Consider the following 112,594-nt stretch of genomic DNA (forward strand, 5'->3'; position numbering starts at 1 on the left):
TGAGGATCATGCTCGTCGCCTCGACGCCGCCCGTGGGGGTGAAGTTGAGCACGCCGGCGAGGTGGCCGTACTGGAAACCCCAGACGATCGCGCCGAAGGACGCTCCGATCGACAGGACGTTCATGACGATGGCCTTCAGCGGCAGCACGATGGAGCCGAAGAACATGAACAGCAGGATGAACGTGGCGATCCCGACGACCATCGCCATCTTGGGCAGCGTTTCCATCAGGCTCGACATCAGGTCCATCTGCGCCGCCGTGCTGCCGCCGACGTCGATGTGCATCGGGTGGCCGTCCTTGGACAGCGTCATATCCCGGATCTTCGTGACGAGGTCCTGGGCCTCCTGGTCCATCGGCTCGTACTTGTGCGTGACGGAGATGCGCACGCCGCCGTACGTGCCGGAGTAGCCGGTGAACTGGGCGTCCGACACGCCCGGCAGCGCCCCCAGTTCCTTTCTGAACTCGTCCAGGTAGGGCGGGATGGGGTCGTTGTCGTCGGGCTTCCAGTTGCGCGGGATGAGGTCCCCGGAGACGACGACGTCGATGGGTTCGGCGGATCCGTTGGGGAAGTCCCGCTTGACGGTCTCCACCACGGCGCGGGTGGGGCTGTCCTCGGGCAGGACGCGGGCGTCCACGCTGCCGAACTGCACGTTCATGAACGGCACGAACATCACGCCCAGGATGACGAGCACGACCGTGAAGTACGGCAGCGGATGCTTCATCACGCTGTGGCCGAGGCGGTACCAGAAGCCGCTGTTGGGGTCCCGCTGCGCGCGCTTGGACGTGGGACGCCGCCATGGCATCCGGCCGAACTCGACGCGCGGGCCCAGGAGCGCGAGGAGCGTCGGCAGCAGGACGGTCGCACCGAAGACGGCGACCATGACGGTGGCGATGCCCGCGAGCCCGATCGTCCGGAGGAACATCTGCGGGAAGAGCAGAAGCCCCGCGAGGGCGGCCGACACGGTGATGCCGCTGACCACGATGGTGCGGCCGGCGGTGGCCATGGTCGCGGACAGCGCGCCCTGCCTGACCGGACGCATCGCCGTTCTGTGCGCCTTCCTCGCGGACCTGCGAGATCTCCTGTCGCGTTCTCGTTTCCACGGTTTGCCCGCCGCGATCCCCTGCGCGGCCATGTCGCGTGCCAGCTCTTCACGGAAACGGCTGATGATGAACAGCGAGTAGTCGATCGCCAGGCCGACGCCCATCATCGTGACGACTTCCAGGGCGAAGGACGTCACGTCGGTGGTGTAGGTGACCACGTGCAGGACGGCCAGTCCGCCGATCATCGAGAACATGGCGACGATGAGCGGCAGGAACGAGGCGGTGAGCGCACCGAACAGGACGATGAGCAACAGGAACAGGGGCAGCGCGGTCATGAGCTCGGCGCGCACGATGTCGGCGACGACCTGTTCGCCGAACTCCTCGCCCAGGGGGATGGCGCCGCCGTACTGGACCTCCAGCCCGGGCGCGACGAGCTGCTCCTTGATGGCGTGGTAGTTCTCCATCATCGTCGCGCCGTCGTCGCCCTGCAGTTTCACGGCGACGAACGTCGAGCGCCGGTCGTGGGACGCGAACGAGTTCGCGGCCTTACCGTCGAACGACCAGTACGAGATGATCTCTTCGACGTTGGCCTTGGGCAGCCGCGCGATCGTGGTGACCACGCTCGTCTGGTAGCGCGGGTCGTCCACCGTCATGGTGTCGCTGCTGTAGAGGACGAGGACGTCGGGGTTGGTGCTGCCGAAGTAGGTGGCGCCCAGCTTGGCGACCAGGGTCGAGGACGCGTCCGGGTCCTCGAAGCCGCCCTCCTTGAACTTGGAGAGCACACCGAGGCCCCAGCCCCCGGCGAGGATCGTCGTGACCAGGATCAGGACAAGGCTGGTCCAGCGTCGCCGGTGGATGAGACGCCCCAGCCCCGAAAGCATGATCCTCCTGTTTCGTCACGGCCGCCGGGGAACTGCGTCGCCCGGCGGCACGTCGCCCGTCCCGGAACGACCCGGGGTGGACGCCGGCTCCCATTCTCAACCACCGGCCGCCCGCCGGGAACAGCCCACCCGGAAGGGCACGCCCGCCCAGCCGGGACGGGGGTGACGTCACACGTCTACCTACGAGACGCCAGACGAGCCTCTGTCGTTGACAGCTCGCCGTCAAGGTAGCGCTGCCGGGTGGCCGCACGTGCGATCTTTCCGCTGGACGTACGGGACACGCCACCCGGTTCGATCAACACGAACTCGTGGACGCTCATCTCGTGCTCGACGTTGATGGCGCCCCTTACCGCCGACTCCACCTCCTCGACGTCCACCCGGCCGAGGGGGACGCGGCGGTTGCGCTCGGCGACGACCACCAGCCGCTCGGTCTCCTCCCCAGGCAACGCGAACGCGGCGACGTGATCGGGGCGGATCGCCGCGTGCGCCTCCTGTGTGGTGACCTCGATGTCCTGCGGGTAGTGGTTGCGGCCGTCCACGATGATGAGGTCCTTGATGCGGCCTGTCACATACAGCTCGCCCTCGTGGACGACGCCGTAGTCACCGGTCTTCATCCAGGGGCCGGACGGAAGCTCACCCGGTTCCGACAGTTCGCCGCCGAACGTGTCCTGGCTGCGTTCGGAGTTGCGCCAGTAGCCGGGTGCCGTGTTCGGGCCGTGCACCCAGATCTCGCCGACCTTGCCGTCAGGCTGCTCGACGCACGTGTCCGGGTCGACGATCGCGACGATCTGCCCGGAGGGCCGCCCGCACGACACGAGCGCGCTGGCCCGCTCGGACGCCTCGTCGCAGAGCAGCAGGTCGCCCTGGGTCAGGATGTCGCGGTCCGCGAAGACGACCTTCGGCGGGACATCCTCGGCGGCCGCGGTGACGAACACGGTCGCCTCGGCCAGCCCGTACCCCGGCGCCTGCGCGCCCGGCCGCAGACCGGCGGACGCGAACGCGTCCGCGAACATCGACAGCGTGGACGTCCGGATCGGTTCCGCGCCGTTCAGGCACGTCGTCAGCCCGGACAGGTCCAGGCCGGCGATCTTCTCCGGCGTCGCCTGGGACGCCACGTACTCGTAGGCGAAGTTCGGCCCCGCCGTGTAGACGTTCTTGCCCGGACGTTCCGAGATCAGCTTGAGCCACCGCATCGGGTTCATGATGAACGAGACGGGGTCGGTGAAGATGGCGTGGTCGCCGTTCACGAGTGGCAGGGCCATCGTCGCGATCAGCCCCATGTCGTGGAACAGCGGCAGCCAGCTCACCAGTTCGGGATCGGGCCTGTCGGGCGCCCACCCGGCCCAGAGCTGCGCGGCGTTCGCCGTCACGTTCCCGTGGGTGATCTCCACTCCGGCGGGGCGGCGGGTGGAACCCGACGTGTACTGCAGGTACGCGAGGTCGTCGAACGCGATCGGCTCGTCGTCCCACCGTCCGGCCAGGGAGAGGTCGATCTCCTCGGCGAACACGATCTCCTTCGGCTGCGGGACGTCGTGGTCGGCGAGGAACTTCTCGACGTGCGGCAGCGCGTTCCGCGTCGTGACGATGACCGCGGGCTCGGCGTCGGCGTAGGCGCCGATCAGCCGGTCGGCGTGCCCCGGCAGGTCGGGTGAGAACAGCGGCACGGCGATGACGTGGGCGTACATGGCGCCGAGCATGGTCATCATGTATTCGAGAGTCTGCGGCAACAGCAACGCGGCGCGTTCGCCGGGACCGGTGACCTGCCGGAGGGTCGCGGCCACCGCCCGCGCGCGACGGTCGGTCTCGGCCCAGGTCAGCGTGACATGGGCGCCGGACGGGTCGGTCGAGTAGTCGACGAAGGTGTACGCCGGGGCGTCCGGCTTCTCCTTCGCCCACCTCGCGACACGCTCGATCAGCGGGGTGCGGCCGGAGCCTCCGGGAAGGAGGTCGGGAAGCAGCGAGCCCAATGCCATTGATCATTCTCCCGAGGGGACGAGCCGGGCGGGGGCCATCTGAGGGTTGGGCGCCGTCGGTGGATGTGGCGCGCGCCGGCCGGACGACTGTGTCTGGCGCCCCCCGGCAACCGGCGATGATCGTGAAGCTACCGGATGGTAGTCAGTGAGCGATATTAGCTCTCGGTCACATTCGGCAAACCCGTGTTTGTCACCGCCGTGACAAGAGGAAATCCCCTTTCACAGGTGGGCGTCCGCGCGGTCACCGACCGTGCCCGGCCTGAGTCAGCCCACTGCCGGACCGGCCTCCGCCGCCCTCGACGCGGCGCGGTCCAGGGCGATCCGCCGCCGCCACAGACCGACACAGGCCGCACCCCACAGCAGCCCGATCTCGGCCACGAGCGCAATGCCGATGACGATCGCCCAGTCCGTCTCGTCCCGTTCGCTCATCGCGGTCGGGGACATCAGCGTCATCTGGCTCTCACCGGCTGCTGACCGCGCCTGGTCCGGGACGGTCAGCGGCGGCAGGACGACCGCGCCCGGCTCGGGTGCCGACGGCGCCGACGGCGCCGCGGTCGGCAGGTCCGGCACGGCGAACTCCTGAACGCCCTGCCCTCCGGGTCCGGACGCTCCCGCCCCCGTCCCGCCGGAACCGGCTGGACCGTCAGGAACACCGGGACCACTCGCCGTTCCGGGCTTCGCACCCGCGTCCGCCTGGTCGTGCGCGCCCGGCTCACTTGCCGCCCCGGGCTTCGCACCCGCTCCGGCGGACGGCGCGGCGTCGTGGCACGCCTTGCCGCTGCCCGCCTCGCATGACGGCTTGCCGGTGGGCTTACCGTCCGCACCGGACTGACCGGCCGGAGTCGGCTTGCCATCGGCCGGAGTCGGCTTGCCATCGGCCGGCTCCGGCTCCGGCTCCGGCTCCTCAGGCCGACCGCTCGGACCGGATTCGGCAGCACCACCGGTCTCCCCAGAGGGACCGGAAGGCCCGCCGTCCGCATCGGCCTGACCACTCGGACTGGGCTTGCCCTCCTGACAGGGTTCGCCGTCCGCATCGTCACCACACGAAGGAGTGCTCTCCTGACCACCCATGGTCGGCTCGCCGCCGCTGGGCGTTCCCGCGTCCGTGGGGTCTTCGGTCCCATCGGACTGACCACCGGCGCTCGGTTCCTCTCCGCCGGCCTCCCCCGCATGGTCGATGACCGCGCGGATCGACCGGCGTTCCACGTTCGCGGCGTCTGCCACGGCGAGGACGCTCAACGGCCTCGCGGACGGGCCCGAAGCCGTCGAACTCGGCACTCGGACGGTGGCCGTTCGCTCAACCGCCGTCTCACCAAGGTCACCCAGGGCGCATCGCAGTTCGTGCCCTGCGTCCATCTCCGTGCATGCCGGCGAGTGCTTCGTCCAGGACAACGGATGTTCCGCCACCAGACGCAACGTCGCGTCCTTCGCGATCCCGCCCTGTGCGTGCACTCGGACCGTGTACGCCAACGCAAGGTCGGGGCCGGATGTCGTTCTCGCCGTCGCCGTCATGTCCATGAGTAACCGGACGGCGGCCGGGCGTTCGTCCGGTACGGCGTCGGCGGCCGGGCCGACGAGTGTCAGTGCCGGTACGGCCAGTGCGACCGCACCCCAGTGGGTCCTACGGCGCCCCGTTTGCACCCGATCCCCTCTCGCGTTTGCTCTCTCTACGGCTGCCAGGGGGGCGGCGACGCGACGCCGGGCACAGACAGTTATTGCCATGTCTCCGCATGTGTAACGTGCATCACTCCACCAACAGGCCCTCTTTCGCATAGTGAAATCGGCTCTCCGTAGAATCCGGGTGAGTCCGAGGGAAGGAGACGGGGTGGCGGAGGCCGTTCGGTCATTGGAGCGTGCGTTCGACCTGCTGGAGCATCTGGCGGACGCGGGGGGCGAGATGGCTCTGTCGGAGTTGACGGAGGTGTCCGGCCTGCCGATGCCGACGATCTACCGCCTGATGCGGACACTGGTGAACCAGGGGTACGTGCGCCAGGAGCCGTCCAAGCGGTACGCCCTGGGGCCGCGGCTCGTCCGGCTCGGCGAGGGCGCCAGCCGCCTGCTGGGCACGTGGGCGCGCCCGGTGCTGTCCCGTCTCGTGGACGAGGTGGGCGAGACGGCCAACATGGCGGTGCTGGAAGGCGATGAGGCCGTGTACGTCGCGCAGGTGCCGTCCAAGCACTCGATGCGGATGTTCACCGAAGTGGGACGGCGCGTCCAGCCGCACTGCACCGGCGTGGGGAAGGCGCTTCTGTCGCAGCTTTCCGACCAGCGGGTCCGGGAGATCCTCGGCCGCACCGGCATGGACGCGCACACGCCCAACACGCTCACCGACCCGGAAGCCCTCCTGGTCGAACTGGAACGGATCCGCGAGCAGGGGTACGCGCTGGACGACGAGGAGCAGGAACTCGGTGTCCGCTGCCTCGCGGTGCCGCTGCGGGGCGCTCCGGCGTTGACCGCGATCTCGGTGTCCGGCCCCTCAGGGCGCATGACCCGCGAGGCCGTCCCGAACGTCGTCCCCATCATGCGGGAGGCCGCCGAGCGCTTCGCCAAGGAACTGGGCCCGAACACGTGAAAGGCGAGACCATCGCGCGGATGGCCTCGCCTTCAACGGAATCTCAGTCGACGGGTTCGCCCACGAGGACGGTCGGACGCCCGCCGCGCTCCCAGGCGACGAAGTCGCCCGCGGCCTTGACGAGGATCGTCGCCATCCAGAGAGCCAGTCCGGTGTCGTCGGCGATGCCCGCGATGGGAATCATGTCGGGGATCGCGTCGATCGGGGAGACGATGTAGACGAGGCCCAGGGCGAGCAGTCCGAGCGTCCCGAAGGACATGCCCTTGTACTGCCCGCGAAGGACCGACTTGAGCATCCGGGGGACCGCGCGTACGCGCTCCCAGAGCCCAGGGGCTTCGGGTTCCAGGGTCTCGCGATAGATCTGCCAGGCCTGCCCTGCGGCGGCCGCACTGCGCTTCCTGTCCACGAGCACTCCTCATACGGACGTTCATGAGGGCGCGCCCCCGCGGCGCCCACGCTTATCTATGACGCGGCAAGTGCCGGAAATGTTCCACTGAACCGATCATGAGGCGGGTGTCACAGCCGTGGCGTCCGGACCGGCGCCGGAACGATCGTGAAACGCCCCGGACGGACACTGACCTGAGGATGCGACCAGGCGTCACCACAGGTGAGTTCTTCATCACTCGTAGGCGACGCGCAGCGGATTCACGGCGTGTTGACCGGCATGCGCTGGCAGCATGGGCCGACGCGCGGGAGGAGCGCCGCCTCCCCCGGCACGACCGGCATCGCCCTTCGACATCGCAGGAGCCGAAGTACCCGATGAGCCGAGGCACCCGATGAGCGGCAGTACCCGATGAGCGGCCTATCCGATGAGGCGCGGTATCCGATGAGCGGCGACGACGCGCATCGCCCCGTCCATGGCATCGCGGGGGGCGACCCCTACGTCGCGCTGCCCCCGACCGCGGTCGACGGAACCGCCACGGGCCCGACCCGGCTGATCGTGGCCTGGCCCGGCTTCGATCCTCCGCGCACCGCGAGCGCGCTCGCGTCCTCGATCCCGATGACGGGCGTCCCGGTATGGCGCGTCTACCTCGATCTGCCCGCCCGCCCGGACGGCGGGCTCGAATCGGGCGCGATCCTGCAGAGCGAGACCATCGAGACGTACTGCACGGCGGTCGATGACGCCGCGCAGCGCCTCCCCGCCGCCCTGGCGGACATCCGCCGCGACCTCGCACTGCCGGACGGCCCCATCGGCCTGGTCGGCTTCAGCGCGGGCGGCGCCGCCGCGCTGCTGGCCGTGGCGCGCGACGCCGTACCGGTGAGCACCGTCGCGCTCGTGGCGCCCGTCGTGGCGCCCGCACGCGCCGCACGTGCGGTGGAGAAGCGCTCCGGCCTCGAACGGTCCTGGACCGACCGCGCCGCCGCGCTCGCCGACCGGCTCGACCTCGGCGCCCTCGCCGCCGACATCGCCGGACGGGACGTCGCGACGCTCCTCATCGGCGGCGCCAAGGACCGCGTCGTCCCCGCACGTGAGATCACCGCCCTGCGCGACGAGCTGCGCCGCCACGTCACCGGCCCCGTGGAGTCCGCCACGTTCCGCATGGGGCACGCCCTGGCCGCGGAACCGGGCACCGAGGCCCGCGCGCCCATCACCGAAGCCGTGCGCGTGGACGGCGTCCTCACCGACTGGTTCCGCGAGCGCCTCGCCGCCCCATCGCCGCACACACCGGTGAACACGCGCGCGAAGGACGAGCAGCGTGCGGACGCGCCCTCCGGGGAGGCGGAGCCGGTGGACGGTGGGCATGGAGCCTGGTCCCCGGGCGCGGCCGGCGGCGTCCCCGAGACTCAGGACACGGTCCAGGCGCATCACGCGGAGTTCAGCACCAGACGCTGAACACTGCGGCCCATCGAAGGATGTGGGGTGCCTGAACCGGTGTGGGACCGCCCGGCGGGCGCGGTCGAGCGCCCGCCGGGCGGGTTCGTTCGTTTCAGGGATCAGCCGCGCGACAGGACCTCGTACCGGACGGGGATGACGCCCGCGCCCGTGCCGCCGACCTTCTTCATCGCGGCCCTGGAGAGGTCCAGGCAGCGTCTACCGGCGTACGGTCCGCGGTCGTTGATGCGGACGGTCACCGAACGGCCGTTGTTCTTGTTGGTCACGCGGACCTTGGAGCCCATCGGCAGCGTCTTGTGCGCGGCCGTCAGCTCGCTCGGGTCGAACGGCTCTCCGCTGGCGGTCATCTGCCCCTGCCAGTAGTAGGAGGCCTCACAGGAGCCCGACTCCACGGCTTTGTTCTTCTTCTTCTTCTGCTTCTTCTTCTCGGGTTCGGGCACGTGGCCGGCCTGGGTGTCGGCCTCGCGCTCCGGAGTCTTCGTCTTCGTCGGTGACGGCTCCGGTGAGCGGGTCTTGCCGCGGCTCGCCCGCGGCTGTTCCGATCGCCGCTGGTCCGCCGGCGGTGCCGTGGCCGGTGGCGCGGTCTGCGCGGCCTGGGCCGACTTCGCGGTGGCGTCGCCGTTGACCAGGGCGAACGCGCCCAGGGCGAGAACGGCGGCGGTGGCGCCAGAGATGATCATGATGGTGCGTAGGCGTGCTCGAAGAAGACGCCTGACAGGGCTACCCACAGAGGTGTCCTTTGATCGGGGACAGGGCCCCGGACGCCCGGCGTGTCGTACCGCCGTTCTCGCGGCGCGTTCAGGCGACGTCGATCGTTCTCGTCCCCGAATCCCGCGCCGCCCGCGGGCTCACAGGCCCGCCTCCGCACCGATCTTCATGGCGCCTGCGCATCGTGGTCTGGGCGCTTGCGCGTCATCGCGGTCGCGGCGTCCGGCAGGTGCGGCTGGAAAGGCATCTTCACTTTTGATCTCTAAGACGCCGCACAAGTCCTTGACCGTACGTTGTGTCCCGTGTGAATCGAGCCTCAGGGCCCTGGTTTGTGGGGTTTGTCACCCGACCTTTTGCCCTCTGAAGTGGATCAACCGCATGGGGTAACCGGGTTTGAAGATCGCATTTACCCGCACAAGAAGGTCTGATCTCGGGCAAATAACAACCGCTTGGTCAAACGAAACGGGGCGTTCCGCGGATGCCGTCCGGCACCCGCGGAACGCCCCGTTTCCTCGCCTGTTCAGCCGAGGCCGGGTACCCCCGGCAGCCCGAGCCCGGACGTGTCCAGCAGGGACACCGGGCCGTCCAGCGGGCCATCGGCCGGGGCGGCGACGCGGTCCCGCGACTTCAGCACCTCCACCACCTGGCCGACACCGTTCTCGGCATCGAGGCCGGCCCCGGCCTCGTTGACCGCGTCGTTCGCCTGGCCGAGGACGTCGTCGGCCGGCCCCGGCCGCGCGTGGCGTCCGGCGGGCGGGAAGAGCGTCGTGCCGACCGCGAGCCCGGCGGGCTGCGCGGAGCCCAGCCTGGACAGGAGGTCGGGCAGAGCCGTGCTCAGCGGCGCCTCGGCGTAGCGGCCGTTGGGGAGGGCCGTCCCCCCGCCCGGAAGGCCGCCGAGCGGGCCGCCGCCACCCAGGGTCCCGCCGAGGTCGGTGAGGCTCCCCAGGAGCATTCCGGGCAGGTCGCCCGTCGCGGCGGGGAGCTCGCCCCCGCTGCCGGGCGGGACGGGCGCGTCCCCCGCCGTACGCTGGCCGGCCTGGGGCGTCGCTCCAAGGCAGTCGCCGTCGGGCAGCGCACCCAGCGGGGTCTGGCCGGGGACCAGGAGCGAGGTTTCCGGAAGCGTCGTACCGGCGTGGGAGTTGACCGCCTTGCCCGGGTTCAGCGTGCATCGTCGTGCCGCAGTGCGGTAGCCGGGCCCGGCCGGGGCGCTCTGGAGGACACCGTCGACCGCTCCCGTGGTCAGCTCCGCGGTCTGCCCGGCGGCCATGGTGACGGGTTCGGGGAGCGTCTGGGCGACCGGCGCGGCCGCGGCGTACGCCTCGTAGAGGAGCGTGGTGGACGGGCCCGGCGCGGCGTTCGCCGGTGCGGCCGCGACCGCGAACGCGGCGGCGACCGGAGCGAGGACGGAGACGCTCAGCAGATTTCTGACGGATCGGTTCATGCTTCCCCCCGGGGTTTTCGGATTGACCCTGCACGTGTGATGTGCGCCCGCGCGGCTTGCAGAATCCGGCGCACCGTCGACCGGCGACATTAGTACAGCCCGGAGGACTCCACGGCCAATTGGAGAAGCAATTGGTAAACACCATATAGATCTACGGAAATTGATCGGCGACATCCCCGCGCGAATCAAATGGTGACAAGATTCGATAAAGTCACCCCAGAGACGCGAGACCGCCACCTGAATCCGCCACGCGAACCCATGAGCGACCCAGGGCCGCGACCCCGGGAACGCGAACGGGGGCGCCCGGCGGGCGCCCCCGTACTGGCCTGCGGGCCGACTACTCCACGGCGCCGCCGAGGGTGATGGCGTCGTCGACCTCGTTCTTGCGGGCGGCGAGCTCGGCCGCGTAACGCTCCTCGTCGACCTTTTCGGCGATCTCCTCGTCCTGTTTCATCAGCGCCTCAAGGTCGGCCTTGGCGTTGTCGAGGACGCCCATGTCCGTGTAGGCGGCCTGCACCTTGTCGCCCCACAGCCCCACGTCCCGGACGCACGGGACGATGCGGCTGAACAGCAGCGACTGATAGAGCGTGTACATGTCGGAGTTGTCGACGAATTCCATGCACTTGTCGACGGGCATGTCCAGCTGCTCGAAGACCTCGCGTCCCTTGAAACGGTCCCGCATCAGGTAACAGCCCTCGACGACGAACTCCTCACGCTCGGCCCGCTCCTTGTCGGTGAGCTCCGCGTAGTAGTCCTTGAGCGCGAGCCGTCCGAACGCCACGTGCCGCGCCTCGTCCTGCATGACGTAGGCGAGGAGCTGCTTGACCAGCGGGTTGGTCGACATGTCGCGGTAGAGGCCGAACGCGGCGAGGGCGAGGCCCTCGATGAGGACCTGCATTCCGAGGTACGGCAGGTCCCATCGGCTGTCCTCCAGCGACTCGGCGAGCAGCTTCGCCAGGTCCTGGTTGACCGGGTAGTACATGCCGATCTTCTCGTGCACGAACTTCGTGTAGAGCTCGACGTGCCGCGCCTCGTCCATCGTCTGGGTGGCGGCGTAGAACTTGGAGTCCAGGTCGGGGACGGACTGGACGATGCGCGCCGACACGTTCAGCGCGCCCTGCTCGCCGTGCAGGAACTGGCTGAACAGCCACGAGCCCTGGTGCCGCCCGAACTCGTCGCGCTCCTTCTGCGACATCTTCTCCCAGATGTCGGAGCCGAAGAGCGGGTTGAAGTTCTCCGGCAGGCCGGCGACGTTGTTCGGGTCGACCTCAAGGTTCCAGTCGATGCGCTTCTGCGCGTCCCACTGCTTGTCCTTGCCCTTCTGGTACAGGTTCAGCAGCCGGTCGCGGCCCTCGTCGTACTCCCAGGTGAAGCGGGTATCGCCCGCCATCGGGACGTTCCACGTCTCCGTCGGGACAGGCGTGGAGTAGAGGTCGTAGGAACTCACGGGGGGATCCTCCTCGGGGGATGACGCCGCGATCGCGACGCGGGTGTGCTCCGCCCACGGCTTTACATACCTTCGTAACATGTAAAGCGCCACGAGGCCAGCCTCATGCAAGAACCCACTGACGAAATCCACCGCCGGACCGCCCCGGCAAGGCGGCGGTCAGCGGGACTGGAGCGCGTCCAGGCCCACGGCCTGGGCGATGACCAGGCGGCGGTCGAGGCGCGGTTCCCTGATCTCGACGACGTAGCGGTCGCGGATGCCGAACTTCTTGTCGACCGAGAAGACGACCTCGTCACCGGCGTAGAAGTCGAAGTGGTACGGCCAGGCGAACGGCAGGGCGTCGACGTAGGGGATGATCTGCCAGACGCGGCGCAGCAGCGCGATGGCCTTGTTGCGCTCACTGCCCGTCGTGACGCCGAGGCCCGGCTGCTCCAGGTGCCAGGTGGAGGCGAGCAGCGACTTCTTGAAGTCCTTGCGGAAGACGCCGATCGGCCGGCCGTCCGCGTCCGTGACGTCGTACGCGGACGCGAGGTCGATGCGCTTGCGGGCCTTGAAACCGAGGATCGGACGGGTCTTGGCGTCGTCCGCGTACAGGGTCACCTGCTCCTTGAACGCCAGGCGCTTCTGCTGCGCGAACGCGAGGAGCTCGCCCTCCCCGCCGCCCGGCGCCTCGGCGTGCACCTCGTACTGGTTCACCATCAGGCGGATCCGCTGCCGGATCAGCAGCCTGTTCTGCGCCTGAAGCCGTTCGTCGTCCAGCGGACTCACCCGTTCTGTAGCGTTTTGGGGAGTCTGGCACAGACGAAGTCTTCGGTCAGGACTCTTCGATGTGCGAGGCCAGATAGCCGTGGATCAGCCGCTCCGCCTCGGCGACGATCATCGGGTCGCCGTTCGGGTCGCTGCGGAACGCCATCTTCAGCACGGCGTCGCCGGCCTCGACCGAGATGGCGAGAGCGGTGGCGAGGCCCGGGGTGTCGCGCAGGTCGAACGTCTCGATGATCATCTGGCGGAGCCGGTCGGCGACGACCGCGTTGTTGTCGGCGTCGGAGTCGAGCAGGTTGACGTCCGCGACGTCGCCGAACCGCAGCACCCGGAAGCCGGGGACGGTGCGGTGCATCTCCACGAAGATCTCGATGATCGCGCCGACCGTGTCGGACCAGTCGGCGAAGTCGTCCTCGGCCAGCCGCGCCGAGATCCGCTCCCCGAACACCTCCAGGTTGCGCAGGGCGAGGGCCTGCGCGACAGCGCGCTTGTCGGGGAAGAACTGGTACACCGAGCCGATGGCCACGTCGGCGCGCTGCGCGATGCGCGTCGTGGTGAGGCCGTCGTAGCCGTCCTCGTCGAGGATGCCCGCGCATGCGTCGAGCATCCTCTGGACGCGTTCGGCACTGCGGCGCTGGGCGGGACGACGGCGGAGCGGGGTCCGGATCTCGGTCACCCCACCATTGTCACCCGAACGTGACGCCGCTCGGCATGCGCGACCTGCCGTTCCCCACCGGCAGGTCACGGGAGTCTTCCGTGCACACCACCCGAGCACCTAATATCCGAAAGCTATTCGCATTTTGGGCCAGGACAGGGGAGAGGGACGCGATGGGGCTTCCGGAAGGCTTCCGCTGGGGTGTCGCCACCGCCGCCTACCAGGTCGAGGGCGCGGTGGACGAGGACGGGCGGGGACCGTCCACCTGGGACACGTTCTCCCACACGCCGGGATGCGTCCGCGACGGCCACACCGGCGACGTCGCCTGTGACCACTATCACCGCTGGCCCGAGGACGTCGCGCTCATGGCCGGTCTCGGCGTCGACTCCTACCGGTTCTCGATCGCGTGGCCGCGCGTGCAGCCGTCCGGAAGCGGCGCCGTCAACACCCGGGGACTCGACTTCTACGACCGCCTGGTCGACGGCCTGCTCGCCGAAGGCATCGCCCCCGCCGCGACCCTCTACCACTGGGACCTCCCGCAGCCCCTCGAAGACGCAGGCGGCTGGATGGAACGTGACACCGCCTACCGGTTCGCCGAATTCTCCTACCTCGCCGCCGAGCGGCTCGCCGACCGCGTGGACATGTGGATAACCCTGAACGAGCCGGTGGTCGTCATGGCCTACGGCTACGCGTTCGGGGTCTACGCCCCCGGTAGGGCCCTCATGCTCGACGCGCTCCCCACCGCGCACCACCAGCTCCTCGGCCACGGACTCGCCGTCCACGCCCTGCGCAGCCGGAACGCCCGCAAGATCGGCCTGACGAACCACTACTCCCCGGCCTGGGCCGCGTCCCCCGCCGACCAGCCGGCCGCGGACGCCTTCGACACGTTCATGAACCGGCTGTTCACCGACCCCGTCCTCCTTGGGCGCTACCCCGGCATCATGGACGACGCGCCGTTCATCCGCCCCGAGGACCTCAACGTCATCGCCACGCCCATCGACTTCCTCGGAGTGAACTACTACCAGCCGACGCGGCTGACCACGCCGTCCGAGGGGCCGCTCCCCTTCGACATCACCGACATCACCGAGTACCCCACGACCGGCATGGGCTGGCCGATCGTCCCCGACGCGTTCCTTTCACTGCTGCGTACGCTCGACTCCAGGTACGACCTGCCGCCGCTCTACATCACCGAGAACGGCTGCTCGTTCCCCGACGAGATCGGCCCGGACGGCGTCGTGGACGACTCGTCCCGCATCGACTTCCTGGACGCCCACATCAAGTCCATGCGAACCGCCATCGACGAGGGCATCGACATCCGGGGCTACTACGCGTGGTCACTCTTGGACAACTTCGAATGGTCGGAGGGCTACCACCCGCGCTTCGGCCTCGTCCACGTCGACTACGAGACGCAGAAGCGCACACCGAAGAGGTCCTACACCTGGTACCGCGACCTCATCGCCTCCTCTCGGAAGCACGCCGGCTCACGGTGACACCACCGGTCGCGGCGACGCCACCGGACGAGCGGTGGCATGCTCGGCGCATGGACACCCCCGAATCACTCGCGGACGTGCGGGCCCGCATCGACGGCATCGACGGTGAACTCGTCCGGCTGCTGGCCGAACGGCAGGGCCTGGTGCGGGCGGCGGCCGCGTTCAAGGCCGACGAGCAGGCCGTCCGCGCACCCGACCGAGTGGAGAAGGTCGTCGCGCTGGCACGCGAGCGCGCCGCCCGCGCGGGCCTCGCACCGGAGGTCGCCGAGTCGGTGTGGCGGGCGATGATCAGCGCCTTCATCGACCTGGAACTCGCACACCACACAGCCGCACGCCGGTCCTGAACACACGGCCGCGCGCTTCCGGGCCGGTCTCGGACACGAGGTCAGAACGCCCGCGGACAGTCCCCCCGCTCTGCTCACGCCGTGGAGGTCCCGAATGCACGACCCCCGTCCGCTACGTCCGAACGACCCTCGCGAGGTCGGCGGGTTCCGGCTGACCGCCCGGATCGGAGAGGGGGCCCAGGGCAGCGTCTTCCTGGGCGAATCGGACACCGGGCGGCGGGTCGCGGTCAAGCTCCTGCACGCCGACTTCGGACGGGACGCCCGTGCACGCACCGGTTTCGAGCGGGAGCTGGCCGCGGCCCGTCGCGTCGCCGCGTTCTGCACCGCGCCCGTCCTCGCCGCGGAGGCGGACGGGGACACGCCGTACATCGTCAGCGAGTACATCGACGGGCCGACGCTGCGTGACCTGGTCTCGGAGCGCGGCGCGTTCACCGCCGGCGAACTGACCCGGCTCGCCATCGGCACCGCGACGGCGCTCGCGGCGATCCACGAGGCGGACGTCGTCCACCGCGACTTCAAACCGGCCAACGTGCTGCTCGCCGCGGACGGTCCGAAGGTCATCGACTTCGGCATCGCCCGGCCGCTGGACGCCACGTCCGCGACCATGACCGGCGCCGTCGGCACGCCCGCCTACATGGCGCCGGAACAGGTGGCCGGGACCACCGGCGGCGCGCCGCTGGACATGTTCGCGTGGGGCTGCACGATGGCGTTCGCCGCGAACGGGGTCCCGCCGTTCGGCAGCGACTCCGTGCCGGCGATCATGCACCGGATCCTGCACGGCGAGCCGAACCTGGGCGCGCTGACCGGGGACCTGCGCGAGCTGGCCGCGTCCTGCCTGGCCAAGGACCCGGCGGCCCGCCCGACCGCGCTGCAGGTGCTGCAACGGCTGCTCGGCACCGGGACGGACGCGAACCTCCTGGCGGAAGGCACCTCGGCCGCCGCCCTCCCCGCTGCCCCGCCGCCTCCCGCAGGGGCGCCTCCGTTCGCAGCGCCGGACGGCGCGTTTCCGCCCGCCGTACCGCTTCCGCCCCAGCCTCCGCCTCCACCGGGGTTCCCGCATCCCACGCGTCCGGCGGCATCTGGACGGAGCGGCCGCCCGCTGCTCATCGCCGCCGCAGCCGTGACCGTTGTGGTGTTGAGCATCGGCAGCGGCGTCGCCACGATCCTGCTCGGGGACCGCGAGGGGGCCGAAGCCGAGGGCGGCAGGCCGGTGGCCCGGTCGGCCCCCGCCACCGCCGCCGCCACCGCGAACGGCTGCGGCTATGAGCCCGTGAAGGACGGGCAGGTGAAGGACGTCGGGACGCCGCCCGCGTCATCGGCGCTGCCGGTCGGCGCGACCGTCAAGACCAACCTCGGCACGCTCGAACTGGAGCTGGACGCCGAAAAGGCCCCGTGCTCGGTGAACTCCCTCGCCCACCTCGCAAGGAAGAGGTTCTACGACAACACGGCATGCCACCGGCTCACGACGAGCCCGGCACTGAAGGTCCTGCAATGCGGCGATCCGTCGGGCACCGGAACCGGTGGCCCCGGCTACGAGTTCGCCAACGAGAACACGACCGGCGTCCGCTACACCCGGGGGACGGTCGCCATGGCCAACGCAGGTCCGGACACCAACGGCAGCCAGTTCTTCATCCTTTACGATGACGCACCGAATCTGCCCGCCGACTATCCCGTCATCGGCCGCGTCACCTCCGGCATGGAGATCGTGGACAAGGTCGCCGGCGCGGGAGCGGGTGACGGCGGCGCCGACGGCGCACCGAAACAGAAGATCACCATCACCGAGTTCCGGACACCCGCGAGTTGACCCCGATACTCGGCCGGGGCGGCACTGCGGTCCCGCATGGCATGCTGCTGTGGCTTACCGACTGCGGCTTGATGGGGTTGACGTGGATCTGTACGCGGCGTTCGCAGATGTTCCGCGGCCTGCGGAATTGCACGGATGCCCGTGCTGTGTCGCCGCCGACGAGGGAAGGCCGCTGCTCGCCGCGCCGCTCCGCGACCTCACCGCCGAAGACCTGGCCCGGTACGCGGCCAAGGCGTTGAACACGTGGGGCGGCCCCCAGGAGTTCCGCTACTTCACACCGCGGCTGCTGGAACTGGCCGCCGACGACGCCTTCGGCTGGCCGGACGCGGAGATCGTCTTCATCAAGCTCGGCGAGGCGGGCTGGCGGGACTGGCCCCAGCGCGACGCCATCGTCGATTTCCTCCACGCGTACTGGACGCGGACACTGGCATCTTTTCCCGGCTGTCCCTCCGCGGACACGGCCCTTTGCGCGCTCGGCGGCGCAGGTCCCGATATGGAGCCTTTCTTGGACGAGTGGGGCAGGCTGACGTCCGAACAGGCGATCAGGCATCTGCACGAGTTCGTCAGCCTCGACATGGTCTGGCGACACGGCCGTCCGCGGCTGGGCAACGCGTTCTGGGACACCTCGTCCCGTGCGTATCGGCAGGTCATCGCCTGGCTGACCGGCGGTCCGGCGGCCGAAGCCGTCGACGCCGCCTTCGCCCGGACGGAGGACGAGGCGGTCCTGCGCCTCCTCGCCGAAATCGACTCCCGGCTAATCCACGGCTAATCCCGGACACCCTGTGACACCAAGGCCGTGGCCGGGACGGGTCGCGTGGTGCGGCGGCTGAAGCAGTCGACGGTCAGGCTCGCCGGCAGCGGCGGATCAGCTGCTACGAGGCGGCTTCCAGTGGCAGGTCGCCGCCGCGCCAGGTGGCCGCCAGCTCCTGCACCGGCACGTCGAGCGCCTCGCCGAGGCGGACGATCGTGCCGAACCCGGGTGAGGGCAGGCGGCCGGTCTCGATCTTGCGCAGGGTTTCCGGTGAGATGCCGGCCGCGTCCGCGACGTCCGCGAGGTCGCGTTCTGCCCGCATGTGGCGCAGCAGGGCACCGAGACGCCTGCCGGCTTCGATCTGTTCGGGCGTGAGCGGCTGGCGGACCATGTCCCCCAAAGTAGACTGGTATTTCTATACCGTCAATCACTAGAGTGCCGGTATACAAATACCAGCACCCCCTTGTACGTGAGGTACTCGTGATCGAACTGAAGACGCCCGCGGAGATCGAGCGCATGCACGTGGCCGGGCGTTTCGTCGCCGAGGTGCTCTCCGAGGTCGGCCGGCTCGCCGCAGTGGGCGTCAACCTCCTGGACCTGGAACACCACGCGCGCGCGATGATCAAGCAACGCGGGGCGCAGTCGTGCTACTGGGACTACGCGCCGTCCTTCGGCCGCGGCCCGTTCCGCAACGTCATCTGCCTGTCGGTCAACGACGCCGTCCTGCACGGCCTGCCCCACGACTACACGCTGCGCGACGGGGACGTCCTCAGCGCGGACCTCGCGGTCGGCATCGACGGCTGGGTGGCCGACTCGGCGCGCACGGTCGTCGTCGGCACCGCCGACGAGGAGGACCTGCGGATCATCCGCGCCACCGAGGAGGCACTGGAGGCGGCGATCGAGAAGGCACGCCCGGGCAACCGCCTGGGCGACATCTCGGCGGCGATCTGGGCGGTGGCCCGCGACCACGGCTATCCGGTCAACAACGAGTTCGGCGGCCACGGCCTCGGCCGCACCATGCACGAGGACCCCCACGTGTCGAACAAGGGCAAGGCGGGGCGCGGCCTCACCCTCCGCCCCGGCCTGACCCTCGCGATCGAACCCTGGCTCGCCCGGACGACCGACCGGATCGTCTACGACCCCGACGGTTGGACCATCCGGTCGGCCGACGGCTCGCGCACGGCCCACTCCGAGCACACGGTCGCCATCACCGAGGACGGCCCCCTGGTTCTCACCCGGCGCGAACCGGACCGCACCGCGACGAACGCGGATCCGCCGGCTCGGCCATCCACGGAGGACGCCTAACGCCCCGGCGGCGGCGGGAGCGTGCCGGGCGGCGCGTCCCGGACGTTCTCGTCACTCCGGCAGGGCCGCCGGCACAGTGGGATCCTGGTCGGCGCGCGTCGTGCCCAGGGGGTCGGCGAGGAGGGCGGCGAAACCCAGTTCGGCGGCGCCCGCCAGGGTGGAGTCGTAGCCGAGTGCGGCCGTCCGGAGCGCGACGCGTTCGCGGGAGACGGGCAGGACGCCGGCGTTCACGCGGGCACTGACCTGCGCCGCCGACCCCCGATAGATCTCGCTCAGCATGCCGCCGAAGACGACGACGCCGGGATTGAACAGGTTGATCAGGTTGGTCACGCCGATGCCGAGCCAGTCGCCGACGCGGTCCAGGGCCGCGCGGGCGGCCGCGTCCCCGTTCTCCGCAGCCTCCACGACGGCGCGCACGCCCTCGCGCCCGATCGGCCCGCCGGTGCGTCCGGCCGCCTCCAGCAGCGCCGATTCGCCCACCTCCGCCTCCAGGCAGCCACGAGAACCGCAGTTGCAGGGACGGCCGCCATACGGATTGACGATCATGTGCCCGAGTTCGGCGGCGTAGCCGTCGTCGCCGTCCAGCAGCCTGCCGCCGACGATGATGCCGCCGCCCACCCCGACGTCCCCGTGGAGGTAGACGAGGTTCCGGCTGCCGACGCCCGCACCGCGTTCGTGTTCGGCGAGTGCGCCCAGATGGGCTTCGTTGCCGACGGCGACGGGCAGCCCCAGTCCCAGCCGCCGGCCGAGGGCCGGACCGAAGTCGACGTCCGTCCAGCCGATGGTGGGTTCCAGGCGCACCTTCCCGTCGGCGGCCCCGATCAGGCCGCAGTACGACGCGCCGACACCCACGCATTTCGCGCCGGGGGGAGCGGCCGCCACGAGCGCGCCGCCGAATTCGGCGAGGGCGGTGACCACCTCGTCCAGGTCGTCCTGGCCGCGGCGCCGTGCCGTCTCCCTGCGCTCCAGAACCGTGCCGCCGAGCCCGACCCTGGCGGCGACGAGCCGGTCCACCGCGACGTCGAAGGCCAGCACGTACACCTGACCGGTCGCGGGACGGACCACCAGCGACGGCCGGCCCGCCCGGCCCGTCGTCGCCGACGTCTCCTCGCGCACCAGGCCCGTCGCGGCGAGCTTGGCGATCAGTGTCAGGATCGTGCTCCGGTTCACGCCCATCCGGTCGGCCAGTTCAGTGCGCGACACCGCCCCGTCCCGGTGCACCTCACGCAGCAAGGCCCCGAGTCTGCGCTGCCCGGTCGCCGGTGGAACCTGCCGTCTCATGCCGGTGACACCCGGCAGGAGCGAGGACGACACGGCTCCTCCTCTCACAAATGGGACACCACCAAGTTACCCAAGCGACCGCGCCGCCTACGCGGCGATCAGTGGTGGTCTGCGGCGGCCAGCCGGTATGTGGTGCCGCTGCTTCCCTGCACCCAGGCGTCGGGCAGCGCCGCGGCCAATGCGTGCTGGGCACGCCAGCCGGTGCAGTGACCTGGGACGACGAAACTCGGGGCGAACTCCGTCAGGGCGTGGACGGTGGGCTCGATGACCGGTTCGAACGCCGGGCCGCCCAGGTGCAGCCCGCCGACGAGGGCGTGCAACCGGTCCACTCCCGTCAACCGCCGCGCATGCCGGACGATGTTGATCGCGCCCGCGTGGCCGCAGCCCGTCAGCACGACCAGGCCCCGGTCGCGGACGTTCACGACGAGAGCCTGATCATCGGTGACCAGCGGGTCGTGGACCCAGTCGGTACCCGTCCAGGCCTGGTGCGGGGGCGGCATACCGCGCTCGAACTCCGTCGTGCGGTCCACCTCGCCGGTGATCAGCACACTGCCGTCCAGCAGGAGCGAGGGCTCACGGCGTTCGACGACCTCGAAGCCCTCCCCGTCCAGCGCCCGCCTGCTCAGGGTCGGGAGGTCCTCCGTCTCCCGGCCGGGTACCGCGATCCTGCGTTTCGTCCACGCCCGCGGGTGCAGCACCATCGGCAGCGACCGGACGCCGCGCGCGCCCGCCAGCCCGGCCAGCCCACCCGCGTGATCGAAATGACCGTGGCTGAGCACGACGGCGTGGACGTCGCCGAGGTCGATGCCTAGCCGTCCGGCGTTGGTGACCATCGCGTGCGGTGACAGGCCCGTGTCGAACAGCAGCGTGTGCGAGCGACCGGCCCGGCGCACCGTCACCAGCGCCGAGAACCCATGCTCCGCGATCATCCCGGTGGGGGTGCGCCCGTCCTCGAACTGCGGCGCCTCCACCATGCCGGCCCCGAAACCGGCCCGCCGGGTGCGCTCGTCATCGGTCAGCAACGCGTCATAGACGTTGTCCACCAGGGTGACGATCTCGACCTCGTCCACCGGCTCCAGCGCAATGGGGTCGACCGCCGCCCCGGCCGCCGGACGCGGCATGGACGCCGCCGCTTCCCCTTGTGTGCCCGCTGTCTCGCACATACCAGCACCCTAACCTCAGCCTGCGGAGGCCTGGACGTCTCATCGTCCACGAACGCAGGACGGCAGATGTCCGAAACTGTTCGGAAGGCGTCAGCCGATCAGGAGGCCGAGGCCCAGCAGGAAGGCCATGCCGCCGACGCCCCGCAGGGGGATCCAGCGGAACGACACGTCCGCCCGGCGCGATGTGAATGACAGGATCGAGGCGTGCGTACCGATATGACGCTTCGGCGGCTTGATGATCGTCTGCTGCTGCGGTTGCTGGATGCCGCAGTGGCGGACGCGGACCCTCTTGAGGTGATGCCACCGGTGGCCGGGCCGCCGGGGTGGACTGCGGAGCGGCGGGACGCGTTCTTGCGGTTTCATCGTTCGAGGGCATTGGCGGCCGAACCGGTGGAGGCCACGTACGCCATCGTCACGGGGGAGGCGGTGGTCGGTGCTGCCCGGCTGTGCCCGATGGAGGATGCGAAGAGGGCGGCCGAGGCCGGGGCGTGGATCGGACGTTCGCATCGGGGCGCCGGTTTCGGCGGTGCCGTCCTGAAGCAACTCCTGGCCATCGCGCAGGCGGACGGATTCGAATCCGTCTTCGTCAGTACGACGCCGGACAATATCGCCGCGCAGAAACTGCTCACGGCGTCGAACGTGGAACTGGTCCGCAAGGGCGACCAGGTCACAGGGTGGGTGACCGTTACCGCTGCCGAGTGAACGCCGGGATGGCCCACCTCGGCACCGGGCATCCGGTCGTCGGGTCACGGGGTGGTGAGGCCCAGCAGGGGCAGGCATGGCGGCAGGCCCTCGATGGTGACGGGGACGGTGCGGTGACGATCCCAGTCGGCGCGGCTGAGGCGCAGACGGCCATCGGGGACCAACGCTCCCCGGACCACGCGCCGGTCGACGCCGTCGGGTCGATAGCCGAGTTTGCGTGAGACGGCATGGGAGGCGTGGTTGGTCACGAAGGCCACGGAGGTCGCCTCTTCGGCGTCCAGGCCGTCGAAGGCCAGGTGCAGCACCGCCGCGCGCATCTCAGTGCCGATCCCCTGGCCCTGGTGACGCTGACCGAGCCAGGAGCCGGTGGCCACCTCACGGGTGATCGCCAGTTCACTCGCGCCGATGCTCTGCATCCCGACCACGGCGCCGGCATGGAGGACGCAGAGGTCGAGTGTCCATTCGCCCGGCTTCCACGCCCCCAGGTTCTGCCAGTGGTGCTGGATGACATTCCGCGCGACCTCGGCCGGCGGCTGGTCGGTCCACGGGGTCAGAAACGGCATCTCTTCGGGGACATGGATGCCTTCGGCGGCCAGCTCGGCGAGGGCGGACAGTTCCTCGGGCGACGGCAGCCGTAGTTCAAGCCGCGGCGTGCTCAGTCGTAGGTTCAGCAACGGGAAATGATCAGCGAGCATCTCCTCATCCTGGCCGCCGCGTCGGCCGCGGTCGATCTGAATATTCGCGGCCGGCGGTGAAGCGTCAGGGCGGCGGACGGCGGACGGTGAGGGTCGCTTCTATGCCGTAGTGGTCGGACAAGGCCGTCGTGTGGCCGCCGGGTAGGCGGATCTTCTCTTTGAAGACCAGGCGCGGAGCTGCTTCCATGCCGGGTCGGACGAGGATCTGGTCTATTGGCTTGAGGTCCGCGTACTCAGGGCGATAGGTCGGTTGCGTGTCGCCGGCCAAAGCGTCCTGGAGGCCGGTGGCGGACGCGAAGTCCTTGAACAGGGGGTAGTCGCGGGGGACGTTGAAGTCGCCCATGACCACCATGGGTTCGGCCGGGTCGATCCTGCCGATGAGGGCGGCGAGTTCGCGCAGTTCGGATTCCTCGGCCTTCGTGTACGCGTTGGACGGGGCCCAGTGCATGTCCATGTTCGCGGAGAGGTGTGTGTTCACGACCGTCAGGAAGCCGCCGGGGAGTTGGACGCGTGTGAACAGGGCGCCCTTGCGCAGCAGCCATTCGGGGCGGGCCGGGCGGGTGGGGGTGAACGGCTGGAAGTGGAGGCGGGTGATCGGCCGTCGGGAGAGAGTGATCAGGCCGCCGCGCACCACCGGGAAGGTCGATGCGTGGGCGGTGTACGGGTACGATTTCGCGGCGCTCCGCAGGTGGACCAGATTCCGCGGCGATATGACCTCTTGCAGGCAGACGACGTCGTAGTCCGATCGCTCCATGATCTGGGCCAGCACGCCCAGGCGCGCTCGGGAACGGCCTCGGAACAGCGTGTTGAAGGTGAGGACGCGGGCCTTCATCGCAGGAGGTATTCGTCGGGCGGGCGTCGCACGTCGTCCCACGTGGCCATGCACGCCACTCTACGGGACGGTTCGCTGATGTCGCGCGCTCCAGTGCAGTGTCCTCATGTCTGCATTAATCAGTTGATAGCACACATTTGGGACTATCTCGTCGACGCGGTGGACTATCTCGTTCGCGTTGAAGAGCGCGGTGGCCTCGGGCATCATTGATGCCCCTTGCCCGTCTTCCCCTCAACGGCAAGCAGCCCTGTTCGATGCCACGCTGTGGTCGTTTGTCGTGCTTTCATGTGCGGCTGGAGACGGGCGCCGTCTCCGACGACCTGCCGCGGCCGGGGAGCCGGTGAGATCTTTCGACCGGCTCGCCCTCGCACGATCCCGGTATGACATTACGCAGCGTGGCTGCATCCGGGCATTGCCCGCCGCCCGGCGGCTTTCCATACTGGGCGGGCAATGCCGAACGCGGACGGACGACAAGGGGTCGGCATGGGATTCCAGCTTGGCTTGTTCTCACCCAACACCGAATCGGGACTCGCGATCACGACCGCTCCGGAAAGGTGGCACGCTACCTGGGACAACAATCTCCGTCTCGCACGTCTCGCGGATGAGGCGGGCATCGACTTCCTGCTCCCCGTCGCGCGGTGGACGGACTGGGGGCCCGACACCGACTTTCACCGGAGTGCCCTCGACCCGCTCGTGTGGGCGTCCGGTCTCCTCGCCGCCACCAGCCGGATCCGCGTGTTCAGCACCGTCCACACCGCGTTCCACCACCCGGTCGTCGCGGCCAAGCAGCTCGCGACCGCCGACCATCTCAGCAAGGGGCGGATCGGGCTGAACATCGTCGCGGGCTGGCACGCCCCCGAGTACGAGATGTTCGGGCTCACCCTGCCCAACGACCACGACACGCGTTACGCGCTCGCGCAGGAATGGTGGGACGTCGTCAAACGCATCTGGTCGGCGGACGAGCCGTTCGACCATGAGGGGCAGTTCTTCCAGCTCAAGCATGTGGTGGGGAGGCCGAAGCCGTACAACGGGCACAGCCTTCCGGTGATCAACGCCGGGTCGTCCACGCAGGGACGGTCGTTCGCCGCCCGCAACGCCGACCGTGCGTTCACCGTCGTCGGAGGCCCCGGGGACGGGGCGGAGATCGTAAAGGCCATCCGCGCGGAGGCCGCGTCCCACGACCGGACGGTCGGGGTCTTCACGCTCGGGCACGTCGTGTGCCGGCCGACGCGATCGGAGGCGGAGGACTTCCTGCGCTACTACGCCGACGAGCACGCCGACTGGCCCGCCGTCGACGAGGTGATGCGGTTGCAGGGGTTGCACGCGCAGTCGTTCACGCCCGAGATGCTGCAGGTCTACCGGGACCGCTTCGCGGCCGGCCACGGAAGCTGCCCCCTGGTCGGCGACCCCGACGACGTCGCGGACGGACTCGCGGAGTTCGCCGATGCGGGATTCGACGGTATCGCTCTGTCGTTCCTCAATTACGCTGATGAGCTGGGCTACTTCGCCGCCGAGGTCATGCCGCGGCTGCGAGCCCGCGGTGTCCTGTCCGCCGACCTCAACGAAACGGCTCCACCGACACGACCATGACTTCTCCCGAGACCTCGCCGCCCCTGTCGGGCTATCAGCGGGTCGTCAGCAAGGACATCGATGTCCTGCACGACACGGTCGAGCCGTTCGCCGTCGGGCACGACCTCCACGCCCGTGAGCCGGGCGTCGCGCTGGACGGTCTCGTCAACGCCGTCGGTGTGGGCTCGGTCAATCTCGTCTGGGTGCGCTACGGGGGCGGTGGAGTCATCGTGGACACGCCTCCGACCGGCGGACACTTCGCCATGTGCGCGCCGATCGCACCGATGGGCGTCGAGTACCGGGCGACCCGCAGCCGGGACACGGCGGGCGGCAGTCTCGTCCTGTCCCACGACGAGGCGATGCGGATGACGCCGCACCCGACGCTGGGCTGCCTCGTCATCGCCACGAGCACCGGCCGTCTCGCCGACCATCTCGACGGCCATCTGGGACGGGAGCACAGCCCGCCGCTGCGTTTCCACAGCGTGGACGGGCCGGCCGTCACACCGTCCTCGATCGTCGAACGCACCTGGCGGCACGTCTGCGACGTCCTCGACCACGCGACGGCGGAAGGGGGCCTGCATCCGCTGGCGGCGCGGAGCCTGGAGGAGTCCCTGCTCACCGCCATCCTCCTGGGCCTCCCGCACACCGCCACGGAGAGCCTCGCGGAGGCGCCCGCCCGCGTCCCGCACCATCTCGCGGGGTCGATCCGCGAGTGGGTCGAGGCCCATCACCATCGCCCGATCGGCGTCACCGACATCGCCGCGGCGGTGGGGATCGGTGTCCGGCAACTCCAGGCCATCTGCCAGGACCAGTGGGGTGCGACGCCCACGCAGTTCCTGCGCGGCGTGCGGCTCGACCATGCCCGCACCGCGCTCGTCGAGGCCCGGCCCGGTCCGCGCACGGTCACGGACGTCGCCGGGGCCGCCGGATACCTCCACATGAGCCGTTTCGCCGCCCACTACCGGCAGCGTTTCGGGGAGACGCCCACACAGACCCTCAAGCGAAGCGTGGACGTCCCCTGACGTCACGCGGTTGTGCGCCGGGCGTGCGGGTGTCAGTCGTGCAGGCGTTCCACGTTCGTGCGGATGCGGTCTCCCGCGCGGCGGCCGATCCGGGCGATCGCACGGTTCGCCGTGGGCGACACGCGGGAGAGCGCGCGGCCGAGGCGGGCTTCGGCGGCGACGAACGCGACCGGTGCGTCCTGCCGGACGGCACGCAGGACGGCCCGCGCGACCTTCTCCGGCGGGAACCCGCGCCGCTCTACCGCGCGGCCCATCCGCTCACGCAGTTCGCCGTCCACGTCCGGTGCGAGGCCGACGAAGCGGGTCCGGCCCGTGATGGGCGTATCGATCGCTCCGGGGCAGATGGCGGACACTCCGATGCCGTAGCGGTCCATGTCGAGGCGGAAGCACTCGGTCATCTGGAGCACCGCGGCCTTGGTGGCGGCGTACGCGGGGAGTTCGGCGCTGGGCAGGTACGCCACCATGGACGAGACGTTGACGATGTGGCCGCCCTCGCCGCGCTCGACCATCTGCCGCCCGAACAGGCGGCAGCCCCGGTACATGCCGTCCACGTTGATGGCGCGGATGCGCGCCCAGTCCTCTTCCTTGGTGTCGAGGAGTGATCCGGCCATGGCGATGCCCGCGTTGTTGACGACGACGTCCGGGACGCCGAAGGAGACACGGACACGGTCGGCGAACTGTTCCATCGCGTCGGCGTCGGCGACATCGACCCCGTGGGCGTGGGCTTCGCCTCCGGCCGCGGCGATCTCGTCCACGGTGCGCTTGGCTGCGCCTTCGTCGATGTCCGCGACGACCACGCGGGCCCCTGCGCCGGCGAAGGCGTGGGCTGTGGCGCGTCCGATGCCGCTGCCCGCCCCGGTGACGACGACGAGTGCGCCGCCGAAGTCCTTGCCGGGCTCTCCCGCCGCGCGCGCGTGGGCGAGGGCCGGTGTCTCCGGCCCGCCGTCCATGTGTTCGACGAACTCGGTGACCCAGCGGGCGATGAGGTCCGGGTGGCTGCGGGCGACCCAGTGCCCGGCCGGTGCGCGCCGCACGTACAGGCGTGACACCGGTCCGCGTGCGGACAGCAGCAGCGACGGGGACACGTACTTGTCCTTGATCGGGACGATGAGCTGGACGGGCACGTCCGTCCGCCCCTCGCCGGCCCCGCGCGCCGGCCCGCCGGAACGGGCGTCGCGGCGGCCCATGTTGGCGCGGTACAGGCCGAGCCCGTTGCGGGCGTCCGACGCCAGCGAGTCCGCCGGGTGGCCGGACCGCGGCTCGGCGCCCTCCCGCAACCCCATGACCCGCGGGAACCCGGCGGCCAGGACGCGGGCCGCGGTCTCCCCCACCTTCGGCGCCATCAGCACCGGCATGTAGACGCTCCGCCGCGCCTGCCCGAGGACCTCCGCCACCCCGCGCGGCCCGGACCGGACGGCCTGCCGCGCCCACCGCGCCATGTGCCGCCGGTCCGGCCCCGAGATCGAGGTGAACGAGGCGATGCGGCCCCGCAGCCGGTCCCCGATGACGGCCTCCCAGCCCTGCACCGAGCCCCAGTCGTGGCCCACCAGGTGGACGGGCTCATCAGCGCCGACGCCGTCCAGGACGGCTTCGAGGTCGCCCATGAGCACGTCCAGCCGGTAGTCGAGCGGGTCGGACGGGCTGCCGGACGCGCCGGCGCCGCGCACGTCGTAGACGACGACGCGGAACCGCCCGGCGAGCTGCCCGGCCACCTCGTCCCACATGGCACTCGTGTCGGGGTAGCCGTGGACGAGGACCACCGTCGGCCGGTGTTCCTCGCCGCGCACCCGCACGGCCAGCTCGATCTCGTCCGACCTCACCCGCTGGTCTCGCATGAGCCCCGCCTGCCCGTCCGTAGAAGAGTTTCCCGTGAAACTACGTCCTCCGGCGGGCCACCGGTAGCGCGGGCGCCCGCCTACCGGACGGGCTGGCGGAGGATCGTGCGCATCTTCTCCGGATCGGTCTCACCGGGGTCGGACAGGTAGATCTCGTGGTGCAGGCCGTTGCGCGCCAGGCCCTCGGCCTCCATCAGCGCGGCCATGCGGGCAAGGCTCGCCGGCTCGTCCGAATAGGCGCCGCGGTGGAGGACCTGGACGCATCGGCCGTCGGTGAACGTGACGTGCTGGACGCGGCACGCCGCAGGCACTCCCGGCCGCACCTCCTCACAGGCACGGTCGACCGACTCGGCGTCGTCCGGGAGGCGGAGGAACAGATGCCACCACCACTGGTCGCGCGGCACGTCGAACGGCGAGCGCTCGTCCTCGACCCACCAGCGTCCTTCCAGGGGCACCATCGGCGCACCGAGCGCGCCCATGACCGCGTACAGCGCCCCCACGCTCTCGCCGTAGGCGGCGCCGCCCGGCTCACCGCGGCCGGTAACGGCCAGCCCCGACACGGCCCCGTGCTCCACCAGCTCCGGCTCTTCCGCCGCCTCGTACCAGCTCATCGGTCATCCTCCACTCGGATCAGCACCCGGGTCTCCAGGTGCTCGGGCGGGGTGGTCGCGGGGTCGTTGAGGTACACCTCGCGGACGGGCCCGGCGGGCGTGTGCCCGTAGTCGCCGAACCACGCGAGCACGCCATGGACCGTGAGCGGGATCTCCTCGTACGGGCCGACATGGACGGCCGACGCGAACGAACCACCGGGCAGGAGGTCGTCGCCGTCCGCCGCCTGGACGACCACGCGGACGTCGAACTCCTCCTCCACGTCCAGCGGGAACAGCCCGACCAGGACGCCGTCCGGTGACATCCGGGGCAGCAGCCGGGCCACGCACGCCCCGGTCGCGTCGGGGATCGTCTCCGGGGTCGCGGGCTCACGCGCGGTGAAGACCCGCCGCGGCGGCTCCCGGACGACCGACACCGGGCTCTCCGGCAGTCCCTCGGCGAGGACGCGGTCCAAAAGGCGCAGGCCGCGCTGCCGGCGGGCCACATCGGCCTCGATCCGGTCCCGCGCCGCCTTCAGCCGGCCGCCCTCGTCCCCGGACAGGACGCGCGCCACGACCGGCAGCGGCACGTCCATCGCCCGCAGCAGGCCGATCATCAGCGCGTCCCGGGCCTGGGCGGGCCGGTAGTACCGGTAGCCCGACGCCGGGTCCGTCCATGCCGGGGCGAGAAGCCCCAGGTCGTCGTAGTGCCGGAGTTGCTTGACGCTCAGCCGGCACAGCCGGGCGAACCGCCCGATCGGCAGGAGATCTTTGCTCACAGACCCCACCCTGGCGTCTCCCATGGTGGGAGAGTCCAACTCAGGCGACAGACGACCTCAAGCAACGGGACGGCGTCAGGACGGGCGTGCCTGGAGCCCTGTGCACTCCCGCAGGCCGTTCCACCGCTGGACGGCGGCCTTCGCCTGGGCGCCCTTCAGCGGAATCGGGATCCCGCCGGAGATCCGGGCGGGATCCCACTTGTCCTTGGTGACCTTGCCGTTCTCCACACGCAGGTACAGCACACCGGACTCGGCCGTCTTGCCGTTGGCGGAGTAGAACACGAAGTTGCCCAGGCCGTAGTGGACGTACGCGCCGTCCGAGTAGCCGCCGCCAAGCGGAATGTGCGCGTGGCCGCCGACGAGGATGTCCGCACCTGCCGCGATGAGCTTCTCGGCGAGTTCCTTCTGGCGCGGGAGCGGGCAGGCCTGCAGTTCCGCCCCCCAGTGCAGGTGGACGATGACGACGTCGGACCCCTTGCTCGCCTCCTTCACCGCCTGGACCATCCGTGGGACGTTCTTCGCGGACGCGAGCCCGCCCTTGGTGTCGGTGGCCGTCCACGCCTGGATCAGGTTGTTGTCCAGTACCTGCGTGGCCCCCACGATGGCGAGCTTGTTGCCCTTCACCGTGACGCGGTAGGGACGGAAGGCGGCATCGGCGTTCTTGCCGATGCCGACGGTCGGGAATTTGGTGCGCTTGATGGCGGCCAGGGAGTCGGCCAGCCCGCCCTCCATGTAGTCCATGCCGTGGTTGTTGGCCATGGACGTGACGTCCACGCCGGCGGCCTTCAACGCCTTGAACGCGGTCGCCGGGGCGCGGAAGGTGTACGCCTTGCCGGGCGCGGGCGTCCCGCCCGTCGTGATGGCCGTCTCCAGGTTGACCATGGCGAGGTCCGCGCCGCGCAGCTTCTTCGCGATCGGGCCGAGCGCCGTCGAGGGATTGCTGAGACGGGGCCGCAGGACGCCCTCGAAATGCACGTCGCCGCCGAACGCGAGGATGATCGGTTCCTTGGGCGGCTCCGCGGGCCGCGTCGGCTGCGTCCCGTCCGAGGAGCCGCCGGGTGCGGGCGGCGTGGCGCCCTTCGCCTCGGAGTCTCCCGAACTGCCGCACGCCGCCGCCGTCAGCACCATCGTCCCCGCCACGGCCGCGGCCGCGACCCTGTTCAGCCGCATGCTCATCGCCTCACCTCCGCCCCGGTCCCCCACGGACCTCCTCGATCGGAGGCCAAGCATGCCATGCGCACCGAACCGCCTGGCAAAGGTGTCTGATTCAGTGTCTTGAGACATTCGTGTTTACGGCGATAGGTTGGGCCGCGCGCCGGACGGCCGAGCGCCGCACGCCGCGTCATCGCCGGCCTCGGCGTGACCGGTTTCCGACCATTCCGGAGGGACGGCCCGGGCCTCGGGGCCGCCTCTCACCCGGGCGTGTCTCTGCGGGACACGCCCCGAAGCGGCCGGGCGGCCTCCCCCGCCCGGCCGCTTCCTCGTCCGCTCACCATCCCGGAGGTGGGGCATGCCGAAAGTCCTCTTCGTCTTTGACTCCAGGGTCGGCGTTCCGGCCATGCTCGGCCGGACCCGGTTATGGCGCGCCTTGGGGGGACGGGTCATGATGGGACCCGGTCCCGTTCTCAAGGAGAGTCCCGATGGGCGACCGCACGGCGTTCCGCACCTGCCCCCTCTGCGAAGCCCTCTGCGGCCTCGAACTGACCCTGGACGACGCGGGGACGGTGACACGCGTCCGCGGCGACGAGAAAGACCCGTTCAGCATGGGGTTCATCTGCCCCAAGGGCGCGACGCTCGGCAGCCTCGACGGCGACCCTGACCGGCTGGCGGAACCCCTCGTCCGCCAGGGCGACGGGCACGCCGCGGCCGGGTGGGACGAGGCGTTCGAAGCGATCCGGGCGGGCCTGTCCGACGTCATCGCGCGGCACGGGCGTGACGCCGTCGCCGTCTACATCGGCAACCCGACCGCCCATTCGGTCGCCGGGCCGCTGTACGCGGGCGCGATCGTGAAGGCGCTCGGCACCCGCAACCTGTACACGGCCAGCACCGCCGACCAGATGCCGAAGCACGTCGCGTGCGGGCACATGTTCGGCGATCCCCTGGCGATTCCCGTGCCCGACCTCGACCGCACCGACCATCTGCTCATGCTCGGCGCCAATCCCCTGGAGTCGAACGGGAGCCTGTGCTCCGCACCGGACTTCCCCGGACGGCTCAAGGCGATCCGGGCACGCGGGGGGAAGGTCACCGTCGTCGACCCGCGCCGCACGCGGACGGCCGCCCTGGCCGACGAGCACCTCTTCATCCGTCCCGGGACGGACGCGTTCCTTCTCATGGCGCTCGTCCACACCCTGTTCGCCGAGGACCTGGTCACGTCCGCCGGGCACCTGGACGGGCGCGTCAACGGCCTCGACGACCTGCGCGCCCTCGCCGTGGACTTCGCCCCCGAGCGCGCCGCGGAGACCACGGGCATCGCGGCCGGCACGATCCGGCGGACGGCCCGCGAGCTGGCCGCCGCCGAACGCGCCGCCGTCTACGGACGCATCGGCACCTGCACCCAGGCGTACGGGACGCTCAACAGCTGGCTCGTGGACGCCCTCAACGTCCTCACGGGGAACCTCGACCGTCCCGGCGGCGCGATGTTCCCGCGGCCCGCGCACAGCCCCACGTACCGCCGCAAGAGGCCGTTCACGACCGGGCGGTGGCGCAGCCGCGTCCGCGACCTGCCGGAGGTGAACGGGGAGTTCCCGATCGCGACGCTTGTCGACGAGATCGAGACGCCCGGCGAAGGCCAGGTCAAGGCGCTGATCACGATCGGCGGGAACCCGGCGCTGTCGGCGCCGAACGCCGCCCGGCTCGACCGCGCGCTCGCCGGCCTGGAGTTCATGGTGAGCGTCGACCCGTACCTGAACGAGACGACCCGGCACGCGCACGTGGTCCTGCCGCCGCCGCGTCCCGCGCAGACGCCGCACTACGACATCGCGCTGACCGGGCTCGCCGTCCGCAACTACTCGCGTTACTCGCCGCCGGTCGTGCCGCTGCCGGACGGGCGGCCGAGCGAGTCCGACCTGCTCGCGCGGCTCGCCATGATCGCGTCCGGGACGGACGGCGACCCGGCCGCCCTCGACGAGATGGTCATCACCTCGACGCTGCAGAAGGCCACCGCCCTCGAAGGCTCGCCGGTGCACGGCCGCGACCCGGTGGAGCTGCGGAAGATGCTCGACGACGGGACGCCGACCGAGCAGCGGCTCGACATGATGCTGCGCCTCGGCCCGTACGGCGACGGGTTCGGCGCCGACGCGTCCGGCCTCACGCTGGACAAGCTCCGCACCGAGCACCCGCACGGCCTCGACCTCGGCCCCCTTGAGCCGCGCCTGGGCGAGGTCCTCTGCACCACGTCCGGCCGCGTCGAGCTCTGCCCGTCCACGTTCGCCGCGGACGTCGACCGCCTCCACTCGGCACTGCGCGCCCCTGTCCCGCCCGGCGGAATGGTGCTGATCGGACGCCGCCACCTGCGTTCCAACAACAGCTGGCTGCACAACGTCCCCGAACTGGTGCGCGGATCCAACACCTGCACGCTCCAGCTCAACCCCGCCGACGCGGACCGGCTCGGCATCGCCGCGGGCGACGGCGTCCGCGTCACCTCCCGGACGGGTGCCGTCGAGGCCGTCGCCGAACCCACCGACACCGTCATGCCGGGCGTCGTCAGCCTCCCGCACGGCTGGGGCCACGACCGTCCCGGCACCCGCACCGGAGTCGCCCACCGGCACGCGGGCGTCAACGTCAACGCGGTCACCGACGAACAGGAGATCGACCCGCTGTCCGGCAACGCCGTGTTCAACGGCGTCCCCGTGACCGTCGAGCCCGCGGCGCGCTGACCCCCTGGTTTAGGCCCTTCCCCCTCCAGGTAGGAATGACTGGCCGCAGGAGAACGCGGAAGACTAGTGTCGCAACAGGCGTCTCGGCAGCCGCGGAGGAGGGGCATGAACCGCAGGACGAACATCTTCCGGCGTTCCCGGCCCCAAGGCTCGACGCGGCTCGCCGACGCCACCGAGGGCCTGGAGCACGCCCGCGGTCTCGACCGCACGATCCGCGTCCTGTCCACGGCCGTACGCCGGACGCTGCATCCCGGGCCGGTCAAGGATGCCCTGCACGGCGTCCCGGTCGGGCATCCCGCGCATCCGCCGCTGACCGACCTGCCCATGGGCTGCTGGATCTCCGCCGCCGTCCTCGACCTGATGCCCGGCGGCCGCCGCGCCGCGCAGACCCTCGTCGCGACCGGGCTCGCCGGCGCCGTCCCGACCGTCCTGACCGGCATCGCCGACTGGTCGGCCATGCACCGCGAGCAGCAGCGCGTCGGCCTCGTCCACGCCGCGGGCATGGCGACGGCGAGCACGCTGTACTCGGCGTCGTTCGTGGCCCGCTACCAGGGCCGGGACGCCGCCGGACGCGCCTTCGGCTTCGCCGGCCTCACCGCCCTCCTGGCGGGCGGCTACCTGGGCGGCCACCTCGCCTTCCGCCAAGCAGGCGGCGCCAGCCACGCCGACCAGACCGCACACCTCGTCACCCTCGGCTGGCACGACCTGTGCAGCGCCGAAGAACTCCCGGACGGCTGGCCGGTGCACCGTCGCCTCGGCTACATCGGCCTGTTCGTGCTGCGCACCGGCGACGAGATCCACGTCCTCACCGACCGCTGCAGCCACCTCGCCGGACCGCTCCACCAGGGCCGCGTCGTCACCGACGACAACGCCGAGACCTGCGTCATCTGCCCGTGGCACGGCAGCACCTTCCGCGTCCGCGACGGCGCCGTCGTCCACGGCCCCGCCACCGCCCGCCAACCCTCCTTCGAAACCCGCGTGACCGAAGCGGGAGTCGTCCAGGTCCGCCCCCTCGGCTGATCCTCCGGACCAGAGACCGAACGGCGGCCGGCCAACCCCGAAGTCAGTCTCACTTCGAGATGAACTGTCGTACCCGGATGGCAGGTTCGCGCTCATGCCCCTTCACGTCGCGAGCCGCCGCCGCACCACACTCCACCGAGACTTCCCCGACGCGCTGATCCTCGATGTGACATCCCGGGCCCCCGAGCCCTGGGTGCGGCTCAGTCCGTTCTATCCGCACGGCGGCATCCCGGTACCCGGCCATCCGGACCGTACGGCGCAATCGGTCGAGGGCGTATGGCAGGCCCTGAAGGTGTTCGCCTCAGAGGACGAGGATTTCTCCAAACTCGACGTGACGACCATGAAGGGGATCAAACGAACGGTCCGCCGTCTCGGCCCGCCGCTCGGCCACCGGTTCGAAGGCCGTCTGCTCGGCTACGAGGAGGCCAGGCGGTCGATCTACCTACCGGCCTATCGCTGGATGCTCGACCACCGGGCCGCCGCTCTCGTCGCCGAACTCCGGGATCTCAGCACACGGTCGTGCTGCTCGACTACACCACCAACGGGGACGTGGCGAACCTGTCGACACCGCTGTCGCACGCCGCGCTCATCGCACGACACGTCCAAGACCTCTGATGGTTCGGGCCGCTCGCGGGAGGCCGCCGTCCCGTCAGGGGAGCCGGTGGTGGAGGGGGGCGGCCAGGTCGGTGGTGGTCAGGACCAGGGCCACGGTGTAGTCGATCAGGTGGTCGCGATCGATGTCCAGGTCGCCCGGTGTGACGGGAGCGTGATGGTCCGATGACCACGGAGAACCTGCCAGATCTGACGCTGGCGGACATCGATCTGAGTGATCGGATGGACAAGTACTTCAACTCGATGATCGACATGGACGATCCGCGGCACGCCAAGATCCGGCGCATCGTGTCCCGGGCGTTCAGCCCCAAGATGCTCGCCAAGGCGGAGGACGACGGCTGCGCTACAAGCGCATGCCGTGCACGTTCACCCCTCCGTCCGCTCCGTCCAGGGAACCGGGCGTCGCCCGCAAAGCGTGACGGGAGAGGCCCCCGGAGTCTCACCCGGATGTGCGGGGACGCGTGCGGTAGGCGGCGAAGCCCGCCAGGAGCGCCGTCACCGTGAACAGCGCCCACCAGGGCAGCGACTGTCCGAGATCTTGGAAAGGCTGGACGCCGCCCGCCGGATCATCCGCGTCGTAGGCGATGTCGACCTCGTCTCCCCGCCCGGCACCGCGAGGCCAGCCGCGCCGCCCGTCCTCCGCCTCGATCGTGCGCCCATCCGCGGTGGTGAACTCGACCGTGATGCGCCCGGACGAGTTGTTGCCCTCCGTCCACAGGACACGCGCCGTCGCCCTCACCTTGCCCGACTGCTCCAACCATGCCGCGATCGCCCCACCGCCCCACGTGACCGACAACAACCCCGCGATGCAGGCGATGACGACGCAGATGACGTAACCGGGGCGGTACCGCCGCTTGTTCTTCTTCACAGTTTTCTCACCGAGCGCCTTCGTGATCAGGGCGGACGGTCCGTCCGTCCGCCTGGGCCCAGCGCACCCGGGCGGCATGCGGGGCATCGAACACCGTATCCGGATCGTCGGCGTGATCCCGGACGTGCTGTGGACACCGGGCGATGGTCCGACGCACCGCACCGCACCGCTGCGATGGCGCTGAGCGCGGCGTGTACGCTCGCGCCCACGGCGACCGACCTTCTGCGAACGTCTCGGACAGAAGACCTGAGTCCGGGCGGAGACGAGCTTCGCCGGCCGCACATACGTACGTCCAAGGGGGTGCTGGTGCCATCGGGTATGCCTGATCAGGCGCCGTACATCGAAGAGGCGGTGCGCGGGCTCGTGCGGGTGGCACCGGAGCACTGGTCACAGCTGACGCTCACGGTCAGTTCGACCGTCGACTACAGCTCCCAGTTCCTGAAGGTGCTGCTGTCCGACGGGAGCACCACGGCGGCGTCCGCGCCGATCAGCGTCACGGACGCGGCGGGAGCTGCTCTTCAGTACTTCTTTGCGAGTGTTGATGTCGCCGATTAGTTGCGCGGGTTGAAGATAGGGCGCGGTGCCGCGGTCGGCGATCTGCGCCGAGGTGATGGTGAGGTCGTAGTGGGCCCACACCATGGCGGCGTCGGCCAGCCGGCGGGCCGTGGCGCGGATGAGATGGACGTCCGTCGCAGCGGTGACGATCAGCAGGACGGGCTCACCGCGGTCCAGGTCGGTCGCGGTGGGGGTGTCAGGCCATTTCGCCACGCGCAGACACCGGTCCTCGATCACGCGCAACTCACCCGAGTCCGGAACGCAGACCCGGGGCCGGCCGTCCGCGGCACAGGTGACCATGATGACGGGGCGCTGCCGCGCCTGGGAGTTCCTGATCGCGTCGATGGAGGTCGAGAGGTCGTCGGGCGAGGCTGTCATCGGCACGTCCGCCTTACGACGAAGGTTCGGTCGGCCCGGGGTGTGCTCCAGGCCGATCAGCGCATCGATCCGTTCGGGTGAGGACCACTCAAGTACCCACTGGAACATACGTTCGATACTAGCGGATGCAGCCGACATCCGCGTCTCAGGACACTAGTGTCCGACGGCGTCGTGCTCGCTGTGTGCCGGTGCCTCCATCGCCTGCAGCAGGTGATGGCTGTAGACCTGGAAGCCCAACATCGCCTCCACGAAAGCTCGGCCATCGGCGACGGACCGATCCTTGGTGGCGGCCAGCCGCAATACTTCCGCCAGCCTGCGTTCCACCTGCGTGTTCAGCACCTCGGTGAGGTACTCCGTCACGGGCTCTGGTGAGCCGGCCTCGATGGCGCGTTCGGCCAGTGGAATCGCCGGCCCCACGGGCAGCCCGGCGGGTTTGAGCCCGGTGTACGGGGCCCCCTCACCCATGCGGTGAAGCCGGACGACGGTCTCGAAGAACAGGCGGTCCGCCACTTCACGCGCCGACCCGTTCGAGGCGCGGGCCTCGCGCACGCTGTCGAACACCGACCGGATCTCATCCTCGTCGTGATGGGGTACGTACGGTAGGACCATCTGCACGTCGTCGGCCTCCAAGGCGAGACGGGCGATGGTGACGACAGGCCCATCCAGTGAATCGCAATGCGGGGGCATGACTCCTCCTCTCCCTGAGCGATGCGGCGCTCGGCCCTCGACCGGGGTCGGGCGGTCCTTACCCTTGGAGCACCACTTGGACACCTCGCCCGCAGGTCGGTCCGGTGATCCGCCCGACACGCAGCGGCGGCTGATGCGGCTGCTGTGGCTGTCGGTCGCCGCCGCCGTGGCCACCATTTCCCTCAAGACCGGCGCGTGGCTGCTGACCGGGTCGGTCGGACTGCTGTCGGACGCCCTGGAATCGGTGGTGAACCTGGTCGCCGCCCTTGTGGCGCTCGCTGCGCTGCGCTGGGCCGCCAAGCCCGCCGACGAAGAGCACGCCTACGGGCACACCAAGGCCGAGTACTTCTCCGCCGGCGCCGAAGGCATGATGATCTTCGTCGCGGCGATCGCCATCGGCGTCACCGCCGTCGACCGGCTGCTCACCCCTCAGCCGATCCAGGACGTCGGCCTCGGGCTGGCGGTGTCGACCGGCGCCTCAGTGATCAATCTGTCCGTGGGGCTGTTGCTGGTCCGGGCAGGCCGCCGCTACCGGTCGATCACCCTGGAGGCCGACGGCAAGCACCTGATGACCGACGTGTGGACCTCCGTCGGCGTCATCGTCGGCGTCGCCGCCGTCGCCGCCACCGGGTGGCAACGACTGGACCCCATCATCGCCATCGTCGTCGCCGCCAACATCATCTACACCGGCACCGGCCTGATCCGCCGCTCCGCCGGCGGTCTCATGGACCGCGCCCTCCCGGCCGCCGACCGAAAGCTGATCGGCGCCGCGCTGGCGACCTTCGAACGGGACGGGATCGTCTTCCACGCGCTGCGCACCCGTCAGTCCGGACGCCGCGCGTTCATCTCCTTCCACATCCTGGTCCCCGGCGACTGGACCGTCCAGCACGGCCATGACCTCGCCGAGGACGTCGAGGACGCCATCCGCGGCTCGCTGCCGCAGGCCACCGTCTTCACCCACGTCGAACCGCTCGACGACCCTCGCTCCTACCAAGATCTCGGGCTGGACCGCCAGCCCGGCGCCACCGCCTGGGACCCCTCCACCGGGTCGCCCGGCACCACGGCCCGGACCACCGAGCGCGAAACCGGAGACGAGTCCACAACCGAAGCCGACCCCGACTGAGAGTCCGCAGATCGCGGTCGTCAGGTCAGGTCGTGCTCGCCGCGCTTCACACGGCCGGCGAACAGGCGCCAGTCGGCGGCACCGAACACCAGGTGGGGAGCCTCGGGCGCCTTGGAATCACGCACACCGACGCTTCTGGAAAGCTGGGCGACCTCCACGCAGTTCTGCTTTGCGGGGTCGCTTCCGCTGTAGCTGGCCCTGCGCCAGACGGGGGTCATCAGAACTTCTCCATCGCTTGCTGGATGAACTCGGCGGACGCATCTACAGGAAGCGCCAGATCACCGATGCGGTCGAACATCGAGCGATATGAGCGTACATCTGTGGCATCCACGACAAGTCTTCCACAGATGCTCGCTTCGACATATGCAGCATCGTTACCGTCCACGGTCATGATCTTGAACGAGCCGTCTCGACCCACATGCGCCCCAGCACGCTGAGGAACGACTCGTATGGAGATGTTCGGCTGCTTCGCCAGTTCAAGCAGCCTGAGAAGCTGGCCACGCATGACCTCGGCCCCACCGACGTGTTGCGTGAGGACGCCCTCGTCAATGATGGTCCACAGGTTCGGGGGCGGGTTCCGGAGCAGACAGTCCTGGCGCTGCATACGGACCGCAACGCGATCGTCGATGTTCAGCAGGCCCGCCCCGAGTGCGACCGCTCGTGCGTACTCCTCGGTCTGGAACAGCCCCGGCACCCAGCCGAGTTCCCATTCCCGCTGCTCAGAGGCGCGTCCCTCCATCTCGAAGTGCGCTTTGAACCACTCCGGGTCGTGGCCCGCCTTGGCGAAGAGCAGCAGAACTTGGAAGAGATCCTGAGTACCCCATTCCCGGTCGAGGACGCGCGCGTGCTTCTCCAGGAGCTTCACCTGGCCTGATTCAAGCCGCGAAACACTCGATCGATCAAGATCGAGTATTACCCCCAGCGCACTGCCGGACATCCTGCGCTCTTCGCGATGTCTGCGCAGCTGAACCGCGATGAGATCCCAGAGCGAGCCCTCTGGATTCAATGACTCTCTGGCGCTCACTCACAACTCCCCGTTGTTGTATCTGGTGTACGAACCTTCCGAAGGTAACGCGGAGCCGCAATCCTTGTCCCAAGAACGCGGAAGAAGAAGGGCCACCGATGAACGCTCAGGACGCGATCGATGATCGTGAACTCGCCAGGCTGCGTCAGGACTTCATGGGGCATCGGATCTGGCGGGCGGTTCGCTGGGACGGGCGGCTGGGCGACTGGGTGGCGAGCCTCCATGACCCGGCCGCCGGGATCTATCCCACGGTGATCTGCTCGGACGCCGCCGCGCTGCGTGACGCCCTGCGCGCCGAGGCCGAGCGGGCCGCCGCGCGAAAGGGACTCCGGTGATGGGGCAGCCGCGTTACGGCGCTGCCCGGCCACCGGTGGGGACCGCGACCCCCAGCGCGGTCCCGTGGGGGGAGGTGAGAGCGGCGCGTCCGGTGAGCGTCCCCCCGGGCGCACCGGCCGCGCCGCTCCACCGTCCGAACCGGCGGCCTGCCGCCGCCGTGCGGACGTCTACGGTCGCGACCATCGGAGAGCACTTCCCCGGCGTCCACTGCTGGTGGGGACTCCACACCTGCCGCTGGTGGGCGTATGTCCCGACGCCGTTGGGCGGTTGCCTGCTGGAGGCCGAGACCACGGACGCCCTCCTCGCTCAGATCGCTGCTAATGCGAGACGGCATCTCGCTTGACGGAATCAGAGGGTCTGGCTTAGGTTTGCGGGAGTTCCTCCACAGTCGGGAGCACGCCATGATCCGAGCAGCCTCGCAAGGGCTCGGGTCTGCCGTGCGCGCCTACTCCGAGCCGCTGCGCGTGCGTCCGCCGCGTACCGGCATGCGTCCCGGCACGGCGGCCGGTCTTCCGCAGACGCCCTTCTAACGCACGACGTCCGCAGCCCCATCCCGGGCCGCGGCGTCCGTCCGCGGCCTGCTCACCCATTCTGAAGTGCGAGGCATCATGTCCACGACCGTTAACCTGTCCCCGATTTCCGGCCCGTCCGCATGGCGCGGGGACGAGCTGGCCGGTTCCACCGAGTGGATCTACCACCTGTCCGGCGCCGAGCGGGACGAGCTTGAGGCGGCCGGCCGCCGTTTCGTCGCCGACGCCCCGGACCTGCGCACCGTCACCGCCGCCGACTACCCGCTGGACGCCTGCGTCGGCCTCATCGAGGAGTGCGCCCGGCAGATGGACTCCGGGCGCGGCTTCATCCTGATCCGCGGGCTCCGCACCGAGGACTACGGCGACACCGTCGCGGGCGCGATCTTCTACCTGATGGGCCTGCACCTCGGCTCGCCGATGCCGCAGAACCAGTACGGCGACGTCCTCGACCATGTCATCGCCACCTCCGACAAGACGCTGGAAGACCCGTCCGCGCTGCCGTCCCGCGTCCGCGACCGGCTGCCGTTCCACTCCGACAGCTCCGACGTCGTCGCGCTGATGTGCCTGCGCGGCGCTCGCGAGGGCGGGGCGTCCAGCCTGGTCAGCGGCACCACGATCTACAACGAGATCCTGCGCCGCCGCCCCGACCTCGCGCCGCTGCTGTTCGAGGAGTGGCACTGGGACTGGCGCAAGCAGGACCCCGACGCCCCGGCCAACACCTACCGGTCGCCGATCTGCAGCTATGTCGACGGCGTGTTCAGCACCTATGCGGGCGCCTCGATGATCTTCTCGGCGCAGGACTACCCCGAGGTGCCGCGGCTGACCGAAGCGCAGATCGAGGTCCTGAACCTGTTCGACGAGATCGCGCAGGAGCCCGGCCTTCCCCTGGACATGGACTTCCAGCCAGGCGACGTCCAGTGGCTCCTGAACTACGCGGCCCTGCACTCGCGCACCGAGTACGACGACCACCCCGAGCCGGAGCGCCGCCGCCACCTGCTGCGGCTGTGGCTGCGCCGGGAGGTCGGCCGCCCGATGGTGCCCGGCTTCGGCAAGAACGTCATCAACACGCCCGATGGCAAGGCCAAGGAGCCCCTGCCCGGCGGCCGTTTCCAGATCGCCGACGCGGTCGTCCCCAACGAGACCTGGGGTCTCTGACCGGCCATTCCCCGAAGCGCGTGGCCCCCCGTCCCAGGAGCGGTGCGGACGGGGGGATATCGAAGACGGTGGTGACCCCGGGGTGGTCCACGGTCGCGGCGATCTCGGCCTCCCGCCGGAACCGGGCCACCTCCGCCCCGTCGGCGGCACCGCTCAGCGGCAGGATCTTCACCGCCACCGGGCGGCGCAGGCGCTTGTCGACACCGCGCCACACCTCGCCCATCCCACCCCGGCCGAGCATCTCTTCCAGCCGGTAACGTCCAGCCAGCTCAAGGCCGCTGCGCATCAACTCTCCTCAGCGCGGGGGGCACCGAAGCTCGTTCAGTGTCCTCACCTCAGGAAGACGCCGTACTCGGCGATCTGCGGGGTGAGCATGGGAGGCAGGTCCGCCAGCGTCGCGGCCTCCTCCGCGGAGATGAAGCCGCCCGTGTCGCTCCGGACCTGGACGACTCGTGCCGCCAGTTCCGGGGTCATCCCCGGGATCTCCGCCAGCACCGAAGCCGGGGCGTGGTTGACGTCGATGAGCCCGCCGTCGTCGTAGGAACGCTCCAGGTCGGGACGTCCGATGCGCATCTCCACGGCCAGCGCCGGGGAGCGCCGGGCCACCTCGGCCGCCTGGGCCCGCAACTCCCGGCGGCGGTGGACGTCCAGTTCGGCCTGCTTCAGCAGGTCGGCTTCCGCCGGGCTGAAGACCCTGCGGCGGAGGAAGAACGCGTGGCCCGTGCCGATCGTCACCAAGGTCAGGAAGACGGCGAGGAATACCGTGTCCCCGGTCGTGCCGTCCTCGCTTCCGGCCGTGGCGAACCCGAGGATGACGAGCGCGAGGTAGACGGGCTGCATCAGCCACAGCAGGACCGACCGCACCCGCACCGCCGCGATGATCATCGTGATCGACGTGCCCATGCCGAGTGTGTAGATCGGGCTCAGCGCCCAGATATAGCTGACGACGGTGCGTCCGGGACTCAGTTTTCGCAATGCCCCACCTCCCCCTGTACAGACGTGGGCCGACCGCGCCCGGTTCACTCTCGCGTCAGGAGGCGACCGTACAGGCGGGCGTAAGCCTTCAGCGACGCAAGGTCGAGGACGTCGCACCTCGGGTCGTCCGGAGACGGACGTGAGGCGGGGCCGAGGCGCACCGTGTCGATCCCGCGGGCCCTGAGGACGACGCCGTCCGTTGAGCCCGTCCAGCCCGTGATGGGGGGCGGGTCGCCGCCGAACTCGGCACGCCAGGCGGCCCTGGCCTCGCGGACGATGGGTGCGTCGGCCGGGGTCGCGGCGGCGGGGTCGATCTCGTCGATGTCCACCTCGACCTTGCAGTCGGCGAGCGGGCCGGTGCCGCAGGCCGCTTCGACGCCGGTTCGGAGCGCGGCGGCGATGTCCTGCGGGGCGGCTCCCGGGACGGTCACCGCGTAGATCCCGGCCTCCAGGAGGGCCGGGAAGAGGTCGGGTTTGTCCGGGCGGCCCGCCGTGAGGGAGCCGATGCCCGCGGCCGGGCCCACCTGCGTGCCGGGGGCCGTGCCGGCGGCGACGTAGGTTGCGCGCCAGCGTTCGACGGCGTCGATCACCGGGCCGGCGTGGGCGATGACGCCGCCGTGCGGGACCGCCGACTCGCGGGCCAGGACGGCGCCGTGCCGCCCCCGCACGCGCAGGCGCAGGTAGAGGGCGCCGGGCTCCTCCCAGAGGATCGTGGGCGGGCCGCCTTTCGCGACGACGGCGGCGGGCGGGCGGGGCTCGGTGGCGAGGTAGTGGTCCAGGCCCGTCGAGCGGGGTGTTCCGCCGGGGCCGTGCAGGGTGCTGCGGTGTGTCCCCGAGCCGGCCAGGAGAAGGCGCGCCGGGACACCGCGGGATGCGGCGGACACGAAACCGGACAGGGCCGCGGCGGCCGGGGCCCTCGCCACGCCCAGGCCGAAGCCTTCGACGTGGGTGGACGTGACCTTCAGCGGGGGCGGCGGGTCGGCACGGCCGGTGATGGGCCGGTCCTCGGACGGGTCGCCGCCGAGTGAGGTGTCGAGGTGCGAGTAGAGCAGCACGCCGGCCGGGCCGCCCGCTTGGAGGTTGGCACCGCCGGCGCCGTACCTCTGGACCGTCCAGTCGATCCACGGCCACCGCGCCGTGCACCAGGAGGCGAGGCGCACGGCGGCGGCGGACTCGTGGCCGTACGGCGACGGGACGCCGTCCAGCACTTCCAGGACGCGGACGATCTCCTCGCCCGCGTCCCGCTGCGGCGTCAGAAGCGTCCCCAGTCGTCGGCGGCCGGGCGCCACACGTCGATGTTGCGCGGGTCCGGCGGCATCCGGCGGGCGACGTGGGTCTCGTGCTCCTCCGGCGTGAACACGCGATGCGCGTCGCACAGTTCGAAACGGGGGCCGTGCAGCGGCTCGTGCATGTAGAACGCGATGGACGTCGACGCCGAGTGGTTCACCAGGTCCGACGCGATCGGCTCGCCCTTGTAGAGCGCGCGGGCGCGGAACCGCATGACGTGGTCGAAGCTCTTCGTCGCGAAGCACAGGTGCGCGACGAAGTGCTCCTTGTTGTTCTGCAGGGCGAGGCTGTGGTGATAGCGGTCCTCGCAGCGCATGAACGTCGTGGAGCCGACGATCTCGTCGGAGGACTGGAAGCCCAGCACCCCGGTGTAGAACTCCAGCGACTCCTCGTACTTGTCCGTCGCGATGAACGGGTGGACGAGGTCGACCGGGCGCAGGTCCGTCACCGGCGGCTCGGCGTACTCCAGGAAGCCGGTGAACAACTCCACGGTCAGCCCGTTGGGGTCGCGGACCGCGAACCCGTCCGCGCAGAGGGTCCTCTGGCGGTCCTGCAGTTCGAGGATCTCGTGTCCGGCGTCGGCGACGCGCTTGCGGAGGTCGGCGAGAACCTCGGCGTTCTCCACGCTGTAGCCGATGGCGACGGTGTGGCCGGCCTCCCGGTCCGGGGCGCTGATCAGCTCGATCGAGTGGTGCTCGATGTCGGCGCGCAGGTAGGCGTGGTCGCCGGTGTGCTGCTCCAGCTGGAGACCCACGTGGTATTGGAGGAACTCGATCGTGCGGTCCATGTCGGGGACCTCGATGCGGGCGTACTCCATGCCGTACGGGCCGCGCGGCCGGCCGGGCCTGCCGGGGGTCTCGTAGGTGACGATGATGTGGTCGTCCATGACCGGGCGCCAGCGTTCGCGGACGAACCGCTCGTGCGATTCGCTCTCCAGGTACGCCGTCAGGTCGGCCTCGGTGTCGAACTTCACCGAGAACGCGTGCGTGTACCTGCTGCTGCGGGTGCTGATGTTGGGGCCGAGCGTGAAGTCGCGCATGGCCGGGTAGCGCCGCGGGAACGTGCGCAGCTCCGCGAGGACGGACTCGACGGCCTCCGCCGGCGCGTCCTCCCGGAACCGGAACGCGAGGTTGTGTTGGATCATCAGGTTTCCTCAGAGGATGAAGCTCAGCCGGCTTCCGGCGGGCAGATGTTCGTGACCGAGAATCGCGCGGCGCAACCGGAAGCGAAGGCCCTCCGCGCCCGTGACCAGCAGGTGGTCGTAGCGGCCCACGTACGCGTCGAACTCGCCGTCGCGGGCGCGGTGGACGATGAAGGACGCCGTCACCCGGAGCAGGCCCGGGTCGTCGTGCTCGCGCAGCCGCACGTTGGAGATCATCCGGTGGGTGAGGGACGGCGGGTTCTCCGCGTGCGCCTTGCGGGACTTGAGCCGCTTGACGCGGGCGCGCAGCAGGTCCCAGTCGTCGGTGACGAACGACCCGGACGCGTGGGGCGACTCGCCCCTCCAATCGGTGGCGGGCACCTCGAACCGGGCGCCGGGCTCGAACAGCGCCAGCCAGTCGTCGTACTTCCAGGCGTCCAGGATGTCGGCCTCGGCGTAGAGGAAGTCCTCCACGTCGGCGCGGGTGATCTCGCGTCCGCCGACGGGCACGGCGCTGGTACCGGGTGCGGTCATCGCACGTTCCTCCCCTCAAGGAAGCGCTCGGGGCGGGGGCCCGCGACGTCCAGGCCGCCGTCGACGCCGAGGGCGTCCACCCAGTGCCGCCAGAAGCCGCGCATGGCGCCCTCGTCGATGGAGCGGCCCTGGACGCCCTTGACCTCGTCGACCATGCCGCGGGACATGTCGCTGTAGTCCATGCCGGCGCGGGCGTCGGCGGCGGTGGCCTCGATGCCGCGCTGCACGGCCTCGTACGCCTCGATGTCGTCGGGGGTGGCGAGGCCGCCGGGGCCGACGAAGCTGACCATGGTCTTCATCCGCAGCGCGCGGGTGCCGGCGTCCTCGCCGCGCGGCGCGAGCTGCCAGGCGCGCACGTCGGTGCGGTCGGCGGCGACCGGTTCGAGCTGGCGGATCGACAGCCCTTCGAGGTCGAACAGCAGGAGGTTCGGGAACACGAACAGGATGTGGCTCTCGTCGGCGACGTAGCGGGCCCGTTCGGGGCCGAGCCTGCGGTCCATCTCGGCGCGGTGCTCGGCGGTGCGGACCTTCTCGTCCTCGCCGAAGCGCGGCTCCCACAGCATGCTGATCCGGCCGCCGTGCCCGGTGAGGACGAGGAGGCCGTGGCCGTTGCCGAGGTTGTAGGCGTACTGGTCGTCGTCGGTGACGGCGAAGCCCGTCTCGCGCAGGTAGCCGACGAACGTGTTGTGCGTGGGCGAGAAGTGGTAGCCGTCCATGGCGTTCTCGACGCCGAGCTTCCAGTTGCCGCGCACGCCGTACAGCTGGGTTCCCGGCAGGACCTCCATGCCGGCCTCGTGCTGCTCGGAGATCATCGTCATGTAGTCGGCGGCGTCGCCGAGGTAGTCGAGCAGCGGCGGCGCGTCCGGGTCGAACGCGACGAACACGAAGCCCTCGTGGATCTCCAGCCGGGGGACGGTGCGGAGCCGCATCGAGTCGAGGAAGCCCTCACCGGCGGCCTCGTAGGCCTCCTTGCCGGGGATGGCCGCGACGTCGCCGTTGTTACGGAACGTCCACGCGTGGTAGAAGCACTGGAACAGCTTGCTGGACCCCTCCCGCTCCCGGCACAGGATCGTGCCGCGGTGCGGGCAGGAGTTGAGGAACGCGCGGACGGTGCCGTCGGTGTCGCGGCAGAAGATCAGCGGCCTGCCGCCCAGCGTCCGCGTCTTGAAGTCGTTGGGCGTGGCGATCTCGGTCTCGTGGCCCAGGTACAGCCATGTACGCGCCCATATCCGGTCCCGCTCCGCCTGGAAGATCTCTTCCGAGCGGTACGCGACCCGATTCACGCGGAAAGTCAGGGCGTCCCAGTCCTCGACGACCAGCCGCCCCGGAAGACCCGTGCCATCCGGTCCGGGCATCGGGCTTCACCCCCTTCCACGCCGCCTCGTCAGCAGCATCGTTCAGTAATTCGAGATACCATCTCGCATCGTGTACAGAGTTCCCCAGTCCGGTTCATCGTGTCAAGGGGTGGACGGATGGTTCCCGACCGGGTTGACTAGCTACGTCTCAGTTAGCATGATTGCGTCTCGTAGTAAGAGATGGCGTTCGGTCAATGCATCGACACGTACCGTATTGGGCGCCTTACCCGTAGGTAGCGAATGGCACCCCGCGGCGGTCACGCTCATGATGAGATGGCGTGTCGTGCCGCCACGGCGCCCGCCGCGCAAGGCGGAACGCGGCCGGTGACCGAAGCAGAAGCGAGGAACGGATGGCGACGAGCACCGCACGAGAGACCACGGCCGAGACCACCTCATCGATCCAGACGGTGCAGCGTGCCGCCCTGATCCTGGACTCGTTCACGGTCAGCCGGCCGCACCTGAGCCTGAACGAGATCACCGCCCGGCTCGGCGCCAGCAAGGCGACCGCCCACCGGTACACGAAGGCTCTGCGGGCGGCGAACCTGCTGCGGTACGACGACCGCACCGCCCTGTACTCGCTGGGCCCGCAGGTCCTGACGCTCGCCGCCGCCGCCCGCGCGGCGCTGCCCATCGTGACCGCCGCGGAACCGTACATGGACCGGCTCGTCCAGACCGCCGGGCAGACCGTCGTGCTGAGCATCTGGGACGGCGAGTCTCCGACCGTCGTCCGGTCCGCCGACAACACCGACCACCTGATCCGGATCAGCGTCCGGGTCGGGTCGCGGCTCGACCTGGCCACCTCCGCGCAGGGCCGCGTGTTCTGCGCGCACCTCCCGCCCGAGCAGGTCCCGGCGCTGGCCAAGCTGCTGCGCCGCGCACCGGAGCTGCGCGAGGAACTCGACTGGATCCGCGAGCACGGCCTGTCGGTCAACTCCCCGTCCGAGAACGGCCTGCACACCATCGCGGCGCCGGTCTTCGAAGGGGAGGCCATCATCGCCACGATGGCGATCGTGGGCACCTCCGTCGACGTCCCGCGGCAGGCCGGCTCCCCGATGGCGCAGGCGCTCCTGGAGATCACGAGGGACCTGTCCCAGCGCCTCGGCAACAACGGCGCCGCCCACGCCGAGGCCGGCTGAACGCCGTTCACTTGGCTGGGGGCGGGTCAGGGTAGGTCGTCCAGGTAGGTCAGGGAGCTTCTGAAGTCCTCCCGGGGCGGGACGAAGATGTCGACGTTCACACATGGGTCTTCCAGCGGCTCTATGTAGTGCTCGGCTCCCCGTGGCACCAGCAGGAACGTCCCGGCCGTCATCTCGTGCGGGACGCCTTCGACGTAGTAGTTGCAGCGGCCCTCGGCGATGTAGACGAGCTGGTCGAAGTCCTCGTGGCTGTGCGGGTTGAGGTCCATGCCGACGTCGAGGGTGTGGTGCGCGACCATCACCTCGTCGGTGGAGTAGACGCGGCGCCGCACCCCCCTGCGCAGCTCCGCCTCCGGCATGTCGGCCCAGCCGATCACCCTGTTGTAGAGCTTGGCGTTGCGGCCTCCCCCGGCGCCGCTCTTCTTGGTGCCGTTCTTCTCGGTGCCGTTCTTCTCCGCGCCGTTCTTCTCGGTCATCCGTTGCCTCCTTCGCCGGCCGCCGCTTCCAGTCCGGCGGCCAGAATCTGCAGGTCCGAGCCCGTCACCAGGTAGCGCGCGGCGGCGAGCCCCTGGCCTTGCGCGGCGGCCCGGGACGGGGCCCAGCCGCCGAAGGCGATCCCGTGCCGTTCGGCGGCCCTCTCGATCTCGGTGACGGCCGCGCGGTGGTCGTCGCCGCCCGGGTCGGTGCCCAGGCTGACCGCCAGGTCGGTGCCGCCGACGAAGACCACGTCCAGGGCGCCGATCACCGCGTCCCAGGAGTCGCCGTCCCTCCACCACGGGGTCTCGACCTGCCCGACGAGCAGCGGCGGGTCGTCGCGTTCGGCCGCCAGGAACGCCTCCAGGCCACCGGACGAGCCCTCCGGCGAACGCAGCCCGAACCCGGCGGCCCGGTTGGCCAGGCTGACCGACCGGGCGCCTTCGGGCGCGAACCGCGTGGCCCGGACGAGCGCGCGGGCCTGCGCGGCCGCGCCGAGCATGGACAGCTGCATCCCGGCCGCGCCGTTCTCCAGCAGGCGGCAGATGAGCGGCGCGTCCACCTCGGGGATCCGGACGAGCGCCGGCACCCCGCAGCGTTCGGCGTGCCGGACGAGGCCGATCGCGTCGGCCTCCGTCAGCGTGGAGTGCTCCAGGTCGACGACGACGAAGTCGAAGCCCGTGAGGCCGCACAGCTCGACCACGTCCGGCACGGGCAGCTTGACGAACGTCCCGGTCACCCGGGTGCCCTCCGCCAGCGCCGCCCGCAGCCGGGCCCGTGGCGAGGTCACAGGCCGCGCCACGGCACGGTCTCGACCTCCGCCCCGCCGTGCAGGACGAGCGCGGGCTCCAGCCGGGGGGCGGTGATCGAGTTGCCCGCCGCGTCGGGGAGGACGACCGGTTCGGTCTCCTCGACCACGGTCACGTGGGCGGGGCCGCCGGGCTCCAGGCGCCCGTAGCCCTCCGCGTCCAGCCCCAGCAGCCGCGCCGGGCGCACGGTGGCGCGGGCGACCGCCTCGGTCAGCGGCATTCCCAGCGCGACGAGCTTGGAGATGCTGGTGAGCAGGTCGAACACCGGGCCTCGCCAGTTGCGGGCGCTGGTGTCGGAGCTGAGGACGTCGGGGTAGAAACCGCGCGCGATGGCGCGGCGCGCGACCTCGAAGCTGAGGTTGCTCTTGCCGTGCGCGGAGTCGAACAGGACGCCGCGTTCCCGGGCCGCCGCCACCGCCGGCAGCACCTCGTCGCCGTCCAGGATGCCGTGCTCCTTGCCGGTGTAGCAGTGCGCCACGAGGTCGCCGGGACGCAGGTGGTCCAGGACGACCGGCAGCGGCTCGGACGTCTCGCCGATGTGCACCATCAGCGGCAGGCCGGCCTGCTCGGCGACGTCGAGCGACTTCTTCAGCAGCATCTGCCAGTTGTCGCCGACCACGTCCTCCGACAGCCGGATCTTGAAGCCGCGGACCACGCCGGGGTTGGCGGCGGCGGTCTCCAGCGCGTCGTCCGGGACGAGCGTGTCGGGGTTCATCAGCTCGCCGAAGCGGAAGTCGATGAGGCCGAGCACCGATACGTTCAGGAAGTTCACGATCCGCATCGGGGTCGGCTCGACGACCAGCTTGCGGAACGCGGCGAACGTGGAGGCGCCGGCGGTCCCGGCGTCGGCGGCGGCGACGACCCCGCGGCGCAGGTGCGCGTCGTCTGCGGGGGCGCCGACCATGGACACGTGCTGGAAGATGTGGGTGTGGCCCTCGACCAGGCCGGGCAGCACCCACTTTCCGGTGCAGTCGACGACCTCGGCCGCGTCGGCGGCCAGCCCGGTGCCGACGGCGGTGATCGTGGTCCCGTTGATCGCGACGTCGAGGACGGCGTCGGTGCCGGAGGCGGGATCGACGACCGTTCCGCCTCTGAGCACCCGATCGTAGACGGGCTGGTTGTCCTGGGTCATCGAGGTACTCCCGGTTCTGTGAAGGTGCTGCGAGGGGGAAAGGGGGCCGGGGCCCGCGGGTGAGGCGGTGCGGGGCGCGGGTTCACGCGCGGACCCGGATGGTCAGTGGCAGGACGCCGTCGATCTCGACCCGGACGGTGTCGCCGGGCCGCAGGAAGTCTCCGCGGTCCTGGCCGGTCCCGGCGGGCGTGCCGGTCAGCACCACGTCGCCGGGGTGGAGCACGGCGTACCGGGAGATCCGGGCCAGCAGCTCCGGAATCGGGAAGATCATGTCGGCGCTGCTGGAGTCCTGGCGCGACTCGCCGCGGACCCAGGAGCGGACGCCGATCGCGTCCGGGCGGGTGATCTCGTCGCGGCCGAGCAGGGAGGCTCCGAGCGGGGTGAAGCCGGGGAAGCTCTTGGCCAGGACGGGCCACCCGGTGCGCTTCATGATGTCGCGGCAGGTCATGTCGTTGGCCGCGGTGACGGCCGCGACGGCGGACCAGGCGTCGTCCTCGGCGGCGTGGTCGAGGGTGCGGCCGATCACGACGGCGATCTCGGCCTCGTAGTCCATCTCGGCGGTCTGCCCGGCCGGCAGCCGGACCGCGGCGCCGGGGCCGCACACCGACGACGGCGCGGCCAGGTAGAGGACCGGCTCGTCGGGGACGGGACGTCCCGTCAGCTCGGCCTTGGAGTGGTAGTTCATGCCGATGCCCCACACGGCCCGGGGCCTGGCGATGGGGGCGGGCAGGCCGGTCCCGGCGTCCCCGTCCAGGGGGATCCGCCGGACGACCTTCGCCTCGGCCAGGGCGTCCAGCGAGCCGGTGGCCTCGATCACGGCGCCCGCGTCGGGGTACGGGGTGTCCAGGACGGCGACGCCACCGGCCTCGATCCGGCCGAGACCGCCCGAAGTCATCACAACATGCACGACATCATCTTTCGATGCGAGATGGATCCTGTCAAGAAATGAGAGACGGTATCTCATAATGCGATATAGCAGTGGTCGGGCAGCATGCGTCCACCGCCCGGCGCGGTGAGAGGCACGGCCGGGCGGCACGACGGAGAACGTGGAATCAGCCGCCCTGCGACGGGACGGCGCCGGCGACCTGCCGGGTCACCTCGGAACCGTCCCAGTAGTCGACCCTGCGGGCCACCAGGCCGTTCGCGTCCACCCACAGCCGGAACACGCCGCGGACCCGTACCGGCGCGTTCCCGGCCGAGACGAGCCGGAACGACATCGTGTAGGCCAGCACGGCCCGCACGTCCCGGACGACCAGGTCCTCCATCTCGTACTTCAGGTCGGCGAAGTCGGCCAGGAAGCCGTCCAGCCGTTCCCGGTACGCGGCGCGGCCGGTGACGCCGCGCCCCATCGGGGAGGTGTGCTCGCTGACGAAGCCCTCGGCGACGCATCCGGCGACCGCGTCGGCGTCATGGCGGTTGAGGGCGCCGAGGTACCGCAGCACCGCCGCACGGGTCCGTTCCTCGACCCGCGCGGCGGCGCCCGGTTCCGCCGGCCTCGGGACGCCGGTCAGGACCGCCCCCACTTGGCCCGGACGGTGTCGAACACCTTCTGGTTGTGGGAGATCTCGATGACGTTGCCGTCGGGGTCCTTGAGCGCGCAGATGTAGCCGACCGGGTCCGGCATGTCGCGCGGCTCCCAGTGCAGGCTGCCCAGCTCGCGGGCCCGCTCGGCCAACGCGTCCACGTCGGCGCGTTCGGGCACCTCGATGCCGATGTGGGCGAACGGGTGCAGCAGTCCGAGCTGCCCGCCCTTGTCCTTGTTGAAGGACACCAGCACCAGCACGAAAGGCGTCTCCACCTGGCCGTCATTGGACAGCCAGGCGCTCTCGCCGTCGGCGTCCTTGAACCGCTCCACCACCACCAGCGGGGTGAGCGAGGTGTAGAAGTCGATCGACTTGTCCAGGTCGCCGCTGGGCAGCGCGACGTGCGTCCAGCGCGCTGCGGTCAGTCCGGTCACGTTGTCCTCCTCGGAATCGTCCGGGCTCAAGGCACCCGGGCCTGATTGCACTTACGAATCACGCCGTACCCCGCTCGAACGGTTTGCCCAGGGCCCGCGGCTCGCGGTCCTTCGCGGCGAACAGCAGCATCGCCAGCAGGGCCAGCAGGTACGGGGCGACGATCAGCAGCTGCGAGTTCAGCTGGAAACCCAGCGCGGGCAGCGCCAGGCGCATCGCGTCGGCCAGCCCGAACAGCGCGCAGCCGAGCAGGGTGCGGCCCAGCCGCCACGCCCCGAAGATCACCGCGGCGATCACGATGAACCCGCGGCCCGCGGTCATGTTCTGGCTGAACGAGCCGACCTCGCCCACCGCGAGGTAGGCGCCGCCGAGCCCGGCCAGCAGCCCGCACCACAGCAGCGCCTGCCGGCGGCGCCCGTTGACGTCGATGCCGGTCACGTCCGCGGCCTGCGGATCCTCGCCGACCGCCCGGAGCTCCAGACCCCACCGGCTGCGCTCGACCAGCCACCACGTCAGCGGGACCACGGCGAACAGCAGGTAGACGGGCCAGCGCTCGACGAACAGCACCTGCCCGACGATCGGGATGTCGCGCAGCACCGGCACGCTGACCTGCCACACCTGGTGGCCGGTGAACGTCCCGGTGACGATCAGGTAGCTGGTCAGCCCCAGCACCAGCGTGTTCAGGACGAGCCCGACCACGAACGTGTTGACGGCCGCCCGGTGCGACAGGTTGCCGTGCACGAACCCGATGAGCAGGCCGACCAGCATCCCCGCCGCCAGCCCCGTCGTGGCGCTGCCGGTCACGGACGCGCCGGCGATCGCGCCGAACGCCCCGCCCAGCATCATCGCCTCGACGGAGATGTTGACCGTCCCGGCCCGTTCCGCGAGGTACTCCCCGCAGGCGGCGAACGCGAGCGGCACCGTCAGCCGGGCCCCGCTGGCGAGAATCGTGGAGATGTTGTCCGCGGCGCTCATGACGCGACCGCCTCCTTGGCCTTGGGCGCCGCCGTGCCCGCGTCGGCGCCGCCGCCCCGGCGGCTCTCCCGCCGGCGGCGCAGCGCCTCGGTCAGGACCGGCGGGACGACGAACGCGAGCACCAGCAGCGACTTGACCACGTCCACCAGGAAATGCGGGACGCCGGTCGACGCGAGGAACCCGCCCCCCGAACGCAGCACACCGAACAGCAGCGCGACCGGGATCGCCACCAGCGGCCGGTTGCGGGCGACCAGCGCCACCAGCAGACCGTCCCAGCCGATGTTGTTGGAGATGCCGCCCTGCAGCCGGTTGGTGCCGACGGGGCTGGCCAGCAGCACCGCCCCGGCCACGCCCGCGAACGCTCCGGACACGGCCAGCGCCGTCCCGCTCAGCGCCGCGACCCGCACCCCGGCGTGCCGGGCGGCCCGCGGGTTCAGGCCGAGCATCGTCAGCCGGAAACCCCACCGGCTGCGTGCGATCAGCACCGCGATCACCACGGCCAGGACCAGCGCGATCAGCAGGCCGCCGTTGACCTGCAGCCCCGGGTACTCGCCGATCGAACTCAGCAGCCCGTTCTCCGGCAGCCGGTTGGACTGCGGGGAGACCGTCGCGTTCCCGCGCCGGGTCTCCTGGAGCAGCCACGGCGTGTTCACCGCGTACGAGACGAGCTGCTGCGCCAGGAACGTCATCAGCAGCGTGCTCACCACGATGTTGACGCCGCGGAACCGGTGCATCAGCGAGCTGATCCCGGCCCACGCCCCGCCCGCCAGCGCCGCCGCGACCAACGCGATCACCAGCAGCGCAGGGCCCGGCACGGCCAGCCGCAGACCGACCCCCGCCCCGGCCAGCGCGCCGATGAGCACCTGGCCCTCCTGGCCGAGGTTGAACACGCCCGCGCGGACGCACACGCACGTCCCGACCGCCACCAGCAGCAGCGGCGCCGTGTACAGCAGCGTCGAGCTCACGGCCGACGGACTCGACAGGCTCCCGTCGTACAGCGCCGTCACGGCCCCCGCCGGGGACCCGCCGGTCGCCGCCACCAGCGCCGACGACACCGCCAGCGCCAGCGCGACCGCGACCGCGGTCGCCAGGGCCACCTGCGCCCCGCCGGCCCCGGGATTCAACGCGACGGCCAGCCGCCGCCCGGAACGATCGGCGTCCGTCATGCCGCCACACCCCCGACGAGCATGCCGAGGCGTTCGGCCGTGGCCTCGGCGGTGGGCAGCAGGCCGGTGACGCGGCCCCGGGAGATGACGGCGATCCGGGACGCCAGCGCCATGACCTCCTCCAGCTCGGTGGTGATCAGCAGCACCGCCACCCCGCCGGACGCGGCCTTGCGCAGGCGCAGGTACATGTCCTCGATGGCGCCGACGTCCAGGCCGTGGGTGGGCTGGGCCGCGACCAGGACCGCCGGGTTCGCCGACATCTCCCGGGCGAGGACCACCCGCTGCTGGTTGCCGCCCGACAGGCTGCGGACGGGCGCGTCCAGCGACGAGGTGATGATGTTGAACTCCGCCGCCAGCCGCCGGGCGACCTCGTGGGTCCTGCGCCGGTCGATCAGCATCCGGCCGCTGACGGAGTCGAGCGACTTCATCACCAGGTTGTCGGCGACGCTCATGTCGAGGACGACGCCGGAGGCGTGCCGGTCCTCCGGGACGATGCCGAGGCCCGCCTTGTGCAGCGCGCCCGGCTTGGCCGGGTCGATCCGCACCCCGTTGACCTCGACCGTCCCGGCGGAGGGCTCGGCCAGGCCGGACAGCAGGTCGCCCAGCGTCGCCTGGCCGTTGCCCTCCACCCCGTACAGGCCGACGATCTCGCCGGGCGCCACGTCCAGGCCGAAGTCGTCGAGCAGCGTGACGCCCTCGGACCGGACGGTGATGCCCGACAGCCGCAGCGCCGGCCCGGTGTCCGGCTCCGGGACGTCCCGCTCCCGCTGCGGCCTGCCGCGGCGCTCGACCGGGAGCATGCCCAGCGCGGCCGCTTCGGCGCGCAGCGACACGTCCCGGCCGACCATCTGCCGCGCCAGCTCCTGCGCGCCGGTCTCCGCGGTCGCGCTGTGGAACGCGACGCGGCCCCGGCGCAGCACGGTCACCCGGTCGGTGGCCGTGGTGATCTCGGTCAGCTTGTGGCTGATCAGGACCACCGCGCGGTCCTCGCCGGCGACGACCTCGCGCAGCACGCCGAACAGCTCCGCCGACTCGGCCTGGGTGAGCACCGAGGTGGGCTCGTCCAGGACGAGGACGGACGGGTCGCGGCGCAGGCACTTGATCAGCTCGACCCGCTGCCGCTCCCCGGCCGACAGCCGCGACACCGGCGCGAGGGGGTCGATCGGCAGCCCGTAGCGGCCGCCGACCTCCTCGACCTGCTCGCATGCCCGCACCCGGTCGACCCTGCCGGTGTCGCCGAGGCTGACGTTCTCCCAGACGGTGAGCGGCTCGATGAGGCTGAAGTGCTGGTGCACCATGCCGATGCCGAGCGCGATCGCCTCCTGCGGCCCCGCCACCTCGACCGGGCGGCCGTCGTGGTGGATCGTTCCCGTGTCGCGCCGGACGAGCCCGAGCAGGATCTTCATCAGCGTGGACTTGCCCGCGCCGTTCTCACCCAGCAGGCCGTGGATCTCCCCGCGGTGGACGGTCAGGTCCACGGCGTCGCAGGCCACGACCTGACCATAGGTCTTGCTGATCCCGCGCAGCGCCAGCGCGGGCGCCCGAGCACCGTCACGATCGGTCATGTCACTTACCGAGCCTCTCCACTTCCGCGGAGGCGTTGATCTTCCCGCTCGCGATGTCCTTCATGAAGGCATCGATCTTCTTCTGAGCCTCGGGGCCGGCCTTGCACAGCTTGACCGTGGGGTACGGGTCCTTGCCGATCGTCCACACCTTCTGCACGCCCATCTCGAGCTTGCCGGCGGCGAACAGCTTCAGCGCCTCGGTGAAGTAGTCGCCGGGGCTGAACAGCACCGAGATGTCGAACTTCGGGTCGGTGGAGGCGCACCGGTCGGTGCCCGGGGTCAGCGTGATGAGGTTCTTGGTGTTGGCCAGCTTCGTGGCGGCGTCGGTGGAGCCGCCGAGGTACGGGTAGACGGCCCCGACACCCTGGTCCATCTGGGCCTGCACGGCCTCCTTGGCCTTGGCGGCGTCGTCCTGGTCACCGGCGTAGGTCGTGGTGACGGTCGCGTCCGGGATCACCGAGCGGATGCCCGCCTTGAACGCCTTGGAGGCGTTGATGTTGAAGTCGAGCTCCATGCCGGCCACGAACGCGGCCTTCTTGGTGCCGCGCTCCTGCATCAGGACGCCGGTCGCGTACCCGGCCGACAGGATGCTCTGGGCGGGGTCGTCGGTGGACAGCATGATCCTGGGGGTCTGCTGGACGTTGCCGGAGCTCGGGACGTACCAGGCGGTCTTCGCGCACACCGCCTCCTCCGAGGCGGGGATGGCGTCCTTGAGCTCGGAGGCGCCGAGCGCGACCATGTCGACCTTCTGCTGGCACAGCGCGCGGGCCGCGCTCAGCGCCTCGCTCTCGGGGACGCTGCCGCGCTTGATGAGCTCCCAGCCCTTCTCCTTGGCGAACCCCTCGGCGCTGGTCACGAAGCTCTCGTAGTAGCCGTTGTCGTTGATGTCGCCGGGGCTGAGCACGCCGATGACGACCTTGCCGTCGCCGTTGACGTCGGGCTCGCCGGGCAGCACGCCGCTGCCCGACCCGCCGGCGGCGGTGCTCTGGTTCGCGGTGGCGTCGCTGTCGGCGCAGCCGGCGAGGGCGAGCATGGTCGCGCACGCGACGGCCGCGCCCGCGATCCGTACCGTTTTACGGTTCTTCACCTCAGGGGTCCTTTCGATCGGACGGTGAGACGTGCAAAGAGCGGGAGCTCGTTGTGGCGGTGGCCGCGGGGACCACCGGCCAGCGGCTGGGGACGTCGAGCCCCGCCGCGCGCAGCAGCGCGGCGGACCGCTCTGCCGCCTCCCGGCGCAGGTCCCCGACGTCGACGGTCGTGAGCCGGCGGTCGCGGACGACCGCCTTCCCGGCGACCAGGACGTCGCGGACGGTGTGGCCGGGTGCACCCCACACCAGGTGCGTGGCCAGGTCGCCGACCGGCGTCCAGGCCAGATCTCGCGTGTCGAGCACGACGAGGTCGGCGGCCTTGCCGACCTCGATCGACCCGACCAGGTCGCCGAGGCCGGCCGCCTCGGCGCCGGCACAGGTGGCCAGCGCGAACGCCTCGTCCGCGCGCAGCGGCCACCCGCCCCGGTCGTTCTCCAGGCCGGCCAGGAGCCCGGCCGTGCGCAGCACGTCGGGCGCGTCGCCGGCGTTGTGGGCGTCGCAGCCGAGCGCGACGCGCCCGCCGCGCCGGATCAGCTCGCCGTGCCGCCCGGCCCGCGTGTAGCCCTGGCCGAGGCGCAGGTACGCACCCGGGCACGACGCCACCGCCGTGCGGGTCGCGAGGACCGCCTCGACCTCCTCGTCGTCGAGCCACACGGCGTGGCCGAGGAGGACGCGGGGGCCGAGCACGCCCAGCTCGCGCAGGTGGACGAGGGGGCGGGCGCCGGTGCGGCTCAGGTACGACTCGGCGTCGCCGGGGCCGGGCGACATGTGGAAGGTCATGGTGGTGCCGAGGCGCTCGGCGAGGGCGGCCGCGCCGGTGAACAGCTCGTCGCTGACCAGGTCGTGGCCGACCAGCGTGATCCAGCCGGTGACGAGGCCGCCGGCGGGCAGGCTCCGCACGATCTCCTCCTGCCGGGCCAGCGCCTCGGCGGCGGGCAGGGAGTGCGGCACTCCGGGGGCGTCCCAGCCCCAGCCGCCGACCCGTCCCCGGATCCCGGCCGCGGCCAGCCCGGCGGCGACCCGTTCCGGGTGCGCCACGGTGCCCGCCTCCAGGACGGTGGTGACGCCGCGCGTCAGGGACTCGGCGGCGGTGAGGGCCGCCGACACCTCGTCATCGTCGCCGGAGACCAGCCCGTGCAGCGGCACCGCCCACCCGAAGATCGCCTCCTGGGAGCCGATGTCGTCGGGGATCACGCTGCGGATCAGCGGGTCCACGGTGCAGTGCTGGTGGGCGTTGACCATGCCGGGCACGATGACGCAGCCGCTCGCGTCCAGCTCGGCGGCGCCGGGGTGGTCAGCGCGGAGCGTCCGGTGCGGGCCGATCGCGGCGACGCGGCCGTCCGCGACCGCGACGGTGGCGCCGGTGACGACCTCGCGTCCGGGCGCCATCGTCACCACGGTCGCGCCGGTGATCAGGAGGGGGTCATGGGTCATGGCCGGACCAGGACCTTGCCGATGGCCGCGCGCGACTCGGCGGCGGCGAACGCGGCGGGCAGCTCGTCCAGCCCGTACTCGGCCATCCGGACGGCCCGCAAGCCGCCGCCGTAGTAGGCGCTCAGCATCGCGGAGAACTCGGCCTCGGTGTAGGCACCCGAGCCCAGCAGGCGCAGGCCGCGGTGGTAGACGCCGGCGAGGGAGATCGTGACCTCGTCGCCGGTGGTGTTGCCGAAGGTCACCAGCCGCCCGCCCGCGCGCAGGCTGTCCAGGGAGGTCTTCAAGGTCGCCGCGCCGACATGGTCGAGCGCGAGGTCGGCGCCCTCGCCGCCGGTGAAGCGGCGTACGGCCGGGACGACGTCGGCGTCGTTGTGCAGCAGCAGGTCCGCGCCCAGGTCCGCGGCGAGCGCGAGCTTGGCGTCGCTGCCCGCGACCGCGACGACCCGGGCCCCGGCGCGCTTGGCGAGCTGGACGGCGGCGATGCTGACCCCGCTGGCGGCGGCCTGCACCAGGACGGTCTCACCGGCGGCCACCGCGCCGACCGTGAGGGTGGCGTGCCAGGCGGTGCTCCAGGTGGACGGCAGCGCGGCGGCCTCGGCCAGTCCGACGTGGCCGGGGACGCGGTGGGCGAGCCGCGCGGGCACGGCGACGTACTCGGCGAAGCCGCCGGCGGTGTTCCCGCCGATGACGCGGACGTCGGCGCAGTGGCCGGGGTCCCCGGCTGCGCAGCGCCCGCATGTTCCGCAGCCGAGCGTCGGGTCGATCACGACGCGGTCGCCGGGGGCGATCCCGCGCACCTCGTCGCCGGCCGCCTCGACGTGCCCGGCCACGTCCATGCCGGCGATGTGCGGGAGGCGGAAGCCGGGCAGCACGGCGGGGCCGCGGCGCTGGAGGACGTCGAGCCGGTTCAGCGCGCAGGCCCGTACCCGGACCAGCACGTCACGAGGACCGGGAACCGGGTCGGCGATGTGCCGCAGCGACACCACCTCCGGGCCACCGAACCCCGTCTGGACCAGCGCTTTCACCCGTGACCTCCGGTCAGGACACCCCTGGATTCATCTCGCATTGTGAACCGACGGTTCGCAATGTGAGGTAACTCTGAACCCCGCCTCCGGGATGTGTCAACACCTGGGCGGAAACTCGGCGACACCCCTCGCGCGGGCCGCTCAGCGGTCGAGCAGCCGCACCGCCACCGCCTTCTCCTGCGTGTACTCGCGCAGCGCCGCGTACCCGCCGCCCGCGCTGAACCCGCTGTCCTTCTGCATGTTGAACGGGAACCCGATGACCCCCGCGTCATGGAACTGGTTCACCGCGACCTGGCCGGACCGCACGTCCTTGGCCACGCGCAGCGCCCGCGACACGTCGTCGGTCCAGATGCAGGTCAGGAGCCCGAAATCAGTGTCGTTCATCATGTCGACTGCTTGGCCGGTGCCGGAGAAGCCCTGCACGGCCAGGACGGGCCCGAAGACCTCCTCGCGGACGACCCGCATCCCGGAGTCCACCCCGTCCAGGACGGTCGGCGCCACGAACCAGCCGCCGCCCGGCACCTCGGCCTTCGCGCCGCCGGTCACCACGCGGGCGCCCTCCGCGGGCGCGCCCTCCAGGAAGCCGAGCACCCGCTCGTACTGCTCCCGGCTGACCAGCGGCCCCATGTCGAGGTCCTGGTCCCAGGTACCGAGCCGGACGGCCCGCATGCCCGCCACGACGCGCTCGGTCACCTCGGCGCGGATCGACTCCTCGACCAGGAGCCGCGAGCCCGCGTAGCAGTTCTGGCCGGCGTTCTCGGTGATGGAGCCGACGATCGCCGGGATCGCCACGTCGAGATCGGCGTCCGCGAACACCACGTTGGGCGACTTGCCGCCCAGTTCCAGCTTGACCGGAACCAGGTTCTCGGACGCGGCGCGCATCACCGCGCGTCCGGTGGCCGTGGAGCCGACGAAGCTGATGTGGTCGACGTCCGGGTGGGAGGTGAGCGCGACGCCCGCCTCCGCGCCGAGGCCGGTCACGACGTTGAAGACCCCCGGCGGGAGACCGGCCTCGCGGGCCAGCTCCGCCAGCGCCAGCGGCCCGAGCGGGGCGATCTCGGACGGCTTGAGCACGACCGTGTTGCCGGCCGCGAGCGCGGGCGCGGCGTTGGCGGCCGACAGCAGCATTGGCACGTTCCAGGGGAGCGTCACCGCGCACACCCCGAACGGCTCGGGGATCGTGAAGCCCAGATAGTCGGGCGTGCGGGTGGGCAGCGTGACGCCGGTGAGCTTGTCGGCGGCGCCGGCGAAGTACTCGATGATCCCGTGCGCGATGAAGGCGTTCGTCCGCCCGCCGGACAGCGGCTTGCCGACGTCGCGCGCCTCGTACCGGGCCAGGTCCTCGACCCGCCTCATGACCAGCGCGGCCCAGCGTCCCAGCAGGGCGCCGCGCTCGGCCGGAGAGGTCGCGGCCCAGCCGGGAAAGGCCCGCCGGGCGGCGGCGACCGCGTCGTCCACGTCGGCCTGGCCGGCGCGCGCGATTTGCTGGATAGCCTTGCTGTTCGCAGGGTCCAGGACGGGAAGTTCTCCCTGGTCACGGGCGCGAACCCAGGCTCCGTCGATCAGCTGCCTGGCGGCCGGAATCTCAAGTGCGGGCATACCGGGAATCCTTGACCGGAATTATCCCGCATGTCAAGATGCCGTATCTCTTTATGAAATGACTTGGGGAGGTCGCATGCGGGTCACCGCCGCCGTCCTGGACCGCCCGGGCGAGCCCCTGGCCCTGCGGGACGTGGAACTCGGCCCGCCCCGTCCCGACGAGGTCCTGGTCCGGCTGAGCTCCGTCGGCATCTGCGCCACCGACCTGGAGTTCGCCACCTTCATGGACGCGCCCGCCGTGCTCGGGCACGAGGGCGCGGGCGTCGTGGAGAAGACCGGCGACCAGGTCACCTCGGTCGCGCCCGGCGACCATGTGGCGCTGTCGTACACCTCGTGCGGCCGGTGCCGGCCCTGCCTGACCGGGTCGCCCGGCTACTGCCTGCGCTTCGACGCCCTCAACTTCAGCGGGCGGCGCCCCGACGGGTCCTCCGCGGTCTCGCTCGGCGGAACCGAGATCAACGCGCACTTCCTCGGGCAGTCGTCGTTCGCCGACCACGTGATCGCGCCCGCCCGCGCCGTGGTGCCGATCGGCAAGGACGCCGACCTGACCCTGGCCGGGCCGTTCGGCTGCGGCTTCCAGACCGGCGCCGGCGGCGTCCTCAACGTGCTGCGGCCCTCGCCCGGCTCGTCGATCGCGATCTTCGGTGCCGGCGCCGTCGGCGTCGCGTCGATCCTGGCGGCCGTCCTCAGCGGATGCACGACCGTCGCGGCCGTCGACCTCAACGCGGAACGCCTCGACGCGGCCCGCTCCCTCGGCGCCACGCACGGCGTCACCGGCGGCGAGGGCGCCGCGGGCGAACTGCACCAGATCGCCCCGGACGGCTTCGACTTCGTCCTCGACACCACCGGCCGCGCGGACGTCCTCCGCACCGCCGTGGAGGCCCTCGCCCCGCTCGGCCGCTGCGGCGTGATCGGCGTCGGCCCGAGCGAGGAGATGACCTTCGACTGGCGCAGCGTCCTGAACGGGCGCACGATCACCGGCATCATCGGCGGCGGCGGGATACCGCAGGTCTTCGTGCCCGAACTGCTGCGGCTGAACGCGGCGGGCCGGTTCCCGGTGGACGTGATCGTCGGGCACTTCCCGTTCGAGCGGATCGGCGAGGCCGTCGAGGCGGCCAAGCGGGGCACGGTCGGCAAGGCCGTCCTGACCTTCTGAATCTCCCAGAGGCGCGGCTGGGCAACACCGCGCGGAAGACATGCGCATCTGGAGTCGTGCCAATGACGCAGCAGCACATGACACAGCAGGACCACCACTTCGACCACCACTCGGACGAGTGCAACGCCGACCCGGTCGCGTACTACGCCGCGTACCGGGAGGGCTGCCCCGTCGGGCGCACCTCCGCGCACGGCGGCTTCGTCTACACGACGCGGTACGCCGACGTGACGCGCATCGCCCGCGACGACGACGCGTTCTCCTCCTCGCGCGAGACGAGCGGGGTGGACGCGGTCGCCATCGTCATCCCGAGCGGGCCGGGCCTGGAGCAGTACCCGATCGAGGTCGACCCGCCGCGGGCCGCCGGCTACCGCGACCTGATCAACCCGCTGCTGAGCCCGGCGGCGGTCGAGCGGCTGCGGCCGATGATCGCCCGCCACGCCTCCCGGGCCGTGGACGCGTTCATCGAACTGGGCTCGGCCGACTTCGTCCGCGACCTGACCAACCCGGTACCGGCCGCCGTCACCCTCGACTGGCTCGGCTTCCCCGAGGAGGACTGGGCGCCGCTGGCCGGGCCGATCCACGACATCTTCGCCGCCCCCGCCGGCAGCGAACGGGAGCGGCGCGGAGCCGAGGGCCTCGCGTACATGGAGCAGCGCATCCGCGAGCTGATCCGCGACCGACGCGCCGAGCCCCGGCAGGACGCGGTCAGCGCGCTCGCCACCGCCCGCAACGCCGGCGGCGAGCCGTTCACCGAGGACGAGCTGGTCTCGGTCATCGGGCTGCTCATCGCGGGCGGCGTCGACACCACGACCTCGCTGACCGGTTCGACGCTGGTCCACCTGAGCCGCGACCCGGACCAGCGGCGCCGCCTCATCGACTCGCCCGACCTGCTGGAACGGGCCACCGAGGAGTTCCTGCGGGCGTTCGCGCCGTCCCAGTCGATGGCCCGCACGGCGCGCACCGACACCGAGGTCGGCGGCTGCCCGGTCCGGGCGGGCGAGCGCGTCCTGCTCCCGTGGGTGGCCGCCAACCACGACCCCGCCGTGTTCCCCGAGCCGGAGGAGATCCGGCTCGACCGCGACGCGTCCCGGCACCTGAGCTTCGGGATCGGCTCGCACCGCTGCGCCGGCGCCCACCTGGCCCGCGCGATGTTCCGCGAGATGATGACGCAGGTGCTGACCCGGCTGCCGGACTTCCAGGTGCTGGAGGACGGACTCGTCGAGTACCCGACCAGCGGCAACCAGAAGGGCTGGGACGCGCTCCCGGCCGTCTTCACCCCGGGTCCGCGCGCCGGTGGGAGCACCGTGGCCGCCACGACCCTCGGCGCCTCGTACGACCTGACCGTGACGGGCGCCGAAAAGGCGGCCGACGATGTGCTCGCCCTGACGCTGGCGCGCGCCGACGGCGGCGAGACACCCGCCTGGGAACCCGGCGCCCACCTTGAGCTGCGGCTTCCGTCAGGACGCGTGCGCCAGTACTCGCTGTGCGGCGACCCGGGGGACCGTTCGCACTACCGGATCGCGGTGCTGCGCGAGACGGACGGCAGGGGCGGCTCGGAGGAGGTGCACGCGCTGGCCCGCGACGGCGTCACGTTCGGTGTGCGCGGCCCGCGCAACCACTTCCCGCTGGTGGAAGCGGGCTCCTACCTGTTCCTCGCGGGCGGCATCGGTGTCACGCCCATCCTGGCCATGGTGCGCGCGGCGGCCGCACGCGGCGCCGGCTTCCAGGTCGTGTACGGCGGCCGGACCCGAGCGTCGATGGCCTTCCGGGACGAACTGGCCGCCGTCGCGGGCGACCGGCTGCGCGTCCTGCCGCAGGACGAGACCGGCATCCCGGACTTGAAGGCCATCCTCGCGGAGACCGGCCCGGACACGGCGATCTACTGCTGCGGCCCCACCGGGATGATCGCCGCGGCCGAGGGCGCCTGCGACGAACTGGGCATCCGGACCCGGTTGCACGTCGAGCGCTTCACCGGCGACGACTCGCTGGAGGTGGCGTTCGACCCGGCGCTCAACACCGAGTTCGACGTCCACCTCGCCCGTACCGGCGCCACGCTGCGGGTCCCCGCCGACCGCCGGCTCATCGAGGTGATCCAGGAGGTCGTGCCCGGCCTGTCGTACGACTGCGAGAAGGGCTACTGCGGCGCGTGCGAGACGCGCGTGCTGGCCGGCGACCCCGAGCACCGCGACTCGCTGCTCAGCGAGGAGGAGCGGGCCGCGGGCCGGACGATGATGATCTGCGTGGGCCGCTGCACCTCCCCCCGCCTGACCCTCGACCTGTGACGTCGACCTGCGGCGGGTCGCCCCCATGGGCCGCCTCATGGGGGCGGCTCGCCGCAGGTGAACGTGGTTCGGGACGGCCGGCGGTCAGCCGGTGCCGTCGTTCCCGTGGCCTCCGCGCTCGTCGGACACGGGATGCTCGACCAGCGCCAGAACACGGTTGGACATGAAGCGGGCCGTGCGGACGGCGGTGCCCGTCCGCGTCACCTCGCTGACCTCGACCACACCCCGCCGGTTGCCGATCTCCACACGGCGGCCGGCGCGGGTCGCGGCCACCTCGTAGGTCCTGGTGGACGCGCCGCCGACGTCGACCACGATCTCGACCCAGTCGCCCTTCATCGCCAACCCCTCCGATATCCGAACGAATGTTCGATATATACCCGGGGAGGCCTCTGGGCAACCGCGCGGGCTCGGGTCAGCCCCACAGCAGCTGGACGATCGCGACCAGCCCCACCGCCACGATCACCCCGCGCAGCAGCAGCTGAGAGATCCTGCGCGCGAGCTTCGCGCCGAGCAGCCCGCCGACCGTCGAGCCGACCGCGATCAGCAGCACCGCCCACCAGGCGATCTCGGTCCGGCCGAGCATCCACATCCCGATGAACAGCACCGCGGCCGTGCCGTTGACGATCGACACCATCGCGTTCTTCACGCCGTTCAGCCGCTGCAGGTCGTCGTCCAGCCCGATCCCGAGCAGCGCGATCAGCAAGATCCCCTGCGCCGCACCGAAATAGCCGCCGTACATTCCGGTGCCGAAAACGCCCAGCCACAGCCCGGGACCCCCGTCCGGCCGGTGCCCCGCACGCTCGTCCCGGCGGGCCCGCATCCACGCCTGCAGCCTCGGCTGGAGGACCACCAGCACCAGCGCGACCAGGATCAGGCCGGGCACGATCACGGCGAACGCCTCGGGCGGCAGCGTCAGCAACAGCAGCGCGCCCGCCATCGCACCGGCGAGCGAGGCGCTGCCGAGGCGCAGCAGCCGGCCGCGCTGCCCCTTCAGCTCCTCCCGGTACCCGTAGGCGCCGCTGACATTGCCCGTCACCAGCCCGAGGTTGTTGGACACATTGGCCACGACCGGGGGATACCCGAGCGCGAGAAGGGTCGGGAACGTGATCAGCGAGCCGGAGCCCACGATCGCGTTGATCCCCCCGGCGGCGATCCCGGCGGCGAGCACCGCGATCGCATCAAGGACGTCCACATCTCACCCGTTCGGATACCTGAAATTCGCAAGGGCTCCATGATGGTAGAGACCCGGACGGACCGACCCGGAAACCGGGGCACGTGAACGGCGTCATGCGGTACGGCATCCCGCATGGCGGGGCTCATGTACGGCAGGCCGCCCCTCAGCGGGGGGCGGCGCGGGCGTACCAGCGGCCGTTCTGGCGGTCCACGGCGAGCGGGAGGCCGAACGTGTCCGACAGCCGCTCGGCGGTGAACACCTCGTCCACCTTGCCCTGCGCGACGACCTCGCCGCCGCGCAGCAGCAGCGCGTGGGTGAAGCCCTCGGGGACCTCCTCCACATGGTGCGTGACGATCGCCATCGTGGGGGCGTCCGGGTCGTCGGCGAGGGCGGCCAGCCGGGCGACGAGATCCTCGCGCCCGCCGAGGTCGAGGCCCGCGGCGGGCTCGTCCAGCAGCAGCAGTTCGGGGTCGGGCATCAGCGCGCGGGCGATCTGGACGCGCTTGCGCTCGCCCTCGGACAGCGTGCTGAACGTGCGCCGGATCAGGTCGGCGCAGCCGAGCGCGTCCAGCAGCGCGACCGCGCGGCTCACGTCGGTCGAGTCGTACTCCTCCCGCCAGCGCCCCAGGATCGCGTACGAGCCGGTCAGCACCAGGTCGACGACCCGCTCGCCGGTCGGGATCTTCTCCGCGATCGAGGAGCTGGCCAGGCCGATACGGGGACGCAACTCGAACACGTCGGTGCGGCCCAGCTCCTCCTCCAGGATCTCGACCGTGCCCTCGGTCGGATGCAGCATCGCGGCGGCGATCTGGAGCAGGGTGGTCTTCCCCGCTCCGTTCGGGCCCACGACGACCCACCGCTCGCCCTCGCTCACCGTCCACGTGACGTCGCGAAGGAGGGTCGCCCCATCGCGCTTGACCCCGACTCCGCGGAGCTGAAGTACTTCGCCGGCCATCGCGCGCCTTCGTCCCCAATCCCGGTGGTCCCTGATCCTCAGAAGAGAACCTATGCGATCGGGGCGGCCGCCGCCTCCCGGCTCCCCACCGAAACGTCGGTCCCGGTATGCACCCTGGACGCGAGAGGTTGGTTACGTCCGGTGGCATCGGCCATCCGAACGCTTATGGTGGTTCGCATGCCCGTTGGGGAGTGTGTATGAGCGCGGCCGTCGCGACGGCACTGGTCGCCTGGGGCAACGCCTGGCTGACCGGGCACGTCGGTCTCGACGAGGCGGTGGACGCGGTCGAGAAGAACGCGGGCCCGCAGATCCTGGGCGGCGAGCCCGCCGAGGTGACGCTGCGTCGCGGGCTCGGCGACCTGCGCGTCGGCGGAATGACGGCACTGCGGCTGGCCCTCCCCGAACCGGGCGACCCGCTCGGGCTGACCGGCCCGCCCGGCCTCAACCGCGCGGCGATCGAGGCGGGCGCCGCCGTCGTCGCCGTACTCGGCGCCGACCGGGCGATCGGCCTCCTGCCCGCCGAGGACCGGCGCGGATCGTCGTACGTCGGCATTCGCTGGACGACCCACGACGCGTCCCCCGCGCCGCCGGACGTCCCGTCCCTCGCGGAGGCGGACCGGCAGCTCACCCTCGCGATGCGGGACGCCACCGAGGCGCTGCTGACCGTGGACGACTTCGCCGGCGTGCCGCCGGAGATCGCCGACGCGCTGGCCGACATGCGCGACCCGGACCGCGGCGGCCATCCCCTCGCCCCCGGCTACCCGGCCCGCGCGCACCGTCTCGCCGCGCTCGCCGGCCGGCTCTCCCTCGTCGTGGAGCTCGCCCGGCAGATGGACGACCGCGGCCTCGGCATCGAACAGATGCGGCGCCGCGGTGAGGCGCTGCGGCTGCTGGACCGGGCCGTCCGGCGGGCCCTCGTGGCCGCGTGCAACAGCGCGTTCGACCACGTCCCCTGAGCGGAACGGTCCCTCGAACGCGAACGGGGCGCCCCCGGAAGGGACGCCCCGCTCACGAACCGATGATCAGTTGCGCACCACGAGGGTGTTGCAGACCTTGTCGGCGAACGTCTGCTTGCGGTCGTCCCACAGCGGCCAGAGGAAGCCGATGTAGCAGAGCGCGCCGTCGAGGACGTGGGCGATCTTGCGGACGAAGGCCATGCCGAAGCCGATCGGTTGGCCGGTCTGCGCGCTGACGAGACGGATGCCCATCTGCCGCTTGCCGATCGACTGACCGGTGGTGCCCTCCTGGTAGCAGATCCACAGGAAGGCGCCGAGGTAGACGGCGAACCCGATCAGGATGAACAGCATGCCGATCACGGCCGCGCCGCCGCTGCCGGACCCGCCGAGCAGCGCGCCGATCAGGTACAGCACGAAGAACGGGGCGCCGATCACCAGGTAGTCGATGATGTAGCCACCGGCACGCGAGCCCCATTCGGCGAGCTGGCCGCCGGAGCCGTAGTGGTGGTGGTGGACCTCCTGGTAACCCGGCTGGGCCGGGGGCGCCGGCGGCGCACCGTAGCCGGGCTGGGCGGGAGGCTGCTGGCCGTACCCGGGCTGCGCCGCGGGCTGACCGTAGCCCGGCTGCGCCGGGGGCTGGCCGTAGCCCGGCTGGGCGGGGGGCTGCTGACCGTAGCCCGGCTGGGCCGGGGGCTGCTGACCGTAGCCCGGCTGGGCCGGGGGCTGCTGGCCGTACCCGGGCTGCTGCTGCCCGTAGCCCGGCTGCTGGCCGTACGGGTCGTAGGGGTTACCCACACTTGCTCCTTATTGATTGACCCTGTGGTTATGTGACGCCCGCCGGACCCGGTGGGCTCCGCAAGTCTGACCGACGATCGACCGCGGCTCAAACGCGCAGAACACCGAACCGGACGAGCTGCCACAGCTCCGACCCCACGAGGGCGGTGCCGAGCATCCAGGCACGGGTCTTCGGCTGGAGTGCCCACCACCGTCCTCCCAGCCCCAGTGGCGCGACCGCGACGGCGATCGCGCCGGTGAGGGCCACCGGATTCGCGAGCACGGCCTGGGCGGGACGACCCGAGCCGAACTCGATGAACACGGTGGTCCCCCCGCACAGGGGACACGGGATTCCGGTGAGCGCCCGAAGGGGACAGAGCACGCCGGGGTCGTTGACACGGTGGATCCATGACGCGCCGATGGCCGCGACGGCCATCGCCGACACACGCAGAGCCGCACCCAGGGGTCCGTGCCGCGCTGCGGTGAGGGTCCGGCTGACGAGCCCGCCGAGCACACCGTCCGGTGCACCGGTGACCGCCGCCCCGGGCGCTTCCCCCACGAATCCTCCGCCTCGATGACTAAAGCTGAGTGACCCGTATACCGGGTGCACCCCGAGGCTGGTCAAGCCCTGGCAACGGTCTGCAATCGGACCGTTACACAGTGCTCGGTGACATCACCTCTCGGCAAGAGTAGGACAAATCGCCACCTGCGTGAGCACTCTTTTACCCGACGAGTTCCATGAATCGTCTGGAAATTCGCCACCCGGTCCACCAGTCGGGGCAATGGAGGTCAGGCCTGGGCGGCGGCGCCCACGACCATGGGGGGTTCGGCGCCGGTCACGTGATCGGACTCCACGACGTCGGCGACGACCGCGGTGATGTTGTCGGGGCCTCCGTTGTCGCGGGCCATCTCGATCAGCCGGTCGACGGCGCGCTGCGGGTCGGCCTCGGCGGACAGCACCTCGTAGATCTTCTGCGCGTCGACCGGGCCGCACAGCCCGTCCGAGCACAGCAGGTAGCGGTCGCCGAGCTGGGCGTCGCGAAGGCGCAGGTCGGGCTCGCGGTCGTCCCGCCCGTCCAGCACCCGGTACAGCACGTGCGACAGCCGCGACGTCTCGGCCGGGTCGGCGGTCTGGCCCGCCGCCTCGGCCTCCGCCTTGAGCAGCTCGTCCATCGTGTGGTCCTGGGTCATCTGGTAGAGCTCGCCGTCGCGCAGCATGTAGCCGCGCGAGTCTCCGACGTGCGCCAGCGCCACGGACTCGCCGGACCAGAGCATGGCGGTGAGCGTGGTGCCCATCCGGCTCAGGTCCGGGCGTTCCTCCCGGACGATCCGCAACTTCTCGTTGGCCTCGGCCACCGCGCGGCCCAGGATGTCGACAAGATCGTCTTTAGGGGCATCGGTGTCGAGCGAGCGCAGTGAGCCGATGACGGTGGAGCTGGCGACCTCGCCGCCCGCGTAGCCGCCCATGCCGTCCGCGACCGCGATCAACCGCGCACCGGCGTAACCCGAGTCCTCGTTGTTCTCGCGGTTACAGCCGATGTCGCTGCCTGCTGCGTATCTGATTGCTACGTTCATACCAATTTCGATGACGATCCTGTCAGAGGAGTTGTATCAGCCGCGGGCGGTGGCTTCCCCGGTTTCCCCGGTTTCCCCGGGTGCGCCGGACGAGCCGACGCCGTGCCGGACGGCGTACAGCGCCGCCTGCGTCCGATCCTGGACTCCCAGTTTCATGAGCAGATTACTGACGTGCGTCTTGACCGTCTTCTCGGACACCACGAGTGCGCGGGCGATCTCCCGGTTGGACCTCCCCCGCGCGATGTGCACGAGCACCTCCCGTTCCCGTTCGGTCAGCGCGGCCAGGCCGCGGTCGTCACCTCCGGCGCCACGGCCCGCCGGACCGTCCGCCAGCATCGCCTCGGCCGCGTCGGGCGCGAACAGCACGTGCCCGTCGTGGACCGCCCGGATCGCCTGCACGAGCGCCTGCGGGTCGACGTCCTTGTACAGGTACCCGGACGCGCCCGCCTGGACCGCCGGCAGCACATGCCCGCGCTCGGTGACGCTGGTCAGGACGAGGACGCGTGCCGGCACCCCACGAGCCCGCAGCTCCGTCAGCGCGGCCAAGCCGTCGGCGCCCGGCATCTTGAGGTCCAGGAGCACGATATCGGGCTCCAGCGATTCGGCCAGTGTCACGGCCGACGCGCCGTCCCCGGCCTCGCCGACGACCTCGATGTCCTCCTGGATGCCGAGGAAGGTGCGCAGTCCCTGCCGGACGACCGGATGGTCGTCGGCGATCAGGACCTTGATCGTTCCATGTCGCGGCCCGCCGCCGTTCGCGGTCACAGCGGCACCTCCAGCCGGACGGTCGTGCCCCGTCCCGGAGCGGCGTCGATGGTGAGGCCACCGCCGATCGAGTACGCACGGTCCCGCATGGACTCGAGCCCCAGCCCGCCCTGCGGCTCGGCCGTGTCGGACGCGTCGAAGCCCGAGCCGTCGTCGGCGACCTCCAGGACGGCGCGTCCATCCTGCGTGGCCAGGCGGACCTCCACCGTCTGGGCCCCGGCGTGTCGCAGCGCGTTGTAGAGGGCCTCCTGGGTGATGCGGAAGGCGACGGCCTCATGGTCCTCCGGCAGGACGACGGCCTCGTCGGCGGCGATGCGCACGGTGGCCTCGTGCGCCCGGTCGAGGACCTCGACGTGCTTGCGCAGGGAGGCGACCAGACCGTCCGCGAGGTCCGCCGGGCGCAGCTCGAAGATGACGGCGCGCAGTTCGTTGAGGGCCCCGGCGGCGAGGCGCTCGACCTGCTCCAGCTCCTTGACGGTGCGGGCGGGGTCGCTCTCGGCCAGCGCGGACGCGGTGCGGGCGGTGAGGCGCAGCGAGAAGAGCTTTTGGGCGACGGCGTCGTGCAGCTCGCGGGCCATGCGGTTGCGTTCGGCGACGACCGTCAGCTCACGGTTGTGCTCGTGCAGCCGGGCGTTCGCGATGGCGATCGCGGCGTGCGCGGCGAACAGGGTGAGGAGGTCTTCGTCGCCCTCGGTGAATCCGCCGGGACGCTGCTTGTTGGCCAGGAAGATGATGCCGAGGACGTCCTCGCCGTCCAGGATCGGCACGCCCAGGAAGTCCTTCAGGACGGGATGCGCGACCGGCCAGCCTTCGAACTCCGGTTCCTTGCGGATGTCGGTGAGGCGCTTCGGCGTGTCGCCGTGCAGCATCGCGGCGAGCATGCCGTGCTGGCGGGGCAGCGGGCCGATCCGCTCCCACTCCTCCTCCGAGATGCCCTCGACGACGAACTCGGCGAACGAGCCCTCGTCGTCCGGGACGCCGAGCGCCGCGTACCGCGCGTCCAGGAGCTGCGCCGCCGCCCGGACGATCACCTGGAGCACCTCGTGGACGGACAGGTGCCGGGTCACCGCGAGCACCGCGGAACTCACGGCGTGCAGGGTCGCGCCCTGGTCGCCGCGGCAGCCGTCCTCGGTCTCCATCCCGGCCTCTCGTCGCCCGTGGCCGAGCGCCTTCCGGCACTCACATGTGAAGACCGTACTCGGTGCCCGGGTCTTCTCGCTCGCCCCACGTGGAGGGACCCCGCACATCCTCCGCCACACCTGCGGCCCCGGCCCCGGAACGGACGTCTCCGGCCGTCTCGGCAGGGCGTCCGGGACCCTGGTCCTAGGACCATCTGACCACCCGCCGCAGGACCCGCCGGCCGATGCCATGAGCTGCGCGGATTCCTACCGTCGAAGGCATGACCGCAGCGAGCACGGCGAACACGGCACTGATCACCGGGGCCTCCCGCGGGCTCGGCCGGGACCTGGCCGGTGCACGATGACCACCGTGCTCCAATCCGATCATCCGGCACCGCCGCCCGGCACCGGGACCAAGCCGCGGGAAGCCGGGCTCCGGGCCACGACGCTGGGAATCGTCCTGGTCGTCACGCTGCTGGCGTTCGAGGCCATGGCCGTCGGCACGGTCATGCCGGTGGTCGCCGGCGACCTGGACGGCCTGTCGCTGTACGCGTGGGGCTTCAGCGCCACCCTGATCACGAGCCTGCTGTCCACCGTCCTGGCGGGCGGCTGGATCGACCGGGCCGGCCCCGTTCGGCCGTTCATGATCGGCCTCGGGACGTTCGTCGCCGGGCTGGTGATCGCGGGCGCGGCGCCGTCCATGTGGCTGTTCGTGGCCGGGCGCGCGGTGCAGGGCCTCGGCTCGGGCGTCGCGATCGTCGCGATGTACGTCGTGATCGCCCGCGTCTACCCGGAGGATCAGCGCTCCCGCGTGTTCGGGATGCTCGCCGCGGCGTGGGTGCTGCCGTCGCTGATCGGCCCCGCGGTCGGCGGCGTCGTCGCCGAGCACGCCGGCTGGCGATGGGTGTTCCTCGGGATGATCCCGCTGGTGATCCCGACGACGCTGCTGCTCGTCCCGGCACTGCGCGGCATCCGGGCCGTGGACGCCGCTCCCGCCGCCGGCAAGGGCCGTTATCTCGCCGCGATCACCGTGTCGGCGGGCGCCGGAATCCTCCTGTACGGCCTGGACGCCCCCGGCTGGACGATGGCGGCCGCCGTCGCCGCGGGGGTCGCGGGCCTCGCGTACGGTCTGCCGAAACTCCTGCCCGCCGGGACGCTGCGCCTCCGCCGCGGGCTGCCGAGCGTCATCCTCGTCCGGGGCCTGCTGTCCGGCGCGTTCTTCGGCACCGACGTGTTCATCCCCCTGGCGCTGACCCGGCTGCACGGCTTCAGCGCCACGCAGGCGGGGATCGTGCTGACGGTCGGCGCGCTCGGCTGGTCGGCGTCGGCCCAGATCCAGGCCAAGTCCAAGCGTTCCCGCGCGTTCTTCACCCGCCTCGGCGCCGTGCTCGTCACCGCCGGGATCATCCTCACCGTCATCGCGCTCCAGCTCTCCGGCTGGCTCGCCGTCCCCGCGTGGATCATCGGCGGCGCCGGGATGGGGTTCGCGATCAGCAGCCTCTCCGTCCTGCTCCTCGACCTGTCCCCCGAGGGCGAGCAGGGCGTCAACTCGTCCTCGCTGCAGATCAGCGACACCCTCGGCTCCTCCCTCGTGGTCGGCGTCGCGGGCGCGCTGGTCGCCGGCTTCGGCGGCGCACGGCTCGACACGGGCCTGGCCGTCGCCGGGGCGCTGTTCGCCGTGATCGCCGCCCTCGGCGTGATCGCCGCACTCCGGCTGGAGGCCCGCGCATGACCGTCGACTTCACCCTCCCCCCGTCCCTGGAGGCCCACGAGCCTCCCGAAGCGCGCGGCCGGACCCGCGACGGCGTCCGGCTCCTCGTCTCACGCCGCGCCACCGGAGAGGTCGCCCACCACGAGTTCCGCGACCTGCCCGCGCTGCTCGACCCGGGCGACCTGCTCGTCGTCAACACCTCGGCCACGCTGCCGGCCGCCGTCCGGCTCGACCGGATCAGCGTCCACTTCTCCACCCCGGTGCCCGGCGGCGGCGACCGGGTGTGGCTCGTCGAACTGCGGCGCCTCACCGGCAAGTCCAGCAGCCCCTACCCGGGGGGCCGCCCCGGCGAATGGATCCCGCTGCCCGGTGGCGCCACCCTCACCCTGGTGGGGCGGCACAAAGGCGGTTCCGGGGGGCGTGGGGAGTCGTCCCCCCGCAGCACGTCGGAGCGTCTCTGGGAGGCCAGGCTCAGCACCGATGTCGTCCCGTATCTGCGGCGCCACGGGACACCGATCCGGTACGGGTACGTCCGCTGCGACTGGCCGGCCGCCGCGTACCAGACCGCGTTCGCCCACGACCGGACGACCGGCGGCGCCGAAATGCCGAGCGCCGCACGGCCCTTCACCCCCGAACTGGTGACCCGGCTCGTCTCGCGCGGCGTCCTCATCGCCCCGATCACCCTGCACACGGGCGTCGCGGCCCCCGGGGCCCACGAACCCCCGTACGCCGAACGCTACGAGGTCCCCGAACCGACGGCCGCGCTGGTCGAGCACGTCCGCGCCCGCGGCCACCGGGTGATCGCCGTCGGCACCACCGCCGTTCGCGCCCTGGAGACGTCCGCGGACGCCGCCGGGCACGTCCGGGCATCCCAGGGGTGGACCGAGCACGTCGTGACCCCCGAGCACGGCGTACAGGCCGTCGACGGCCTCCTCACCGGCCTGCACGAGCCCCGGTCGTCCCACCTGATGATGCTCACCGCCATCGCGGGACCCGGCCTGCTCGCCTCGACCTACAAGGCCGCCCTGGCCGGACGCTATCTCTGGCACGAGTTCGGAGACGTCAATCTCCTGCTGCCCGACTAGCCCCGCCGTCTTGCATGCTGGACCTGGCGCACGTTCCCCGCGTCGCGGCCGGTAACGTGGTGAACAGTTATGGACGGGTCAGCACAGCGCACGCTCCTCATCACACTCACCGGACGCGACCGCCCCGGCGTGACGTCGCGTCTCTTCCGGACACTCGCGGAGTTCCCGCTCACCGTCGCCGACGTCGAACAGGTCGTGATCCGCGGGCGGCTCGTCCTCGGCGTCCTGCTCGCCTACAGCGAAGGCGCCGACATCGGCCGGGTGTGGAACGCCGCCGAACGCGTCGCCAACGACCTCGACATGGAGATCGAGCTGTCCACGGGCCGCAACAAGCGGATGCCGAAGCGCAGCGGCCGCCTCCACGTCACCGTCCTCGGCGCCCCGCTGAAGCCCGCCGCCATGGCCGGCATGGCCGGGCGGATCTCCGCGCACGGCGCCAACATCGACCGCATCGAACGGCTCGCGCAGAACCCCGTCACCTGCATCGAGATGGACGTCTCCGGTGCCGACCCCGACGCCCTCCGCGCCGCCCTCACCGCCGAGGCCGCCGAGCAGGAAGTGGACGTCGCCGTCCAGCAGAGCGGCCTGCACCGCCGCGCCAAACGGCTGATCGTCATGGACGTCGACTCCACCCTCATCCAGGGCGAGGTCATCGAACTGCTCGCCGAGCACGCCGGCTGCCTCGACGAGGTCGCCAAGGTCACCGAGGCCGCCATGCGCGGCGAACTCGACTTCGAGGGCTCCCTCCGCGAACGGGTCGCGCTCCTCGCCGGGCTCGACGCGTCCGCCATCGACGACGTCCGCGACGAGCTCCGCCTCGCCGCCGGCGCCCGCACGATGGTCCGCACCCTGAAGCGGCTCGACTACAAGTTCGCCATCGTCAGCGGAGGCTTCACCCAGGTCACCGACGGCCTGGTCGACGATCTCGGCATCGACTACTCCGCCGCCAACACCCTGGAGATCGAGAACGGCAAGATCACCGGCCGGGTCTCCGGCCCGGTCATCGACCGCGCCGGCAAGGCCGCCGCCCTTGAGCACTTCGCCAAGGAAGCCGGCATCCCGATCAGCCAGACCGTCGCGATCGGCGACGGCGCCAACGACCTCGACATGCTCCAGGCCGCCGGCCTCGGCATCGCCTACAACGCCAAACCCGTCGTCCGCGAGGCCGCCGACACCGCCGTCAACGTCCCCTACCTCGACACGATCGTCTTCCTCCTGGGCATCTCCCGCGAAGAAGTGGAAGCCGCCGACGCCGCCGACGAGTGTTGATCCACGTTCGGCCTTAGTGGGCGATCACCTGGGTACAGGTGGGAGGGCGGGGTTGCGGGCCGCCTGAAGTGTCGAGGAAGAGGCGGGCGATCGGTGCTGCAGCGGGCCGGGGAGGCTTACGCCCGGATCGGTGGGCGGGCGGCGCCGATGTACGGGTTCGCCGCGGCGCTCGCCATGGCGGTGCCGCTGTTCGTCGGGGCGGTGACCGGGCACGGCGCGCAGGGGTCGATGATCGCGCTCGGCGCGTATCTGGTCGCGTTGCGGGCGCCGGAGGGACCGTACGGGGCGCGGGCCCGCGACCTCGCGGTCGGCGTGCTCGTGGTGGCGGTCGGGTCGGCGTTCGGCGGGCTGCTGAGCGAGACCGCGTGGCTGCCCGTCTTCGTCGTCCCGCCGCTGATCGCGCTGGGCGTCGCCGTCCCGCGGATCGGTTCGACGGCGGGGCTGGCGGTGCTGCTCAGCGCGGTCCGGCCGCCGTCCGACGTCATCCTCATCGGGATACTGGAGCTGATCGGCGGGCTGATCATCGCCGGGCTGCTGCTGGCGCCGTGGCCCGCGCGGCGGCTGCGTCCGCTGCGGGCGGCGCTGAGCGAGACGGCGGACGCCGTCGCGGAGGCACTGGACGCCGTGGCGCAGGACGTCGCGGCACCGGACGGCAGCCCGCTCGACGACGTCGAGCTGACCGACCCCGATCTGCTGGCCGTCACCCGCATCCCCGACTGGGAGGCCAAGCGGCGGGCGGCGTCGGAGTCGCTGACCGCGGCACGCGCCACCTACGCGCTGTACCGGTCCGGACGCGGGCGGACGGAGCCCACAAGGCCCGAACGGCTCATCGAGGCGCTCGGACGCGTCCTGCACGAGACGGTGACGCTCCAGGCCGTCCTGGAGGCCGCGAAGAACTATCCGCCGGACCGCGAATGGCAGGAGGAGGCGCAGACCGCGATCTCGGCGCTCGCGGCGCGGCTGCGGCTGCTGTCCGGCGCGGTCGCGAGCGCGGGCGAGGCGCCGCTCGGCCGGGAGGAGTCCGCCGCCGTCCGCCGGATGGGACGGGCCGCCGAACACATCAGGCGCGCGGGTCTCGCCGGGGACGAGGACCTCGTCGCGGTCGCGCTGATCGGGCAGGTGCGCCGGTCGATCGACCGCATCACCGGCGAGGTCGCCTCCACCCGCCGCCTCGTCGCGGGCGGGCTCCGGTTCGGGCTCGGCCCGCCCCGGCTCCCCGAGTTCGACCCGGCGCCGGTCTGGGCGCGGCTCCGCCGCGCCGTCGCCACCCGCTCGCCGATGTTCCGGCAGGTGTCGCGCGTCTTCCTGACGGCCCTGGTGACGATGGCGCTGGCCGCCGCGCTGGACCTCGGCTACGGGCACTGGATGACGATCACCGCGATGCTGAGCCTGCGCGCCACCTACGGCGAAACCGTCGAACGGCTCGTCCAGCGGGTCGGCGGCACCGCCGCCGGGTCGGCCGTCGCAGCCGTCATCCTGACGCTCGCGCCGGGGCCGCCGGCCATCGCGGTGATCGTCTTCTGCTTCGCGGTGGCGGGTTTCGCGATGCGCGCGGTGAACTTCGCCTACTGGGCCCTGTTCGGGACGCCGCTCGCGATGATGCTGCTGGACTTCTCCACGCCCGCCGACTGGGTCACCGCCGGCGAGCGGATCCTGCTGACGTTCGCCGGGACGATCATCGCGTATCTCGCCGTCCGGCTGCTGTGGCCCGCCGGGCACCTCGAACGCCTGCCCGTGCAGCTCGGCCGGCTCCTCGACCGGCACGCCGGCCTCGTCCGCGCGACGGCGGACGTCCTCGCCGGTGAACGCGTCCGGCTGCCGCACGACACGATCGTCACCGCGGAACGGTCCGCCGAGGCCGTCGCCGCGACCCGGACGCGGCTCGGCCACGAACGGGTACCCGACACCGAGCTGATCGCCGAGCTGGAGACCGTCGTTGACGCCGCGCACCGCACCCGCGACCGCCTGATCACGGTCGCGAAGCTGTCCCGCGAGGAGGCCGTCGACACCGGGCCGATCCCCGAGATCCTCGACCGCCTCGCCGACCAGCTGGAGGAGACCGCGGGACTGCTGGAGGATCCGGAGCCGCCCGACCCGGAGGCCGCCACGCCGGCGGAGGAGATGAGCGAGGAACTCGCCGACCTCGACACCCACCTGTCCAAGCTCACCCGGCGGCGCCGCGCCGAGATCACCTCGGGTGTCGGACGGGACGAGTTCACCCCGCTCCGGCACGCCCTGCTCCAGGTGTCCGGCACCCGGCACACGATCCGGATGCTGCGCGAGGACGCCGGGACGGTCATCGAGTCGTCGCTGACCGCCGCCGGATCCCGCCGCTGACGTCAGTCCTTCGGGGTGTGGGTGGCGCGGAGCGTCCCCGCGCCGTGACGGACGTCCGTCCACGCGCCCGGCAGTTCGATCACGGCGAACGCGCATGTCGGGAAGCTGTCCGGCGCGCTTCCGGTCAGGTCGTGGACGAGCTGGTGCACGGACGGGTTGTGCCCCACCAGCAGCAGCCGTCCGACGTCGTCCGGGGTCTGGTTCACCAGTGTGAGGATCCCGCCGGGGTCGTTGCCGTAGATCCCGGACTCGAAACTCACCTCGGCGTCGACGTCCAGCAGGGCCAGCGTCTCCCGCGTCCGCGCCGACGTGGAGCACAGCACCAGTCCGGGGACGAGGTCGTTCGCGCGGAGCCAATCCCCCGCCGCCGCGGCGTCCCGCCGGCCGCGGTCGTTGAGGGTGCGGTCGAAATCGGCGATCCCCAGCCCCGCGACGGCCTTGGCATGGCGTAGCAAGATGAGCGTCGGCATACCGATCAGCCTAGCCCTCGCCGATCGCACGCCCGCGGGGTGCGGGTGGGGGCTACGGGGCGACCATGGCCGCCAGGGCCCAGAGCACCAGCATGATGCCGAGCATCCCGCCGAGCACGATGGCGAAGCCCTTGGCCCCCGACATCGTCGACTTGCCGCCGCTCGCCACAGCGCCTCCCGCTTTCGGTCCACTCCGGTACGTACAGCGTATGGCCGGTCCCGGGCGGACGTGACAGGACCCCGGGCATGCGGAAGGGCCGGCGGCTCGTCGCCACCGGCCCCTCCGCCCCGACAGGCGGGTCCGCCCGAACGGTCAGCCGTTCTTGGCGGACGACTCCTCGTTGCCGGACTCGGCCGTGGCGCCGCCCGAGTCGGCGCCGACGGCCGCCTCCTCCGGGGAGCCCTCCTCGACGGCGCCGCCCTCGGCCTCGCCGCCCTCCGTGGCGGCCGGGCCGGGTGCGCCGCCTTCGACGGCCGGCTCGGCGATCGGGTCGGCGCGCCGCTTGGAGATCACGATGGCGGCCACCACGACGCCGACGGACACCACGGTCACCACGACGCGCAGCAGGGTGTTGCCCGCGTACGTGACGACCGCGTCCGCGATCAGCAGCGCGACCAGGTTCATCACCTTGATCAGCGGGTTGATCGACGGACCGGCGGTGTCCTTGAACGGGTCGCCGACCGTGTCACCGATGATCGTGGCCTCGTGCGCGGGGCTGCCCTTGCCGCCGAGGTGGCCCTCCTCGACGAGCTTCTTGGCGTTGTCCCAGGCGCCGCCGGAGTTGGCGAGGAACACCGCCATCAGCACGCCGGCGGCGATCGCGCCGCCCAGGTAGGCGCCCAGCGGCGCGTACCCGAGCGCGAAGCCGACCGCGATCGGAGTCAGGATCGCCAGCAGTCCGGGGGTGGCGAGCTCGCGCTGCGCGTCCCGGGTGCAGATGTCCACGACCCGGTCGTAGTCGGGCTTCTCGGTGTAGTCCATGATCCCGGGCTTGGTGCGGAACTGCTCCCGCACCTCGACCACGACCCGTCCGGCCGCCCGGCCGACCGCCATGATGGCCAGGCCGGAGAACATGAACACCACGGCCGCACCGATGATCAGCCCGATCAGCACGTTCGGGTTGTCGATCGACAGGCTGAACACACCGAAGTCGCCGAGTGCGTCCTTGGCCTCGTCGGACGCGTCGTTCAACGCCGAGATCACCGTCGTCCGGAACGAGCCGAACAGCGCGGTCGCGGCGAGCACCGCCGTCGCGATCGCGATGCCCTTGGTGATCGCCTTGGTGGTGTTGCCGACCGCGTCCAGCCGCTCCAGGACGGACGCGGCCTCACCCTGGACGTCCCCGGACATCTCGGCGATGCCCTGGGCGTTGTCGGAGACGGGACCGAACGTGTCCATCGAGACGATCACGCCGACGGTGGTCAGCAGGCCGGTGCCGGCCATCGCCACCGCGAACAGCGCCACGGTGGTGTTGCCGAAGCCGAGCAGGAACGCCCCGTACACGGCGCCGCCGATGACGAGCGCGGTGTAGACGGCCGACTCCAGGCCGAGCGAGATGCCGGACAGGATGACGGTCGCGGGCCCCGTGCGGGCGCTGTTGGTGACCTCCTGGACGGGCTTGCGGTTCGTCTCGGTGAAGTAGCCGGTCAGCAGCTGGATCGCGCTGGCCAGCACGATGCCGATGAGGACCGCGCCGATCGCGACCCAGCGCGGGTTGGCGTCCAGGTTCTGGATCGCCGTGTCGGTGACCCCGGTCAGGTCCGCGAACGACGAGGGCAGGTACGCGAACGCGGCGATCGCGACGAGGATCGCCGAGATCCCCGCCGAGATGAAGAAGCCACGGTTGATCGCCGTCATCCCGGACCGGTCACCGGACCGGGGCGTCACCGCGAAGATGCCGATCACCGCGGTGATCACGCCGATCATCGGCACGATCAGCGGGAACACCAGGCCCTCGGTGCCGAACGCCGCGGTGCCCAGGATCAGCGCCGCGACGAGCATGACCGCGTACGACTCGAACAGGTCGGCGGCCATGCCGGCGCAGTCACCGACGTTGTCGCCCACGTTGTCGGCGATGGTCGCGGCGTTGCGGGGGTCGTCCTCGGGAATCCCCTGCTCGACCTTGCCGACCAGGTCGGCGCCCACGTCGGCGGCCTTGGTGAAGATGCCGCCGCCGACCCTCATGAACATGGCGAGCAGCGCGGCGCCGAAACCGAAGCCCTCCAGGACCTTCGGCGCGTCGCCCTGGTAGGCCAGTACGACGACCGCCGCGCCGAACAGGCCGAGGCCGACGGTGAACATTCCGGCGACGCCGCCCGTACGGAAGGCGATGCGCATCGCCGTCTTCTCGCCGCCCTCCTCGCGGGCGGCCGCGGCGACCCGGACGTTGCCCCGGACCGCCAGCCACATGCCGACGAACCCGGTGACGGCCGAGAACAGCGCACCGACGATGAAGAAGACCGACCGTCCGATCCGTTCCCCGGTCGAGTCGGCGGGTAGCAGCAGCAGTACGAGCGGGATCAGGACCACGAAGACCGCGACCGTTCGGAACTGGCGTTTCAGGTAGGCGCTCGCTCCTACCTGAACGGCCCGCGCGATCTCTTGCATCTTGTCCGTGCCCTGGCCCGCGGCCAGGACATCACGTACGAGACCCGCGGCGACGGCCAGTGCCAGCAGTGCGACCACGGCGACGACGACGACCAATGAGAGGTCGCCGCCGCCGAGATCCACGTCTGCGCTGGCCGGGCTTGACAGGGAAAGCCCAGACATCCGTCCTCCTCGACAGGGGTGTTGCGATCTCGACCGTCAAAAGACGATCTTTACCGCGTACCCCGCGAGTCATGATTTCGAACGCCCTCGCACGGCAACGCGGGTGCCGGGAGTCTACGCACGCGTAGGTCGAATGTTAAGGCCGAAGGGCCCTGGAAGCGGATGTCGCCAAAATGCAATGAACGGTACGCCGGAATTTCCCTGATAAGGCTGGCCAGGCGGCATGTGCCCAGGTCAGCCTGGGTTAGCTCTTTATTACCTCGCGGCCACATTGGCGTGCGCAGCGCGTCACGGGCGCATCGGCGAGGCCACCGGCGTCCTCATTTAAGCTAGCCATTAACACGAAATAAGTCCAGACCCAAATCGATCCGAACCGAGATCATCCCCCAGAGAATCTCACACCCTGAAACCCATCGGCCCCACGTGTCCCAAACCGGACACCCGACCCGCCAAGAGACGGCGAAGGCCCCGCCGGGGTCGGCGGGGCCTTCGGACGTCGGTGGGACGGGCGCGTGTCAGATGGTCGCCTCCGCCTCGGCCGGCCAGCTCATCCGTATCTGGACCCCCTTGGGCGTGGCGGCGATCTCCACGTCGTCGGCGAGCCCGGCGATGACGGCCAGCCCCAGCTCCGCGGTGCCCTCGCCCAGGGCGTAATCGAACTCCTCCGCGTCCGGGGCCGTGGGGAGGCCCCCCGCCGCGTCCTCGGAGACGGTGTCGCTGACGGTCACCTCGAAGCGGCGGTCGGCGCCGCTCAACTCCAGGCGGACGGGCTCGTCCGGGCAGTGCCGGCGATGCGCCTCCACGGCCCGCGAGCACGCCTCGCCCACCGCGAGCCTGACCTCGTCCAGCAACGGCTCGGCCACACCGCTGCGGCGGGCCACGGCGGTGACGATCAGCCGGGCGGTCCGGACATGGACGGGGAGCGCACTGAAGGACAGTTCAACGGTCGACATCTCAGCTACAGGCCGCCTACCTGGCGCCCTTGCGCTTCTCCTCGGCCTCGGCGATCGAGTCATGGATGCCGAAGACCTTGGTCAGCCCCGTGATCCGGAAGATCTTGAGGATGCGCTCCTGGGTGCACACCAGTTCCAGCGAACCGTCGTGGGCGCGCACCCGCTTCAACCCGCCGACGAGGACACCGAGGCCGGTGGAGTCGAGGAACTCCACCTTCTCCATGTCCACGAGCAGGTGGAACTTACCCTTGTTGACCAGGTCGATGAGCTTCTCGCGAAGCTTCGGCGCCGTGTAGACGTCGATCTCGCCCTCCACGTTGATGACGGTGAGGCCATCGTCAGTGGTGTAGTCGTTCACCTTCAGGTCCACAGATCCTCCAGCGCGCCGTGCAGCACTATCTGATCTCGATCGACCGAGCCAGCCGGGGCGGCGATTCGGCCATCGAGAGTTCGCCGTGATTCAACCACGCTCCGGCGTCGTGCACGCACGTTATCGCCCACACGGGCGAAAGTTCGCGCCATCCCGTCTGACCTGCTGATCCAGTGGCCAGGACAGGGGGACGGGCACACCGGCGCCGGGGCGTTCCCGTAGTTTTGCCCCGGCTGGCAGACTGAAAACCTGATGGGCGCCCAAAGATCTTCATCCCCCCTCGACCGGCTGCTCGCCGACCCCGCACGGCGCGAACGCATCACCCATGTGGAGAGCGTTCCCGCACGTCAGGGCCGTCGAGCCGACTGGCCCGCCTGGTCGCCGCCGCTGCTGGTCGAGCGGCTGGCCGCGACCGGGATCGAGGCACCCTGGCAGCACCAGGCCGCCGCCGCCGAACACGCCCGCGCGGGCCGCTCTGTGATCATCGCCACAGGGACGGCGTCCGGGAAATCCCTGGCCTACCTGCTGCCTTCCATCGAGGCGATCTACGCGAAGGATGAGAATCCTCGCCACGAGGGGACGATCCTCTACCTGGCGCCGACCAAGGCCCTCGCCGCCGACCAACTCCGCGCCCTGCGCTCCCTGCGCCTCACGCGTGTCCGCGCGGCGACCTACGACGGCGACACGCCGCAGGACGAGCGAACCTGGGTCCGGCAACACGCGAACTACGTGCTGACGAACCCGGACATGCTGCACCGGTCGATCCTGCCGAGCCACTCCCGATGGGCGTCGTTCCTGCGCCGCCTCCGCTATGTCGTCATCGACGAGGCGCACGGCTACCGCGGCGTCTTCGGATCGCACGTCGCGCACGTCCTGCGCCGCCTGCGCCGCCTGTGCGCCCGCTACCACGCCGACCCGACCTTCGTCCTGGCCTCGGCCACCACGTCCGAGCCCGCGGCCACCGCGTCCCGCCTCACCGGACTGGACGTCGTCGCCGTCGACGACGACGCCTCACCGCGCGGCCCGGCGACGTTCGCGCTCTGGGAACCGCCCCTCACCGAACTGCGCGGCGAACGCGGCGCCCCGATCCGCCGCACAGCCACCGCCGAAGCCGGCGACCTCCTGGCGGACCTCGTCGTCGAAGGCGTCCAGACGCTCGCGTTCGTCCGCTCCAGGCGCGGTGCGGAGTCGGTCGCGCTCAGCGCCAAGCGCGCCTTGCACGAGGTCACCCCCGCCTTGGCCGAGCAGGTCGCCGCCTACCGCGCCGGCTACCTCCCCGAGGAACGACGCGCACTGGAAGCCGCACTCCGCTCCCGTTCGATCATCGGCCTGGCGAGCACGAACGCCCTGGAACTCGGCGTGGACGTCTCCGGGCTCGACGCCGTCCTGGTCTGCGGCTGGCCCGGCACCCGCGCGTCCCTGTGGCAGCAGTCCGGACGCGCCGGGCGGTCCGGCCAGGCGGCACTCTCGGTTCTGGTGGCACGCGACGACCCGCTCGACACGTTCCTCGTCCACCACCCCGAGGCGATCTTCGGGACGCCGGTCGAGGCCACCGTGCTCGACCCCGACAACCCGTACGTCCTTGAACCCCACCTTTGCGCCGCGGCATCCGAGATGCCGCTCACCGAGGACGATCTCCCGCTCTTCGGCCCCTCCACCGCCGACCTGCTGCCCGACCTCGTCCGCCGGGGCCTTCTCCGCCGCCGCCCCGCCGGCTGGTACTGGACGCGCCGCGACAAGGCCGCCGCCCTGGCGGATATCCGGGGAGCGGGCGGTGAACCCATCCAGGTCGTCGAACTGGGCACCGGACGCCTCCTCGGAACGGTCGACGAGGCGTCCGCGCACACCACCGTCCACGAGGGCGCCGTCTACATCCACCAGGGCGACTCGTTCATCGTCCAGACCCTCGACCTGGACGACTCGGTGGCGCTCGTCGAATCGGCCGACCCCGACTACTCGACGACCGCCCGCGACGTCACCGACATCACCATCGTCGAACGGCTCCGCTCCACGTCGTGGGGCGAGGCCACCCTCTGCTTCGGAACCGTCGAAGTGACGCGCCAGGTGGTCGCCTACCAGATGCGCCGCCTGCAGACAGGCGAGATGCTCGGCGAGAAGCCCCTCGACCTCCCGGCCCGGACCCTCCGCACCCGCGCCGTCTGGTGGACGCTCTCCGACGCCCAGATCTCCTCTCTGGACAGGCTCGACCTGGCCGGCGCCGCCCACGCCGCCGAACACGCCTCGATCGGCCTGCTCCCCCTCTTCGCGACGTGCGACCGCTGGGACATCGGCGGCGTGTCCACCGCCGTCCACCCCGACACCGGGCTCCTCACCGTCTTCGTCTACGACGGACACGAGGGCGGTGCGGGCTTCGCCGAACGCGGCTACGCGGACGCCGCCGAATGGCTCCACGCCACCCGCGACGCGATCGCGTCCTGCGAATGCGACTCCGGCTGCCCGTCCTGCATCCAGTCCCCCAAATGCGGCAACGGCAACGACCCGTTGGACAAACGAGGCGCCCTGGACCTCCTCGCCATCCTCCTGGCCCAGGCCCCGGCCTGACCCCGGCGCCGCCGGCCGGGCGAACCCGTCGGCGCCGAGGGCTTCGGCAGGCGGTGACGGAGCGTCGACGGACTCAGGTGTGCAGGGTACGCAGTACACGGCCCCGTGACCGCAGGCGTCAGTTCGGGGCGACGCGCTGCGCCGGCACCGACGGCTGATCGTGGCCGCCGCGCCGCGCCTGCGCCAGGGCCTGCTGCAGCTTCCGCCGCTCCATCTCAAGCGTCTGCAGGGACTCCTCGTGCTCGTCCCGCAGGTCCCGCAGCTCCCGGCGCATGCCGACCGCACGCTTGAAGCCCAGCGCCGCGACCACCATGCCGGCCATGAAGACGATGGCGACCACGGCTCCGGCCATGAAGACGTGCCACTGCTCCGTGATCCCTGGAACGGCGTCGCCGAACATGGTCATCTCCGCGGCGCCCGTGTTGTCCAGCACCACGACGACGGCGGCCACGATGGCGGCGAGCGCGACGATCAGCCCCAGGATGATCATGCGGAGGGTCTCCTTCCCTCAGGCCCCCGCCTCTCGAACGGCACGGACCGTGGTTTCGGACGACATGGACGCATTACCGGACGACCCGGGTGATCCACCCGGCAGGCAGCCTAGACCGTTCACAAACAGTGGTCCAGGAGTGGGTTTTGTACCCACGTCCCGGAACGATGCGCGCCCAGCCCACCAGCGGCAGCGCCTGCGCCGGGGCGGGGCGGGGCGGCGACCCGACGTCCGGGTGCCCCGGCCCGGGTCCGGGTTCTTGGCCGGTTACTTGCGGCGAGAGCGCCTGGACTTCGAGCCGGACTTGGAAGCGATGCTGACGTCCACACCGCTCGCCCCCTTGCCGAGCGTCGCGGGACGGCGCGCGGGCTTCGCCTTGGCCGACGGCGGAGTCATGACCATCGTGTCACCTGAGCGCGGCTTCCGGCCCGAGCCGCCCTTCTTGCCTCTGCCGCCGACCGCCAGGACCGGGGCCGTCTTGGCGAGAGCCTCGGCGCGTGCGATCTGCTCGCGGGTCTTGCTGACGCGCCTGCGGCCGGTGCCGCTGCGCGCGATGCGGGCCGCCATGCCCTTGGTGCTCGTTCCCGCCTGGGCGACGCGCAGGCGGCGCGTCCAGGTCCCGAGGTGCGCGGCGACGATCAGGAGGACCATCGCGATACCGACGCTCTTGCCCCACTGGAGCCGGTCCGTGGCCGCGATGTTCTGGGCCCTCGGCGGGTCGGTGGCGATCTGCGGCGCGGGGTAGGTCAGCCCGGGTGCGGCACCGTCGGGCTGAACGGACGGCAGGGTCACCGGCGACTCGTTGTTGAACGGCGTCAGCGGGGTCCCGGCGCTGGGCGCCCCACCCGTCGGGAGGGACGGCGCGGAGCCGCCGGGCAGCGATGCCGAACCACCGCTCACCGTGGCGTTGGCGGTGGCGGTACGCGAGGACAGCGATCCGCCCGTCCCGGTGGGACGCTGCGCCTGGACGCCCACGGACACCGAACCGCTCGACCGGGTCAGCGAAAGGGCGGCCGAGCAGCTCGTCCCCTGGCAGAGCGAGCCCACCGAACCGGACTTGGACTTCACGCCGGAACCCGAGAGCGCGTAGCCGCTCAGGTCGTCTTCAAGGCCGCGGTTCCACTTCACGACGAGTTTGCCGCCGGACACCCGGGCGGACACACCGGTGGGCGCTGCCGGCGCGATGCGCACGGTGAAGGTGTTGGAGTCGTAGATGTGCCCGGTCTGCTTGCCCTTGAGGTAGGCCTTGTAGCGGCCGTTCCGGCGAATCGAGAACGTCCCGGACAGGTCGCCGGCGAGGCCCCCCTCCTTGAGGAACGTGTTGCCGATCCCGGGGCCGTCGACCCACAGCTGCATGCTGATCGCGAAGTCGAAGTGGGCTTTGGCGGTCAGCTCCGAACCGCTCGTGATGACCGCGCCGTCCTCCGGGGTGATGACGCTCGTCGTGGCGGCCGCCTGCGCGGGGAGTGCGGCGAGTACCGGGAAGCTCATCGCAAGGGGGGCCGCCAGCGCGACTGCACCGATCCTGCGAATGATGGTCACGGCCTCAATCCCTTCGACAGCGTTCTGCTCGTCTCATCCCGCCGAGGGCCTCGCGGGGGCACACCGTCCCGTGCGATAACTGCACGCTTACAGAAGCGTAACGCACCACCGGGTAGCAGAAGTCACAGGACGATGACAAAGACACATGCGTTTCATCGTCCGCGACTCGACTCCCCTGCCTATTGACACTCAGTGCAAAGAGCTGTGTCGCGTCAGGGTACGCCCTCCTGCTTCACAGGGCCAGCCCTTGCCCGGGATAGGACTCGCACAGCCCCAAGCCCCATGGGCACCACCAGATCCAACGCGACCGACACCTCGACGACGTCGTCCGCGACCCGGCACCGCACCAACCGCGCCCCGGACTTCATCGCGATCGTCTTCGCCCGCCCGCAGACGTCCGCTCCGCCCTCCGCCGCCCGGGCCGCACCGGCCAGCGCCGCCAGATCAGCCGCCGCATCCGCCCGATGCCGGGCACCACGCACCCCGCCGACCGCCACCGCGGCCATCCCGCCGATCCAGATCACGGCGGCGAAGGCCAGGACCCAGATCGTCCCCGACCCACGATCCGCCCCGGGCGACACCCGTACTCGTTCACCAGCTCCGGCCACCACACCTACCTCTCACTACCGCCACCCCCCTCGGTACCGCCACCCGGACCAGGCGCCGCCGGTGGGACGCCTGGTTCTGTCGCGGCGGCCACGTGGACGTGGACGATCAAGGGCGGCAGGCCGGCTGCCGCCGGGGGCTTGACGGGGGCGGAGACGTCCACGTGGACGGTGGCTTCGTCTCGGCTCACCCGCACGGCGGCTCCCTTGGGGACGGCCTTCACCACCAGTTCGCGCACGGCGGTGAGGGACTCGCCCCTGGCCGCCGCACGAGCACCGGCTCGAGCTGCGTCCGTGCAGGTGAGCTGGACGGACGCGGCGGTCAGGCCCCACAGCGCCATCGCGGTCACCAGGACCAGGGTGGGGAGTGCCACGGCGATCTCCGCCGTGGCCATCCCGCGATCCCTCAGCCGGCCAGCTTGAGCGCCTTCTCGATGATCTGTAAGAGCAGCTCCTTCACCTGGGGACTGGTCACGATCTTGAACAGCAGGCCGGCGAACGCCGCCGCGGCGATGGTGCCGACCGCGTACTCGGCCGTGGACATTCCCCGGTCGCCGTGCAGGCGGGGCCATCGCCGCACTGCCATCTGCATCGCCCGCATGGGGCTCCTTTCCCTCGTGGTCGTTTCCCTCGTGGTCGTTCCGTTCAGAGGCTGCCGAGTCGCGGGGCGGGGCGCCGGGTGAACGGCGCACTGTGGATAACCCGGTCACCGCGGCAGGAGGATGGTCGAGGCGATCCCGGCGACGGCCGGGACGACGCCGAGCAGGACGAAGGCGGGAAGGAAGCACAGGCCGAGTGGGGCGAGTGCGCGGATGCCCGCCGACCGTGCCCGCTCCGCCGCGGCCGAGCGCGCCACGCGCCGCTGGTCTCGGGCGAGGCGGCTCAGGGACGGGGCCAGTGCGGCACCGGTGGACGCCGCCCTGACGGTCGTGCGAGCCAGCGGGGCGAGCATCGGCTCTTTCGCGAGCGTGAGCCATGCTTCGGCCGGGTCGGCTCCCAACCGGATCTGGATGGAGACGGCTTGCAGTTCGTCCCCAAGCGGGCCGCCCACCGCGTCGGCGACAGCGGTGACCGCGTCGTGCCAGGGAGCGCCGCCGCGCAGGCAGGCCGCGAGGAGATCCACTGCCACGGGCAGGTCCGCGACGAGGCGCGCCCGCCTGCGTCTTCGTTCCGCGTTCCCCAGGCGGCCGAACGAGAACCAGACGGCCACCGCGACCAGGACACCGATCACGGTGCCGGTCGGCCCGCCCAGCGTCACCATGCACAGCACTCCCGCCATGCCCGCAGCCAGCCGGCGGAGGACGGCGTCACGTCGCCCGGCTTCGGCTCCCGCCTTGCCTGGCCTGTGTTCCGGCATCGTCGCGATACTCCGGGGCCGGAGGGCGTGATGAGGTTCGCGCCGACCCTGGTCGCCGCGCTTTCCCTGGTCCGGGTTCCGCCGTGGTGCGGGGCGTACGGGTCTCCGGAACTGGTTCCGCAACCTGTTCACGGCCGGATTCGTGCTTCTGGGAAGAAGGAAGGCCGACACTGCCGCGCACAGCACGGCCATCAACGCCGTCATCAGAGCTCCTTCAAGGTGGGTGGCCCCTGGCAGGCGTCAGCGGATGGACTCCGCGGATCTGGCCAGGTGGCGGGTCCAGTAGAGGCCGGTCAGGTTGAGGGCCGCACCTGAGGTCAGGCACGCCGCGCCCAGAAGAGTGGTGAAGAGGAAGGGGATCGGGTGGGCGCCCAGGGCCGCGGCCATGGCCAGGCCCAGGACGGGTAGTGCGGCGAGAAGGCGAGCCGTCGCCCGAGGGCCGGCCAATTGGACGGAGACGTCCTGGCGCTGGGACTCTTCGTCGCGGAGGGCGACGGCCAGTCCGTCCAGGACGGTGGCGAGGGTGCCGCCGCGTTCGGAGCCGACTCGCCAGCAGGCCGCCAGGAGCCGGAGACCCTCGGCGCCCGGCCGGGCCGCCAGTTCCCCCAGGTGTTCGGACGGTGGACTGGGGACGCTGAGCAGTTCCTTCGAGACGTGCGGGTCGAGGACGGTGGCGGCCGCTGTGAACGCCTCGTCAGGGGTGCGGCCCGCGGCGAGTTCGGCGGCCATGGCATCGCAGAGTTCGATGACGGCCGTGCGCCGGCGATGGGGCCGGGTTCTGCGTTCTCGCAACGCGTCGACTCTGTCTTTGACGCGGATGAGCGGGTTGCCGGACGGGCGGGTGACGAGGCGGTCCAGCCGGAGGACGGCGGGAGCGGGGGTCAGAAACGTCCAGACGGCGGCGGCCGAGCAGAGAATCGCCAAGGCGCTGATCATGGGCTTTCTCGCAGCCGGGTGGCGAGGGACTCGGCACCCGGGGACCGGATGACCTCGCCGGACGCGGTGAACGAGACCGCGGGGACGACGCCGACCAAGCCGTCGGGAGCTCGGCGGAGGAGGCAGATCTCCGCCACGCGGCGGCGTCCTCCGCCCGGTTCGCGGACCAGATGGACGACGATGTCCAAGGCCGCGGCCAGCTGGCTGTGCACGGCCTCCCGGGTCAGGCCAGCCGCACAGGCCAAGGCTTCGAGGCGGGCGGGCACATCCCCGGCCGTGTTGGCGTGGAGGGTTCCGCAGCCGCCTTCGTGGCCCGTGTTCAAGGCCTGCAGCAGGACGACGACCTCCGGGCCTCTGACCTCGCCCACCACCAGACGGTCGGGGCGCATGCGGAGGGCCTGGCGGACGAGGTCGTTCAACGTCACGCCCCCGGCGCCCTCCATGTTGGGCGGCCGTGCTTCCAGCCTGACCACGTGCGGGTGGGACGGTTTCAGTTCGGCGGAGTCCTCCACCAGGAGGAGCCGTTCGGCGGGATCCGCCAGTGACAGGAGCGAGCTCAGAAGCGTCGTCTTGCCGGTTCCCGTTCCGCCGGTGACCAGGAAGGCGGCCCGGGATCGGATCAGTGCGGCGAGCAGTTCGGCGCCCTCGGGCGGGACGGTGCTCGCGGCGATGAGCTCGTCCAGGGTGAAGGCGCGGCGGCGAGGGAGCCGGAGGGACAGGCAGGTCCCGGTCGCGGCCACGGGCGGGAGGACGGCATGGAGCCGCACTCCGCCCGGGAGGCGGGCGTCGGCGTAGGGGGCGGCGGAGTCGAGGCGGCGCCCGGCGGCGGCGGTGAGGCGCTGTGCCAGGCGGCGGAGGGACGGCTCGTCCGGGAACCGCAACGCGGTGCGGACGAGACCGGAGCCCGCGTCGACCCAGACCTCGTCCGGGCCGTTCACGAGGACATCGGTCACGTCCGGTGAACGCAGGAGCGGCTCCAGAGGCCCGGCGCCGACGAACTCGGCGTGCAGTTCGTCGGCGAGCGTCAGCACTTCGCGGTCGCCGAGCAGCCGTCCCTCCGCACGCAGCGCCGCGGCGACCCGGCCGGTGGTCGGCTCGCCGCCGGAGTCGGCCAGCCTGTCCCGGATGGCATCGGACAGCCTGGTCATGCCGCCTCCTCCCGGTATGCGTAGGGCTGGAGGGCGAGGTCGGCGAGGACGCCGGCGCAGAACTCGGCGAGCGGCCCTCGGCGGCAGGCCCGTTCGAGGCCGCCCTCGTCGACGGCGGTGGGCAGGCGGCGGTCGCGTTCGAAGGCGCCGGCGGACGGGATGTCGAGCGCGCGCGTGACCGCGTCCGCGGTGAGCCCGCCGGGCGCCGGGCCCTGGACGATGAGCCGCACGTCGGCGGTGTCGCGGCGCAGGGCGGCGGCGAGGCCGTCGGCGGCGACGGTCGCGCGGACCTCGGCCGGGACGAGCAGGAACGTGACGTCGGCGGAGCGCAGGGCGGCGCGTCCGATGTCGCCGGGGTAGCGGGGGACGTCCACGATGACCAGGTCGAAGCCGCGGACGGCCGCGTCGAACAGGGACCGGACGGCGTCGTCGGAGACCGGGACCGGTTCGCCGCGCCGCCAGGACAGGATGGACAGGTCACCGGAGCGCGGCAGTGTCTCGCGCAGGGTGGCGGTGTTCAGCCTGCCCCGCCGCTCGGCGAGGTCGTGCCAGCGGACACCCTCGTGTTCCTCCAGCCCGAGCATGAGGTCGACGCCGCCGCCGAACGGGTCGGCGTCGACGAGCAGCGTGCGCAGGCCCTGCCCTGCGGCCGTGAGCCCGAGCGCGGCGGCGAGGACGCTGGCTCCCGCGCCGCCCCGCGAACCGACCACGCAGACCGTGGTGGCCCAGCCGCTCTCGGGTTCACCGGCCGCGGCGAACGCGTTGATCAGCCAGTCTTCGTGGTCGGGCAGGGCGGCGACGTCCTGCGCGCCGGCCTCGACCGCCAGCCGGTACGTGTCGGACGTGGCACCGTCGCCGGTGACCAGGACGACGCCCGGACGGCGCTGGAGGCCGGCGGACGACACCTCCACGGCCGCGTCGGCGCCGACGAGGATGAGGGACGGCCACGTCCAGGCGGCCCTGGCCTCGTCGGCGCCGTGGGCGACTTCGGCGTGGGCGTCGGCGGCGGCCGCGAGCCGGAGCAGGCCGTCGGCGAGGGCGGGGTCGCCCGTCACGATCAGTGCCGCGAGGTTCATCGATACTCCTTCGACGTTCGGTGGGATCCACCTTGCGACGCGGAGTGACGACACTGAAGACGTTCCGTGAACTGTGGATAACTTCGCCCGGCGTGGGGCTCGGGTGGCGGCGGGGCGGTGGCGCTCGTGCGTCTGGCGCCACCGCCCGGCCGCTTCACGGCTGGGCGACCCCCGCCGGGGGGGAGAGCGGGGGTCGCCGGGCGGTCCGGCTCCGGGGGGGTAGAGCCGGCCCGCTTTCCCAAGAAAGTCTCGGGGGAGTTCGGCGTAAGCCGTGCGCAAGTCCGCCCTATGGCAGAGGCGAACTTACGTCTCCAGTCTAGGCATATACAACATATGCTGCCCGATGGTCGAGAGTTTCGTCGAGACGCAATCCACCCTCCCAGGTGACGGTTTTTCGCACCAGGTCGGGATGATGCCCTCGGCGTGCGGCGCGACGGTGTGCGCGAGGCGCCGCCCCGCCCTCGACAGGCACCCCGTTCCCACGCACATGGAGTGCATTGGGACGGGAGTCGGAGCGTACAGGAGAACTAAAGATCTTTCCGGCCGCCCCACCGGATCCGGGACGAAATAGAAACGATCACGGTGAGTGATCAATTCCGAGTCCTGATAGATAGTTACGGATAGTCCGGAATAGCGCGTTCCATCCCCTCTTGACCTCACAGTGCACCCATGTCCCGTCCGGCGCGATGTCCGCCCGCCGGGCACAATTCCCGAATGGAGAGCTTGTCAGCAGGTCAAATGAGGCGTAGACAGGTCATACGGACCACGTGTCCGAGCACGGCAGCCGGGCACCCACGCGCGACCAGCCGCGGGAGGCGCGTCGAGACGGGCTTGACCCGGTCCGACGAATTTGAGGTGCACGCCTGGTAACCCGGTGTGACGTGACTGGCGGCGGCGTCCCGCAGAGGGGCGCCGTTCGCTTCGCTTCAGGGCCGCCGGGCACGGCGGCCCAGTCGCGGACTTCCTCGCCCCCGGCCGACAGGATCAGCCGCGCATGAAGGCTTCGCAGATGGCCTGGGAGTCGCGTGCGGCCGCCGCCACAGCCGCCGAGCAGTGCGCGATCCACTGCGCGACGCCCTCGGAAGTGCCGGACGCGTAGGCGCGGAGCGCTTCGGCGTAGTCGTCGGCGAGTTCCAGGTGCCCGACCTCTGGTGCGGCAAGCGACTTGGGGTCCAGGCCGCGGGCGACGAAGGTGAGCCGCTGGGCGGCACGGGCGACAAGCCCGTCTCCCCAGCCGAACGGACGCAGGGTCATCAGCTCGCCGTGCACGATGGCCCCGACCACCAGCGCCGGCGCCTTCGTCGACTCGATCAGCAATCCGCTGAGACTGTCCAGGCGGACGGCCACTTCGGACGGCGATGGCGGCTCACCGAGGCCCAGCACGTCCTTCACGCTCCCGTCTTCAGAGCGCGGACGTCCGAGATCGGCGTTGTCGACCGCATCCGCCGCAGCGAGGACGTGAAGTCTTGCGAGGGCCTGTCGGGGGGCCTTCCGCCACGTGTCCGTCAACGTCCCCAGCTCAGCGGATACACGCAGGGAGCCCTGGACGACCGGATCGGACGGGTTCTCGGTGGTGCGCAGCTCGTCCAGCGTCACCGATGCGCCTTCGAGGACGGCCGAGGCCCGCGCACCACGCAGCGCGGACTCGGTGGACACCTCGGCGCTGCGGCGCCGCAGGATGCGGTGGCCGAGCAGCCGGTCCACGGCGGAACGCGCGTCATCGACGGCGTCGGCGACGCCGGGCAGGTTCGCTACATCAGCAAGGGCATCGGTCACGGCCCGACCCTATGCGGTCACCCACAACGCCCATGCAACGCCCCACGGACGCGTGCGACGAAAGCGATTTCGGCGCGGCAGACTGGGGAAGGGCTGCTGTGCCGAGCTTCGGCACACGATCCGGAGTCACGGCAACCGGTCGCGCTCATCTCCGACATCCGGGGGCGGCCTTGTGGGGACCGGCGCCTTCCTGGTGAAGTGGGGATACCGGGCGACCCCGCTTCAGCTAGCAAGGAGTGCGCGTTGAGCCAGAGCCAAGAAACACTGTCGAACCTTCTTCAGGAGACCAGGCGCTTCTCCCCACCCGCAGAGCTCGCCGAGTCGGCCAACGTCAAGGCCGAGGCGTACGAGCAGGCGGCGGAGGACAGCCTGGCGTTCTGGGCGGAGCAGGCTGACAGGCTCACCTGGACGAAGCGCTGGGACGACGTCCTGGACTGGAGTAACCCACCGTTCGCCAAGTGGTTCGTCGGCGGTGAGCTGAACGTCGCCTACAACTGCGTCGACCGCCACGTCGAGGCCGGACGCGGCGCCAAGGTCGCGTTCCACTGGGAGGGCGAGCCCGGCGACTCCCGGACCCTGACCTACGCCGATCTCCAGCGCGAGGTGAACAAGACCGCGAACGCCCTGCTGGAACTGGGCGTCCGCAAAGGCGACAGGGTCGCGATCTACCTGCCGATGATCCCCGAGTTGCCGATCTCGATGCTGGCGTGCGCGCGCATCGGCGCCACCCACTCCGTCGTGTTCGGCGGTTTCTCGTCCGCGGCGCTCCGGACCCGCATCGACGACGCGCAGGCCAAGCTCGTCATCACCGCGGACGGCGGGTTCCGGCGCGGCAAGCCGTCCGACCTGAAGGGGATCGTGGACGAGGCCGTCGCGCAGACGCCGACGATCGAGCACGTCGTCGTCGTGCGCCGCACCGGCGGGCAGGTGGCCGAGAACGACCGCGACCTGTGGTGGCACGACGTCGTGGAACGGCAGAGTGACCAGCACACCGCCGAGCCCATGGACGCGGAGCACCCGCTGTACATCCTGTACACGTCCGGGACGACCGGAAAGCCGAAGGGCATCCTGCACACCACGGGCGGCTATCTGACCCAGTGCGCGTACACCCACTGGGCGGTGTTCGACCTGAAGCCGGAGAAGGACATCTTCTGGTGCTCGGCCGACATCGGCTGGGTCACCGGGCACTCCTACATCGTGTACGGGCCTCTCGCCAACGGCGCGACCAGCGTCATCTACGAGGGGACGCCCGACACGCCCGACAAGGGCCGCTGGTGGGACATCATCCAGAAGTACAAGGTGTCCATCTTCTACACCGCGCCCACGGCGATCCGCACGTTCATGAAGTGGGGCGACGACATTCCCGCGCAGTACGACCTGTCGTCCCTGCGCGTACTGGGGTCCGTCGGTGAGCCGATCAACCCCGAGGCCTACGTCTGGTACCGCAAGCACATCGGCGGTGACCGCACCCCGGTGGTGGACACGTGGTGGCAGACCGAGACCGGCGCCATCATGATCAGCCCGCTGCCCGGCGTCACGGAGTGCAAGCCGGGTGCGGCGATGCGTCCGCTGCCCGGCATCGCCGCCGACGTGGTGGACGACCAGGGCCGGTCGGTGCCGAACGGCGGCGGCGGCTTCATGGTGGTCAGGGAGCCGTGGCCCGGCATGCTGCGGACGATCTGGGGCGACGACGAGCGGTACGTCAAGACGTACTGGTCGCGTTTCGAGGGCCTGTACTTCGCGGGCGACGGCGCCAAGAAGGACACGGACGGCGACATGTGGCTGCTCGGCCGCGTGGACGACGTCATGCTCGTGTCCGGGCACAACATCTCCACGACGGAGGTGGAGTCGGCCCTGGTCGCGCACCCGAAGGTCGCCGAGGCGGCGGTCGTGGGCGCGACGGACCCGGTCACCGGGCAGGCCATCGTCGCGTTCGTCATCCCGCGCGGCGACGCCGGCGGGGACGTGGAGGGCGAGGAGTTCCTGAAGGAACTGCGCGACCACGTCGCCAAGGTGCTCGGCCCGATCGCGAAGCCCCGGCAGATCATGATGGTGCCGGAGCTGCCCAAGACCCGCTCCGGCAAGATCATGCGGCGGCTGCTGCGGGACGTCGCCGAGAATCGCAGCATCGGTGACGTCACCACGCTCGCCGACAGCACGGTCATGGACCTCATCTCCGAGAAACTGCCGAGCGCCAAGTCCGACGACTGACGGACACTGACGCACGACCGACGCACGACCGACCGCGGAACGACACGGCCCGCGTCCGGTGGAACAACCCACCGGGCGCGGGCCGCCGCCATGGTCGGTAGGTTCAGGGGGTCTTCACGGGGCGGGTTCCACCGTTTCGCTGCTGATCGGCGGTTTGGCCTATACCGACCCGTCACAATTCGAGAGAGTGACGACTGCGGTTCTGATCGCGAGCATTCCCGCCTCGGCGGCCGCGGCCGTCGTCTTCCGGAGCAGGGTGCGTCTGCGCGCGCGCCCGGACTAAGGAGAAATCGATATGTCGGAGGCCCTACCCGGTGAGCGCGTCGAGGACAGGTCCGTCGGCGAGCTGGTCGCGCTGGCGTCCAAGAACGTCTCCAACCTCGTCAGGGCGGAGATGGACCTGGCCAAGCTGGAGCTCAAGGCCGACGCCAAGAAGGCCGCGCTCAGCAGCGTGATGTTCACCATCGCGGCCGTGATGGGCGGGCTCGTCGTCATCCTGCTGTCGATGTCGTTCGCGTACGGCCTGGTGGCGTTCGGCATCTGGCACTGGCTCGCGTTCCTCATCGTCGCGGTCGTGTACGTGGCGCTCGCGCTCCTCCTGATGCTCATCGCCAAGCGGTTCATCAAGAAGATCGAAGGGGCGAAGCGGACCCGCAAGACGCTCAAGAACGACCTGGCCACGCTGCGGCGCCGCGGCGACTCCGATACCCCCGAGCTGACGGCCTGAATCACGCCATGTCCGGGAACGAGGCATCACTCATCGAGGTCGACGGGCCGTGGACCCACCGGCAGGTCAGCGCCGGCGGGACGCGGTTCCACGTCGCCGAGGCCGGTGAGGGACCTCTGGTCCTGTTTCTGCACGGTTTCCCGGAGTTCTGGTGGTCGTGGCACAACCAGCTCGTGTCCCTGCCCGCGGCCGGCTACCGGGCGGCGGCGGTCGATCTGCGCGGGTACGGCGGCAGCGACAAACCGCCGCGCGGCTACGACCTGGTCACTCTGGCCGGGGACGCCGCCGGGCTCGTCCGCGCACTGGGGGAGGCCAACGCGATCGTCGTCGGCCATGACTGGGGCGGGCTGCTGGCCTGGACGATGGGCGTCTACCACCCGAAGGTCGTCCAGCGGCTGGCCGCGGTGAGCGCCCCGCATCCGCTGCGGCTGCGGCAGTCCATCACCGGTGACCCGCGCGGGCAGGGGTGGGCGGCGCGCCACACGTTCGGTTTCCAGTTGCCGCTGTGGCCTGAACGGCGCCTTGTCCGCGACGACGCGGCGCTGGTGGGGAGGCTTCTGCACGACTGGTCCGCCCCGGGCTGGCCGGACGAACGCACAGAGCAGCTCGTCAGGAAGGCCGTGCAGATTCCGGGGGCGGCGCACAGTGCGCTTGAGTACCACCGCTGGCTCATCCGTTCCGTGGCCCGCCCGGACGGTATCCGCTACGCGCACCGTATGCGCGCCCCCATCCACGTCCCCACGCTCCAGTTGCACGGCGCGCTCGACACATGCACGCTCCCGGGCAGTGCCCAGGGCTCCGGCCGCTACGTGGCGGCCCCTTACCGCTGGAAGCTCATCGACGGGGCCGGTCACTTTCCTCATCAGGAACGCCCCCGAGCGTTCGACGCACAGCTTCTCGGCTGGCTGGCCGACCCCGAACCCGAACACTGACCGCGAACCCCCGCGAAGCCAGTGGTGGAGGGTGGGCGCGTACCGTGGAGGGATGCGGGATCGGGACGGGGCTGGACGCCCACGCAACGCACGGCCACGCGACGCGTACGGACGTCCTCTTCCTCACGGCGCGTCCGGCATACCGACGATGCCCGAAGACCTCGACCTGCCACCCGCCGAGGCCTTGGTCGAGGCACAGCGTCTCCTTGACGAAGACCGTCCGTTCCATGCGCACGAGGTACTGGAAGCGGTCTGGAAGGCGGCCCCAGAGCCCGAACGGGAGCTGTGGAGGGGTCTGGCACAGGTCGCGGTGGGGATCACCCATCTGCGCCGCGGAAACGCTCGCGGCGCCGAGGCACTCCTGAGCCGAGCCGCCGACCGCCTTGTCCCGTACGCGGCCGTCCCACCGCACGGCGTCGACGTCCAAGGGGTCGTTCAACGCACACGTGCCCTGGCCGCCGGCGGTCCGGAGGACGGCCCGATCACCGTCCGCCTCACGAAGGCGTGACTCAGTCGGAGCACCGCTGCGTGGACACCGGCGCCGTGGCGTTCTGCCCCGCGCGCACGTCCGGGGCGACCTCGTTCGCGGTGAGGGCGTAGCCGGTCGACGGCGTGTCCAGGGCGGCGGCGAAGATGACGCCGTAGACGCGGCCGTCGGTGGTCAGCAGCGGGCCACCGGAGTTGCCGGGCTCGACCTTGCCGCGGATGGCGTAGATCTCGCGGCTGACCTGGCCGGAGTGGTAGATGTCCGGGCCGCGCGCCGTCTGCCGGGCGCGGATCCGGGCGGCGCCCGCGGTGAACGGCTGGTTCTTCGGGAAACCGGCGATGATGGCGTCGTCGCGGACGCGTGCCTCGTCGGCGAACTTCAGCGCGGGCGCGCGCAGCCCCGGCACGTACAGGACGGCGATGTCGCGCTTGGGGTCGTACAGGACGACGCGTCCGCGGCCGGTCTCGCCGTTGACGGTGGCCACCTTCGACTGGCCGCGGGCCCCGGCGACGACGTGCGCGTTGGTCATGATGTGCTGCGGCGCGAACACGAACCCGGTGCCCTCGATCCGGCGCTGGCACTGCGGCGCCGTGCTGACGATCTTCACGATGCTGGCGCGGGCGGCCTTCAGTCCCCTGGTGTTCAGGACGGACTCGTCCGGCGGCGGCACCTGCACCACCGACTCGCCGCCGAGGCCGTTGAAGACCTGCGGGAACTCGCTGCTCTTCACGAAGCCCTGGAACGAGGTGAACCAGGCCTGCGCCTGCGGCGGCATCACGTCGTTGATGCCGCCGATGACGGTGGAGCTCTTGACCTGTGTCCGGACGGGCTTGAAGCCGGAGTTGGCGAACAGGCTGCCGAAGAACCAGGCGACGATCAGCAGCGACATGGCGCTGACGAACGCGCCGCCGACCGCGTCGGCCGTGCGGGCGTTCATGCCGGTCACCCGGTTGCGCAGGACGGCGCCGAGGGAGGACGCGAGCAGCTGCCCGAACGTGGCGGCGAGGAACGCGATGACGATGGCGAGGAGGACCTGCTGCGCGGCGCCCTCCACCGTGGCGTCCGCGATGGGCGGTGCGATCAGCACTCCGGCGACGCCGCCGCCGACGAAGCCGGCGAAGCTCAGCAGGCTCACGATGAAGCCCTGCCGGTAGCCCGAGACTCCGAACAGCACGACGAGCACGAGCAGGATCAGATCAAGAATGTGGTCGTGCAGCACCGCTTCACCGTATAGGTCCGCACACCCCGTTAACGTCCCCTCGATGTACCAGATTCGGGTGCGTTGTGTAGCCGTCGGGTGTGATGCACGTTCGTCACCGTAGGCGCCCGGAGTGAGATCATCCGCCTGACCTGCGGTTCGTCTCGCGGCGACGGGTGCGGACGGTCACCTCCCCGGTTCCGGGGAGGTGCTCAGCCGCGGGATGCGAGGTTCAATACCTCCGGAGGCAGGTCCTCGACGCGGCCTGTGTCCCAGGGGCGGTTCCAGCCGCCGGCGTCCAATACCTGGGTGAGCAGCGCCGCCGTGAACCCCCACACGAGCATGTCCCGGACGTGGAACGCCGGGCCGAGCTTGATCCCGGACGGGTGCCGGACCATCATCCGGTTCGCCGGGTCGGTCAGTTCGCCGATGGGGACGCGTGCGACCGCCGCGACCTCGCCGGGGTGGCCGGGGGCGACGTCCGACGGCTCCCGCCACCAGCCGGCGACGGGCGTGACCCGGTGCTCGCTGCGCGACAGGTACAGCTCGGGCAGGGAGCAGAGGACGTCCACGCCGGCGGGTTCGACGCCGGCCTCCTCCCACGCCTCGCGCAGCGCCGCCGCGACGGGTCCGTCGTCCCCCGGGTCGATGCGGCCGCCCGGGAAGGCGGGCTGGCCGGCGTGCTTGTTGAGCGTCGCCGCGCGTTCGGTGAGCAGCACGTCGGGGCCGTCCGGTCCCTCGCCGAACAGGATCAGGACGGCGGCCGCGCGGGCGGCGGAGCCGTGCCGGAACATCGGCGGCACCCGCATCCGGGGGCCTTCGGCGCGGAAGCGTTCGAGCCATGGCGGGCAACTGGGGGCGGTCTCGGTCACGTCCGTTCCAACTCCGCGGCGCCCGCGTTCCTTCCCGGCCCCGGTGCCCGCGTCACGAGAACGGCCCGGGTTTGACGAGCTTGCGCGCGGTCTCCTCGTCGGTCGGGCCTTCGCCGAACGACGGGCACAGCCGTGCGAGGGGACATGCGCCGCAGGCGGGACGGCGCGCGTGGCAGATGCGGCGGCCGTGCCAGATCAGCCTGTGCGACAGCATCGTCCAGTCCTTGCGCGGTATGAGTTCGCCGATCTCCTGTTCGACCTTCACCGGGTCGTCTTCGGCCGTCCAGGCGAACCGGCGCGCCAGGCGGCCGAAGTGGGTGTCGACGGTGATCCCGGGGACGTCGAACGCGTTCCCCAGGACGACGTTGGCCGTCTTGCGTCCGACACCGGGCAGGGTGACGAGGTCGTCGAGGCGCCCTGGGACCTCACCGTCGAACTTGTCGCGCAGTGCGGCGGACAGCCCCATGACCGACTTGGTCTTGGCGCGGAAGAACCCGGTGGGTTTCAGGATCGCCTCGACGTCCTCGGGGTCGGCGGCGGCCAGATCCTCCGGGGTGGGGTACTTGGCGAACAGGCCCGGCGTGGTCAGGTTCACCCGCATGTCGGTGGTCTGCGCCGACAGCACGGTCGCGACGAGGAGCTGGAACGGGGTGCCGAAGTTCAGCTCGCAGTGGGCGTCGGGGTAGGTCTCGGCCAGGATCCGGTTGATCCGGCGCGCCCGCCGCACGAGCGCGAGCCGGGTCTCGGGCTTGCGTCCCGCACCGCGCCGCGGGGTGCGCCCGGCCTCCGGGGCCGCATTGGTCGCCATGCCGCCAGGGTAGAGCCTTCCTTAAAAAGACAAGCATGTTCTTTTATGTTAGGGTCTCCCGCATGATTTTCGACTCCTCCCGGTGGACGGCGACCCTCGCCGGACGGCGCGTGCTGATCACGGGCGCCGCCCGGGGCATCGGCGCCGCCCTGGCCACCAGGCTGCACGAACGCGGCGCACGGGTCGCGCTCACCGGCCTGGAGCCCGACCAGCTCGCCGCCGTCGCCGCCGAATGCGGGCAGGCCCCATGGTGGTCCTGCGACGTTACCGACCGCGGCGGGGTCGAGGAAGTCGTGAACGACGCCGTGCGCGCACTGGGCGGCCTGGACGTGGTCGTGGCCAACGCCGGTGTGGCCGCGCAGATGCCGATCATCCACGGCGACCCGGCCATCCTGGAACAGAGCCTGCGCGTGAACGTCCTGGGCGTCCACAACACCCTCCGGGCGGCCGGGCCCCACATCAGCCACGAACGCGGCTACGCGCTGGCCGTGGCGTCGCTCGCGGCGGCCGTGCACGCACCCCTGCTGGGCGCCTACAGCGCGTCCAAGGCCGCGGTGGAGGCGCTGGGCAACACGCTGAGGGCCGAGCTGCGCCCGTCCGGCGCGAAGGCCGGTGTCGCCTACTTCGCCGAACTCGACACCGACATGACGCGGCGAGGGTTCGACACCAAGGCGGCGTCCGCCCTCATGAACGCGGGACCGAGCAGCAGCCTCCTGTCGAGCGTCGCGCCGCTGCGCGTGGGGATCGACGCACTGGAACGCGGAATCGCCCGCCGGTCCAAGCGCGTCGTCGCGCCCTGGTGGGTCGGCGGGATCCTGCCCGTCAGGATGATCGCCCAGCCCGTCGTCGACCACGCCGTCCAGCGCGGCCTCGGCCAGATCCTCGACATCGCGCGAACGGAGCAGGTCGAGCTGACCACGCCGCAGCCGGAGTCCCACCGGTGACGGCACCCCGCACCACTCCCGGCCGGATCCGCGACGTGGGAGTGGTGAACTGGCTCGCCTGCCGGATCGCGGGCAGGGCCACCGGGACCGGGCCGCCCAACCTGTTCCTGACCCTGGCGCGCCGCCGCGGCCTCTTCCGCGGCTGGCTGTGGTTCGCCGGACGTCTCATGCCCGGCGGCACCCTGCCGCGCCGGGAGACCGAACTGGTGATCCTCCGCGTCGCCCATCTGCGCGACTGCCGCTACGAGTTCGACCACCACGTCCGCATCGCCCGCCGCGCCGGCGTCCGCGAACGCGACGTCGAGCGCCTCAAGGAAGGCCCGGACGCGGACGGCTGGAACCCGCGCGAGCGGGCGATCCTCACCGCGGCCGACCAGCTCCACGACCGGCGCGACCTCGACGACGACGTCTGGAAGCGGCTCCGCACCCACCTCACCGAGGGCGAGTGCGTCGAGCTGACCGTGCTCGCCGGCCACTACGAGATGCTCGCCACCGTGATCACGGCGCTGCGCATCCAGCCCGACGAGCACCGCTGAGCATCGCCGCTTCTCCGGCGCGTCAGGCGTCCAGGGCACCCGACCGCAGGAGGAGGCGCACATGTTCGACGACCGGCGGGCCGACCGCGCGCAGCGCCTCCATGTCGCCCGCCGCGACCGCCGGCGTCACCATCGCACCCACCGCCGACACGACGATCTGGCACGCGAACGCGGCGGCCTCACCGCGCAGCCCCATCATCTGCGCGAGAGCCCCGGCGAGGTCGTGCTGGATCTCGGAACGCCGCTGAATGGCCTCCGGCCCGGCCGCGTACACCTCCACCAGGAAGAGCCGCGCGTAACCCGGTTCCGACGCGAGCGCCTCCAGGTAGGCGGTGAAGGCACGCTCGAACCGGGCCGCCGGGGTGCCGCCGCCCTCCGCGGCGCCCTCCAGTTGACGCCGCAGCAGCGCGCTCGCCTTGTCGAACGCCGCCATGAAGCAGTCGAGCTTGGACGAGAACAGTCCGTAGAAGCTCTGCCGGGAGACCCGGGCCCGTCTCAGCACGTCCTCGACCGACGTGCCCACGTAGCCCTTCTCCGTCATCGCCGCCGCCATGGCCGCGCAGAGGCGGTCGCGGTGCACCCGGTCGACCTCCGGGCGGGACAACGCGTGACGCCCCCGTGGGAGCCTGCGCGGCAAGGACTGGGCCATCCGCTCAGATTAGGGCACCGGCGCTACGCCTCCGGGACCGTCCGGTAAGGGGGGATGAGACCGGTGTGATGCCATTCACGCAGAGGTCCGTACACTGGGCGAACGGGACCGCGGCGGCCCGGCGAGGCCGGACACGCCCGGTCCCGCGTTTCGGCGCGCCGTGACCCTGCCTTCACGTACGCGGTGGGACGTACGTCACACTATGCATGTAGGTGTTCGAGGAGGAGAAGCGTGACCGATCGCGACGTGGACGTTCTGAGCAGAGCCCCGCTCTTCGAGGCCCTCGACGAGCAGGGCGCCAAGGCGCTGCGCGCCAACGTGACCGAGGTGCGTCTCGCCCGCGGTCAGACGCTGTTCAACGAGGGCGAGACCGGAGACCGGCTGTACGTCGTTCTCGAAGGCAAGATCAAGCTGACCCGGACCTCGCCCGACGGCCGGGAGAACCTGCTGAGCGTGCTCGGCCCCAGCGAGATGTTCGGCGAGCTGTCGCTGTTCGATCCGCGCCCCAGGACGGCGAGCGCCATAGCGGTGACGGAGGTCCGCCTGGCAGGGCTGGGCCACGATGATCTGCGCCCCTGGCTGACGGGGCACCCCGAAGTGGCCGTCCAGTTGCTTCGCGCGCTCGCGCAGCGGCTGCGCAAGACCAACGACGTCATGGCCGACCTGGTGTTCACCGACGTCCCCGGGCGGGTCGCCAAGGCGCTGCTCGACCTCGCGGAGCGGTTCGGCCAGCCGTCGGAGGCGGGCCTGCACGTTCACCACGACCTCACCCAGGAGGAGCTGGCGCAGCTCGTCGGCGCGTCCCGCGAGACGGTCAACAAGGCGCTCGCCGACTTCGCTCAGCGGAACTGGCTGCGCATAGAGGCCCGCGCCGTCGTCATCCTCGACATCGAGCGCCTCCGCAAGCGCTCGAAGTAGCGGTCCCGGTCCGTCCGCTCAGCGGCCGTTCAGGTAGTCGAGCTGGGACTGGACGGACGCTTCGGCGGCGGGCCAGAGCGACTTGTCGACGTCGGCGTAGACGCGTTCGACGACTTCGCGCGGGGTCTGCGCGCCCGCCGCGACCGCGGCCTCGACCTGGGCGAGGCGCTCGCGGCGATGGTCGAGGTAGTAATCGAGGGCGGCGATCGGATCGTCCAGCTTGGGCCCGTGGCCCGGGAGGATGGTGGCGGCCTCGACGTCGGCGGAGAACGCGCGGAGCCGGTCGAGCGAGCCGAGGTAGTCGCCGAGTTTGCCCTCAAGGACGGTCGTCCCATATCCGAGGACGGTGTCGCCGGTCAGGACGGCACGGTCCGCCGGCAGCCAGAACGTGAGCGAGTCGTCGCTGTGGCCGGGCGTCTCCATGATCCGCAGCTCCAGGCCGCCGGTCGTGACGACGTCCCCTTCCGAGAGCCCTTCGTCGCCGAGCCGGTGCCGGGAGTCCAGCGCCCGCACCTTGACGGGCCCCCCGGCCAGCTTCGCGAACTTCCCCGCACCGGCGGAGTGGTCGGGGTGGCCGTGGGTGAGCAGGATGAGGCCGACGCGGCGTCCCTGTTCCTCGACGGTCTCCAGGACGCGCCGCAGGTGCTTGCCGTCCTTGGGGCCCGGGTCGACGACGACGGCCTCTTCGGCGCCGGGCTCCGCGATGATCCAGGTGTTGGTGCCGTCCAGGGTCATGGCGGACGGGTTCTGGGCTAGCACACATGTCGCCCGTTCGGTGCCCATCCCGTCGATCTCCGTCATATCCCCCATCCTGCCCGAGGCTCGATCGGGGTGCCGGACCGGGTTCCAGCCGAGCCGGTCGAGATGCCGCAGCGCCGACGTGCCCACCAGCCGCCACATGAACGACCGCCCGCCGCGCACGGCGCGCTCACCCGCCCGTGTAGTGGCGCTTGACGGACTCCGGCAGGACGAGGTATGCCTCCCCGTCGATGATCTCCGCCGTGGGCTCGTGGACGACGATCTCGCGGCGCGCGGCCAGCACGTCCGCGACCGTCTCGTACGCGGCGAGCTCGGCCAGCGTCGCGAGGGTCGGCGGAAGCATCATCCACTCGCCCTTGACCGCGCGCTCGGCGGCCTCCGCCGGACGCACCCACGCCACCTGGTCCGCCTCGGTGCTGACGTCCCGGGCCCGCTGCCCCTCCGGCATCGCGGCGACGAAGAACCGGGTGTCGTAGCGCTTCGGCTCGATCTTCGGGGTGATCCAGTGCGCCCACGGGCGGAGCAGGTCCGAACGCAGCACGAGGCCGCGCCCGTCGAGGAACTCGCGGAACGACTGCGAACGGTCGAGCAGGGCCTGCCGGCCGGCCTCCCACTCGTCGCCGCGCGTGTCGTCCACGACCGTCCGCCCGGTCGGGCCCGCCAGCAGCACGAGGGTCTCCTCGAACGTCTCCCGGACGGCCGCGCACACCAGCTCCCGGGCGAGCGTCTCATCCGCATTGAACGCCGAACCCCACTCGGCGGGCGGCGGACCGGACCACGCCAGCGACGCCTCACCGTCGCGCGGGTCGACCGACCCGCCCGGGAACACGTAGGCGCCGGGCGCGAACGCCATGGACCGGACGCGGCGCAGCATGAACGCCTGCAGCCCGTGCCGGTCGTGATCGCGGAGCACGACGACCGTGGCCGCGGGACGCGCGGGAACGGGTTCGGCCCGGCCGGCCAGGATGCCCTCGACCTGATCCCGGTACTCCGCCGGCAGTTTGAGCCCGTTCACCATCGTCCTCCAGCCCCGCCGTCATCCAGCCCCCGCCCATGACCGATCAACGGACGGGCTCCGCTCGGCGCATCTCTATCCCCATGGCGGCTAATTCGGACATACCGAACGTCATTCCGTCAAGGGCCGCCGCCGGAGTCCGCCCCGCCCGGCGCCTGGTTCGTGCGGCGCCCGGAGCAGGGCGGGCGGCTCAGGAGACCTCGGCGATCAGCTCGACCTCGACGGGAACGTCGAGCGGCAGGACGGCGACGCCGACGGCACTGCGCGCGTGCTTGCCCGCGTCCCCGAACACCTCCGCCAGCAGGTCGCTCGCCCCGTTGACGACCTGGGGCTGGCCGTGGAAGCCGGGCGCGCTGGCGACGAAACCGACCACCTTGACGATCCGCACGACCCGGGACAGATCCCCGAGCTCCGCCTTGAGCGCGGCGATGCAGTTCAGCGCGCAGATCCGGGCCTGCCGGGCGGCCTCGTCGGCGCCGACCTCCGCGCCCACCTTCCCGGTGAGGCCCAGCTCACCCTTGACCAGCGGGACCTGCCCCGACGTGTAGACGAGCGACCCCGTCCGGGCCGTGGGGACGTACGACGCGACCGGCGGGACGACCTCCGGCAACTCGAGCCCCAGCTCGCGGATCCGCTCTTCAGGCGTGCTCATGGGCGATTCCTCCTCGTTGAGGCGCTGCTCGTTCCTTGCTCGTTGCTCGGTGCCCGTTGCTAGGACTGCACTTCGCGTTTGAAGTAGGCCACAAGGTTCTCCGGGTTCGGACCCGGCAGGACGGTGACGAGCTCCCACCCGTCCTGGCCCCAGTTGTCAAGGATCTGCTTGGTGGCGTGCACCAGCAGCGGAACGGTCGCGTACTCCCACTTCTTCATGCGCCTCACCCTAGCGATCGCCCAACCCGAACCCCCTTCGAACCCGACACGGCAGAGGACCACCGGGGTGTGGGTCAGCGCTGGGGCGGGGGCTGCTCGCCGCCCTGCGGCCGGGAACCCGGAGCGTCCGCACCGTCGGCGCCCGCGATGCCGCGCTGCCGGTCGTCCTGCGGTCCGGGCAGGCCGGGCGACTCCGGCTCGTCGCGCTTCGGCTCGTCCAGGCCGATGACCGGCGGGACGTCCTCGGGCGACCCCAGCGTCGGGGACGTCTCCGCCGCCTTCGCCAGCTCCTCCTCGGCCTTGGCGAGCCGCTCCGCCAGGCCGGGCTTGCCCTCCCCGGCTTCGGCCTCCTCGCCCTCCGGCCGGACGGCACCAGCGGCACGGTCGAAGAACCGCAGGATCTCGACCGGCAGCGGCATGATCAGCGTGCTGTTCTTCTCGGCGGAGACCTCCACGACCGTCTGCAGCAGCCGCAGCTGGAGGGCCGCCGGGTCCTGCGACATGATCTCGCCGGCGGCGGCGAGCCGCTTGGACGCCTGGAACTCGCCGTCCGCGGTGATGATCCGGGCGCGGCGCTCCCGCTCGGCCTCGGCCTGCCGGGCCATCGACCGCTTCATCCCCTCGGGCAGCGAGACGTCCTTGATCTCGACCCGCTCGATCATGATGCCCCACGGGCCCTCGGTGATCTCGTCAATGATCGACCGGAGGTGCGCGTTGATCTTCGCGCGCTCACCGAGCAGCTCCTGCATGTCCGCCTGCCCGATGACCGACCGCAGGGACGTCTGCGCGATCTGCGACACCGCGTACCCGTAGTTGTGGACGTTGACGATCGCCTTCACCGGGTCGATCACCCGGAAGTACACGACGGCGTCGACGCGGACGCTCACGTTGTCCTGCGTGATGCCGTCCTGGCCCGGGACGTCCATGGTGATCGTCTGCCGGCTGACCTTCTGCATCCGCTCCATGATCGGCACGATCGCCGTCAGCCCGGGGGAGCGGACCGCGCCGGGGCGCAACTGCCCGCCCCGCTGCACCTGGCCGAACCTGAACACGATCCCGTGCTCGAACTGCTGCACGACACGTATGGACGACGACAGGACCAGCAGTCCGCCGACGATGACGATGAGCAAGATGACGAGCGCTACTGCTTCCATCACGGGCACCTCTCTCGCGTGGACGGCCGGGCGGGCCGGACCGGTCCCCGGAGCCTCGGGCTCTGAACCCGTGAAGATTCAGGCGACCGGCCGCGGCAGGTTCACGTTTCCCAGCTAACCCCGCGGGCAGGCCGGAAACAATGTCCGCGAACGATCTCCGCACCTCGGACTCATCGTGTCAGGGATCACTTGCATGAGGGCGGGCGCACTCTGAAGTGTTTGACGAGCGAACGATATGGTCGATCGGGTGAGCGCGAAAGACACCGACTGGGACGGCGTACGCCTCCATGTGGTCACCGGCAAGGGCGGCACGGGCAAGACGACCGTCGCGGCCGCACTCGCCCTTGCCCTGGCCGCCGGGGGCCGCAAGGTCCTGCTCGTCGAGGTCGAGGGACGCCAGGGCATCGCCCAGCTCTTCGACTGCCCGCCGCTGCCGTACGAGGAACGCCGCGTCGCCGTCGCCCCCGACGGCGGGGACGTGTACGCGCTCGCCATCGACACCGAAGAGGCGCTCATCGAGTACCTCGAGTTGTTCTACAACCTCAAGCGCGCCGGGAAGGCGATGACCAAGCTCGGCATCGTCGACTTCGTCACCACCATCGCCCCCGGCCTGCGCGACGTCATCCTCACCGGCAAGACCAGCGAGTCGGTGCGCCGCAAGAAGAAGGACGGCTCCTTCATCTACGACGCCGTCGTCATGGACGCCCCGCCCACCGGCCGCATCACGAAGTTCCTGAACGTCAACGACGAGGTGTCGGGGCTCGCGAAGGTCGGACCGGTCCGCAACCACGCCGACACCGTCATGAAGGTCGTGCGCAGCCCGGAGACGGCCGTGCACTTCGTGACGCTCCTTGAGGAGATGCCCGTCCAGGAGACGATGGACGGGATCCGCGACCTCACCGACGTCGGCCTGCCCATCGGCGGCGTCGTCGTCAACATGGAGCACCCGCCCGTCCTCGCCGAGGACGACCTCGCCGCGGCCGCCGCCGGCACCCTCGACACCGACGAGATCGTCCGCGGAGTGAAGGCCGCCGGCCTCGAACACGAATCCGAGTCGATCGCCGCCGGCCTCGCCGCCGAGGCCACCGACCACGCCCGCCGCACCGCACTCCAGCGCCGCGAGAAGGAACGCCTGGAGTCGATCGACCGTCCCCGCTACACGCTGCCGCTGCTGTCGGACGGCATGGACCTCGCCGGCCTGTACGACCTGGCCGCCGCACTGCGCGCCCAAGGCGCCGCATGACCCCCGAGGGGACGCGATGACGACCGGCAAGACCCCGCCCGCGCTCGACGTCGACGCGCTGCTCGACGACCTGCGCACGAAGATCATCGTGTGCTGCGGGTCCGGCGGCGTCGGCAAGACCACCACCGCCGCGGCCCTCGGCATCCGCGCCGCCGAGCGCGGCCGGGACGTCGTCGTCCTCACCGTCGACCCGGCCCGCCGGCTCGCCCAGTCGATGGGCCTGTCGGAGCTGGACAACAACCCGCGCAGGATCGACATCGAGGGCGACGGCGAACTCCACGCCATGATGCTCGACATGAAGCGCACCTTCGACGAGATCGTCGAAGCGCACGCCGACCCGGACCGGGCCAAGCAGATCCTCGCCAACCCCTTCTACCAGTCGCTGTCGTCCAGCCTGTCCGGCACGCAGGAGTACATGGCGATGGAGAAGCTCGGCCAGCTGCACCGCTCCGGCGCCTGGGACCTGATCATCGTGGACACCCCGCCGTCCCGCAACGCCCTGGACTTCCTGGACGCCCCCGAACGCATGGGCCGCTTCCTCGACGGCCGCTTCATGAAGATCCTCGCCGCCCCCGCCAAGACCGGCGGCCGCTTCGGCGTCAAGGTCATCAGCGCCGGGTTCGGGATGTTCACCGGCGTCATCAACAAGGTCCTCGGCGTCCAGCTGCTGCGGGACGTGCAGACGTTCGTCGCCGCGTTCGACACCATGTTCGGCGGGTTCCGCGAACGCGCCGAGAAGACGTTCCGGCTTCTGCAGACGCCCGGCACCGCGTTCCTTGTCGTCGCCGCCCCGGAGCCCGACGCGCTGCGCGAGGCGTCCTACTTCGTCGAACGTCTCGCCGAGGAACGCATGCCGCTCGCCGGACTCGTCGTCAACCGCGTCCACGAAGCCGACGACGCCCTGTCCGCCGCCCGCAGCCAGGCCGCCGCCGAGACCCTGGAGGAACGCGGCGAGCACCCGCTGACCGCCGCGCTGCTGCGCCTCCACACCGACCGCATGCAGCTCGCGGCCCGGGAGGAACGCCTCCGCGACCACTTCGCGTCCACCCACCCGACCGTCCCGGTCACGGCCGTCCCCGCGCAGCCGGAGGACGTCCACGACCTCGACGGCCTGCGCCAGGTGGGCGAGGACCTGGCCGCCCCCACCACGACCCCGACCGCCGCCTGACCCTCCCACCCCCGCCCATCCGGCACGGGTGGGATGCGGCAGAGGGCAGACGCGGCAGAGGGCAGACGCGGCGGCAGGCCCGCACCGGAAATCGGTGCGGGCCCGCTGCCACGCTTCTTATTGGACCTTGCCGGTCCTTGAACCTCTGCCGGACGAGCCGCTCGGACGGGCCGGTTCAGCTGGCGACTAGTTCTTCCTCGTCGACATCGACCGACCGCTCGTACTCTTCCTTCGCGGTCTCCAGCAGCGCGCGCCACGATCGCACATCCGGCCGACGCCGCAGCAGAGCTCGACGCTCCCGCTCGGTCATCCCGCCCCAGACACCGAATTCGATCCGGTTGTCGAGGGCATCGGCGAGACACTCCGTCCGCACTGGGCAGCCGCGGCAGATGAGCTTGGCTCGGTTCTGCGCTGCTCCCTGCACGAACAGGGCGTCCGGATCCGCGTTACGGCAGGCGGCGCGGGCGGTCCAATCCGTGATCCACATCTTGGCCCCACTCCCCTAGGGTCTGTGTCGATTTGCGCTCCTTGGCCAGACGGGCGCGGACGTCAGGCCGCCAAACGAAAGCCGTGGGGAAGAACTTACGGAAGCGAGGGACGTTTCAACAGTCCCCGGAGGGCCCATTCTCGATATAGCCCACCGGGGCCATATCGCCGGAACGGACTAGTTACCTGTAGTAGACGCGCCAGACACGGCGCCGGTTGTCATGATGAGGGCATACCGGACGAACGTCCCGGCCGACGGCGCCGGAAAGCGGGAGTTACGGGAGACGTGTCCCAGATGCACTGCTCGTCCCGCGTACCCTAGTCCACGTGCGCGTTGCGAATACGGATCGGGTCAAGACGGTATCCACGCTGTTCAGGCTGCTCGGGGCAGGGGTCGTCGCCGGCGTCCTCGTCGCCTTCATCGCCCTGCCAGCCGTCGGCAGCGCCGGCCTGACCGCACGCGACGCCGCGAACAACTTCGAGGACATGGACGGCCGCCTGGAGACGACACCTCCGTCCGAGAAGACGGTGGTGTACGACTCCGACGGCAAGCAGATCGCCACGTTCTTCGACAAGTACCGCGAGTCCGTCCGCCTCGACCAGGTCGCGCCCGTCATGCGGAAGGCGATCATCGACATCGAGGACTCCCGGTTCTACGAGCACGGCGCCCTCGACCTCAAGGGCACGATCCGCGCGCTGGCGTCCAACGTCGACTCCGAGCAGACGCAGGGCGGCTCCACCCTCACCCAGCAGTACGTCAAGAACCTGCTGGTCGACGCCGCCAGGACGCAGGAGGAGTACCGCGAGGCCACCGCGCCCACCGTCGGCCGCAAACTCCGCGAACTCCGCTACGCGCTCGACATCGAGCAGCGGCTGACGAAGAACCAGATCCTCGAGGGCTACCTGAACATCGCCTACTTCGGCGCCGGCGCGTACGGGGTCCAGGCCGCGGCCAAGCGCTACTTCAGCGTCCCCGCGTCCGACCTCAGCCTCGGGCAGGCCGCGCTCCTCGCCGGCATCACCCAGAACCCCGCGGCCTACGACCCCATCCGCAACCCGAAGGACGCGCGGCACAGGCGCGACGTCGTCCTCCAGCGGATGGCCCAGCTCGGCCACATCA

The 112,594-nt window shown here is 71.1% G+C and carries 110 protein-coding genes and 1 pseudogene (2 of these 111 cut by a window edge); 36 read left to right on the forward strand and 75 right to left on the reverse strand.

From position 1 onward, the window contains the following. The 3 genes from ACGFIS_RS12485 to ACGFIS_RS12495 all read right to left on the reverse strand — a co-directional run. Window positions 1–1,921: the 5' portion of an MMPL family transporter gene (locus tag ACGFIS_RS12485; protein ID WP_392909462.1), read on the reverse strand. It extends 935 nt beyond the left edge of the window; the window shows 1,921 of its 2,856 coding nt (coding positions 1–1,921); its start codon is at window positions 1,919–1,921; its stop codon lies beyond the left edge, outside the window. Between the two features lie 176 nt (window positions 1,922–2,097). Then, window positions 2,098–3,894, reverse strand: a complete 1,797-nt coding sequence (locus tag ACGFIS_RS12490; RefSeq protein ID WP_392970610.1) for a fatty acyl-AMP ligase — start codon at window positions 3,892–3,894, stop codon at window positions 2,098–2,100. A gap of 264 nt (window positions 3,895–4,158) precedes the next feature. Then, window positions 4,159–4,464, reverse strand: a complete 306-nt coding sequence (locus tag ACGFIS_RS12495) for a hypothetical protein (RefSeq protein ID WP_392909467.1) — start codon at window positions 4,462–4,464, stop codon at window positions 4,159–4,161. A gap of 1,255 nt (window positions 4,465–5,719) precedes the next feature. Between ACGFIS_RS12495 and ACGFIS_RS12500 the strand changes: the two genes are divergently transcribed. After that, complete coding sequence (locus ACGFIS_RS12500) at window positions 5,720–6,466, forward strand: IclR family transcriptional regulator (RefSeq protein ID WP_392909470.1); 747 nt, start codon at window positions 5,720–5,722, stop codon at window positions 6,464–6,466. Window positions 6,467–6,509: 43 nt separating this feature from the next. Here the strand turns inward: ACGFIS_RS12500 and ACGFIS_RS12505 are convergent, their stop codons facing one another. Beyond that, window positions 6,510–6,872, reverse strand: coding sequence for a YkvA family protein (locus ACGFIS_RS12505; protein ID WP_392909472.1), 363 nt, complete (start codon window positions 6,870–6,872; stop codon window positions 6,510–6,512). Window positions 6,873–7,292: 420 nt separating this feature from the next. Here ACGFIS_RS12505 and ACGFIS_RS12510 point away from each other — a divergent pair, with 420 nt between their 5' ends. Then, window positions 7,293–8,300 carry a hypothetical protein gene (locus ACGFIS_RS12510; protein ID WP_392909474.1) on the forward strand — a complete coding sequence of 336 codons (1,008 nt, stop codon included), beginning with the start codon at window positions 7,293–7,295 and terminating at the stop codon, window positions 8,298–8,300. A 101-nt stretch (window positions 8,301–8,401) separates the two neighbouring features. On the opposite strand, the gene ACGFIS_RS12515 is transcribed toward ACGFIS_RS12510, so the two are convergent. The 5 genes from ACGFIS_RS12515 to ACGFIS_RS12535 form a co-directional block, all read right to left on the reverse strand. Continuing rightward, a complete protein-coding gene (locus ACGFIS_RS12515) occupies window positions 8,402–8,980 on the reverse strand; it encodes a septal ring lytic transglycosylase RlpA family protein (RefSeq protein WP_392970613.1) in 579 nt (192 codons plus the stop codon). A gap of 548 nt (window positions 8,981–9,528) precedes the next feature. Further along, entirely contained in the window at window positions 9,529–10,449 is a 921-nt protein-coding gene (locus ACGFIS_RS12520) for a hypothetical protein (protein ID WP_392909478.1), read from the reverse strand. 337 nt (window positions 10,450–10,786) lie between these two features. Continuing rightward, a complete protein-coding gene (locus ACGFIS_RS12525) occupies window positions 10,787–11,896 on the reverse strand; it encodes a ferritin-like domain-containing protein (protein WP_392909480.1) in 1,110 nt (369 codons plus the stop codon). A 159-nt stretch (window positions 11,897–12,055) separates the two neighbouring features. Then, window positions 12,056–12,664 carry a hypothetical protein gene (locus ACGFIS_RS12530; protein WP_392909482.1) on the reverse strand — a complete coding sequence of 203 codons (609 nt, stop codon included), beginning with the start codon at window positions 12,662–12,664 and terminating at the stop codon, window positions 12,056–12,058. 46 nt (window positions 12,665–12,710) lie between these two features. Then, window positions 12,711–13,334: a TetR family transcriptional regulator gene (locus ACGFIS_RS12535; RefSeq protein WP_392909484.1), complete on the reverse strand. Its 624-nt coding sequence runs from the start codon at window positions 13,332–13,334 to the stop codon at window positions 12,711–12,713. Between the two features lie 152 nt (window positions 13,335–13,486). Here ACGFIS_RS12535 and ACGFIS_RS12540 point away from each other — a divergent pair, with 152 nt between their 5' ends. The 4 genes from ACGFIS_RS12540 to ACGFIS_RS12555 all read left to right on the forward strand — a co-directional run bounded on the left by ACGFIS_RS12540 (window position 13,487) and on the right by ACGFIS_RS12555 (window position 17,720). Further along, window positions 13,487–14,803 carry a GH1 family beta-glucosidase gene (locus tag ACGFIS_RS12540; RefSeq protein ID WP_392909486.1) on the forward strand — a complete coding sequence of 439 codons (1,317 nt, stop codon included), beginning with the start codon at window positions 13,487–13,489 and terminating at the stop codon, window positions 14,801–14,803. A 50-nt stretch (window positions 14,804–14,853) separates the two neighbouring features. Beyond that, window positions 14,854–15,147 (forward strand): chorismate mutase, encoded by a 294-nt coding sequence (locus ACGFIS_RS12545; protein ID WP_392909488.1) that lies wholly within the window; start codon window positions 14,854–14,856, stop codon window positions 15,145–15,147. A 94-nt stretch (window positions 15,148–15,241) separates the two neighbouring features. Next, entirely contained in the window at window positions 15,242–16,951 is a 1,710-nt protein-coding gene (locus tag ACGFIS_RS12550) for a peptidylprolyl isomerase (RefSeq protein WP_392970616.1), read from the forward strand. A gap of 82 nt (window positions 16,952–17,033) precedes the next feature. Next, entirely contained in the window at window positions 17,034–17,720 is a 687-nt protein-coding gene (locus ACGFIS_RS12555) for a hypothetical protein (RefSeq protein ID WP_392970619.1), read from the forward strand. Between the two features lie 103 nt (window positions 17,721–17,823). Here ACGFIS_RS12555 and ACGFIS_RS12560 read toward each other — a convergent pair whose 3' ends face one another. Beyond that, window positions 17,824–18,093 (reverse strand): helix-turn-helix transcriptional regulator, encoded by a 270-nt coding sequence (locus ACGFIS_RS12560; RefSeq protein ID WP_392909493.1) that lies wholly within the window; start codon window positions 18,091–18,093, stop codon window positions 17,824–17,826. An 89-nt stretch (window positions 18,094–18,182) separates the two neighbouring features. On the opposite strand from ACGFIS_RS12560, the gene map reads away from it, so the two are divergent. Further along, window positions 18,183–19,007, forward strand: coding sequence for a type I methionyl aminopeptidase (map, locus tag ACGFIS_RS12565; RefSeq protein ID WP_392970622.1), 825 nt, complete (start codon window positions 18,183–18,185; stop codon window positions 19,005–19,007). A 51-nt stretch (window positions 19,008–19,058) separates the two neighbouring features. Here the strand turns inward: map and ACGFIS_RS12570 are convergent, their stop codons facing one another. From ACGFIS_RS12570 to ACGFIS_RS12580, 3 genes are all read right to left on the reverse strand, one after another. Then, window positions 19,059–20,321 carry an ROK family protein gene (locus ACGFIS_RS12570; RefSeq protein WP_392970625.1) on the reverse strand — a complete coding sequence of 421 codons (1,263 nt, stop codon included), beginning with the start codon at window positions 20,319–20,321 and terminating at the stop codon, window positions 19,059–19,061. Between the two features lie 65 nt (window positions 20,322–20,386). Continuing rightward, window positions 20,387–21,451 (reverse strand): MBL fold metallo-hydrolase, encoded by a 1,065-nt coding sequence (locus ACGFIS_RS12575; RefSeq protein ID WP_392909497.1) that lies wholly within the window; start codon window positions 21,449–21,451, stop codon window positions 20,387–20,389. Between the two features lie 90 nt (window positions 21,452–21,541). Then, complete coding sequence (locus tag ACGFIS_RS12580; protein ID WP_392909803.1) at window positions 21,542–21,814, reverse strand: hypothetical protein; 273 nt, start codon at window positions 21,812–21,814, stop codon at window positions 21,542–21,544. On the opposite strand from ACGFIS_RS12580, the gene ACGFIS_RS12585 reads away from it, so the two are divergent. Next, window positions 21,749–22,153, forward strand: coding sequence for a GNAT family N-acetyltransferase (locus ACGFIS_RS12585; protein ID WP_392909793.1), 405 nt, complete (start codon window positions 21,749–21,751; stop codon window positions 22,151–22,153). The two genes, ACGFIS_RS12580 and ACGFIS_RS12585, sit on opposite strands and share 66 nt — an antisense overlap. A 44-nt stretch (window positions 22,154–22,197) precedes the next feature. Here ACGFIS_RS12585 and ACGFIS_RS12590 read toward each other — a convergent pair whose 3' ends face one another. Next, window positions 22,198–22,848 carry a GNAT family N-acetyltransferase gene (locus ACGFIS_RS12590; protein WP_392909499.1) on the reverse strand — a complete coding sequence of 217 codons (651 nt, stop codon included), beginning with the start codon at window positions 22,846–22,848 and terminating at the stop codon, window positions 22,198–22,200. Between the two features lie 64 nt (window positions 22,849–22,912). After that, window positions 22,913–23,680, reverse strand: coding sequence for an endonuclease/exonuclease/phosphatase family protein (locus tag ACGFIS_RS12595; protein WP_392909501.1), 768 nt, complete (start codon window positions 23,678–23,680; stop codon window positions 22,913–22,915). 483 nt (window positions 23,681–24,163) lie between these two features. Between ACGFIS_RS12595 and ACGFIS_RS12600 the strand changes: the two genes are divergently transcribed. Beyond that, window positions 24,164–25,270, forward strand: coding sequence for an LLM class flavin-dependent oxidoreductase (locus tag ACGFIS_RS12600; RefSeq protein ID WP_392909503.1), 1,107 nt, complete (start codon window positions 24,164–24,166; stop codon window positions 25,268–25,270). Continuing rightward, entirely contained in the window at window positions 25,267–26,271 is a 1,005-nt protein-coding gene (locus ACGFIS_RS12605; protein WP_392909505.1) for an AraC family transcriptional regulator, read from the forward strand. The genes ACGFIS_RS12600 and ACGFIS_RS12605 overlap by 4 nt, the downstream gene beginning before the upstream one ends. 32 nt (window positions 26,272–26,303) lie before the next feature. On the opposite strand, the gene ACGFIS_RS12610 is transcribed toward ACGFIS_RS12605, so the two are convergent. The 4 genes from ACGFIS_RS12610 to ACGFIS_RS12625 all read right to left on the reverse strand — a co-directional run bounded on the left by ACGFIS_RS12610 (window position 26,304) and on the right by ACGFIS_RS12625 (window position 30,642). Next, on the reverse strand, window positions 26,304–28,106 hold the full coding sequence (locus ACGFIS_RS12610; protein WP_392909507.1) for an SDR family oxidoreductase: 1,803 nt from the start codon (window positions 28,104–28,106) through the stop codon (window positions 26,304–26,306). 80 nt (window positions 28,107–28,186) lie between these two features. Beyond that, entirely contained in the window at window positions 28,187–28,717 is a 531-nt protein-coding gene (locus ACGFIS_RS12615; RefSeq protein WP_392970628.1) for a GyrI-like domain-containing protein, read from the reverse strand. Further along, window positions 28,714–29,472 carry a MerR family transcriptional regulator gene (locus tag ACGFIS_RS12620; RefSeq protein ID WP_392909511.1) on the reverse strand — a complete coding sequence of 253 codons (759 nt, stop codon included), beginning with the start codon at window positions 29,470–29,472 and terminating at the stop codon, window positions 28,714–28,716. Before ACGFIS_RS12620 ends, ACGFIS_RS12615 begins: the two co-directional genes overlap by 4 nt. A gap of 75 nt (window positions 29,473–29,547) precedes the next feature. Further along, window positions 29,548–30,642 carry a CapA family protein gene (locus ACGFIS_RS12625; protein ID WP_392909795.1) on the reverse strand — a complete coding sequence of 365 codons (1,095 nt, stop codon included), beginning with the start codon at window positions 30,640–30,642 and terminating at the stop codon, window positions 29,548–29,550. A 470-nt stretch (window positions 30,643–31,112) separates the two neighbouring features. On the opposite strand from ACGFIS_RS12625, the gene ACGFIS_RS12630 reads away from it, so the two are divergent. The 3 genes and pseudogenes from ACGFIS_RS12630 to ACGFIS_RS12640 all read left to right on the forward strand — a co-directional run bounded on the left by ACGFIS_RS12630 (window position 31,113) and on the right by ACGFIS_RS12640 (window position 34,982). Then, on the forward strand, window positions 31,113–33,347 hold the full coding sequence (locus ACGFIS_RS12630) for a molybdopterin oxidoreductase family protein (RefSeq protein WP_392909513.1): 2,235 nt from the start codon (window positions 31,113–31,115) through the stop codon (window positions 33,345–33,347). Window positions 33,348–33,452: 105 nt separating this feature from the next. Then, a complete protein-coding gene (locus ACGFIS_RS12635) occupies window positions 33,453–34,367 on the forward strand; it encodes a Rieske 2Fe-2S domain-containing protein (protein WP_392909515.1) in 915 nt (304 codons plus the stop codon). Between the two features lie 94 nt (window positions 34,368–34,461). Further along, window positions 34,462–34,982: pseudogene (locus tag ACGFIS_RS12640) on the forward strand (DUF6939 family protein). A gap of 436 nt (window positions 34,983–35,418) precedes the next feature. Here the strand turns inward: ACGFIS_RS12640 and ACGFIS_RS12645 are convergent. The 3 genes from ACGFIS_RS12645 to ACGFIS_RS12655 form a co-directional block, all read right to left on the reverse strand. After that, complete coding sequence (locus ACGFIS_RS12645) at window positions 35,419–35,847, reverse strand: DUF3592 domain-containing protein (RefSeq protein ID WP_392970631.1); 429 nt, start codon at window positions 35,845–35,847, stop codon at window positions 35,419–35,421. A gap of 387 nt (window positions 35,848–36,234) precedes the next feature. Beyond that, a complete protein-coding gene (locus ACGFIS_RS12650) occupies window positions 36,235–36,918 on the reverse strand; it encodes a hypothetical protein (RefSeq protein WP_392970634.1) in 684 nt (227 codons plus the stop codon). 15 nt (window positions 36,919–36,933) lie between these two features. Next, on the reverse strand, window positions 36,934–37,644 hold the full coding sequence (locus ACGFIS_RS12655; RefSeq protein ID WP_392909524.1) for a DUF6448 family protein: 711 nt from the start codon (window positions 37,642–37,644) through the stop codon (window positions 36,934–36,936). On the opposite strand from ACGFIS_RS12655, the gene ACGFIS_RS12660 reads away from it, so the two are divergent. Then, window positions 37,544–38,590, forward strand: coding sequence for a cation diffusion facilitator family transporter (locus tag ACGFIS_RS12660; protein ID WP_392970637.1), 1,047 nt, complete (start codon window positions 37,544–37,546; stop codon window positions 38,588–38,590). The genes ACGFIS_RS12655 and ACGFIS_RS12660 overlap by 101 nt on opposite strands. Before the next feature lie 20 nt (window positions 38,591–38,610). Here the strand turns inward: ACGFIS_RS12660 and ACGFIS_RS12665 are convergent, their stop codons facing one another. Both ACGFIS_RS12665 and ACGFIS_RS12670 read right to left on the reverse strand, forming a co-directional pair. After that, window positions 38,611–38,808 carry a DUF397 domain-containing protein gene (locus ACGFIS_RS12665; RefSeq protein ID WP_392909528.1) on the reverse strand — a complete coding sequence of 66 codons (198 nt, stop codon included), beginning with the start codon at window positions 38,806–38,808 and terminating at the stop codon, window positions 38,611–38,613. Continuing rightward, window positions 38,808–39,614 (reverse strand): helix-turn-helix domain-containing protein, encoded by an 807-nt coding sequence (locus ACGFIS_RS12670; protein ID WP_392909530.1) that lies wholly within the window; start codon window positions 39,612–39,614, stop codon window positions 38,808–38,810. Before ACGFIS_RS12670 ends, ACGFIS_RS12665 begins: the two co-directional genes overlap by 1 nt. A 98-nt stretch (window positions 39,615–39,712) precedes the next feature. Between ACGFIS_RS12670 and ACGFIS_RS12675 the strand changes: the two genes are divergently transcribed. Then, on the forward strand, window positions 39,713–39,949 hold the full coding sequence (locus ACGFIS_RS12675; RefSeq protein WP_392970640.1) for a hypothetical protein: 237 nt from the start codon (window positions 39,713–39,715) through the stop codon (window positions 39,947–39,949). A gap of 609 nt (window positions 39,950–40,558) precedes the next feature. Then, the gene (locus ACGFIS_RS12680) at window positions 40,559–41,635 is read left to right on the forward strand and encodes a TauD/TfdA family dioxygenase (protein WP_392970643.1); all 1,077 of its coding nucleotides are present in this window, start codon (window positions 40,559–40,561) and stop codon (window positions 41,633–41,635) included. Here ACGFIS_RS12680 and ACGFIS_RS12685 read toward each other — a convergent pair. Genes ACGFIS_RS12685 through ACGFIS_RS12710 form a run of 6 tightly spaced genes read right to left on the reverse strand, consistent with a single transcriptional unit; the run spans window position 41,541 to window position 46,927 of the window. After that, a complete protein-coding gene (locus ACGFIS_RS12685) occupies window positions 41,541–41,921 on the reverse strand; it encodes a hypothetical protein (RefSeq protein WP_392970646.1) in 381 nt (126 codons plus the stop codon). The two genes, ACGFIS_RS12680 and ACGFIS_RS12685, sit on opposite strands and share 95 nt — an antisense overlap. Window positions 41,922–41,965: 44 nt before the next feature. After that, entirely contained in the window at window positions 41,966–42,610 is a 645-nt protein-coding gene (locus ACGFIS_RS12690) for a ComEA family DNA-binding protein (protein ID WP_392970649.1), read from the reverse strand. Window positions 42,611–42,654: 44 nt separating this feature from the next. Further along, on the reverse strand, window positions 42,655–43,899 hold the full coding sequence (locus tag ACGFIS_RS12695) for a hypothetical protein (RefSeq protein WP_392970652.1): 1,245 nt from the start codon (window positions 43,897–43,899) through the stop codon (window positions 42,655–42,657). After that, entirely contained in the window at window positions 43,863–45,041 is a 1,179-nt protein-coding gene (locus tag ACGFIS_RS12700; protein ID WP_392909540.1) for a Dabb family protein, read from the reverse strand. The genes ACGFIS_RS12695 and ACGFIS_RS12700 overlap by 37 nt, the downstream gene beginning before the upstream one ends. A 9-nt stretch (window positions 45,042–45,050) precedes the next feature. Then, complete coding sequence (locus tag ACGFIS_RS12705; RefSeq protein WP_392909542.1) at window positions 45,051–45,572, reverse strand: aromatic-ring-hydroxylating dioxygenase subunit beta; 522 nt, start codon at window positions 45,570–45,572, stop codon at window positions 45,051–45,053. Further along, entirely contained in the window at window positions 45,569–46,927 is a 1,359-nt protein-coding gene (locus ACGFIS_RS12710) for a Rieske 2Fe-2S domain-containing protein (protein ID WP_392909545.1), read from the reverse strand. Before ACGFIS_RS12710 ends, ACGFIS_RS12705 begins: the two co-directional genes overlap by 4 nt. A 350-nt stretch (window positions 46,928–47,277) precedes the next feature. Here ACGFIS_RS12710 and ACGFIS_RS12715 point away from each other — a divergent pair, with 350 nt between their 5' ends. Continuing rightward, on the forward strand, window positions 47,278–48,063 hold the full coding sequence (locus ACGFIS_RS12715; protein WP_392909548.1) for an IclR family transcriptional regulator: 786 nt from the start codon (window positions 47,278–47,280) through the stop codon (window positions 48,061–48,063). 26 nt (window positions 48,064–48,089) lie between these two features. On the opposite strand, the gene ACGFIS_RS12720 is transcribed toward ACGFIS_RS12715, so the two are convergent. From ACGFIS_RS12720 to ACGFIS_RS12780, 13 genes are all read right to left on the reverse strand, one after another. After that, window positions 48,090–48,539, reverse strand: a complete 450-nt coding sequence (locus ACGFIS_RS12720; RefSeq protein ID WP_392909550.1) for a cupin domain-containing protein — start codon at window positions 48,537–48,539, stop codon at window positions 48,090–48,092. Beyond that, the gene (locus ACGFIS_RS12725) at window positions 48,536–49,327 is read right to left on the reverse strand and encodes an HpcH/HpaI aldolase/citrate lyase family protein (protein WP_392970655.1); all 792 of its coding nucleotides are present in this window, start codon (window positions 49,325–49,327) and stop codon (window positions 48,536–48,538) included. Before ACGFIS_RS12725 ends, ACGFIS_RS12720 begins: the two co-directional genes overlap by 4 nt. Further along, window positions 49,324–50,478, reverse strand: coding sequence for an amidohydrolase family protein (locus ACGFIS_RS12730; RefSeq protein ID WP_392909555.1), 1,155 nt, complete (start codon window positions 50,476–50,478; stop codon window positions 49,324–49,326). Before ACGFIS_RS12730 ends, ACGFIS_RS12725 begins: the two co-directional genes overlap by 4 nt. Before the next feature lie 82 nt (window positions 50,479–50,560). Then, on the reverse strand, window positions 50,561–51,373 hold the full coding sequence (locus ACGFIS_RS12735; protein ID WP_392970658.1) for a fumarylacetoacetate hydrolase family protein: 813 nt from the start codon (window positions 51,371–51,373) through the stop codon (window positions 50,561–50,563). A gap of 157 nt (window positions 51,374–51,530) precedes the next feature. After that, window positions 51,531–52,001: a nuclear transport factor 2 family protein gene (locus ACGFIS_RS12740; protein WP_392909561.1), complete on the reverse strand. Its 471-nt coding sequence runs from the start codon at window positions 51,999–52,001 to the stop codon at window positions 51,531–51,533. Beyond that, a complete protein-coding gene (locus ACGFIS_RS12745) occupies window positions 51,986–52,435 on the reverse strand; it encodes a VOC family protein (RefSeq protein WP_392909564.1) in 450 nt (149 codons plus the stop codon). The genes ACGFIS_RS12740 and ACGFIS_RS12745 overlap by 16 nt, the downstream gene beginning before the upstream one ends. Window positions 52,436–52,493: 58 nt before the next feature. After that, window positions 52,494–53,408 (reverse strand): ABC transporter permease, encoded by a 915-nt coding sequence (locus tag ACGFIS_RS12750; protein WP_392909566.1) that lies wholly within the window; start codon window positions 53,406–53,408, stop codon window positions 52,494–52,496. Then, window positions 53,405–54,574: an ABC transporter permease gene (locus ACGFIS_RS12755; protein WP_392909569.1), complete on the reverse strand. Its 1,170-nt coding sequence runs from the start codon at window positions 54,572–54,574 to the stop codon at window positions 53,405–53,407. Before ACGFIS_RS12755 ends, ACGFIS_RS12750 begins: the two co-directional genes overlap by 4 nt. Further along, window positions 54,571–56,139 carry an ABC transporter ATP-binding protein gene (locus ACGFIS_RS12760; RefSeq protein ID WP_392909573.1) on the reverse strand — a complete coding sequence of 523 codons (1,569 nt, stop codon included), beginning with the start codon at window positions 56,137–56,139 and terminating at the stop codon, window positions 54,571–54,573. Before ACGFIS_RS12760 ends, ACGFIS_RS12755 begins: the two co-directional genes overlap by 4 nt. Before the next feature lies 1 nt (window position 56,140). After that, on the reverse strand, window positions 56,141–57,226 hold the full coding sequence (locus ACGFIS_RS12765; RefSeq protein ID WP_392970661.1) for a BMP family ABC transporter substrate-binding protein: 1,086 nt from the start codon (window positions 57,224–57,226) through the stop codon (window positions 56,141–56,143). A gap of 1 nt (window position 57,227) precedes the next feature. Continuing rightward, the gene (locus tag ACGFIS_RS12770) at window positions 57,228–58,661 is read right to left on the reverse strand and encodes an amidohydrolase family protein (RefSeq protein ID WP_392909579.1); all 1,434 of its coding nucleotides are present in this window, start codon (window positions 58,659–58,661) and stop codon (window positions 57,228–57,230) included. Beyond that, a complete protein-coding gene (locus tag ACGFIS_RS12775; RefSeq protein ID WP_392970663.1) occupies window positions 58,658–59,686 on the reverse strand; it encodes a zinc-binding dehydrogenase in 1,029 nt (342 codons plus the stop codon). The genes ACGFIS_RS12770 and ACGFIS_RS12775 overlap by 4 nt, the downstream gene beginning before the upstream one ends. A gap of 141 nt (window positions 59,687–59,827) precedes the next feature. Continuing rightward, window positions 59,828–61,285, reverse strand: a complete 1,458-nt coding sequence (locus ACGFIS_RS12780) for an aldehyde dehydrogenase family protein (RefSeq protein WP_392909585.1) — start codon at window positions 61,283–61,285, stop codon at window positions 59,828–59,830. 76 nt (window positions 61,286–61,361) lie between these two features. Here ACGFIS_RS12780 and ACGFIS_RS12785 point away from each other — a divergent pair, with 76 nt between their 5' ends. Further along, a complete protein-coding gene (locus ACGFIS_RS12785) occupies window positions 61,362–62,441 on the forward strand; it encodes an NAD(P)-dependent alcohol dehydrogenase (protein ID WP_392909588.1) in 1,080 nt (359 codons plus the stop codon). A gap of 62 nt (window positions 62,442–62,503) precedes the next feature. Next, window positions 62,504–64,723: a cytochrome P450 gene (locus tag ACGFIS_RS12790; protein WP_392909592.1), complete on the forward strand. Its 2,220-nt coding sequence runs from the start codon at window positions 62,504–62,506 to the stop codon at window positions 64,721–64,723. An 84-nt stretch (window positions 64,724–64,807) separates the two neighbouring features. Here the strand turns inward: ACGFIS_RS12790 and ACGFIS_RS12795 are convergent, their stop codons facing one another. From ACGFIS_RS12795 to ACGFIS_RS12805, 3 genes are all read right to left on the reverse strand, one after another. Then, on the reverse strand, window positions 64,808–65,059 hold the full coding sequence (locus ACGFIS_RS12795) for a hypothetical protein (RefSeq protein WP_392970666.1): 252 nt from the start codon (window positions 65,057–65,059) through the stop codon (window positions 64,808–64,810). A gap of 76 nt (window positions 65,060–65,135) precedes the next feature. Next, a complete protein-coding gene (locus tag ACGFIS_RS12800) occupies window positions 65,136–65,915 on the reverse strand; it encodes a sulfite exporter TauE/SafE family protein (RefSeq protein ID WP_392909599.1) in 780 nt (259 codons plus the stop codon). 145 nt (window positions 65,916–66,060) lie between these two features. Then, the gene (locus ACGFIS_RS12805; RefSeq protein ID WP_392909602.1) at window positions 66,061–66,852 is read right to left on the reverse strand and encodes an ABC transporter ATP-binding protein; all 792 of its coding nucleotides are present in this window, start codon (window positions 66,850–66,852) and stop codon (window positions 66,061–66,063) included. 197 nt (window positions 66,853–67,049) lie between these two features. Here ACGFIS_RS12805 and ACGFIS_RS12810 point away from each other — a divergent pair, with 197 nt between their 5' ends. Further along, window positions 67,050–67,808 (forward strand): hypothetical protein, encoded by a 759-nt coding sequence (locus ACGFIS_RS12810; protein ID WP_392970669.1) that lies wholly within the window; start codon window positions 67,050–67,052, stop codon window positions 67,806–67,808. Between the two features lie 66 nt (window positions 67,809–67,874). On the opposite strand, the gene ACGFIS_RS12815 is transcribed toward ACGFIS_RS12810, so the two are convergent. The 5 genes from ACGFIS_RS12815 to ACGFIS_RS12835 all read right to left on the reverse strand — a co-directional run bounded on the left by ACGFIS_RS12815 (window position 67,875) and on the right by ACGFIS_RS12835 (window position 72,061). After that, on the reverse strand, window positions 67,875–68,603 hold the full coding sequence (locus tag ACGFIS_RS12815) for an RDD family protein (protein WP_392970672.1): 729 nt from the start codon (window positions 68,601–68,603) through the stop codon (window positions 67,875–67,877). 88 nt (window positions 68,604–68,691) lie between these two features. Continuing rightward, window positions 68,692–69,141, reverse strand: coding sequence for a DUF2752 domain-containing protein (locus tag ACGFIS_RS12820; RefSeq protein ID WP_392909611.1), 450 nt, complete (start codon window positions 69,139–69,141; stop codon window positions 68,692–68,694). 230 nt (window positions 69,142–69,371) lie between these two features. After that, a complete protein-coding gene (locus tag ACGFIS_RS12825) occupies window positions 69,372–70,157 on the reverse strand; it encodes a PP2C family protein-serine/threonine phosphatase (protein WP_392909614.1) in 786 nt (261 codons plus the stop codon). A 36-nt stretch (window positions 70,158–70,193) separates the two neighbouring features. Beyond that, window positions 70,194–70,922 carry a response regulator gene (locus tag ACGFIS_RS12830; protein ID WP_392909617.1) on the reverse strand — a complete coding sequence of 243 codons (729 nt, stop codon included), beginning with the start codon at window positions 70,920–70,922 and terminating at the stop codon, window positions 70,194–70,196. Beyond that, complete coding sequence (locus ACGFIS_RS12835) at window positions 70,919–72,061, reverse strand: GAF domain-containing sensor histidine kinase (protein ID WP_392909621.1); 1,143 nt, start codon at window positions 72,059–72,061, stop codon at window positions 70,919–70,921. Before ACGFIS_RS12835 ends, ACGFIS_RS12830 begins: the two co-directional genes overlap by 4 nt. 340 nt (window positions 72,062–72,401) lie before the next feature. Here ACGFIS_RS12835 and ACGFIS_RS12840 point away from each other — a divergent pair, with 340 nt between their 5' ends. The 4 genes from ACGFIS_RS12840 (at window position 72,402) to ACGFIS_RS12855 (ending at window position 78,442) form a co-directional block, all read left to right on the forward strand. Next, a complete protein-coding gene (locus ACGFIS_RS12840) occupies window positions 72,402–73,772 on the forward strand; it encodes an MFS transporter (protein WP_392909624.1) in 1,371 nt (456 codons plus the stop codon). Continuing rightward, window positions 73,769–74,836 carry an S-adenosylmethionine:tRNA ribosyltransferase-isomerase gene (locus ACGFIS_RS12845; protein WP_392909629.1) on the forward strand — a complete coding sequence of 356 codons (1,068 nt, stop codon included), beginning with the start codon at window positions 73,769–73,771 and terminating at the stop codon, window positions 74,834–74,836. Before ACGFIS_RS12840 ends, ACGFIS_RS12845 begins: the two co-directional genes overlap by 4 nt. 69 nt (window positions 74,837–74,905) lie before the next feature. Next, a complete protein-coding gene (gene serB, locus ACGFIS_RS12850) occupies window positions 74,906–76,105 on the forward strand; it encodes a phosphoserine phosphatase SerB (RefSeq protein WP_392909633.1) in 1,200 nt (399 codons plus the stop codon). A gap of 93 nt (window positions 76,106–76,198) precedes the next feature. Next, window positions 76,199–78,442 (forward strand): FUSC family protein, encoded by a 2,244-nt coding sequence (locus ACGFIS_RS12855; protein ID WP_392970675.1) that lies wholly within the window; start codon window positions 76,199–76,201, stop codon window positions 78,440–78,442. Between the two features lie 2 nt (window positions 78,443–78,444). On the opposite strand, the gene ACGFIS_RS12860 is transcribed toward ACGFIS_RS12855, so the two are convergent. The 4 genes from ACGFIS_RS12860 to ACGFIS_RS12875 all read right to left on the reverse strand — a co-directional run bounded on the left by ACGFIS_RS12860 (window position 78,445) and on the right by ACGFIS_RS12875 (window position 83,005). Next, window positions 78,445–78,912 (reverse strand): SixA phosphatase family protein, encoded by a 468-nt coding sequence (locus ACGFIS_RS12860; protein WP_392909641.1) that lies wholly within the window; start codon window positions 78,910–78,912, stop codon window positions 78,445–78,447. Between the two features lie 313 nt (window positions 78,913–79,225). After that, window positions 79,226–81,682, reverse strand: coding sequence for a sodium-translocating pyrophosphatase (locus ACGFIS_RS12865; RefSeq protein WP_392909645.1), 2,457 nt, complete (start codon window positions 81,680–81,682; stop codon window positions 79,226–79,228). Between the two features lie 515 nt (window positions 81,683–82,197). Then, window positions 82,198–82,635 (reverse strand): ATP-binding protein, encoded by a 438-nt coding sequence (locus ACGFIS_RS12870; protein WP_392909650.1) that lies wholly within the window; start codon window positions 82,633–82,635, stop codon window positions 82,198–82,200. 16 nt (window positions 82,636–82,651) lie between these two features. Next, on the reverse strand, window positions 82,652–83,005 hold the full coding sequence (locus tag ACGFIS_RS12875) for an STAS domain-containing protein (RefSeq protein ID WP_392909654.1): 354 nt from the start codon (window positions 83,003–83,005) through the stop codon (window positions 82,652–82,654). Window positions 83,006–83,257: 252 nt separating this feature from the next. On the opposite strand from ACGFIS_RS12875, the gene ACGFIS_RS12880 reads away from it, so the two are divergent. Next, window positions 83,258–85,567 carry a DEAD/DEAH box helicase gene (locus ACGFIS_RS12880; protein ID WP_392970678.1) on the forward strand — a complete coding sequence of 770 codons (2,310 nt, stop codon included), beginning with the start codon at window positions 83,258–83,260 and terminating at the stop codon, window positions 85,565–85,567. A gap of 118 nt (window positions 85,568–85,685) precedes the next feature. Here the strand turns inward: ACGFIS_RS12880 and ACGFIS_RS12885 are convergent, their stop codons facing one another. From ACGFIS_RS12885 to ACGFIS_RS12930, 10 genes are all read right to left on the reverse strand, one after another. Continuing rightward, window positions 85,686–86,057 carry a hypothetical protein gene (locus tag ACGFIS_RS12885; protein ID WP_392970681.1) on the reverse strand — a complete coding sequence of 124 codons (372 nt, stop codon included), beginning with the start codon at window positions 86,055–86,057 and terminating at the stop codon, window positions 85,686–85,688. Window positions 86,058–86,324: 267 nt separating this feature from the next. Then, window positions 86,325–87,599 (reverse strand): hypothetical protein, encoded by a 1,275-nt coding sequence (locus ACGFIS_RS12890; RefSeq protein ID WP_392970684.1) that lies wholly within the window; start codon window positions 87,597–87,599, stop codon window positions 86,325–86,327. A 212-nt stretch (window positions 87,600–87,811) separates the two neighbouring features. Next, the gene (locus tag ACGFIS_RS12895; RefSeq protein ID WP_392909671.1) at window positions 87,812–88,210 is read right to left on the reverse strand and encodes an Rv3654c family TadE-like protein; all 399 of its coding nucleotides are present in this window, start codon (window positions 88,208–88,210) and stop codon (window positions 87,812–87,814) included. Window positions 88,211–88,212: 2 nt separating this feature from the next. Next, window positions 88,213–88,599 (reverse strand): TadE family type IV pilus minor pilin, encoded by a 387-nt coding sequence (locus ACGFIS_RS12900; RefSeq protein ID WP_392909674.1) that lies wholly within the window; start codon window positions 88,597–88,599, stop codon window positions 88,213–88,215. A gap of 11 nt (window positions 88,600–88,610) precedes the next feature. Then, window positions 88,611–88,805 carry a DUF4244 domain-containing protein gene (locus ACGFIS_RS12905; protein WP_392970687.1) on the reverse strand — a complete coding sequence of 65 codons (195 nt, stop codon included), beginning with the start codon at window positions 88,803–88,805 and terminating at the stop codon, window positions 88,611–88,613. Between the two features lie 105 nt (window positions 88,806–88,910). Continuing rightward, window positions 88,911–89,561, reverse strand: coding sequence for a type II secretion system F family protein (locus tag ACGFIS_RS12910; protein ID WP_392909682.1), 651 nt, complete (start codon window positions 89,559–89,561; stop codon window positions 88,911–88,913). 240 nt (window positions 89,562–89,801) lie between these two features. Beyond that, on the reverse strand, window positions 89,802–90,497 hold the full coding sequence (locus ACGFIS_RS12915) for a type II secretion system F family protein (protein ID WP_392970690.1): 696 nt from the start codon (window positions 90,495–90,497) through the stop codon (window positions 89,802–89,804). After that, entirely contained in the window at window positions 90,494–91,645 is a 1,152-nt protein-coding gene (locus tag ACGFIS_RS12920) for a TadA family conjugal transfer-associated ATPase (RefSeq protein ID WP_392909692.1), read from the reverse strand. The genes ACGFIS_RS12915 and ACGFIS_RS12920 overlap by 4 nt, the downstream gene beginning before the upstream one ends. Continuing rightward, entirely contained in the window at window positions 91,642–92,721 is a 1,080-nt protein-coding gene (ssd, locus tag ACGFIS_RS12925; protein ID WP_392970693.1) for a septum site-determining protein Ssd, read from the reverse strand. The genes ACGFIS_RS12920 and ssd overlap by 4 nt, the downstream gene beginning before the upstream one ends. 984 nt (window positions 92,722–93,705) lie before the next feature. Continuing rightward, a complete protein-coding gene (locus ACGFIS_RS12930; RefSeq protein ID WP_392909700.1) occupies window positions 93,706–94,497 on the reverse strand; it encodes an oxidoreductase in 792 nt (263 codons plus the stop codon). A 243-nt stretch (window positions 94,498–94,740) separates the two neighbouring features. Between ACGFIS_RS12930 and acs the strand changes: the two genes are divergently transcribed. The 5 genes from acs to ACGFIS_RS12955 all read left to right on the forward strand — a co-directional run bounded on the left by acs (window position 94,741) and on the right by ACGFIS_RS12955 (window position 98,875). Then, window positions 94,741–96,708: an acetate--CoA ligase gene (gene acs / locus ACGFIS_RS12935; protein ID WP_392970696.1), complete on the forward strand. Its 1,968-nt coding sequence runs from the start codon at window positions 94,741–94,743 to the stop codon at window positions 96,706–96,708. A gap of 58 nt (window positions 96,709–96,766) precedes the next feature. Next, window positions 96,767–96,991 carry a Na+/H+ antiporter NhaA gene (locus tag ACGFIS_RS12940; RefSeq protein ID WP_392970699.1) on the forward strand — a complete coding sequence of 75 codons (225 nt, stop codon included), beginning with the start codon at window positions 96,767–96,769 and terminating at the stop codon, window positions 96,989–96,991. Window positions 96,992–97,003: 12 nt separating this feature from the next. After that, complete coding sequence (locus ACGFIS_RS12945) at window positions 97,004–97,435, forward strand: phage holin family protein (protein WP_392970702.1); 432 nt, start codon at window positions 97,004–97,006, stop codon at window positions 97,433–97,435. 8 nt (window positions 97,436–97,443) lie between these two features. Next, window positions 97,444–98,367, forward strand: coding sequence for an alpha/beta fold hydrolase (locus ACGFIS_RS12950; protein ID WP_392970705.1), 924 nt, complete (start codon window positions 97,444–97,446; stop codon window positions 98,365–98,367). Between the two features lie 148 nt (window positions 98,368–98,515). Further along, window positions 98,516–98,875 carry a DUF309 domain-containing protein gene (locus tag ACGFIS_RS12955; protein WP_392909720.1) on the forward strand — a complete coding sequence of 120 codons (360 nt, stop codon included), beginning with the start codon at window positions 98,516–98,518 and terminating at the stop codon, window positions 98,873–98,875. Window position 98,876: 1 nt separating this feature from the next. Here ACGFIS_RS12955 and ACGFIS_RS12960 read toward each other — a convergent pair whose 3' ends face one another. The 3 genes from ACGFIS_RS12960 to nth all read right to left on the reverse strand — a co-directional run bounded on the left by ACGFIS_RS12960 (window position 98,877) and on the right by nth (window position 101,732). Continuing rightward, the gene (locus ACGFIS_RS12960) at window positions 98,877–100,073 is read right to left on the reverse strand and encodes a MarP family serine protease (RefSeq protein ID WP_392970708.1); all 1,197 of its coding nucleotides are present in this window, start codon (window positions 100,071–100,073) and stop codon (window positions 98,877–98,879) included. Between the two features lie 191 nt (window positions 100,074–100,264). Beyond that, window positions 100,265–100,924, reverse strand: a complete 660-nt coding sequence (locus ACGFIS_RS12965; RefSeq protein WP_392970711.1) for an NUDIX hydrolase — start codon at window positions 100,922–100,924, stop codon at window positions 100,265–100,267. A 52-nt stretch (window positions 100,925–100,976) separates the two neighbouring features. Further along, the gene (gene nth, locus ACGFIS_RS12970) at window positions 100,977–101,732 is read right to left on the reverse strand and encodes an endonuclease III (protein WP_392909731.1); all 756 of its coding nucleotides are present in this window, start codon (window positions 101,730–101,732) and stop codon (window positions 100,977–100,979) included. 62 nt (window positions 101,733–101,794) lie between these two features. Here nth and ACGFIS_RS12975 point away from each other — a divergent pair, with 62 nt between their 5' ends. Together ACGFIS_RS12975 and ACGFIS_RS12980 are read left to right on the forward strand one after the other, a co-directional pair. Further along, window positions 101,795–102,676, forward strand: coding sequence for an SDR family NAD(P)-dependent oxidoreductase (locus ACGFIS_RS12975; protein WP_392970714.1), 882 nt, complete (start codon window positions 101,795–101,797; stop codon window positions 102,674–102,676). Next, the gene (locus ACGFIS_RS12980; RefSeq protein WP_392909735.1) at window positions 102,673–103,212 is read left to right on the forward strand and encodes a carboxymuconolactone decarboxylase family protein; all 540 of its coding nucleotides are present in this window, start codon (window positions 102,673–102,675) and stop codon (window positions 103,210–103,212) included. The genes ACGFIS_RS12975 and ACGFIS_RS12980 overlap by 4 nt, the downstream gene beginning before the upstream one ends. 22 nt (window positions 103,213–103,234) lie before the next feature. Here ACGFIS_RS12980 and ACGFIS_RS12985 read toward each other — a convergent pair whose 3' ends face one another. After that, window positions 103,235–103,861, reverse strand: coding sequence for a TetR/AcrR family transcriptional regulator (locus ACGFIS_RS12985; RefSeq protein WP_392909737.1), 627 nt, complete (start codon window positions 103,859–103,861; stop codon window positions 103,235–103,237). A 231-nt stretch (window positions 103,862–104,092) separates the two neighbouring features. Between ACGFIS_RS12985 and ACGFIS_RS12990 the strand changes: the two genes are divergently transcribed. Then, a complete protein-coding gene (locus ACGFIS_RS12990; protein ID WP_131951889.1) occupies window positions 104,093–104,779 on the forward strand; it encodes a Crp/Fnr family transcriptional regulator in 687 nt (228 codons plus the stop codon). A gap of 18 nt (window positions 104,780–104,797) precedes the next feature. Here ACGFIS_RS12990 and ACGFIS_RS12995 read toward each other — a convergent pair whose 3' ends face one another. The 5 genes from ACGFIS_RS12995 to ACGFIS_RS13015 all read right to left on the reverse strand — a co-directional run bounded on the left by ACGFIS_RS12995 (window position 104,798) and on the right by ACGFIS_RS13015 (window position 108,577). Continuing rightward, entirely contained in the window at window positions 104,798–105,589 is a 792-nt protein-coding gene (locus ACGFIS_RS12995) for an MBL fold metallo-hydrolase (protein ID WP_392909797.1), read from the reverse strand. 118 nt (window positions 105,590–105,707) lie between these two features. Beyond that, window positions 105,708–106,556, reverse strand: coding sequence for an NUDIX hydrolase (locus tag ACGFIS_RS13000; RefSeq protein WP_392909739.1), 849 nt, complete (start codon window positions 106,554–106,556; stop codon window positions 105,708–105,710). Between the two features lie 187 nt (window positions 106,557–106,743). Further along, window positions 106,744–107,205, reverse strand: coding sequence for a RidA family protein (locus ACGFIS_RS13005; RefSeq protein ID WP_392909742.1), 462 nt, complete (start codon window positions 107,203–107,205; stop codon window positions 106,744–106,746). 59 nt (window positions 107,206–107,264) lie between these two features. Beyond that, a complete protein-coding gene (locus ACGFIS_RS13010) occupies window positions 107,265–107,423 on the reverse strand; it encodes a DUF4177 domain-containing protein (RefSeq protein ID WP_021591512.1) in 159 nt (52 codons plus the stop codon). A 74-nt stretch (window positions 107,424–107,497) separates the two neighbouring features. Continuing rightward, window positions 107,498–108,577, reverse strand: coding sequence for an SPFH domain-containing protein (locus ACGFIS_RS13015; RefSeq protein WP_392909744.1), 1,080 nt, complete (start codon window positions 108,575–108,577; stop codon window positions 107,498–107,500). A gap of 247 nt (window positions 108,578–108,824) precedes the next feature. On the opposite strand from ACGFIS_RS13015, the gene ACGFIS_RS13020 reads away from it, so the two are divergent. After that, window positions 108,825–109,820, forward strand: coding sequence for an ArsA-related P-loop ATPase (locus ACGFIS_RS13020; protein WP_392909746.1), 996 nt, complete (start codon window positions 108,825–108,827; stop codon window positions 109,818–109,820). A 16-nt stretch (window positions 109,821–109,836) separates the two neighbouring features. Continuing rightward, on the forward strand, window positions 109,837–110,988 hold the full coding sequence (locus ACGFIS_RS13025) for an ArsA family ATPase (RefSeq protein ID WP_392909749.1): 1,152 nt from the start codon (window positions 109,837–109,839) through the stop codon (window positions 110,986–110,988). A 175-nt stretch (window positions 110,989–111,163) separates the two neighbouring features. Here ACGFIS_RS13025 and ACGFIS_RS13030 read toward each other — a convergent pair whose 3' ends face one another. Continuing rightward, complete coding sequence (locus tag ACGFIS_RS13030) at window positions 111,164–111,475, reverse strand: WhiB family transcriptional regulator (RefSeq protein WP_131881865.1); 312 nt, start codon at window positions 111,473–111,475, stop codon at window positions 111,164–111,166. A gap of 326 nt (window positions 111,476–111,801) precedes the next feature. Here ACGFIS_RS13030 and ACGFIS_RS13035 point away from each other — a divergent pair, with 326 nt between their 5' ends. Next, window positions 111,802–112,594 carry the 5' portion of a penicillin-binding protein gene (locus tag ACGFIS_RS13035; protein WP_392909752.1) on the forward strand. 1,502 nt of this gene lie beyond the right edge of the window, so only the first 793 of its 2,295 coding nucleotides appear in the window; it begins with the start codon at window positions 111,802–111,804; its stop codon lies off the right edge, out of view.

Source organism: Spirillospora sp. NPDC048824 (assembly GCF_043198455.1).
Lineage (GTDB): Bacteria > Actinomycetota > Actinomycetes > Streptosporangiales > Streptosporangiaceae > Spirillospora.

Bases quoted from the DNA above. Each gene is read 5' to 3' on its own strand.
- ACGFIS_RS12605 (WP_392909505.1), top strand. From the start codon at position 25,267: ATGACTTCTCCCGAGACCTCGCCGCCCCTGTCGGGCTATCAGCGGGTC.
- ACGFIS_RS12885 (WP_392970681.1), bottom strand. From the start codon at position 86,057: ATGATCATCCTGGGGCTGATCGTCGCGCTCGCCGCCATCGTGGCCGCC.
- ACGFIS_RS12560 (WP_392909493.1), bottom strand. From the start codon at position 18,093: ATGGTCCGCCAGCCGCTCACGCCCGAACAGATCGAAGCCGGCAGGCGT.
- ACGFIS_RS12770 (WP_392909579.1), bottom strand. From the start codon at position 58,661: ATGACCCATGACCCCCTCCTGATCACCGGCGCGACCGTGGTGACGATG.
- ACGFIS_RS12840 (WP_392909624.1), top strand. From the start codon at position 72,402: ATGACCACCGTGCTCCAATCCGATCATCCGGCACCGCCGCCCGGCACC.
- ACGFIS_RS13015 (WP_392909744.1), bottom strand. From the start codon at position 108,577: ATGGAAGCAGTAGCGCTCGTCATCTTGCTCATCGTCATCGTCGGCGGA.
- ACGFIS_RS12625 (WP_392909795.1), bottom strand. From the start codon at position 30,642: ATGCGGCTGAACAGGGTCGCGGCCGCGGCCGTGGCGGGGACGATGGTG.
- ACGFIS_RS12785 (WP_392909588.1), top strand. From the start codon at position 61,362: ATGCGGGTCACCGCCGCCGTCCTGGACCGCCCGGGCGAGCCCCTGGCC.
- ACGFIS_RS12550 (WP_392970616.1), top strand. From the start codon at position 15,242: ATGCACGACCCCCGTCCGCTACGTCCGAACGACCCTCGCGAGGTCGGC.
- ACGFIS_RS12685 (WP_392970646.1), bottom strand. From the start codon at position 41,921: ATGCGCAGCGGCCTTGAGCTGGCTGGACGTTACCGGCTGGAAGAGATG.
- ACGFIS_RS12585 (WP_392909793.1), top strand. From the start codon at position 21,749: ATGCCACCGGTGGCCGGGCCGCCGGGGTGGACTGCGGAGCGGCGGGAC.
- ACGFIS_RS12545 (WP_392909488.1), top strand. From the start codon at position 14,854: ATGGACACCCCCGAATCACTCGCGGACGTGCGGGCCCGCATCGACGGC.
- ACGFIS_RS12845 (WP_392909629.1), top strand. From the start codon at position 73,769: ATGACCGTCGACTTCACCCTCCCCCCGTCCCTGGAGGCCCACGAGCCT.
- ACGFIS_RS12945 (WP_392970702.1), top strand. From the start codon at position 97,004: ATGTCGGAGGCCCTACCCGGTGAGCGCGTCGAGGACAGGTCCGTCGGC.
- ACGFIS_RS12760 (WP_392909573.1), bottom strand. From the start codon at position 56,139: ATGACCGATCGTGACGGTGCTCGGGCGCCCGCGCTGGCGCTGCGCGGG.
- ACGFIS_RS13005 (WP_392909742.1), bottom strand. From the start codon at position 107,205: ATGAGCACGCCTGAAGAGCGGATCCGCGAGCTGGGGCTCGAGTTGCCG.
- ACGFIS_RS13025 (WP_392909749.1), top strand. From the start codon at position 109,837: ATGACGACCGGCAAGACCCCGCCCGCGCTCGACGTCGACGCGCTGCTC.
- ACGFIS_RS12575 (WP_392909497.1), bottom strand. From the start codon at position 21,451: ATGTGCGAGACAGCGGGCACACAAGGGGAAGCGGCGGCGTCCATGCCG.
- ACGFIS_RS12865 (WP_392909645.1), bottom strand. From the start codon at position 81,682: ATGTCTGGGCTTTCCCTGTCAAGCCCGGCCAGCGCAGACGTGGATCTC.
- ACGFIS_RS12780 (WP_392909585.1), bottom strand. From the start codon at position 61,285: ATGCCCGCACTTGAGATTCCGGCCGCCAGGCAGCTGATCGACGGAGCC.
- ACGFIS_RS12950 (WP_392970705.1), top strand. From the start codon at position 97,444: ATGTCCGGGAACGAGGCATCACTCATCGAGGTCGACGGGCCGTGGACC.
- ACGFIS_RS12515 (WP_392970613.1), bottom strand. From the start codon at position 8,980: ATGATCATCTCTGGCGCCACCGCCGCCGTTCTCGCCCTGGGCGCGTTC.
- ACGFIS_RS12655 (WP_392909524.1), bottom strand. From the start codon at position 37,644: ATGGTGGCCACGGCGGCGGCGACCGACAGCCACAGCAGCCGCATCAGC.
- ACGFIS_RS12905 (WP_392970687.1), bottom strand. From the start codon at position 88,805: ATGCGGGCGATGCAGATGGCAGTGCGGCGATGGCCCCGCCTGCACGGC.
- ACGFIS_RS12665 (WP_392909528.1), bottom strand. From the start codon at position 38,808: ATGACCCCCGTCTGGCGCAGGGCCAGCTACAGCGGAAGCGACCCCGCA.
- ACGFIS_RS12805 (WP_392909602.1), bottom strand. From the start codon at position 66,852: ATGGCCGGCGAAGTACTTCAGCTCCGCGGAGTCGGGGTCAAGCGCGAT.
- ACGFIS_RS12520 (WP_392909478.1), bottom strand. From the start codon at position 10,449: ATGAACCGATCCGTCAGAAATCTGCTGAGCGTCTCCGTCCTCGCTCCG.
- ACGFIS_RS12835 (WP_392909621.1), bottom strand. From the start codon at position 72,061: ATGGAGACCGAGGACGGCTGCCGCGGCGACCAGGGCGCGACCCTGCAC.
- ACGFIS_RS12790 (WP_392909592.1), top strand. From the start codon at position 62,504: ATGACGCAGCAGCACATGACACAGCAGGACCACCACTTCGACCACCAC.
- ACGFIS_RS12595 (WP_392909501.1), bottom strand. From the start codon at position 23,680: ATGAAGGCCCGCGTCCTCACCTTCAACACGCTGTTCCGAGGCCGTTCC.
- ACGFIS_RS12910 (WP_392909682.1), bottom strand. From the start codon at position 89,561: ATGCCGGAACACAGGCCAGGCAAGGCGGGAGCCGAAGCCGGGCGACGT.
- ACGFIS_RS12680 (WP_392970643.1), top strand. From the start codon at position 40,559: ATGTCCACGACCGTTAACCTGTCCCCGATTTCCGGCCCGTCCGCATGG.
- ACGFIS_RS12735 (WP_392970658.1), bottom strand. From the start codon at position 51,373: ATGACTTCGGGCGGTCTCGGCCGGATCGAGGCCGGTGGCGTCGCCGTC.
- ACGFIS_RS12600 (WP_392909503.1), top strand. From the start codon at position 24,164: ATGGGATTCCAGCTTGGCTTGTTCTCACCCAACACCGAATCGGGACTC.
- ACGFIS_RS12920 (WP_392909692.1), bottom strand. From the start codon at position 91,645: ATGACCAGGCTGTCCGATGCCATCCGGGACAGGCTGGCCGACTCCGGC.
- ACGFIS_RS12635 (WP_392909515.1), top strand. From the start codon at position 33,453: ATGAACCGCAGGACGAACATCTTCCGGCGTTCCCGGCCCCAAGGCTCG.
- ACGFIS_RS12590 (WP_392909499.1), bottom strand. From the start codon at position 22,848: ATGCTCGCTGATCATTTCCCGTTGCTGAACCTACGACTGAGCACGCCG.
- ACGFIS_RS12870 (WP_392909650.1), bottom strand. From the start codon at position 82,635: ATGTCGACCGTTGAACTGTCCTTCAGTGCGCTCCCCGTCCATGTCCGG.
- ACGFIS_RS12730 (WP_392909555.1), bottom strand. From the start codon at position 50,478: ATGACCCAGGACAACCAGCCCGTCTACGATCGGGTGCTCAGAGGCGGA.
- ACGFIS_RS13010 (WP_021591512.1), bottom strand. From the start codon at position 107,423: ATGAAGAAGTGGGAGTACGCGACCGTTCCGCTGCTGGTGCACGCCACC.
- ACGFIS_RS12985 (WP_392909737.1), bottom strand. From the start codon at position 103,861: ATGGCCCAGTCCTTGCCGCGCAGGCTCCCACGGGGGCGTCACGCGTTG.
- ACGFIS_RS12715 (WP_392909548.1), top strand. From the start codon at position 47,278: ATGGCGACGAGCACCGCACGAGAGACCACGGCCGAGACCACCTCATCG.
- ACGFIS_RS12510 (WP_392909474.1), top strand. From the start codon at position 7,293: ATGAGCGGCGACGACGCGCATCGCCCCGTCCATGGCATCGCGGGGGGC.
- ACGFIS_RS12700 (WP_392909540.1), bottom strand. From the start codon at position 45,041: ATGATCCAACACAACCTCGCGTTCCGGTTCCGGGAGGACGCGCCGGCG.
- ACGFIS_RS12615 (WP_392970628.1), bottom strand. From the start codon at position 28,717: ATGAGCTGGTACGAGGCGGCGGAAGAGCCGGAGCTGGTGGAGCACGGG.
- ACGFIS_RS12705 (WP_392909542.1), bottom strand. From the start codon at position 45,572: ATGACCGCACCCGGTACCAGCGCCGTGCCCGTCGGCGGACGCGAGATC.
- ACGFIS_RS13000 (WP_392909739.1), bottom strand. From the start codon at position 106,556: ATGGTGAACGGGCTCAAACTGCCGGCGGAGTACCGGGATCAGGTCGAG.
- ACGFIS_RS12540 (WP_392909486.1), top strand. From the start codon at position 13,487: ATGGGGCTTCCGGAAGGCTTCCGCTGGGGTGTCGCCACCGCCGCCTAC.
- ACGFIS_RS12675 (WP_392970640.1), top strand. From the start codon at position 39,713: ATGAACGCTCAGGACGCGATCGATGATCGTGAACTCGCCAGGCTGCGT.
- ACGFIS_RS12880 (WP_392970678.1), top strand. From the start codon at position 83,258: ATGGGCGCCCAAAGATCTTCATCCCCCCTCGACCGGCTGCTCGCCGAC.
- ACGFIS_RS12810 (WP_392970669.1), top strand. From the start codon at position 67,050: ATGAGCGCGGCCGTCGCGACGGCACTGGTCGCCTGGGGCAACGCCTGG.
- ACGFIS_RS12795 (WP_392970666.1), bottom strand. From the start codon at position 65,059: ATGAAGGGCGACTGGGTCGAGATCGTGGTCGACGTCGGCGGCGCGTCC.
- ACGFIS_RS12860 (WP_392909641.1), bottom strand. From the start codon at position 78,912: ATGCCGACGCTCATCTTGCTACGCCATGCCAAGGCCGTCGCGGGGCTG.
- nth (WP_392909731.1), bottom strand. From the start codon at position 101,732: ATGGCGACCAATGCGGCCCCGGAGGCCGGGCGCACCCCGCGGCGCGGT.
- ACGFIS_RS12915 (WP_392970690.1), bottom strand. From the start codon at position 90,497: ATGATCAGCGCCTTGGCGATTCTCTGCTCGGCCGCCGCCGTCTGGACG.
- ACGFIS_RS12955 (WP_392909720.1), top strand. From the start codon at position 98,516: ATGCCCGAAGACCTCGACCTGCCACCCGCCGAGGCCTTGGTCGAGGCA.
- ACGFIS_RS12580 (WP_392909803.1), bottom strand. From the start codon at position 21,814: ATGAAACCGCAAGAACGCGTCCCGCCGCTCCGCAGTCCACCCCGGCGG.
- ACGFIS_RS12825 (WP_392909614.1), bottom strand. From the start codon at position 70,157: ATGAACGTAGCAATCAGATACGCAGCAGGCAGCGACATCGGCTGTAAC.
- ACGFIS_RS13030 (WP_131881865.1), bottom strand. From the start codon at position 111,475: ATGTGGATCACGGATTGGACCGCCCGCGCCGCCTGCCGTAACGCGGAT.
- ACGFIS_RS12720 (WP_392909550.1), bottom strand. From the start codon at position 48,539: ATGACCGAGAAGAACGGCGCGGAGAAGAACGGCACCGAGAAGAACGGC.
- ACGFIS_RS12490 (WP_392970610.1), bottom strand. From the start codon at position 3,894: ATGGCATTGGGCTCGCTGCTTCCCGACCTCCTTCCCGGAGGCTCCGGC.
- ACGFIS_RS12630 (WP_392909513.1), top strand. From the start codon at position 31,113: ATGGGCGACCGCACGGCGTTCCGCACCTGCCCCCTCTGCGAAGCCCTC.
- ACGFIS_RS12975 (WP_392970714.1), top strand. From the start codon at position 101,795: ATGATTTTCGACTCCTCCCGGTGGACGGCGACCCTCGCCGGACGGCGC.
- ssd (WP_392970693.1), bottom strand. From the start codon at position 92,721: ATGAACCTCGCGGCACTGATCGTGACGGGCGACCCCGCCCTCGCCGAC.
- ACGFIS_RS12755 (WP_392909569.1), bottom strand. From the start codon at position 54,574: ATGACGGACGCCGATCGTTCCGGGCGGCGGCTGGCCGTCGCGTTGAAT.
- ACGFIS_RS12610 (WP_392909507.1), bottom strand. From the start codon at position 28,106: ATGCGAGACCAGCGGGTGAGGTCGGACGAGATCGAGCTGGCCGTGCGG.
- ACGFIS_RS12710 (WP_392909545.1), bottom strand. From the start codon at position 46,927: ATGCCCGGACCGGATGGCACGGGTCTTCCGGGGCGGCTGGTCGTCGAG.
- ACGFIS_RS12900 (WP_392909674.1), bottom strand. From the start codon at position 88,599: ATGGCCACGGCGGAGATCGCCGTGGCACTCCCCACCCTGGTCCTGGTG.
- ACGFIS_RS12995 (WP_392909797.1), bottom strand. From the start codon at position 105,589: ATGGGGGATATGACGGAGATCGACGGGATGGGCACCGAACGGGCGACA.
- ACGFIS_RS12650 (WP_392970634.1), bottom strand. From the start codon at position 36,918: ATGTCGGCTGCATCCGCTAGTATCGAACGTATGTTCCAGTGGGTACTT.
- ACGFIS_RS12750 (WP_392909566.1), bottom strand. From the start codon at position 53,408: ATGAGCGCCGCGGACAACATCTCCACGATTCTCGCCAGCGGGGCCCGG.
- serB (WP_392909633.1), top strand. From the start codon at position 74,906: ATGGACGGGTCAGCACAGCGCACGCTCCTCATCACACTCACCGGACGC.